This is a genomic window from Pseudoalteromonas sp. BSi20495 (assembly GCF_000241185.1).
GTDB lineage: Bacteria > Pseudomonadota > Gammaproteobacteria > Enterobacterales > Alteromonadaceae > Pseudoalteromonas > Pseudoalteromonas fuliginea.
In genome coordinates this window covers 1-115,343 of sequence record NZ_BADY01000010.1, presented here as the reverse complement: position 1 = coordinate 115,343, position 115,343 = coordinate 1, and the positions used below count along the sequence as shown (strand labels likewise).

The following is a 115,343-nucleotide window of genomic DNA, read 5'->3' as shown; positions in this document are numbered from 1 at the left end:
TGCTTTGTACTGCTCTTTTAAAGCGCTACGCAAAGCGATTAGCTGTGTTAAGTCGATTTCATCACTAAACGTAAAGTGCGGAATAGTTGAAACCGAAGCCACCATTTGCTTGGCCATGGCCGCTTTAATGCCTTTAATTTGCTCTACTCGTACGCCACCGCTTTGATTCTGCGTTTGGTTTTGCACTGCACTTTGAGAAGCATCGCTATTAAGCGGTGAAGTATCAATAGTATTTGGCACTTCGCCTTTTACAAACTCTTCAATATCTTGCTTGTAAATTCGACCATTTTTACCACTACCTGGTACACACGTTAAATCAACATCAAGTTCACGTGCTTTACGGCGAACCGCAGGCGACGCCACCGCTTTTTGATTGATAACTTTTACAGCTTGCTTTGTTTTAACAGTGGCAACTTTTTCAGCGACAGCATTAGTTTGAGCCTTTACGACCGCTTGGTTTATATCAACACTTGGCTTTACTGCACTGCCTGCAATTGTCATTTGAAACAACGGGCTATGTACTTTTGCTATTTCACCTTTTTGGTAATATAACTTTTGCACTGTGCCTGTATATTTTGCCGGAATTTGTACTAATGCTTTGTCGGTCATTACGTCACAAACCGCTTGGTCTTCTTCTATTTCATCGCCTTCTGCGACTAGCCAATCAACAATCTCACATTCGACAATACCTTCACCTATATCTGGTAGTATAAAGTCCTCAACTACATCAGATGCATTGTTATAAGTTTGATTTTCAGCTTGTACTAGCTCTTCTACTACTTCATTACTCGTACTATCACCAGTTACATCCATAGCAAATAAAGGGGCATGTACTTTAGCAATTTCACCTTTTTGATAATATAGCTTTGTAATAACACCATCATGCACTGCCGGAATTTGTACTAATGCTTTGTCTGTCATCACATCACAAATTGGCTGATCCTCAGATACGGTATCGCCTTCTTGAACTAGCCACTCAACAACTTCGCATTCAACAATGCCTTCACCAATATCGGGTAATATAAAATCTTTAGCCATGGTAACCCCTAAAAATCCATTGATTGTTTAATTGCAGCCAACACTTTTAGTGCGTCCGGTACATATTCTTTTTCAAGTGCCAACGGGTATGGTGTATCTAAGCCACATACACGTAAAATTGGCGACTCTAAATGCAAGAAACACGCTTGTTGTATTGTTGCTGCTATCTCGGCACCAAAGCCATTAGTTATGGGCGCTTCATGGCTCACAATTAAACGGCCGGTTTTAATAACCGATTTAGCAATCGTTTCAACATCCCATGGTAAAATACTACGAAGATCTATTACTTCACAGCTTATACCTTGCTCGCTTGCTTGCTGTGCTGCCTCTTCAATAATCTCCATTTGAGCACCCCACGCTAAAAGCGTAATATCGGTGCCCTCTTGTACTACTTCAGCCGTGCCTAATTCAATACTATAATCATCTTCAGGCACTTCGCCTGTTGATGCACGGTATAAACGCTTAGGCTCAAAAAATATGACCGGGTTATCATCTTTAATTGCAGCACGTAATAAACCTTTAGCCTGATAAGGGTTACGCGGTACAACCACTTTTAAGCCCGGTGTATGCGCAAAATAAGCTTCGGGTGATTGCGAGTGATATAAGCCGCCTGCAATACCACCGCCATAAGGCGTACGAATAGTTAAGTTACCCACATTAAATTCATTACCACTACGGTAACGAAATTTAGCAGCTTCATTTACTATTTGATCGAACGCTGGAAAAATATAATCAGCAAATTGAATTTCTGCCAATGCAGGTGCACCAAATGCCGCTAAACCATTAGCAAAGCCTAAAATACCTTGCTCGGTTAGAGGCGTATTAAAAACACGATGCTTACCGTACTTTTCTTGCAAGCCTGATGTTGCTCTAAATACACCACCGAAGTAACCAACATCTTCGCCAAAAATACAGGCTTGAGGGTGTTCGTTCATCGTAATATCCAGGGCAGAGTTAATTGCGTGAAGCATGTTCATTTTAGCCATTACTTAATTCTCCCTGCGGTTACTGGGTAAGCATCTGGATGCTGCTTTATATGTTCTTTTAATTGTTCGTACTGGCGTTGCAATAAGGGAATAGGTGTATCGTAAACGTCTGAGACCAATTCTTCTAAAGCAGGCTTGGCAACAACTTCAGCACGCTTTAGCGCTGCTAAAATTTCTTCACGAATCGACTCTTTTGCTTTTATGTCGTCTTCTTCGTTTAACCAGTCTTGCTTGACCAGCCATTTTCTAAATTTATCAATAGGACACGTTTGATGATTCGCTTCTTCTTCTTTAGAGCGATAACCACTTGGATCGTCTGATGTAGAGTGCGCGCCTAATCGATAAGCAATTGATTCAATAAGTACAGGTTCACCTTGTGTTGAGGCTATTTCCCGTGCTTTTTTGGTCGCTGCATACACTGCAAGTGCATCTGTGCCATCAACACGAATTGTTTTAATACCATAACCAACACCACGCGAGGCGATACCATCGCCTTTAAACTGCTCATCAGCAGGGGTTGATATTGCATAGCCGTTATTACGTGCAAAAAATATAACCGGCGCTCTGTGAACAGCGGCCATATTTAAACCGGCATGAAAGTCACCTTCTGATGCAGCACCTTCGCCAAAGTAACAAATAGTCACATTATCAATTGTGCTGGCAAGCTCGCCTGTTTTAGCGTCGATGTGCTTTATTTTTTGGCCATATGCATAACCCGTTGCTTGTGGTATTTGCGTACCCAATGGCGATGAAATCGTCATGTAGTTTAGCGCTTTAGAGCCATAATGGATTGGCATTTGGCGACCTTTGCCTAAATCCAATTCATTTGAAAACATTTGGTTCATAAATTGATCAAGTGTAAAACCACGGTAATGCAATGCAGCTTGTTCACGATATTGCGCCATGATCATATCGTCTTGATCAAGTGCAGCAGCAGAGGCTGTAACTGCGGCTTCTTCGCCTAGGCATTGCATATAAAAACTAACACGGCCTTGGCGCTGCGCGCCTTGCATACGTTCATCTAACAAACGTATAAAACGCATTGTTTCATATAACTTAATAGCGGTATGTTTTGAAATGTCAGGTGCGGTTGCACTAGGATGGATGTCGCCGTCCTCAGTTAAAATACTAAGGGTTGGAATATTAAGTGCTTGGCCATCAATAAATTCAAGCGCGTGGTTAATATTCAGCGATACGTTATTTGGATTACTCATAACCTACCTTCTTTTGTTGTCGGTAAAACAGTGCCCCTTTAAATTATTATTGTGGGTGATTGTTGCTGGTTAAACTTTGCAACATCTGCACTATCTTTAATTAAAGCTGCCAACACTTTACGTTAACGTAAAGTGTTATTCAACAAATCTGGGACAAAACAAAAGCAAATACTGGCTAAATAAGTGGCAAGTTAACGATACGGCTACTTTAATTAATAGTAATCATATAGTTAACTTTAAGTTACTAGTGGTCTGATGAGTCAAATTAGATGAAATTACTATCAATATCCATTGGAATAACAGTAAGGAGTGCTCTTTGCCCTAATGCTACGCTCGCATTTGGAAAAATAATAGCCTCTCCTTCAACGTCAGCGTAAATCGCTGTATCACCGTCGGTTGCAAGTAGTTCACCTTTCGCAAAGCCAGTAAAGTTCTCGGCATCGTCAGAAAAAGGAAAACTAAAATTGTCCTGTGTCCTGTTAATTGTTCTATGCACTGAAAACAACTCAAAGTCTTCTGCATTAAATTTAAGGTATTCAACGTCAGTTTGGCTAATTAATGCAGTCAGTGTTTGCTTTGTTTTTTCAAAACGTGTCATATCGTTTTGCCCAAATGGCTTAACTTGTCCAAGCTCTACTGTAAACGAGTCTGCACCATGTACAAATGACGAATAATAGCTAAATGTTGTTGCAGGAGATTTCATCATAAGCACGGTATTTACACCACAGCTCAATAAAAATTGTAACTGCGACTTTTTCCATGGCTTACCATGTAAAAATGGATACACGGCAAACTTTTCATTCTTTGATCCACGAATAGCAGTATGTAGATCGTAATGACATCGGCTGCTGCCTTGCTCGCCACGGGCATAAAAATCGCTTACGTACTGCTCAAGCTTTGCAGCGCGGTTTCGCTCATTATTCATTGGTACACCTTCAACTGTATGGTGACCATTAAATAATCTATTTAAGTTTTCTTCTACAAAACGCAGGCCAATATTAATTGATTGTGGATTACCGTAAATAAACAAAACACGCTGCTTAAGTATCAGCTCGCCTTTTATAATTTGTTTAATGAGCGTATCACAAATTTCAATTGGCGCAGTTTCGTTACCGTGTACAGCGCTTGAATAAACTACATCTTTGCTTGTTTTAACAGCAGGTTGAAACTCAATTACACCGGTATCGTGTATATTTACACGAGTCCCATTATCTAAAACAAACTCACCTGCATCTAAATGCCATTCGTTGTCACGACTAAGCGTTAAAAAATCGCCAGTTTGTTTTAATTCATTTAAGTAAGATGGATTGGCTGACATATAATAAGCCCTTTAAAAATAATGTGAGAGTAGACTCTTATGCATATATTTTTATAAATACACAAGGTATAGAAACGAAAACGGCTGAATAAATCAGCCGTTTTAAAATTATTAGATTAAGTTAGCTTATAACTGAATCTACAAGCTTTTTAGCTTCTTTTTCAAGTAACGCTAAATGCGCTTCACCTTTAAATGATTCAAGGTATATTTTATAAATATCTTCAGTACCCGATGGACGCGCTGCAAACCAGCCATTTTCAGTGACCACTTTTAAACCACCAATTGCCGCATCGTTACCTGGTGCATGAGTCAATTTTTGCAAAATAGGCTCGCCAGCAAGTGTATCTGCTTTAACATCAGAAGCACTCAATGCTTTTAAACGTGATTTTTGACCGCTTGTAGCAGGTGCATCTAGGCGTTTATAAATTGGAGAACCAAACTCTTGTTCTAATTCTTTATAAAGCGCTGATGGCGTTTTACCTGTCACAGCAAGTATTTCTGCAGCGAGTAGCCCCATTATGAAGCCGTCTTTATCTGTACACCATACAGAGCCATCAAAACGTAAGAATGCCGCACCGGCGCTTTCTTCGCCACCAAACGCAAGTTTGCCTTTACTTAAGCCTTCAACAAACCATTTAAAGCCTACGGGTACTTCTTTAACTTTACGGCTGTTACGAGCAGCTACTTTGTCAATCATAGAGCTAGAAACCAATGTTTTACCAATTTCTACGGTTTCATTCCAATCACGGTGTTTAAGTAAGTAATCGATTGCCACTGCTAAAAAGTGGTTTGGATTCATTAAACCATCTGGCGTTACAATACCGTGGCGATCGTAGTCAGGGTCGTTACCAATAGACACATCAAAATCATCTTTTAATGCAATAAGATTCGCCATTGAATAAGGTGATGAACAATCCATACGAATTTTGCCATCTTTATCAAGTGGCATAAAAGCAAAACGTGGGTCAACAACATCATTAACAACGGTTAAATCTAAATTATATTTTTTAGCAATAACAGGCCAAAAATTAATACCCGAACCACCAAGTGGATCGATACCAATTTTGATACCTGCATCGCTAATTGCTTTTAAATTAACGATATTTGCTAAATCATCAATATAAGGAGTCATTAAATCTTCGTAGCGGATAAAACCTGAACGTGAAGCTTTGGCGAATGGGAATAACTCAACTTCAACTAAATCTTCTAATAAAAGTTGATTTGCTCTGTCTTCAATCCATTTAGTGACGTCGGTATCAGCAGGCCCGCCATTAGGTGGGTTGTATTTAAAGCCACCATCTTCAGGAGGGTTATGCGACGGGGTAACTACAATACCGTCTGCAAGCTCATTTGGGTGTAGCTTATTATGACTAACGATGGCATGACTGATTACAGGTGTTGGTGTAAAGTCACCGTTTTCTTGCGTTATCACTTGCACTTCGTTAGCAACTAAAACTTCAATAGCTGAATTAAATGCAGCCTCACTCAGTGCGTGTGTGTCTTTACCTAAAAATAACGGACCAAAAATATCATTTTGTTTTCTGTAATCACAAATAGCTTGAGTAATCGCCAAAATGTGTGATTCGTTAAATTTAACATCGTAAGAACACCCACGGTGGCCTGATGTACCAAAAGCAACGCAATGCTCAGGATTCTGCTCAAGATCTGGTTCATTTAAATAATAGGCAGATACTAATTTTGGAACATTAACCAGTGCCGATTGTGGAGCAGTTTTACCTGCGCCTGAGTGAATAGCCATTATATTTCCTTACAGGTAATCGCGAATTTTTTCAGCTTGCTCTGCACTGTAACCAAGGCAAAGAGCCACTTCATGAAGCATCATTTTTTTACGCGTTGTATTAGAATTCGTCATAACCCAATATTCACTATCAGTTATGTTTTTAGGATTCATGCTACTGCCGCTATTAACTAAGTCTTCTTTGCTGGTAGCAAAGTAAACACGGTCGCGGCCTTTTATATCTAATACAGCCGAAAAGTCAGTTTTATGTGTACGGTAAAATGCACTTAAAATAAACAAAAAACGTCCAACAACGCCCTTTTGCATTGCCAGCTCTTCTTTATTTAGTACATTAAAAATATTATCACTTTTTTGCTGCACAGGTGCGTGAGCTACAGGTGTTTGTTTTTTTGTAGTCTCAGCAGCCGTTGGGTCTGAGCTTTTTAATGTAGCAGTGGACGTAGTCGCAGTTTGATTGTTTTGAGTTAGTTCTACGTTTGCGGTTAGAATTTTTTCGCCGCTCAGATTTAATAAACGACGTAAAATAGTGGATGCACTTTCACCAATACTTTGCGTATTGCTTGCAATATATTGATATAATTCGTCGTCTATGTCGATTTGTTTCATGTTATTCCTGTCATTACGGGTCACATTTCTTTCTCCCGTGTGATTATACCCAAACCAATCAGAAATGCGAGTTACAACAAGCACTCCCGTAAACATATTAATATTTACTTGATTGTTGTTGATTTAACAAACAAAAGCCCAATTGAATAAATAGTCGCTGTATTTTTTGCTTTTTAGAGCAATGCTCGGCAAACTATGGCCAAATTTTCAGGAGGCTAGTATGCAGTTAAATTACAAGCAACAAGGGCAAGGTCCTAACGTTATTTTGATCCACGGGCTTTTTGGATCATTAGAAAACTTAAATGTTATTGCAAAGCCATTAAGTGAACACTTTAATGTTATAAACGTTGATTTGCGTAACCATGGTCTGTCACCTCATAGCGATGAAATGAATTACCCAGCAATGGCACAAGATATTGTTGAGTTATTAGCCCGTTTAAACATAGATAAGGCCCATTTAGTTGGCCACTCTATGGGTGGTAAAGTGGCAATGGAATTAGCACTTACCCATCCTGAGCTGGTAAATAAATTGGTTGTACTTGATATTGCACCTGTTAGTTACCCCGCTCGCCACACAAAAATACTGCAAGCATTAAAAGCAGTTTCAGCACAATCAATCGACGATCGAAAACAAGCTGATGCAATTATGCAGCCTTTTATCGAAGAGCTTGGAGTTCGACAATTTTTACTTAAAAGCCTCGCTAAAAATGAAGAAGGTCGTTTTGCGTGGCGATTTAACTTAAATGTGCTCAATGAAAAATATTCGACAATCACATCCAATGTTAATGAAAACAATTCTTGTTTATGCGATACTCTTTTCATTAAAGGCAACGATTCTGACTATATTTTGCCCGAACATCGTACTGCAATTACAACACGCTTTAAAAACACCAAGGCTAAAATTATTCATGGAGCAGGTCATTGGCTTCATGCTCAAAAGCCCCTTGCTGTTAATAAAGCGATAAATGACTTTTTAACTGCGATTTAAAGTAATTTTAATCGCGTGTTTTTGATTCTGCGCACTAAATATATCAATATTTATATGCTATAGTACGCGCCGTTTAATTTAAAGGTTATACGTTGATGGTCAGTCAGTTAATTAACGAATTTGATACCCTAGGGTTGTATTTTGGCTTAGCCGGTATTTTCATATTCATCGGCATGGCAATTAAAGACGTACTAAAAAGTGGTAATGTACCAAAGTTCGGACAATACATTGTCTGGGGCGTGCTCTTTTTAGGTTGTTCAGGCTTTATTGCTAAAGGGCTTATTCAAGTATTTTGGCAAGGCGCAGGTGTAGGTTAAGCATGGCGAAGTCAGAAACAGATAGAACTACACTCGATTTATTTGAATACGAAAAACGCCCAGGCAGGCCTAAAACCAATCCCCTTTCACGGGATATGCAGTTAAAGGTAAATAAACGTAATCAAATAAAAAGAGATAAAGCACGTGGTTTAAAACGTGTTGAATTTAAAGTTTCATCACAGTTATATCAAGCATTAAGTGATATGGCAGATGCACAAAATATTAGCCGCAGTGCGCTGATTGAAACGATTTTACAAGAAAGATTGGCTATTGATACATAAAAGGTTTTAAATCCATGGCAAGTGTAGGCATTTTTTTCGGAAGTGACACAGGTAACACAGAACACGTAGCAAAAATGATCCAAAAAGAATTGGGTAAAAAGCTAGTGGCTGTTCATGATATTGCAAAAAGCTCTAAAGAAGAGATAGCTGAATTTGATTTAATCTTATTCGGTATTCCGACTTGGTACTACGGCGAAGCGCAATGTGACTGGGACGACTTTTTCCCTGAGCTTGAGGAAGTGGACTTCGAAGGTAAGCTTGTGGCTATTTTTGGTTGTGGAGACCAAGAAGATTACGCAGAGTACTTTTTAGATGCAATGGGCATGATCAACGATATCGTTACTGAGCGTGGCGCTATTGTTGTGGGCCATTGGCCAAGCGAAAGCTATGACTTTGAAGCGTCTAAAGGCATGGCTGATGAGAAGCACTTTGTAGGCCTGGGTATCGACGAAGACCGTCAACCAGAGCTAACTGAGCAACGTGTTAAAGCATGGTCGGCTCAAGTGTATGAAGAAATGTGTTTAAGTGAATTAGCTGACTAATTTTCTACATATATCGCGAGCTGTTTAAATAACTATCAAACAGTTAGCGATTTAAGCTTTAATAGCAATATAAATCAATTGTTCTTTGCACTTAACGCTTAGGCACGTTATCCTGTTTATTGCTAATGTGTCGTGTACATCTTTGCAAGATGTCTAGTATAACCAAATAAAATTGAGACAGATTTAATGACTGATCATAACTTGGAACTTAAAAAAGCCGGTTTAAAAGTAACTTTACCGCGTATTAAAATATTAGAGATTTTACAATCTCCAGATAACCAACACATCAGTGCTGAAGATGTTTACAAAATTCTTTTGGATCTAGGTGAAGAAATTGGTCTTGCGACTGTATACCGCGTACTTAACCAATTTGATGATGCAGGTATTGTAAGCCGTCATCACTTTGAAGGTGGAAAATCAGTATTTGAACTCTCTGGAAGTACGCACCACGATCATTTAGTATGTTTGAAATGTGGCAAAGTGGTAGAGTTTGAAGATGATATGATTGAACGTCGTCAACTTGAGATTGCTGAAGAAAATGGGATTACCCTTACAAATCATTCTTTGTATTTATACGGTGAGTGTAATGATAAAGCAGCGTGTAAAGAGTTTAGCGACGCAAACAGCTAATAGCGCTTTTTAAAGCAATAAAAAACCTGCTAATTGCAGGTTTTTTTGTGTCTAAATTACGATAGTATATAGTGAGCCGGTATAAATACAGGCTCATTATTAAACGTAGCTACTGTGTTTTAGACCATGAATCACGAAGACCGACTGTTTGGTTAAATACAACGTTCTCTGATTTAGAATCACGAGAGAAATAACCCGTACGCTCAAACTGAAAGCCCTGCTCTGCTTGAGAATCAGCAAGCGATGGCTCTAATTTAGCGTTTGGCAAAACAACCAATGACTCTGGGTTTAGTGTTGTTTCGAACTCATCAGCAGCTGCTGGGTTTGGTACGCTAAACAAACGGTCGTATAAACGCACTTCTGCAGTGATAGACTCTGGTGCTGAAACCCAGTGAATAACGCCTTTTACTTTACGTCCATCACTTGGGTTTTTACCAAGTGTTTCGCTGTCGTAAGTACAGAAGATAGTTGTGATTTCGCCATTTTCGTCTTTTTCAACACGCTGCGCTTTAATAACATAAGCACCACGTAAGCGTACTTCTTTATCAAGTACTAAACGTTTGAATTTGTTATTTGCTTCTTCTTTGAAGTCTTCACGTTCGATATAAATTTCACGCGTAAACGGTACATCACGACGACCCATTTCTTCTTTATTTGGGTGATTAGCCACAGATAAAATTTCAACCTTGTCTGCATCGTAGTTTTCAATAACGATTTCAACAGGATCGAGTACAGCCATTGCACGTGGTGCATTTTCGTTTAAGTCTTCACGGATACACGCTTCAAGCATGCCCATTTCGACCATATTCTCTTGTTTTGTTACACCAATACGCAAACAAAATTCACGAATTGAACCTGGTGTATAGCCACGACGACGTAAACCTGCAATTGTAGGCATACGTGGGTCGTCCCACCCTTCTACATGGTTATTAACCACTAAATCACTAAGCTTACGCTTAGACATAATTGTATATTCAAGATTTAAACGTGAGAACTCAATTTGTTGCGGGTGACATTCTAAACTGATGTTATCAAGTACCCAGTCGTATAAACGGCGGTTATCTTGGAACTCTAATGTACATAACGAATGTGTAATACCTTCAAGCGCATCAGAAATACAGTGCGTGAAGTCATACATAGGGTAAATGCACCACTTATCAGCTGTTTGATGATGGTGCGCAAAACGCACACGGTAAATAATTGGATCGCGAAGCACCATAAATGAGCTTGCCATATCAATTTTAGCACGCAGAACACATTCACCCTCTTTGAATTCACCAGCACGCATTTTTTCAAATAACGCTAGGTTTTCTTCAACTGACGTGTCTCTATATGGACTGTTTTTACCTGACTCTTTTAATGTACCACGGTACTGTCGCGCTTCGTCTGCAGTTAAAAAACAAACGTACGCTAAGCCTTTATTTATTAGCTCAACTGCGTAACCATATAAAGTATCAAAATAGTTAGAAGAATACTTTATATCGCCATCCCAATTAAAACCTAACCACTGTACATCCTCTTTAATAGAATTTACGTAGTTAATGTCTTCTTTTTCAGGGTTTGTATCGTCAAAACGTAGGTTACATAAACCGTTGTAGTCTTTTGCGATACCAAAATTTAAGCAAATTGATTTTGCATGACCAATATGTAAAAAACCATTTGGTTCAGGTGGAAAACGTGTATGCGTTGTAGCATGTTTCCCGCTTGCTAAGTCTTCATCAATTCGGGTTCTAATAAAGTTACTTGGGCGATTCTCAATTTCCGCCATAGGAGTGTGATCCTCTAATATTACGTAATAACAAAACTAATGCATTATTACAAAAACATACACTAACATACAGCAATAGATTAAGGTTTATTTTGATATTGATTAACTTTAATCCACAGGTTCCATTGTTTATGAATAAAATTTGTTTTAACGCAATATTTAAGTCATCAAAACCGATTATAGTATTCGAATAACCTACTTTATAAGGATCCGAAGATGGCTACACTTAATCAACACCGCGTATATATTCCAACAAACGCACGCGCTAATCACTATTTATTGGCTGAAATAACACCTAGTGAAGCGTTTTACAGTAGTTTTACCACTATAGATTGTTGCTACGAGCGCATTGCGCGTCAACTATTTGCATGTTGTGATGAATATGAGCTTCATAATGTACATTTACTTGCCAACGATAAGCTACCGGTTGTACGATTTCATGATGAGTCATACCAGTTAGAAACGGGTAAGCAGATGCTGTTTTTTTATAATCCTCGCTATCACGAAGCGCATAAACTTTATTACACACCAAACACGAAAAGTAAAAAAATACGTTTACTTTTTTTAGCCACCGGTGAGGACTTACGTGCGAATTCAGCTTTGTTTCACAATAAAGTACAAAAAGTATTGACCCTTTTACAAGAGCAATTATTTCTAAATCAACCTCAATTTAAACTTCGCGATCACCAGCATCTTACTTACGATTTGTTTGCTAAAGACAAAGGCAATAAAGAAAGTTATGGTTATAAGCTAAGAAGCCTCTACCCTCGTTATCAGTCGAGGCAATGCAATATACCGGGTGACTATGCTGAAATGACTTACACGACTTTTACTATTCCAATTTCTCGTGCAATCAAAACACAGTTTCAAACAATGGTAAACGATCAGGATTTTAAAAAGTTTTATGACTACTTTGCTGATAGCTTTAAACGCGCATGTGAAATTAATAAACTAACGCATGGCGCAATGGTTGCCAATGGTGCAATACCAATTATCCGTAACAGTAAAATAGATAAAAATGAAGGCAATGTAGAATTGCAGAAATTAAGTTTTGATGTTGAATCAAATGAAAGTCAGATTAAATATTTTTATGATGAAACTAAACTAGTAGAAACCATCCATTTCGTTGTCGTTGCGACAAACCAAGATAAGCATGAGATTGGGTATGGGCGCTTCATGAACCAAGTAGAAAAAACGGTTCACGCTTTATGTGAAGAGCTTGCTATAAATAAACAACGACAAGATTTGTCTGTGCGCTTCTTTCAGCACATTAGTTATCCATTCTAAATTTAACCCAATAACAAAAAGGCCCGCATAAGCGGGCCTTTTCAGAGGGAACAAGCAATTACCAGCCTGTTTTCTCTTTAAGTGCTTTACCGATTTCAGCAAGTGAACGTACAGTTTTTACGCCCGCAGCTTCTAATGCAGCAAATTTCTCATCAGCAGTACCTTTACCGCCTGCGATGATTGCGCCAGCGTGACCCATACGCTTACCTTCTGGTGCAGTAACACCAGCAATGTAAGATACTACAGGTTTAGTTACGTTAGCTTTGATGTACTCTGCAGCTTCTTCTTCTGCAGTACCACCAATTTCACCAATCATTACGATTGCTTCAGTTTGTGGATCTTTTTCGAACATTTCTAAAACGTCGATAAAGTTAGTACCTGGAATTGGATCACCACCAATACCAACACACGTAGACTGACCAAAACCAGCATCAGTAGTTTGCTTAACCGCTTCGTACGTTAAAGTACCAGAGCGAGAAACAATACCTACTTTACCAGGTTTGTGGATGTGACCAGGCATGATACCAATCTTAGTTTCACCAGGAGTAATAACACCTGGACAGTTAGGACCGATCATGCGAGTACCTGTTTGATCTAGTTTAACTTTAACGTCAACCATATCAAGTGTAGGGATACCTTCAGTGATACAAACAATCAGCTCGATGCCAGCATCGATAGCTTCTAAAATTGCATCTTTACAAAAAGGAGCTGGTACATAGATAACTGAAGCAGTTGCGCCAGTTTCTTGAACAGCATCACGAACTGTGTTGAATACAGGAAGACCAAGGTGCGTTTGACCGCCTTTACCAGGGCTTACACCACCAACCATTTGTGTACCGTACTCAAGCGCTTGCTCAGAGTGGAAAGTACCTTGGCCACCAGTGAAACCTTGACAGATAACTTTTGTATCTTTATTGATTAATACAGACATTATTTGCCCTCCGCAGCAGCAACAACTTTCTCAGCAGCGTCTGTTAGTGATTCAGCAGCGATGATGTTAAGGTCAGACTTAGCTAGAACTTCACGACCTAGTTCAGCATTAGTACCTTCTAAACGTACAACTACAGGTACGTTTACGCCAACTTCTTTAACTGCGCCAATGATGCCTTCAGCAATCATGTCACAACGAACGATACCGCCAAAGATGTTAACTAAAACAGCTTTAACATTGTCGTCAGAAAGAATGATTTTGAATGCTTCAGAAACACGTTCTTTAGTCGCGCCGCCGCCAACATCTAGGAAGTTAGCCGGTTTGCCGCCGTGTAGGTTTACGATGTCCATAGTACCCATTGCTAGGCCTGCACCGTTAACCATACAACCAACATTGCCATCTAGAGCAACGTAGTTAAGTTCGAAGCTTGCTGCGTGTGCTTCACGTGCATCTTCTTGAGATGGATCGTGGAACTCACGGATTTTAGGTTGACGGTAAAGTGCATTACCATCAATACCGATTTTTCCGTCAAGACAGTGAAGGTTACCTTCGTCTGTAATTACTAACGGGTTGATTTCAAGTAGTGCGAAATCAAAATCAGTAAACATTTTACCAAGACCCATAAAGATCTTAACAAACTGCTTCATTTGTACTGGGTTAAGACCCAATTTGAAGCCTAGTTCACGTGCTTGGTAAGCTTGAGGACCTACTAACGGGTCGATTTCAGCTTTGTGGATAAGCTCTGGTGTTTCTTCTGCAACAGTTTCAATTTCAACGCCGCCTTCAGTAGACGCCATGAAAACTACTTTGCGAGATGCACGGTCAACTACTGCACCTAGGTACAATTCGTTAGCAATGTCAGTACAGCTTTCAACTAAAATTTTAGCTACTGGCTGGCCTTTCTCGTCTGTTTGGTAAGTAACTAGGTTTTTACCCAACCAGTTAGCTGCAAACGCTTTTACTTCGTCGATAGTTTTTACTAGCTTTACACCGCCAGCTTTACCACGTCCACCTGCGTGAACCTGAGTTTTAACAACCCACATATCACCGCCGATTTTTTCAGCAGCTGCTGCAGCTTCTTCAGGTGTATCGCAAGCGAAACCTTGAGAAACTGGTAAACCATATTCGGCAAAAAGTTGTTTTGCCTGATACTCATGCAAATTCATGATGCTTTATCCAATTTTTTATACTAAAAGAGCTGAATATTTTTGAAAATAAACAACTATCCCAAATTGCGCACCTAGTATAGATCCCAAGGCTTAACATGAAAACCCCAGTACGACCAAAGGCGCAAAAAAAAAGCTGTGAATGTTCATTCACAGCTTACATTTCATACAACTAGATTAAACATCTAGCAATAAGCGTGTTGGATCTTCAAGTAACTCTTTAATAGTTACTAAGAAACCAACAGATTCTTTACCATCAATGATGCGATGATCATAAGAAAGTGCTAAATACATCATAGGTAGTATTTCAACTTTACCATTTACAGCCATTGGACGGTCTTGAATTTTATGCATACCCAAGATTGAAGACTGTGGCAAGTTAATGATAGGTGTAGATAGTAATGAACCAAATACGCCACCATTAGTGATAGTGAAATTACCGCCAGTCATATCTGCAAGCGTTAGCTTACCATCACGACCTTTAAGTGCTAATTCACGAATACCCTTTTCGATTTCAGCAACAGATAGTTTGTCACAATCTTTAAGTACCGGAGTAACTAGTCCACGTGGAGTAGATACTGCAATGCTGATATCAAAATAGTTATGGTAAACAATATCGTCACCATCAATTGATGCATTAACATCAGGGAAGCGTTTAAGTGCTTCAGTTACCGCTTTCACGTAGAAAGACATGAAACCTAAACGAATACCATGGCGCTTTTCAAATACTTCTTGGTACTGCTTACGAAGGCTCATGATTGGTTCCATGTTCACTTCGTTGAATGTTGTTAACATTGCAGTTGAATTTTTAGCTTCAAGAAGGCGTGTAGCAATCGTTTTACGTAAACGAGTCATAGGAACACGTTTTTGAGTGCGGTCGCCCATCGGTGCTGCAGGAGCTGAAGCTTCTGCTTTTTTAGCCGCTGGTGCTGGTGCTTTTAAGAATGTATCAACGTCTTCTTTAGTTACACGGCCATTTTTACCCGTGCCGTTAATTTTAGAAGCGTCTAGGCCTTTCTCAGCAATTAAACGACGAACTGATGGTGTTAACACATCAGAGCTTTCGCTTGAATCTGCTGCTGGCGCTGCGTCTGCTTTTGCAGCTGGAGCCGCTGGTGCACCGCCTGCTTTAACCGAACCAATTACTTGCTCGCCTAGTACAGTATCGCCTTCGTTGTGAATGATATCACCCATGATGCCATCTTCTTGAGCTACTACTTCAAGAACAACTTTATCTGTTTCAATATCTACCAAGTTTTGGTCGCGTGTTACTGCGTCACCTGGTTGTACATGCCATGTAGCAATTGTTGCGTCTGCAACTGATTCTGGAAGTACAGGTACTTTAATGTCCACTTCTTTACCTTCTGGTGCTGGTGCTGATTGCGCCGCTGGCGCGTCTTCTGATTTAGCGGGTGCTGATTCTTCTTTAGATGAACCTTCACTTGCTGGCGCTGCATCAGCATCACCAAGTAAACCCATAACTTGATCGCCAAGTACGGTTGCACCTTCTTCTTGTGATATTTCTGTAATTACACCGTCATGCTGTGCAACAACTTCTAAAACCACTTTATCTGTTTCAATGTCTACTAAGTTTTGATCGCGAGTTACTTTGTCGCCAACACTTACATGCCATGTAGCAACGGTAGCATCTGCAACCGACTCAGGAAGAACAGGAACTTTAATTTCTGTGCTCATTGCTTATCCTTTATTTTCTATAGTAAGCGCGTCGGCAACGAGCGCTTGTTGTTCTTTAGTATGTACTGACATGTAACCACACGCTGGTGATGCAGACGCTTTACGCCCTGCATATTTTAATTTAGCACCTTGTGGGATTGCATCAATAAAGTGATGTTGTGAACAGTACCATGCACCTTGGTTTTGTGGCTCTTCTTGACACCATACAAAATCAGTTACGTGTTGGTAACGCTCCATAATTGTTTGCATTTCGTCGTGTGGGAACGGATATAACTGCTCAACACGAACAATAGCAACATTATCTTGTTCAAGTTTGCGACGCTCTTGTAATAGCTCGTAGTAAACTTTACCACTACAAAATACAACACGTTCTACTTTCTCAGGGTTAATATCATCAACTTCGTCGATCATATTATGGAAAACACCGTGCGAAAGCTCTTCAAGCGATGAAGTAGCAAGAGGGTGACGCAGTAACGACTTAGGCGTCATAACAATCAGTGGACGACGAAGTGGTCGAACTGATTGACGACGAAGCATAGCGTAAACTTGTGCCGGAGTAGACGGAACACAGACTTGCATGTTGTGATCAGCACATAGTTGCAGAAAACGCTCTAAGCGTGCTGAACTATGCTCTGGACCTTGACCTTCGTAGCCATGTGGTAACAAAATTGTCAGACCACATAAACGGCCCCACTTTTGCTCACCAGAACTTAAAAATTGGTCAAATACAACTTGTGCACCGTTGGCAAAGTCACCAAATTGCGCTTCCCAAAGTACTAATGACGTAGGCTCAGCTGTTGCATAACCATATTCAAAAGCAACGACAGCTTCTTCAGATAAAACAGAGTCGAATACTTGGAAAGTACCTTGATCTTCACTTAAGTGCTGTAGAGGTGTATAAGTAGCACCATCTGATTGACTGTGAACAACAGCATGACGATGAAAGAATGTTCCACGACCTGAATCTTGACCCGTCAAACGGATGTCAGTACCTTCAGTTGCAATTGTTGCATAAGCAAGTGTTTCTGCCATACCCCAATCAAGAGGCTTCTCACCAGAAGCCATTAACTTACGATCATCGTAAATCTTTTTAACGCGTGACTGTGCTTTATATTGCTCAGGATAAGAAGCAATTTTCTCACCAAGTGCCTTAAGCTCTTCAACAGGTACGCTGGCATCGTAATCAACATCCCATTCATGGCCAACATACTTTGCCCAATCTGAAGAGTGTGATGTCTCTGGCTGAATTTCTGAAACAACACAATTTCCTTCATCTAATGCGCTACGATACTCATCGGCTAAGGCTTTTATTTCTTGTTCAGAAAAAGAACCTTCAGCAATAAGTTGATCGGCATAGATTAAACGTGGAACTGGATGCTTTTTAATTTTTTGGTACATTAAAGGCTGCGTAGCATTAGGCTCATCAGCTTCGTTGTGACCATGGCGACGGTAACACACTAAATCGATTACTACGTCACGCTTAAACTGGTTTCTGAAATCAAGTGCAAGTTGAGTAACAAATGCAACTGCTTCAGGGTCATCAGAATTAACGTGGAAGATAGGTGACTGAACCATTTTAGCAATATCAGTACAGTAATCAGTAGAGCGAACGTCGTCTTGTTTTGATGTAGTAAAACCAACTTGGTTATTTACAACAATACGAATACTACCACCACAACTAAACGCGTTAGTTTGTGATAAATTAAATGTTTCTTGTACAACACCTTGACCTGTAACCGCAGAATCACCATGAATTGTGATTGGTAGCGCTTTAATACCAGAGCTATCACCTAAGCGATCTAAACGAGCACGAACTGAGCCCATAACTACTGGATTTACAATTTCAAGATGAGACGGGTTAAACGCAAGCGCCATATGAACATTGCCACCTTTAGTAGCAAAGTCAGATGAATAACCCATGTGGTATTTAACATCACCAGAACTTAATGTTTCTTTGTGTTTACCAGCAAACTCATCAAACAACTCTGATGGATTTTTACCTAGTACGTTCACAAGCACATTTAAACGACCACGGTGAGCCATACCAATAACAGCTTCTTGTTGGCCGCTTTCACCAGCGCGGTGAATAAGCTCTTTTAACATTGGAACTAATGCATCGCCACCTTCAAGTGAGAAACGCTTAGCACCTGGGAACTTAGCCCCTAAATATTTTTCAAGACCATCAGCTGCCGTTAATCCTTTTAGGATACGCAGCTTTTCTTCTTTTTCGAATTTAGGCCTAGACTGAACAGATTCTAAACGCTGTTGTAACCAACGTTTTTCTTCTGTCGATGTGATGTGCATATACTCGGCGCCAATCGAACCACAATATGTAGTTTTTAGTGCTTGGTATAGTTCACCTAAAGGCATAGTATCGCGGCCAACGGCAAACGATCCTACATTAAATTCGCGGTCAAAATCAGCTGCTGATAAGTCGTGGTAATCTAGCTCTAAATCTCGTACACGTTCTCGTTCCCAAATACCTAATGGATCTAGGTTTGCATTTTGGTGTCCACGAAAACGGAAAGCATTAATAAGTTGTAGAACTTTAACCTGTTTAAGGTCACCGCCACTACCCTCTGCTACCACTACTTCTCTATGCTTGTTTTTGGCAAGCTGTGCAAACTGCGCTCGAACTTCTGAATGTTTTACTTCAACATCCACACCATCAACTTTAGGTAATTGTTCGAACACTTCTCGCCATTCTTCTGGCACAGAAGTCGCATCGTCTAAATACGCTTCATAAAGCTCTTCTACATAAGCAACGTTACCGCCGTTTAAATGTGAAGATTCTAGCCATGCCTTCATCACACCTTCGTGCATTTATAAGCCCTTTTCTTTAGCGCAGAAATTAATAGTTATCATAACAAGATGGCTAATAATCTGTATTAGCCATCTTACGTTTACTAAGTAATCAAACCGCTCGGTTTAATAACATAGATTTGATTTGCCCAATTGCTTTAGTCGGGTTAAGACCCTTAGGACAAACGCTAACACAGTTCATGATACTGTGGCAACGGAACACACTGAACGCATCGTCTAAATCCGCTAAACGTTCTTCAGTTGCTGTATCTCGGCTATCAGCCAAGAAACGGTAAGCATGAAGAAGCCCTGCTGGACCAATGAACTTGTCTGGATTCCACCAGAACGAAGGACACGATGTCGAACAACATGCACACAAAATACACTCATAAAGCCCATCTAATTTATCACGCTCTTCGATGGTTTGAAGACGTTCGCCTGCAGCAGGCTGATCATTAATTAAATAAGGTTTTACTTTTTCGTATTGAGTGTAGAACTGACTCATGTCAATAACAAGGTCACGAACCACAGGTAAACCTGGTAATGGACGTACTACGATTTTACCTTTGCCATTTTTTTGTAGCGTAGATAAAGGAGTAATACATGCTAAACCATTTTTACCATTCATGTTAACACCATCAGATCCACACACACCTTCACGGCATGAACGACGGAAAGATAATGTAGGATCTTGTTCTTTTAAAAGAATAAGTGCATCCAACACCATCATGTCGTGACCTTCCTCTGTTTGCAAGGTGTATTCTTGCATACGAGGAGCGTTGTCAACATCTGGATTATAACGATAAACTGAAAATTGTACTTGTGCCATCGTCTATCTCCTAGTAAACACGTGCTTTAGGTGGGAAAGCTTCACGCGTTTTAGGCGCATAGTTTACATCACGCTTGCTCATTTCATCCGTTACAGGATTAAATACTGAGTGACATAACCAGTTTTCGTCATCACGATCTGGGTAGTCAAAGCGAGAATGTGCGCCACGGCTTTCTGTACGGAAGTTTGCAGCTACTGCAGTTGAGTAAGCTGTTTCCATTAAGTTATCTAGTTCAAGACATTCGATACGCTGCGTATTGAAGTCTGATGATTTATCATCAAGACGAGCATGTTGCAGGCGTTCACGAATTTCTTTAAGTTCTTGAAGACCTGTAGCCATTGAATCACCTTCACGGAATACCGAGAAGTTAAGCTGCATACATTGCTGTAGGTCTTTTTTGATTTGAACTGGATCTTCACCTTGACCAGCCGTTGAGTTTTCCCAACGATTATAACGTGCAAGAGACGCTTCTAAGTCTGATTCTGAAGCTGACTTTGATACTTCAACATCTTTAAGGTACTTACCTAAGAAGTTACCAGCAGCACGACCAAATACAACTAAATCAAGTAACGAGTTACCGCCTAAGCGGTTTGCACCGTGTACAGATACACAGGCAATCTCGCCTACTGCAAATAAACCTTCAACTACTGTTTCTTTGCCTTGAGCATCGATTTGTAGCGCTTGGCCATTTACGTTAGTAGGAACACCACCCATCATATAATGACACGTTGGGATTACTGGAATTGGCTCTTTAGCAGGATCAACGTGAGCAAATGTTTTAGCTAGGTCACATACGCCTGGAAGTCGTAAATTAAGTGTTTCTTCACCTAAGTGGTCAAGTTTTAACTTAAGGTGAGGACCCCAAGGACCATCACAACCACGACCTTCACGGATTTCAGTCATCATTGAACGCGCAACAACGTCACGAGACGCTAAGTCTTTCGCGTTTGGTGCATAACGCTCCATGAAGCGCTCGCCATCTTTATTTAAAAGATAACCGCCTTCACCACGACAACCTTCCGTAACTAGCGTGCCAGCACCAGCTATACCCGTTGGGTGGAACTGCCACATTTCCATGTCTTGCATAGAAATACCAGCACGTGTTGCCATACCAACACCATCACCAGTGTTAATGTGGGCATTCGTTGTTGATGCAAATATACGACCTGCACCACCAGTGGCAAGCACTACAGCTTTAGATTTGAAATAAGTAATTTCACCTGTTTCAATTTCAATTGCAGTACACCCTACTACATCACCATTATCGTTTTTAACTAAATCAAGTGCATACCATTCAGAGAATACATTTGTTTTGTTTTTTACGTTTTGTTGATAAAGAAGGTGTAATAGCGCGTGACCAGTTCGGTCAGCTGCAGCGGCTGTACGCGCGGCTTGTTCACCACCAAAGTTTTTCGATTGACCACCGAAAGGACGTTGGTAAACACGGCCATTTTCAAAACGAGAAAATGGTAGACCCATGTTTTCTAATTCAGTAATCGCTTCTGGGCCTGTTTGACACATGTATTCGATTGCGTCTTGGTCACCGATAAAATCGGAACCTTTAACGGTATCGTACATATGCCATTCCCAGTTGTCTTCGTGTGAATTACCAAGCGCTACTGTAATACCACCTTGTGCAGATACAGTGTGTGAGCGAGTTGGAAATACTTTAGAAATTAATGCACACGTTTTGCCAGATTCAGTAATTGCTAGAGCGGCACGCATACCTGCACCACCTGCACCAATTACTACGGCGTCAAATTCACGAACAGAATATTTCACTTAAACACCCCATAATACAATTAGACCAATAGCTACGTACGCAACGGCCATTAGGTTTAATATAAAACCTAAAACAGCACGTAACTTCGCACACTTAACATAGTCTGTAAGAACTTGCCAAAGGCCAATGCGGGTATGAACCATAACGCAGACAAGGGTAATTAATGTAAACCCTTTCATTGCTAGGTTAGAGAAGAGGCCTGTCCAGGCTTCGAAAGTGACTTCTGGCGTCGCTAAAAAATAGCCGATAATAAAAATCGCATACGCGCTGATTATTAATGCCGTGGTACGTAAAGATACGAAATCTTGTACACCATCACGTTTAAGAGTTGCTTGATTTAAAACCATATCCACACCCCTGCCAATACGGCAAACACAACACCAAGAGCCATTGAAACTTTAGCGCTGAGGTTACCTGATTCAAGTTCTTCCCAATGTCCCATATCCATAATCATATGACGGATACCACCAATAAGGTGATAACCTAATACAGAAACAGTGCCCCAAGCTATAAATTTGGCAATGAATCCGTTAAACAGACCCTTGACGAATTCAAAACTTTCAGCTGAAGAGAGAGACTCAGACCAAGCCCAAATGACAAACGTTAAAGCAAAAAACAATGCAACACCGGTGACGCGGTGGAATATTGACGCTTTAGCCGTTGCCGGCATAGATATAGTTGTTAGATCTAGATTTACAGGTCTTTGCTTTTTCACAGTTACTTGCCCATCTTGCTCGCAGTGGAGCTCATCTACTTGCTTTTCTAAAAACCCACCAAATATTACTGGTGGAACTATCAAAGTAAACGTATTAAAACAGTTAAAGTTCACATTTAAGCAAAAGTTAAGCTGTAAAAAAATGTTTACCCAAATACAATGCGGTTTAAAACCACTGTTAGTATATATACCCACAGGGCTTTTTACAATTCTTGTTTATTTATAGATGTTTGCGAATTAGCCAATGGTATTATATTTAATTAATACAGAATATTTATTATACATATATGCATAATGTTTATAAAAATTGACTTTACACCCCTCTTTCACGTTAAAATGCAAAGATGTGCTTAAAACAGATTTCAGAACTTTAAAAATCTAAAAATCAGAATAGATATCTTAATAGGAGATACATAACGATGGCAGATAAAAAAGCCACAGTCCAAATTGATGGACTAGATCCAATCGAACTTCCAATTTATCAAGGCACTGCTGGCCAAGATGTAATCGACGTACGAACGCTCGGTTCACATGGTCACTTTACTTATGACCCAGGTTTCATGTCGACTGGTTCTTGTGAATCTGCAATCACCTACATTGATGGTGGTAAAGGCATTTTACTTCACCGCGGTTACCCAATCGAACAATTAGCTGACGACTCAAACTACATTGAGTTATGTTATTTACTGTTAAATGGTGAATTACCTTCTAAAGAACAATACGAAGTTTTTAAGAATGAAATCACTACAAGCACTATGCTTGACGAGAAGATTGCTAACTTTTTCCAAGGTTTCCGCTTTGACGCTCACCCAATGGCAATGCTTTGTGGTGTAGTGGGTGCGTTATCATCTTTTTATCATGAAGACCTTGATATTACTGATGCAGAACAACGTAAAACAAGCGCAGTTAAGCTAGTTGCTAAGTTACCAACTATTGCTGCAATGGCTTATAAAACAAACATCGGCCAACCGTTTGTATACCCACGTAATGATTTAAGTTATGCAGAAAACTTCTTACATATGATGTTCTCTGTACCTGCTGAAGAATATAAAGTTAACCCTATAACAGCTAAAGCAATGGATAAAATATTCATGCTTCATGCTGACCATGAACAAAATGCATCAACGTCTACAGTACGTCTTGCAGGTTCATCTGGTGCTAACCCATACGCTTGTATTGCTGCTGGTATTGCTTCTCTTTGGGGCCCTGCTCACGGCGGCGCTAATGAAGCATGCTTAAACATGTTAGAAGAAATCGGTTCTGTTGACCGTATCGATGAATATGTAGCAAAAGCTAAAGATAAAGCTGACCCGTTCCGCCTTATGGGCTTTGGCCACCGTGTTTACAAAAACTTTGACCCACGCGCTACAGTAATGCGTCAAACGTGTCATGAAGTTTTAGCTGAGCTTAATATCCAAGATCCATTGCTTGATATTGCAATGAAACTTGAGAAAATCGCGCTAGAAGACCCGTACTTCGTAGAGAAGAAACTTTACCCTAACGTAGATTTCTACTCAGGTATTATCTTAAAAGCGATTGGTATTCCAACAAGCATGTTCACTGTTATTTTTGCAATGGCACGTACTGTTGGTTGGATCACTCACTGGGACGAGATGTTATCTCAACCTGGTCATAAGATAAGCCGCCCTCGTCAGCTTTATACTGGTTACACTGCACGTGACTACGTATCAACTGATAAGCGCTAATCCGCTTTAGTATTGTTTGAATATTTTAAAAGGCCGCTTTGCGGCCTTTTTTATTATTTGTTACTTGAGAATAATAAAAAAGTGTCTACAATTCTCGCCTTAAAATGACTACATTGATGAAGCTAATGACTGTTTTAGAGTTTGACATAAATAAAATTCGAAGTGACTTCCCTACCTTAAATCAAACTATAAACGGCTACCCGCTTGTTTATTTAGACTCAGCTGCAACCTCGCAAAAGCCTCAATCAGTTATTAATGCAATTACTGAGTTTTACACTTCTCAAAACGCAAATGTACACCGTGGCCGTCACTCGCTCAGCGAACAAGCTACTAATTTATACGAGCAAGCACGAGATAAAATGGCTCAGTATTTTAATGTGTTCAGCCACGAGATTGTTTGGACAAAAGGCGCTACAGAGGCAATAAACTTGGTCGCTAACGGCTTAAAAAAGCGTTTAGATAAAAGTCATACCATAATGATATCTCCACTTGAGCATCATGCAAACATAGTGCCTTGGCAAATAGTGAGTCAACAAACAGGTGCTAAATTAGTATCGCTGCCGCTTAATAAAAACGGCACGCTAAACACACAAGAATGCTGTGAATTTATAAAAGAAACAGAACCTGCCTTATTAGCTATTACACAAGCATCGAACACACTCGGTAATATCACTGATTTAAAGCCACTAATTGTAGCTGCAAAAGAGGTGAATTCACTTGTTTTAGTCGATGGTGCGCAAGGTGCACTGCATTTAAAACCTGATTTACGGGAATTAAACTGTGATTTTTATGTCTGCTCAAGCCATAAAATGCTTGGTCCAACAGGCTTAGGTGTACTTTGTGGTCGATATGAGGAATTAAACGCCTTAGATATATATCAATCAGGCGGTGAAATGATCGATAAAGTATATTTAACCCACAGTACTTATCGCCCAGCACCTGCAAAATTTGAAACCGGCACACCGAATATTTCCGGCGTTTTAGGCTTTAGTGCTGCATTAGACTATTTAAATGAATTAGACCACGGTAAAATTCAGCGCTACGAGCAAAAATTATTTAATTATGCAGCAAAAAAATTGGTAATGATTGAGGGTATTACAATATATAGCAACCTATCTGACAATATTGGTACGCTCTGTTTTAACTTTAATAATGAACATCCTTACGATTTGGCAACTTTACTTGACGGATATGGGGTTGCGGTAAGGAGCGGACACCATTGTACACAACCTTTAATGGCACATTTAGGCGTTAATGGAACAGTTAGAGCTAGTTTAACCTTTTACAATACCTTTGAAGATGTAGATATATTTATCCATTCGCTTAAAAAATGTATCGCTTTATTGGATTAAACGTCACTTTAATAGAATTAATTAGGATAACTCATGACAAATACGTTTAAAAAAGTCACTGAATCTATAAAAAATGCACCCGCTTGGCAGCAAAAATATCGTGAAATAATGCTGTTGGGTAAAACATTACCTATATTACCAGAATCGCTGAAAATTGATGATGCCCTTGTACCAGGCTGCGAAAGTAAAGTGTGGATGTTTGTAGAGTTTGATTTAACAGAGAGCTCTTTAGTCGTTATAGGTGACTCAGATACACGTATTGTAAAAGGCTTACTAGCCTTAATATTAGCGCTGTATAACGGTTTAACACCAGAGCAGGTAATTAAAATTGATGCGTATGAAGAGTTTGAAAAATTAGGCTTAATTAGTCACTTAAGCCCTTCTCGTGGCAATGGAATTAAAGCCATGATTGAAAAAATAAAAACCATGGCACAACAAAAAGTGCTCTAAGTTCTATCACAATCAAGCGTTGTAAGTAGACGCTGCTTTTTATCCAAATATTTTCGAACAGCTTTTGCCGCAACAAAAAAGCCGAAGCTTCCTGTGATCATAGTCACAGATCCAAAACCGTTATTACAGTCCATATTCATCGAGCCATCAGCACTTTGCTTAGCATGACATACACTGCCATCGCTTCCTGGGTAAACCAATTGCTCTGTTGAGTAAACACAATCAATATTGAACTTACGCTTAGGGTTATTACTAAAATTATACTGCTTGCGCAAAATATAGCGCACTTTTGCAAGTAATGGGTCTTGCGTAGTTTTAGCTACATCACCAAAAGTTATTTGGCTAGGATCTGTTTGCCCGCCAGCACCACCGGTTGTAATTATAGGGAGTTTATTACGTTTACAATGCGCTATTAATGCTGCTTTTTCTTTAACTGCATCAATACAATCAATTACATAATCAAAACCTTGAATATGCTCTTGAATATTATCAAGCGTAATAAAGTCATCTATTACACTAATTTGGCATTCTGGGTTAATAAGCTCGCAGCGCGCTTTCATTGCATCGACTTTAGCTTGACCAATAGTGCCCGTTAACGCATGAATTTGCCTATTTACGTTAGTGGCGCAAATATCATCCAAATCAATCAATGTTATTTTACCAACACCAGTACGCGCAAGTGCTTCTGCTGTCCAGCTTCCTACACCACCAATACCTACTACACAAAAATGTGCTTCTTGAAGCCAATCAAACTGTTGATGACCATATAAACGTTTAATACCACCAAAACGTATATCTGTAACTTTTTCGCTCATTTACCAATCCAGTTGCCATGGCGATTGCCATGCTTGAAAATCTTGATGTTTAATTAACGCCAAATACTCATCACCACTATCGGGTAATAAAGTTAGCTGTATTTGTTCACCTTGCCATAAAAAGCTTAACGCATATGCATGTAAATAGGTACGATTTGATGGCGTGCCTGAATACATTGCATCGCCAAAAATAGCTGCGCCCACACTTTTTAGTGCCACTCTTAATTGATGCGTCTTTCCTGAATAAGGCTTTAAAATATACCCTCTAAATCCTGGCTTATAACTCAGAGAATAGAATCGGGTGATTGCAGGGTTAAGTGTACTCGTTAGTAACTTAAATGAGCCACGGCGAGATTTAGCCATATCGCCTTTAATCCACCCTTGCTTCTTTTTAGGTTTAGCATCACTAATCGCTAAATAAAATTTATTAATCGCATGCTCAGTAAACATAACAGTAAAGGCGGCTGCAGAGGCTTTGTTTCTTGCTAAAATAATAAGCCCTGATGTCACTTTATCTAAACGATGAACGCCATAAAGCTTTTGCGATAATTGTTGTTCGGCTAACACAACAAAACCAGGCCCCTCCTCTGAATGAAAATTAAGACCTGCCGGCTTTTCTAAAATATAAAAATCGTTATGTGTATAAACAACGTTTAATATCTTACTTACTTGCTCACTCACACGTTTTTACTTTTAATATGCGCTATCACTTTAGCTAAGTCATCGGGCGTATCGACACCTGCATGGGGAGCTATTTGAGCTTGTTCTATTTTGATTTTATAACCATGATACAAAACACGTAACTGCTCAAGCGATTCAAGCAATTCAAGTGGTGATACACTCAGTTCTATATATTGTTTAATAAAACCCGCTCTGTACGCATAAATACCTACATGGCGTTGGAACGGTGATAAATTAAGAGCCGTGCTATCATCCATCATTGTATTTCTATCAAACGGTATACTTGCACGAGAGAAATACAGGGCATTTTTATTTATATCACTCACCACTTTAACGGCATTAGGATTAAATACTTCATCACGCTCTTCAATAGCAACACTTAACGTTGCCATTGGTGCTGTTGAATCACTTAATAGCGCAGCAACTTGAGATACGTTTTCTGGTGCAAGTAATGGCTCATCGCCTTGTACGTTAACCACAATTGTATCGTTATCAAGTTTAAGTAAATCAACTACTTCTGCTAACCGTTCAGTACCAGACTGGTGATCTTCGCGAGTCATTACTACGTCGCTAGTAAATAAACTTACTGCATCAAATACTTTTTGATGATCGGTTGCTACAATAACTTTGCTAGCACCTGATAAACATGCTTTTTCGTAAACATGTTGAACCATTGGCTTACCGCATATATCGGCAAGTGGTTTTCCTGGTAGTCGGGTTGATGCAAAACGCGCAGGTATAACAACTACGAATTCCACTTTTCAACCTCTTCTAAAGATAACTCACGCGCTTCATTTTCAAGCAATACTGGAATATCATCTTTTACAGGATAAGCAAGTTTAGCTGCCGTGCTAATTAGTTCGTTATTTTCTCTATCAAAACGTAATTTACCCTTGCCTACTGGGCAAGCAATTATCTCGAGTAGTTTTGTATCAAAGGCCATTGAGTATTCCTTTTTCTTTTAATAATGAATTTAGTTTATTTATAACGCTATCGGTAGGTTGTGCATCTACTGGTAAATAATACCAATTAGGTTTGGCAAAGGACTGACATTTAACGGCGTCTTTTTCGGTCATTATAATGTAATCATCGCCAAACTGGACAAAATCATCGGCTGTATAAGCATAATGATCTTTAAAATGATGAGTCGATAATAACGTAATGCCTTGTGCTTCAAGTGAGTTTTCAAACCGTTTAGGATTACCAATTGCACTTATTGCATGTGCATGAGTCACTGTGTGTTTTACATCATCACTTGAATTAACTAATCGTAAGTTACTTACTTTTAGCGTGTAGCTATTATTAGCCTCACCACCATTTTCAATTACTATATCCACATTTTGTAAGCGTTTAGTTGTTTCGCGAAGTGGCCCTGCTGGCATAACAAAGCCATTACCAAAACGGCGTTCACTATCAACAATACAACACTCAATGCTACGTGGCATTTTATAATGCTGCATTCCGTCATCAGAAATAATGACATCTAGCGTATAGTTATTTTCTAATAAATAGATATTGTGTTGTCTATTAGGACCAACCGCTATTGGGCATTTTAAACGGTGGTATAAAAGTACAGGCTCATCTCCAGCCTGCTGAGCATCAACAAGCTCAGTAACTAACAGCGGGTAATTATCTGATTGCCCACCGTAGCCTCTACTAATAATACCCACTGATAAACCTTGCTCGGTCAAATACTCATACAACCACAAAACAAAAGGTGTTTTACCATTGCCGCCTACACTTATATTGCCGACTACAATAACAGGCGTTTTACACTCAAACGCTTTAATTATTTTAGCGCTGTACAAGCATTTTCGAAATGTCGATACAATCCAAAACAGAGCACTCAATGGTAATAACAATAAAGTAATTAGACCAAATGGTTTATACCAACTTTGTTCTATTTTGCTCACGCCTGATCACCAAACTGCATTTTGCAAAGGGCTGAATACGTACCGTCATTTGCTAATAAGCTATTGTGATCGCCACTTTCTATTACACGACCGTTATCAATAACATAAATTCGATCACTATTTTCAATAGTAGATAAGCGATGCGCAATAACAATTGAGGTTTTGTCTTTCATTAGCGTTTCTAACGCTTGCTGAATAAGCTTTTCAGACTCTGTATCAAGTGCTGATGTTGCTTCATCTAAAATCAAAATAGGTGCATCTTTTAATATTGCACGCGCTATCGCTATTCGCTGGCGTTGACCACCAGAAAGCATTACGCCATTTTCACCTACCATGGTGTTTAATTGCTCTGGAAGATCTTTAACAAACTCCCAAACATGCGCTTGTTTTGCTACTTGTACTAATTCGTCATTAGTTACATCATGCTTTATGCCATAACAAATATTGTTGGCAATCGTATCGTTAAATAACACGACTTGCTGAGAAACCAAAGCAAATTGGCGACGCAAATCTGTTAATTTATAATCCTGCAGGGCTATGCCATCAAGTAATATTTCACTCGGCAGATCTAAATCATAGTAACGTGGTAATAAATTAGAAATAGTTGATTTACCCGAACCTGAGCGCCCTACTAAGGCAATACTTTCACCCGCTTTAATCGTTAGCGACAAATCGTTTAATACGGCTTCATCTTTAGTTGGGTACTTAAAGGTTACATTTTTTACTTCAATTAACCCTTTAACTTTATCAACAGCGACTGTGCCAGTATCTTTCTCTACATTTTCATCAAGTATTAAAAATATACTTTGAGATGCAGAAATGCCACGTTGCATATCGCTATTAACATTAGCCAATTGTTTAAGTGGGCGCAGCAACATCATCATTGATGATATCAAAACAACAAAATCCCCAGAGCTTATAGTATCAATCATAGAAGGCATCGATACCACCCATAAAATAACAGCCATAGCACTTGCGGCGAGTATTTGAATAATGGATACACTTAAGGCTTTTGTCGCATCCATTTTAATGCGCTGCTGACGGTTATGATTATTAATTTTAGAAAATTTATTTATTTCTTGCTCTTGTCCACCAAACCCGTGAATTACTTTATGTCCGCTAAGCATTTGTTCAGAGCTACGTGTAACCTGCCCCATAGCTGATTGGATACTTTTAGAAATATGACGAAAACGTTTCGATACAACCGCTACAATAATAGCGACGAGAGGGATGATGACTAGAAATATAAGTGAGAGCTTCCAACTGGTATAAAACATTACACCAAGTAAAAAGACGACAAAGGCCCCTTCACGTACAACAATAAGTAGCGCTTTAGTTATTGCTTGTTGAACTTGCTCTGTGTCAAAAGTGATTTTTGAAATTAAATCGCCTGTGGAGTTTTTGTCATGAAAAGAAACGGGTAAATGCAATATGTGCTCAAATAACTCTTGGCGTAAAGATCGTACAACTTGTGAACCTACATAGCTCAAACAATACGATGACATAAAATTAAAAATACCACGCCCAATCACCAGTGCAATAACAACAAATGGAGCATACTTTAATACATCGCTATTTCGTTGGTTCAAACCTTCATCAATAAATGGTTTCATTAATTGAATAAATAGCGCGTCCATTCCTGAATAGCCAATCATTCCTATAATAGCGACGAAGGCTACACTCTTATATGCACCGACGTAAGAAATTAACCGTTTATAAATTTGTGTAGTACTTTGATCCATAACACTCTCTTCATACAATTACAGACTCTATTGTATCCTTAGGCACACTAAAACAAAACGTCAATTTTTGATAAACCAGTAACTTTCATCCTCGCGAGCCGCTTTTACTCGAACATTATCATTGTAAAATTCAATACTTATTTGTCCTTGTTGACCTGTCACATATTGAGTTGCATTTATTTTGTCGTAACGATCAACAACCTCCTCCTTCGGGAAGTGCCATTGTCCTTTGTAAGCACTAGAATGAATAACAATTTTAGGATTTACATCACTTATAAACTCATTACTAGACGATGTATCACTCCCATGATGTGGGCTTAGCATAACGGTACTTTTTAAAAAATAGTTCTCTTGCAATAATTGCAACTCTCGTTGTTTAGATATATCACCCGTTAATAAAACACTGTGGGTTTTATCAGCAACACGAATAACGCATGAATCATCATTCTCATTTTTGAAGTTTAACGTTTTAAAGCTTTCAATTTGAAGGCCAAAAATATCTATTTTGGTTACTTCGCAAGTGTCTTGTAAGTTATGGGGATGAAATGTGGTAAAACGAGTTTCGTAGCCTGCTTTTATAAAATGATCTACACCGCCCGCATGATCGTTATCTTCATGACTTAAAATAGCTGTTGATACAGTAAGATTGTTTGACTCAATAAAGGGCAGTAAAATACTACGGGTACGACTAAAACGATTAAAATAACTAGGCCCAAAATCATAAATTAGTGCATGTTTATCTTTTTCTATTAGCACCATTAATCCATGTCCTACATCAAAAACATGTAATTGCCATTTTGGCTTATCCACTATTAAGTAGTTAAACAACATGACACTTAATGGGATACCTGCTAGCCATTTATATGGGGCTAAATAAAAAATCGAAATAGTAATGTATGAAAAAACAACAACAATAGCGTCAATATTACCTATATTTAACCAACGAATATAACTAGGTATTTTCAATAGCCATTCGAATAAATAACTTAAGCTTTCATCAAAAACACTAATAATTATGCCTATATCAAGTAAGCTGCTAATAAATGTGATAATAATTAGACAAGGCATAACGACTAAAGAAAGTAATGGGATAGCAATTAAGTTCAGTACTAAACCAACTAAGCTCACGCCATTAAAGAAGTATAATGAAAGTGGTAATAAACCAATAAATAAAGCAATTTGAACGACAGTTAATGCAACGACCTTATTTAGAAATGATGTATTAAAAATCGGTATTTGCTTAACAACTAGAAATATAATAACCACAGCAATAAACGAGAAATACAGCCCAGCGTTTAATACATTAAAAGGATTAATTATAAGCACAATAACAAGTGCATATAAAATACTTCGCCAACGTAATGGTTGTTTTGCCAAAAAGTAGAGTGCTAAATAACACCCAAGCATGATTAAGGCGCGTGTAGCTGAAACTAAAAAATCACTCAAATATACATAGATAAACGATCCAATAAAGCCAACTAGACTATAAATAACAGACAGGTTTTTAGTCTGCTTACCAGCGTATTTTATTTGTTTAAATAAAAATCGCGTAATTATATAGCAAAAACCAAATATTAACCCGATGTGTAATCCGGATATTGCCAGTAAATGGCTCAACCCCAATGATTGCATTAATTGCTTATCTGTAAAGCTCATTAACGACTTATCACCCGTTAATAGTGCATAATATAGCCATTTAAGTTTTGTATTACTGTAAGTCCTTTTTATATATTCCCTATAATTTATAAGGTGGCTGTGTTTTTTATTACGCGCAACAATAAGTTCTTTATTGAGTATTTTTCCTTTAAAAAATATTCGTTGTGTAAAAGCATATCTCTCGTTATCAAATACATTAAAATTTTTAGTACTTCGAAAGTTTTTTATAGCTATTGTTGCTTTAAAAGTATCACCAACAAAAAGTATTTGTTCAGAATTCACACTCAGCATTGCACTCGGTGCCCTAAAATATGCGTATTGAGCAGTATCAAATTCTATTATTTTTACTCTTATGTATTGAGGTTGCTTATTTGAAATTATATCTTCGACAATTAGCTCAGCTGCATATGCATACTTTTCATCCTGTTTTGGGCTTTCAAAATTATAAAAAGTATAATAATGCAGTGATACACAGCAAATAGCGCAAATAAAGCCTAACAATACATTTAAAAACGGCTTAAAATACAAACTCACAATAAGGACTGATATTGTGAATATTATAAATTCGAGAGTTTGATAATAAAATACGGTTGCGATACAGCCAATTACAAACCCAAGACTTATCCACACTGATGTAAATGGTTGCTTTAAATGGCTAAAAAAACGATCCAAAGATTTTTACCTGATCCAAATAAAATTAGACATCATAAATATCTAAGAATTTTTGGGCACCTTTTGCAAGATGCAAATCTTTGGCACTTAAATAGACGGTCCGCTCGAGGAGCATTTGCTGTTGGGCTATTTTTTGCTTTCATCCCTGTTCCCTTTCAAATGGTCTTAGCCGCAGCTGGAGCTATTGTATTTAGAGTTAACTTACCTATTTCGGTTGCTTTAGTTTGGCTTACAAATCCATTAACTATGCCCCCTATATTCTACGGGTCGTATTTAGTTGGTACATTAATTTTAAACCAGCCAGAGCAACACTTTGCCTTCGAACCTAGCTGGGCTTGGTTTCTAGAAAGTATAGAAACCATTGGACCCGCTTTTTTAATTGGCTCATTGGTATGCGCCTCTATCGCGAGCATAATTGCTTATTTTAGTATAGATATTATTTGGCGACGTTCAGTAGTCAAAGCGTGGGCAACACGCAACAAATAACCAAATATTTATAAGCTCTAATTACTATAGACGAAAAAAAATCCCAACTTAATGAAGTTGGGATTTTTTATGCAAATCACTTTAGTTAATTAAAAACGGAATATACGTCTTATGCCAACTAAGGGTAGTAATAATAATGTGAACCAAGGAAAGCTCGCAGAGTTACGTTCATAAACTTCTGCTTCAGGTGGTGCACAGTTTTCAACTTCACCATTAGCAATAGGAGTTAACTTTACTGCAACTGCGACACTTTCAAATTCAATATTGCCTTCAATATCAGTAACAATTCCACCTAACGAATCACGTTTTTCAACTGTTTTGGTTGCTACACCAAAAATCTCATTATTTTCGTTAATTACTTTAGCTTCAGCCATTGTATAAGCATAATTTGTCTCACCATCAGTTTCATAGCATGGTAATAAGTCATTTAGGTTGGTTATTTTATCTTCGCCAATCTTGTATACAAATGCCTCTTTACGACGTGAGCTATCTGAAACACCTACCTCACCTTCCCCAACAATATAACCTTGGCTATTTATATCATTACCATAAGAACTTGAACTAGAAAAATAGTCATTAGGAAATACCGTATTGCCTGTTGCTATATCATGATAAAAAAACTTATTTCGAAGTGTTCCTTCAATTCGTTTAATAGCATAACCCGTAACAACATCATTATTACTTATTGCTAATGCTTTACCGCCTTGCCAATCATCTTCTTGATTTATAAAATCAACTACCGCACCATCTTTATAATAAACGGGCATGGTTAATATAATGTCATCATCTTTGTAGTATCGCGTATGCGATGAACCTACAGCAACACCATTACTATTAACCGCAAGTGCAGTACTTATAAATGCATCATCTTCAGTTTCACCTTCATCAGGTGTCAGTGCTAAACCAAGTTCTTCGACAGAAGTAATATTTAACGATTCATCAAGTTCCCATTTAACAGCACGCTTATTAAATAAGCCTCGTGAAATATTAGAATTTAATAAATTAACACATACAGATATAGGTTCATCTTCATTATCACAACTATCTTCAATATCATCTTGTATTTCAACTGGTATACTAGTTGAAACGTTACCTACTACAGTATAACCACTATTTGTTTTAATAATGTCGTTAGCGCGGCTTGTGCCGCCATATTCATTGAATTCAGGTTCTAACTCAACACTTATACTGCCATCAGCACTTATTACAATCCCACGCTCTATAAATTCATGAGTGAACCATGTTTCAGCTTCGTCATCTCCATCAGGAGTGAATAAAACTTTATCGTAGGGTGCACTGCCCCAACCAACTGAAACACCATCTTCACTTACAGCATTTAAAAGATTGATAGTTGAACGAGTTAATCCATCATAATCAACAGAAGCTATATCAAAAATCGGTTGTTCAGTAATCTCTGATTCGTTAAATTTAATCCCAACTAAAGAACTCATTTTTTGATATTCAAAGTTAGACGGAATTCCTAAACTCGAATTTGCCAAAAAACTAACCATAAAAGCATGAGCATCAGGATTAGTGCTTACGGCATCATTATTTTCAATGTCATCAAGTGTGAAAGTAATTTCTTTATCACTTAATTTATATGCTGCTTCTGTGCCATCGTAAGCACTTTCAATAACATTTTCAGTAAAATCTATATAGCTTGTATCAATTGGTAAATTATATAAACCATTAGCGACACCAATAATATGGCCGCTTTCACTAACATCGGTAACGTAAGAGTGTTTAGCGTTTTCAGAAGACCCTAACTCAGTTAATTGATATGTCGCACTTATTGCTGAAGTGCTTAATGTCGCTAAAATACTGGCAGCGAGTAATTTATATTTCATTTTAGTCCTTACTACTGATTCTGTAATTCTTCAAGTTCTTCCCAGCGCTCAAGGGCAGCTTCAAGGTCAGACTCAAGTTGTGCTAAATGGTTCAATGCTTTAGTTGTTACATCACTCTCTTGTTTAAAAAAGTCTGCGTCACTCACTACAGCTTGTTGAGCTTCAATTTCAGCTTCTAGTTTTTCCATTTTATTCGGTAGTTGCTCTAATTCAAGTTTTAATTTGTAAGAGAGTTTATTTGTCTTAGCTGCAGGTTTGGCAGCTGGAGTTACTACTTTTTCAACTTTTTTTACTGGTTGTTGCTGAATTCTTTTTTCTTGTTCAGCTAAGTAACTAACATAGGCTTCGTAGTCGCTATAACCACCAACGATATCTGTTACTTTACCATTGCCTTCAAATGCCCATACACTAGAACATGTATTATCAATAAATTCTCGGTCATGGCTTACAATCAGCACTGTACCTTGATATTGATTAATAATGTCCTCTAGTAACTCTAACGTTTCAATATCCAAGTCATTCGTTGGCTCATCAAGAACAAGTATATTAGATGGTTTTAAAAACAGTTTAGCTAATAGCAGTCTATTTTTTTCACCACCAGAGAGTGCTTTAACCGGTGTACGAGCGCGTGCTGGCGGGAATAAAAAGTCTTGCAGATAACCTAAAACATGACGTGAACGACCGCCCATCATCACTTCTTGTTTACCTTCGGCAACGTTATCTTGAACTGTTGCTTCTTCGTCAAGTTTTTCACGGTACTGATCAAAGTAAGCAAATTCTAAATTAACACCTTGCTTAGTTATGCCGCTATCTGGTTCTAAATCACCAAACATTAGTTTTAATAGTGTTGTTTTACCAATACCATTTGGACCTACTAAGCCGATTCTGTCACCACGCATAACAAGTGTCGAAAAATCATCAGCAATAACTTTGTCTTTAAATGCATGGCAAAGGTGCTGAGCTTCAAATACTAATTTACCAGAGCGGTCTGCTGTTTCAATATTAAAGTCAGTTTTACCAACTTGATCAACACGTTGTTTGCGCTCATTACGTAGCTGCTTTAACTCTCTAACACGCCCTTCGTTACGTGTTCTACGCGCTTTAACACCTTGGCGAATCCACGTTTCTTCTTCTGCTAAGCGCTTATCAAATAATGCATTTTGCGCTTCTTCTACTTTTAAATCATGCGCTTTTTGCTCTAGATAAGTCGCGTAATCACCTGGGTACGAAATAAGTTTACCGCGATCTAAATCTAAAATACGCGTAGCAACAGCACGAATAAACGCACGGTCATGTGATATAAATACAATGCCGCCTTTAAATTCTTTTAAAAACTGTTCAAGCCACATGACACTTGCCATGTCTAAATGGTTTGTCGGCTCATCTAGTAGCAATAAATCAGGCTCACTTACAAGTGCACGCGCAAGTGCCACTTTGCGTAACCAACCACCAGAAAGGGACTCAAGTTTAGCCTCTGGCGTTAGCTCTAATTGTGTTAAGACTAATTGAATTCGGCTATCAAAGCACCAGCCATCAGCGGCTTCAAGTTGGTTTGATAAACGTTCAAGCTTGTTTAATAACTTATCAGTACACTGTGTTTGCAATTCGTTACTAACATGATGAAAATCAATGAGTAAGTTAGCAATTTCTGGCATACCTTGCGCAACGTAATCAAATACAGTGCCACTTGCACCTTTTGGTGGATCTTGCTCTAAGCGAGAAATTCGAATGCCACCGAGTTGATTTATTTCGCCATCATCTAAAACAACTTGTCCATCAAGTACTTTTAGCAGCGTTGACTTGCCCGCGCCATTTCGACCAACAACACACACTCTTTCGCCACTTTCTATAACCGCATCTGCTTTGTTAAGCAAAGCATGTGTACCAAAAGCAAGTTGTGCTTTTAAAATTCTTATTAAATCCATAGTTCTTATTTGCTCTTATTCTGCTTGTGCTAAAAATTCGCGCACAGAGTGTAAGGTAAAAGGCCAATATAATTTCTCGCCTTTTTCACTTTTTAATACAGGAATAGTAATTTGATACTCAGCAATAAGCTGCTCATCAGTCATAATATCAATGAGTAATAACTCACTAGCATCACGAAGTACTTCAGTGATAAGTTGCTCAGCTTGCTCGCACAAGTGGCAACCATCAGTATGATATAAAATCCATTTAGCCATGCGTAATTAGCCAGCTATTATGGATTTTTTTATTACGTTTGAAGTCTGGTGATAGTGTTTTATCTGAGATATTAACGGCTTTTAAGCCTAAACCAATCAGGCCAACTTCATCCATTACAAAACCACGTTTGTTATTAGAGAAAATCAAAGTACCTGATGGACTTAAGATCTTTTTAACCCACGTTAATAATTTAATGTGATCGCTTTGCACATCAAACGCGTCTTTCATACGTTTTGAGTTTGAGAACGTTGGAGGGTCTAAAAATATCAAATCATATTGTGCTGTTGCATGCTCTAACCACTTTAAACAATCTGCTTGTTCAAAACGGTAACGTGTATTACTGATATTGTTTAAATCGAAGTTATCTTGGCCCCATTTCAAATAGGTTTTAGATAAATCAACTGTTGTAATTGCTTTAGCGCCACCAAGTGCAGCATGCACAGAGGCAGTACCTGTGTATGCAAACAAGTTTAAAAAGCGTTTATCTTTTGCATTTTCTTGAATATAACGACGCATTAAACGGTGATCTAAAAATAAACCTGTGTCTAAGTAGTCGAATAAATTAACTTTAAACTTAGCACCAAACTCTTCAACTACCATAGTTCGGTTTTGTTTAGACATAGCGGTATACTGGTCTTCACCCTTTTGCTTTTTACGCACTTTTACAGCAATATTTTCAGGTGAGATATCAAGTTGTTGCGAAGTCAATGTTATTACGTCTTGCAGGCGTTTTTCTGATGTTTTTTCATCAATTTCTTTAGGCGCTGCATATTCAAAAATAACCGCTGAATCACCGTAAATATCTACAGCAACATTGTACTCAGGTATATCCGCTTCATAAACACGATAAGCGTCTACTTTATTTTGTTTAAGCCAGTTTTTTAAGCCTTGCTTATTCTTTTTCAATCTATTTGCGAATGACGTAGAGCCTTCAAAATTAAGCGCTTTTTTATCATCGGTGGTCAAACTTACTTGCTTATCATCTAATTGATATAAGTTAAGTTCAACATCAAGTGGGCCATTTTTAAACTTATAACGCTTAAGACGCACAAGTTTTAAAAGTTTAAATAAGCTCTCGTCCATACCCAGTAAGGCAAGTTTCCAATGATTAAAGTGCTTTTTAAAGCCAACACCTAAATTACGGTGTAAATCAACAAGCTCAGCCATAGAACCAATACGCTCACCGTAAGGTAAGTTTGAGATTACAACACCCGGTAATTTTGCAACAGCAGTAAGTTTAGTGGCATCACTTTGCTTAAACTTAATAACATCATCAAGCTCAGCACGTTTGGCATTATCAATCGCTTTATTCAAAACTTGTTCATCGTAATCGTGGCCAATTAACCACAATTTAGGATCGGTAATGTTAGCAAGTAACTCTTCTTTAAGTTCTTTAAACTTAGCGGCTCTAAAACTGGGTAAACGTTCAAAAGCAAAGCCTTCACGGAATAATCCCGGCGCTTCGTTTCGTGCCATGCCGGCCGCTTCGATTAAAATAGTACCCGCACCACAACATGGATCGAATAAAGGCTGTTTTACATTATCAAGCCAACCACTTCGCTTAATTAGTGCAGCCGCTAAATGCTCTTTAATTGGCGCTTTACCTTGACCTTGACGGTAACCACGTTCAGACAAACGAGGGCCAGAATAGTCAATATACATAGAAACGCCGTAACGATTTAGTCGTGCAACAACACGTACGTTAGCGTCTTGCTTATCAACGTTGGGACGCTGCTCGTATAAATCATTAAAATAATCAACAATCGCATCTTTTATTACAAGACCCGAAAATTGTGTGTTTTTTAATGAGTCATTGGTACCGTTGAAGTCGACAGCGAATGTTTGAGTAGGTCCAAACCACTCTTGCCAAGGTTGCGATCGCGCAAAATTATACAGGCTATTTTTGTCATCTACGCCTTCTTTTTCTTCAATAAGCATAAGCACACGCGTTGCAAAACGACTTGATAAACAAACCTTTTGCGCCAGTAATGAGTCAGCCTCAAAACGAACAGAACCAACAGTTTGCTTAGACACAGTTGCGCCAAGCTCTGTTAGTTCATCAACCAATAAATTTTCGATTCCGATAGAAGTAAGTGCGATAAATTGCAAAGTAATAACCCTTAATAGCTAATTGCGCAGGATTATAACATAGGTTGAGTGACAAACACGCCATAAAGACACGCTTAAAAACTTAAATTTGATGAGGGTCTGTTGAACTTTCAAGGTTGAATTTGCAGCAGTCTGTTTGGTATTTAGGCAAGGCAGAGCCTATGTAGTGTGGTTATTCCCCATAAATGGGCGATAACGTAGCATTAATGCCAAACAGGCGCTGCCCAAAGGGTTCTTCCTAGGGGATATTTACTCTTTGTTGCCTACATGGATGTAGGTAAGGGGCGTGAGCAGGACGCGGAAGCTTTGCTCGGTTTTTACTTATTCTTACATGGATGTAAGCCAGTAGGATAACGCAGAAGCAGTTACCGAGCCCACTAGGTTACAAATCTCGCGCTGCGATTAAATAGCCCCTAGTTTGAACAAATTTCAATCCGCAAAGATCAGCAGACCCTAGGCGGTTTGACTTTGGTATTGCTGATTTAGAATGGGGTGGACTCGATTATTCAAAATACGGATTACTTCAAATTGTGCTAAAGATAAATTTTCGTCTAATTTAAAGGTTTCGCTTAAATTTAAGCAAATAGATGCATCAGAGCAGTGCTCTACAATTAAGAAATCACCCGATTGTGCTTTAGATGTTAATTTTACTATTGCCTCTACACTAGGCTCTGTTCCAGTGTACTCTTCAAAAAACCAGCTTTTCGATAAAACGGGTTTTAAGTGATATTTAACAGCGGTTGCATTTAGCGATATTTGACAAATTTGAGCAGCAGACCACAATTCAAACCCATCTAAATAGTTATAAACTTGTTCATAAAATGCAGCATCTTCTAAACTAAAACGTGGATTTTTAAAAACAGAATCGGTGAGTTGTCTTAACTTATAGGGCGTACATAATTGCATGTCGTCATTTAAATCAAGTAACAAACGATTTTTATTAGGACAAGTAATCCACTGCCATTGCTTTGATGCTTGTAACATTTACTCCTCCTTGGGTATGTTGAATAATTATTACTCACAGTATAACCGCTTTTGACCACTTTTAAAATGCTTGCTTAGAACATTTATCGAACGATCAAAAGCTTAGATAACTGATCCTTATAAGCCGTTAACGATCGTCTTTACCAATTGTGGACCTTTGTAGATGAACCCAGTATAAACTTGAACTAAATTTGCGCCTGCATCTAACTTTTCTTTTGCAGATGTAGCATCGTCAATACCGCCTACTCCGATGATTGGCAACTTACCTTGTGTTAAGCGTTTCAATTCACTCACTACCTCTGTAGAGCGCATTCTAACAGGATGACCTGATAAACCGCCGGCTTCTTCTGCATATTGCTGGCCCATAACTGCAGCTCGCTCAAGCGTGGTGTTGGTGGCAATTACACCATCGATTTTATTATTTAAAAGTGATTCACTTACTTGCTCTATTTGTATTTGATCTAGATCCGGCGCAATTTTTACCAGCATCGGAACTTGCTTATTGTGTTTAGCTGCTAGATCAAGTTGCTCGCTTTTAAGGCTTTGCAGTAAATCATCAAGCGCTGCACCATATTGTAAATCACGAAGTCCAGGGGTATTTGGTGATGAAATATTTACCGTAATGTATGAGGCATGCTCAAATACTTTACGCATACAATAAATGTAGTCATCTTTACCTTGCTCATTAGGTGTATCTTTATTTTTACCAATATTGATACCGAGTATCCCACTGTACTTTGCCGCTTTTACGTTAGCGATTAAGTTATCAACGCCTTTATTATTAAACCCCATGCGATTAATAATTGCATTTGACTCTGGCAACCTAAAAATACGAGGTTTATCATTACCCACTTGAGGGCGCGGTGTAACCGTACCGACTTCGATAAAACCAAAGCCCATTTGGCTAAATGCATCTATACATTCAGCATTTTTATCAAGCCCTGCAGCAAGCCCAACTGGGTTTTTGAATTCAAGGCCTAAAAAATTAACTGGTTTGTCTGCAATACTTTGCGACCAAGCGGCACTTAACGGCGTGTTAGCGAAGCGACGTAGGTTACTTAGAGCAAACTCATGCGCCCACTCCGCATCACGGGTAAACATAAAACGGCGAGCTAAATCGTAAAACATGAATATAATCCTCTATTAAAATACAGACAAAAAAATACCTCAGACAAGGCTGAGGTATTGTATAACAAAATAATCAATTCATTTATTTTTTGTGAAATAAAAACAAATGAAAGGCTAAATTATTTTCCTGAAGTATTACAATTATGGCTCAATAACATTAATTCACGAAGTGCTACAGAGAACTTAGCAAAATCATGACTTTGTGAAGTTTTAAATTCAGCCAACATCTGTTTCCAACGAAGTAATAATAACTCTTGGTTATCCATCCATTCATCTATTTGACTATCAACATCTTTTTCATCAGCTTCAAAGCTATTTAATACTACTTCAGCTAACGTACGTTGTTGCCAATCTAGCTCTTCACGGTAAGAAGAACGAGCAAGCGCTTGCCAATGGTTTGCAACCGGTTGATGGGTAATTTGATCTAAGAACCAATGCAGACCCATTCGCGCACCAAGTTTAAAGTACGTATTAGATACCATTGAGATACCTCGGCCCGAACTATTCGCAATTTCCGCTAAGTCCATTACCGAGAACAAACTTGATAATGCCACAATTCGCTTAGCGATAGCTTCCGGTACACCACTTTCAATTAGCTTATTAGCTTCTTGTACTATGCGATCATTTTCTTTCTCAACGATATAAGTATTTAAGTTTTCACTTAAATCTTTGAATGTTGGTGCAAAATACTCAATTCCTTGCTCAATCGTTTGCGCCTTATTACGATGACGTAAGAACCAACGTGTAGTTCGACGCACAGTACGACGAAGTTGGTAAAGCATCTCAGTTTGTACAGCTGCTGGAATCTTATTATCTAATGCGCTTATAGAAGACCATGTATCGCGCATTTCAAAAATTTCACTGGCAATTGAATAACACATTGCTATTTCAGCTTCGCTTGCGCCAGTTTCTTCATGCATACGTACCATGAAGTTTAAACCCATATCATTAACGATATTGTTAGCAAGTTTAGTTGCAATAATTTCTTTACGAAGTGGATGGTTGTTCATCGCATCGTTAAACTTCTCACGTAATGGCCGTGGAAACGATTTAACGAGCAGCTGGCGGTAATATGGGTTTTCAGTAATTTCATCACTTACTAAAGACTCTTTTAATACCATTTTAGCGTAAGACACGAGCACTGAAAGCTCAGGGCGAGTTAAGTCTTTACCTGCGGCTGCACGTTCTGCCAATTCTTCATCACTAGGAATGAACTCGATAGCACGGTTTAGCTTGCCGTCTTTTTCAAGCGCATGAATAAAACGTATTTTTTCTTTAAGAGTAGACGTGCCCTTCGATTGCGTAATTGAAATCGTATGCGTTTGGCGATAACAATCTTTAAGCACTAATTCAGAGACTTCATCAGTCATTGAATAAAGTAGCTCATCACGTTGTTTACGGGTTAAATCACCTTCCGCAACTAAGCCATTAAGTAAAATTTTAATGTTAACTTCGTTATCAGAACACGCAACACCCCCTACGTTATCGATAAAGTCAGTGTTGACACGCCCGCCTTTTGCTGCAAACTCTATACGGCCAAGTTGAGTTGCGCCTAAGTTACCGCCCTCACCTATAATTTTTGCACCCAACTCATTACCATTAATGCGAAGTGCATCGTTTGCACGATCTCCAACATCTGCATCAGTTTCTTTAGAGTTTTTAATGTACGTTCCGATACCGCCATTCCACAGTAAATCGAAGTTCATCATTAATGATGCTTTCATTAATTCGTTTGGTGTCATACTTGCTTTTTTAGTGCCAAGCATTTTTTTCATTTCAGGGCTTAATGTTATTGATTTAGCCGCGCGAGAAAAAATACCTCCACCTGCAGAAATAAGGTCTTTGTTATAATCTTCCCAAGATGAGCGCGGCATATTAAATAGACGTTCGCGCTCTGGGTAAGATGTCGCTGCATCTGGGTTAGGATCAATAAAAATGTGCATATGATTAAATGCAACTTGTAAACGAATATGTTTAGACAACAACATACCATTACCAAACACATCCCCTGCCATATCGCCTATGGCGACCACTGTAAAGTCGGTAGTTTGACAATCGATATCCATTTCACGGAAATGACGCTTAACTGATTCCCATGCACCTTTAGCAGTGATACCCATTTTCTTGTGGTCATAACCAACAGAACCACCTGAAGCAAACGCATCACCTAGCCAGAAGTTATATTCATTCGCAATACCATTTGCAATGTCTGAGAAGGTGGCTGTCCCTTTATCAGCCGCAACTACTAAGTAAGCATCATCTTCGTCATGACGAACAACATCTCGAGCTGGCACTATTTCACCACGTTCAATGTTATCTGTAATATCTAATAAGCCGCGAATAAATATTTTATAACATTCTTGGCCTTCTTTTATAAACGCTTCGCGTTCAGTCGGTAGCTGTTTACATACAAAACCACCTTTAGAGCCAACAGGTACAATTACTGTATTTTTAACTTGTTGCGCTTTTACCAGACCAAGGACTTCTGTACGGAAATCTTCACGACGATCAGACCAACGAAGTCCACCACGAGCCACCTTACCATAACGTAAATGCACGCCTTCAACACGTGGGGAGTAAACAAAAATCTCAAATGCAGGAAGTGGCAATGGTACATCAGGAATTAGACTAGGTTGAATCTTAAATGAGACATAAGATTTAAACTGACCTTGTGCATCTTTTTGATAATAATTAGTACGAAGCGTTGCAACAATCATATCAACGTATAAACGTATAATTCGGTCATCATCAAGGTTGGCAACATTTTCAAGTTCTAGGTAAATTTGTGCTATTAATTTCTCAAGTGTTTTAGCACTAGCCGGGGCTTTAATTGAGAACTTTTTAGCGAACAAATTAACTATTTGCGCAGCAATATTTGGGTAATTAGCAAAAGTACTTTCAATATACGTTTGCGAGAACGTAACACCAATTTGACGCATATATTTAGCATAAGCACGTAAAATAGAAGCTTCACGACCTGCTAGGCCACCCATTAAAACTAAACGGTTAAAACCATCGTTTTCTAGACGGTTGCCCCAAACATTTGTTAATGCAGCGCGAAAACGTGCTGAAATTTTATCAAAGTCAGCCATTCCTTTGCTGTCTATTAGCATAGAAAAATCCATGATCCAATTAATACGACCATCACTGGTTTTAACTGAATATGGCGTTTCGCCAACAACACGTAGACCAAAGTTTTCAAGCATTGGCATAACATCAGATAAATGAATTGGCTCATCTTTATGGAATAAGCTTAATCGTACAATATTGCTATTAGCTTCTTCTTGTGGACGATAAAACAACATTTCTAGTTTATTTTCGTCGGTCAATAATTCTAGTTTTTCAATATCTACAACTGCGGCACTGGGAAGCACTTCATCCTTATATGAACGTGCAAACGCATTACAGTATTTACGGTTTAAATCGTTACCGCGTGCTTCACCAGCTGATTCTAAAAGCGCAGACTGCAACTTGTCTTCCCAAGTACGCGCAGCTTCTATTAAATTATTTTCGATGTCTTTCACGTTATATTCAATATTGTTATCGGTCACACGAACAGTGTAATGGGTACGCGCCAGTGTTGACTCAGAAAAGTAAGTAGTAAATTCGACTTTGTTGTCAGAATTAAATGCGTTGCCTAAAATATCTTGCGTTTCACGACGAAGCGCTGTGTTGTAACGTTCTCGAGGAACATAAACCATACATGAGAAAAATCGGCCGTAAGCATCTTTACGAACGAATAAGCGACACATGTCACGCTCTTGTACTTGTAAAACCCCCATGGCAACTTCAAGTAGTTCGTTTTCACGCGCTTGAACTAGCTCGTCGCGGGGATAGGTTTCTAAAATATTTAAAACCGCTTTGTAAGCATGCGTGCCTTTAGCAAAGTCACATATCTCCATGATGCGGTTAATCTTACTCTTTAATACAGGGACATCCGCGGCGCTATTATTATAAAAACTTGAAGAAAACAACCCAATAAAACGGTCTTCGCCAATTACATTCCCTTCATCGTCAAAACGTTTTATACCAACATAGTCAATATAAGCGGGGCGATGTACACGAGAAAGTGAATTGGTTTTTGTTAAAATTAATAAATTACTGCTACGCGCTTCTTGGCGTGCTACTTCTGGTAATTCTGATAATAATCGTGTGTGTTCTTCAGTTGAATTTTTCATCAAGCCAAGGCTAGTGTCCATTTTGCCTTTTAATTGGTAGTCACCTTGCACAGGGCTTAATTCATATTCGCGATAGCCCATTAGTGTAAAATTATCTTTAACTAACCAATCTAAAAACTCTACCGTTTCGGCAACTTCGTTTTCATTTTTATTGTGGCGACGCTTAGGTAGCTCTTTGGTGACCGCAATTAATTTTTTACGAATAGGCTGCCAATCTTCAACTGCAACGGATACATCAACGAGTACTGATTCTAATTCTTTTTTGAAAGACTCAATTACAGAGGAATCTGTTTGACGATCAATTTCAATAAAGAAAACCGTTTTAGTCGACGTCGATTCTTGCTCTGCTTTTAAATTAGATAAACCCGATATTTTCGTGTTTTTGTCACGTTGAATTTTAAGTGGGCTATGAAGTAATAAGTGAGAGGCGATATTTTCACGAGTCATGGCCATACGCACTGAATCTACTAAAAAAGGCATATCTTTAGCAATAATTTCAACAATTGTATGCGATGACTGCCAGCCATCTTTAGCCACTTCGGGATTGAAAACGCGGATAACAGCATTATCAGTTGTATTCTTTTCTAGCGAATTCCAAAGGCTTAGTGCAGCGCCATATAAGTCACTATCGTTACGATTAGCCAAATCCTCTTTAGACATGTTGCTGTACAAGGCTTTGGCAAATTTTTCAACGAGTAACACATTATCAGCGTGAACTTTTTTTTGGATCAGCTTACAAACATTATCTAGGATAACCGAGGCTTGGCCTTCATTTCGTGTCATTGTATGTTCCTTAATCTATTACTGCCTAGTGGCAGAATATTTGTACAGCCATTTATTAGCGTGGAGTCAGTTAAATTCTAACCCTTTTACAGCTAATAAACAGCCTTTTCGATGAAAACATTTTAAGCTTTTCAGCTATTTGGTCATCTATTCACAAATTATAGATATAAATGGCCATTACTGGCCATTAAGGAGCAAAATTATTCACTTTATTTCTTCTGGTCAGTCCAGAGTAAGCTTCCAATCGCAGGTAATAACAGTACTGCACCTAACATATTTACTAAAAACATGAAGGTAAGCAGTATTCCCATGTCTACTTGAAATTTCAAATCAGAGAAAATCCATGTGCTAACACCAATTGCAAGCGTAATACCCGTAAATAACACGGCACTACCACGTTCAACCAATGCATTGCGATAAGCAACACTCAGTGGCACGTTTTGTTTAAGCTGCCCCATCATTGATGACAGGATATAAATGCCATAATCAACACCAATACCGACTCCTAAAGCAATCACCGGCAATGTAGAAACCGTTAAGCCTATTTCTAGTTGAACCATAAGTGCTTGTGCAAGTGTTGATACAATATAAAGTGGTAATACCACGGCTATTGTTGCTTTTAGGCTTCTGAAACTTAGTAAACATAAAATAATTACTGCACCATAAACGTATATCATCATTGGTATTTGTGCTTCAGATACTGACTCATTTGTTGCAGCCATTACCCCAACCGGCCCTGACGCTAATTTAAAGGCTAATTTATCAGTGCCCTCTTCTATTGAAAACTGTTTAACGTTTTCAATTACGCGGTCAATCGTTTGTGCTTTGTGGTCATCTAAAAAGATAATAACAGGCATAACAGAACAATCACCATTGAGTAAACCCGTACTCGTTTCTACTCTTGAAGTGGATTGCACTAAACTAGCAGAATTTCGTGGAAGACTTTGCCACTTAAGGTTACCTTCGTTATAGCCTGCATTCACTGACTGCGCAACGGAACTCAAACTAACAACTGATTGCACGCCGGCTACATTTTCAACTTTATATTGAAAGCGACTAATACGCTCCATAACATCATGTTCAGTACACGCTGCAGGATAGGCCTCAACAATGACCTTTAAAATGTCAGATGAAATTGTATATTTATCTGATATTAAGAAAGTATCTTGATTATAGCGAGCGTCTTGATGAAGGGAAGGTGCTCCGGCATGTAAATCACCTATGCGCATTTTATCTGCTTGCCAATAGCCCAAAGCAAATAACACCAAAGTAAAGCCTATAATCATTTTAGCAACTTTAGGATCGGTTGCTTTAACGAGTATGTCACGAATCGCATCAAGCAGATTTGGTTTATCCGCATCACCTGATTGAATATGCACACTGCCTTCAAATTTCATGTAAGAAGCCCAAACAGGCAATAAAATTAAATTAGTAAATATAATAACCGCAACACCTAAACTGGCTGTTATTGCCAGCTCACGGATAATACCAATATCAATGGTCAATAATGTTAAAAAGCCAACAGTGTCTGATAAAAGTGCAATACCACCTGGAATAAGTAACGTTCTAAAACTTGATTGACAGCAAATCCTAGTACTTTTCCCTTCACCTACTTTTTTGCCTATTGCATTGATCATCTGCACACCATGACTTACGCCAATAGCGAAGACTAAAAATGGCACCAAAATAGACATAGGATCAAGGCCAAACCCTAAACTTGAAAGCAGGCCTAATTGCCAAATAACGGCAATAATAGAACACGCGATAGGCAAAATAGTTAGCTTTAAACTGCCACAAAATAGCCAAACCATAATAAAGGTAAAGGCGATAGCAATGGCAAAAAATACGACTACCCCTTTTGCGCCTTCAGCTATATCACCAGCCATTTTTGCAAAGCCAATAATATGAATACTTACTTTGTCTGTACTTAAAGGCTCTCTTAAATCACTTTCTAGCTTTTGTGCAAAAGCTAATGTGTCTAATTTTTGTTGTGTTTGAGGATCTGTTTCTAAAAGTTGAGCCGTTACCATCGCGCACGAATAATCGCTGGCAATCATACGCCCTACAACTTTTGCTTTTTCAATGTTTTCCTTTACTACACCTAAACCACGCGTATCTGCTTTAAAGTTTGCAGGAATAATTGGACCACCTGCAAAGCCATCTTCGACTACTTCAACAAAACGAGCGCTGGGGGAGAATATAGAATTTACTAATGGACGGTTTACTCCAGGTATAAAATAAAGCTGATCATGAACCGCTTTTAGCTGAGTAAAAAATTCTGGATTAAATATATTACCACTGTCGTCACAGACTGAAATAAGAATACTGTTTGCACCACCAAACTGCTTTTCATGCTTGGTATACACTTTCATATAATCGTGGTTTAACGGGATATTTTTATTAAACGATGCATCAAGTTGAATTTGCGTTGCTTTAAATACAAGTAAGCACGTTATGAGTGCAAAGCTTATAAGCATGATTAAGCGATGTCTAAAAATCGCTTTTTCTATTACATCTAAAATCTTATGCATTAAGGGGTCAACTCCTTCACTTTAATGCCATCTTCTGTAGCCATGATTAGGTTATTATTTATAATCACACCATCAAGTATTGCTTTACCATCAGCGAGTTGCTCGTGAGTAAGTAACCCATCTTGTAAATGAAAAATAACTCCACTGTTGGCCAGCATTAACCATTGTTCATTGTTATAATTAATGATGCTGTTAACGGTTGCAGCTTTTACATTTTCTAAATGCTGCCACTCTTGCTCCCCTCGTTGTTTCGTAAATACGTTACCGCGTAGACCTGCAACAACTTCTTGTTGTTCATCTGAATTAAACGCAAAAAAGGAACCAGGGTAAATTTCTTCTAAACGTTCCCAAGTAACACCATTGTCAGAACTTCTGGCCATTAACCCCATTTCACCAACGATTATTAATCCGTTAGTCGTTTTTTCTATACGATTAAAATGCGGTAAAATTGAAGCTGTTTCAGCCTCATAACCTTCAGGATCATTTTCTTTTAAATCATTTAAATAATCGCGATCATCACTAAATAACAAAGAGTCTAAAAAACGCTTTTGCCAATGCTTTCCACCATCTGTGGTGTGGTAAAACATACCATATGCGCCAACGGCAAAGCCTTGTAAATCATTTTCAAATAAAATATCTAAACACGGTTTATCTAATTCAGGTTTTACTTGTTGTAATTGCCAATTAAGACCACCATCAGTGGTATTAATAATTGTTGCATCGTGGCCACACGCCCATCCATTATTTTCGTTACTAAAATCAACGGCAGTTAAGAGCACTTGAGTTGGAACTAGCTCAGCTTGTTGCCATGAATCACCCGATGTACTTTTAATAACAGTACCGTGTTTACCAACAGCAATTAAGCCATTACCCGTGTTAGTTATATCGGTGAGTAAGGTTTTAGCTGCATTTGTTGCACTGATTGCATTGTTAGGGGCTTCTTGTGCAACACTCGCACCGCTTATTATCAGGCTGGCATATACCAAATACTTCATAAATTTTAATCGCCTTGTACGAGAGAGTTGTTTGTCTTTTTACTAGGGAGTGCGTTGCGCGCTGTAAGACAAACGCGATGAGAAAGGAAAAGGCACTTAACATATTGTTAAGTGCCTAGTTTAATACTATCTACCTGCGCGACGTAAAGCACTTGAAGTAAATTCGTTATCGTTAAATGACTGTGAAAAATCGTACATTTTTTCTTGGTTGTCTAAACCAATTGCTAAATAACGACGAGAGTTCAAATCATGGTAAACCTCAAGCGTACTCCACTGTGTAGGTACTTCGTAATAGTTAAGGCCATAAGCCATTGCTACACGATAAAGTTGGTCGCGGTTATCATAAATATCAGTGACCTGTACCTGCCAGCTATCTTCATCAATGTAAAATACACGTTTTTTATAAATATGGCGTGTATCATCTTTCAAGTTAGCTTCAACAACCCATACACGGTGCTTTTCGTAACGCGTATGTTCTGGATTAATATGACCTGGTTTTAAAATGTCATCATATTCAAGTTTGTCACTATGTAGCTTATAGCTGTTATACGGTACGTATAATTCTTGCTTACCTTTTAACGTCCAATTGTAACGATTAGGCGAGCCATTAAACATATCAAAGTCATCGGTAGTACGTAAGCTATCCGCTGCAGTACCTGGTGCATCATATGCCACGTTAGGTGCGCGACGAACACGTCGTTGACCTGAGTTATAAGTCCAAGCTTGGCGTGGTGTTAATATTTGGTCCATCGTTTCATGAACTAATAACGCTGTACCCGCTAAACGAGCAGGCTCTGTTACTTTTTGTTTAAACTTAAACAAAATGTTTGAGTCTTGTAGCTCAGCTGGTGTTGCGCTTGGGTCTGAATATTTAACTAATAATTGCTCATCAAAGCCAACATAATTGTAAGAACCTGATGCGGTTGGTGCAGCTTGTCCACCAAAACGCTCAATAGATTGGCCACGATAGCGCAATAAGTGATTCCAAATTGCCTCTAAACCAGTTTTAGGGATAGGGAAAGGGATACCAATTGCAGTATTTTTAATCCCGTTACCACCTTCAACTAGCTCTGCCGTTGCTGCAAATTTTTTCGTTGCATCATAAACAAATTGAGGATACGAAGCAGAACGACGTGTTTCGTATACTGGCATTTTGAACGTGTCTGGATACGCTTCAAATAAAGCAATTTGCCCGGGGCTTAAATTTGCTTTGTATTTTTCAATATTACTTTTATCAATAGTGAAAAGCACTTTATCTGTTGAAAACGGGTCAAGATGATGCATACCAGGTTCATAACCTGCTGGCGCAGATGTAATCCCGTTATTCCATGCAGGAATAGAACCATCAGCATTGGCTGATTTTTCTGCACCCATTGGCGTTAAATCTTGGCCTAAGTGAGCAACTTCATCAGCACTTAATTTGGCTAATGCCGCGCTGCTTGCAAACAAGCTACAAAAAGCAGTAGCAATGAGGGTAGGTTTTTTAATCATAGTAATGTTACCCCTAAATAGAATATTTTAAATTGAAAGAAACGTAATCGCGGTCTGAGAATGTATTAACACCACCGCCGCCCCAAAATGAGTTATAGCTCACATCAAGTGACCATGCATTTTGGTAATTAAAGTTCATGGTAGCACCTAAAGATTTACGGTCTTCAATAAACAAGAACATAGGATCTGGTGTATTACCATTTACGTCATGAGAGAAAACAAAACGTGGTGAAAAGTTAATACCATTGTAGAGATTAAAATAATCACCTTTAGCAATTAAGCGGTAACCCCAAGAAGAAGCGGTTGCAAAAGACTTTTCTTCAGCACCATTTGATAAACCAAGCTGTAGCGTTGAATAATCGGTAGTACCTGGACCCGTAATTGTTCCACTTCGGCCAGTGCCAGATACATTTAAGCGCATTTCATCGTATTCAGGCATATTGTGAATTTTTACAGCGCCCACTTCACCAACAACAGCCCAGCTATCAGCACCTAACGAAGGGCCAAATAAATGGGTCGCAGTGAACTGAATCTGTGATGTATCACGTTCAATATAACCTTGGGCAACTTCACCTGGGCCAACTGAGCTTATAGCATCACCAAAACTCATTTGCGAAATACCCGCAAAATCAGGACGAATACCCGCAACAGCTAACTGTTCAGGCATTGCTGTGTAGAGTAATTCTACGTCATCAATTTGCAGTGGTTCATCTTGACGAAAAGCAAATTCACCGGCAAAGGCTGTTTCGCCTATCGTGGTATTAAAACTTAAACCGTATAATTTGATATCTTCAGGGTAATCGTTTTCCGCTTTAGAGAAAGCAGTTAAATCAGCAACATTATCAGACGTAATTTCTGTTGTCATAATCATTGCTAAATCTTGTGCAATAGCTGCTTGAGTAAAGTTTGATACACGACCAGATATAAGCGGACGACGACTATGATAATTCACATGATACAGTGCAATTTCAGTATCATTAAATTCAGGCAAAAATACACCTAAACGTAAACCGTATTGGCCGCCATCTTCAGGTTCTGTTTTACCGTTACCGCCTTTACCTTTAAGTGCAACTTTAGTGGGGTAAGCAAGGTACATTTGAGCAAGTAAAGCACTGCCTTCAGCACTAGATGGATCAATCCCCTGTGCAGCTGCCGCTAAAGCAAAGTCAGATGTTAGGTTGTTTAGACTATCAGTTAAAAATGCAACATCAATATCAGGGTTAGATGTAAAACCTAACTGAACATTTTGCTGATAACCATTTTCTGCCGCAAAGTCATTAGTAGAAAAGTACGTACCTGCTGCAGGCAAACGCGTTTCTTGCCATTGATACTGATAAAAACCTTCAAGCGTAATATTGTCTGTTATACCCAATGAAGCCCATAACATGCCCACCGGAATAAATGCCTCTTTAAGCTCAGCACCAGGTGCTTTTAAACGATCTATATCTACAGGGTTTACATTAATACCATGAGATATAAGCGTACTTTCGCCCCAGTTAACAACTTGCTGACCTAAACGCACTGATAATGGGTTGTTACCGTCATTTAAATCAAAATCAGCCCAAACAAACGCATCTAATAAACGAATGTCGGCGCAGCTTTGTGCTTTAGTATCTTTATCGTCACATGGGTCAACACCTTGACCTGATGTAGGATTAGCATATGCATGATTGCCATCCATTAAGGCAAAATCATAAAAATACATAAAACGTGTAAACAAACCGTAGTTGTCTTTATTTATTGAAAGGTCGTGTGTACCTTTTAATAATTTAGAAAATGAATCACCACTATCGAAATTCAAATTACCCGCGTCACCATTATTTGAGTAAGAGCCTGGTTGAGCCCACACATCTTGAGATGAATAAACGGTATTACTTAACGCAGGATTGTAACCTGCCCAGTTAAACGCCGGGTTATTACTTTTACCAATTAAGCTAAAGTCTCGGTCTTCTACACGGACACTTTGCCCATATGAAAAGGTTGAATCGAAGGTAATATCAAACCCTCCGGCTTCAAATGTTGCAGCTTGTACATTAGCTGTTGATAAACCAAGGCTAGCGATTGCTAAACCTATAGCGATTTTATTTTTAACAAAAAGCGATCTTCTTATCATTTTTGGTTCCCCCCTGTCGCGGGTCATTTTGTGTGATCAAGTTATTGTTTTTAGTGTAATCGTAACGATAGAAGCGAAATGGATAAATTACAAATAGTCGCATTCAATCTGTTATATATTTTCATTCTGGTTGACGTTTACGTATTGGTAAGACGTCGTACCAGATAATTTATACACGTAATTTAACAATAGAACAAATTGAAATTAACAAAAAGACAATATTTTATGATTTTATAACATAAAAACAGCGTACTAAGCCACTCGTTCAATACGAATAAATTTATTTTCAAGGGTTAATAACATTCTGAAACGCCCTCTTATACCTAAGCTAGTAATAAATGGCCTTAAGTGATTAGCAGAAAAACGCACTGTTTTCCCGCCATCTTCGACAACCTGCAATGAGCTAAAACGACCATGGTAGTAATCCATGCATTCGCTGTAGCTCAATCTTAAATTAAAATAATATTCGATCATTTACTTAAGTGCTTTTTCAACCTTTTCAAATAAATCGGCGCTTAACCCATCTAAATTAGCTAAACGTTCTAGTTGCAGTCTCATTGCTGTTGAACGTGTATTATCGTATCGCTTCCACGACATAAACGGCGTTAGCATACGAGATGCATTTTGAGGGTTTATAGCATTTAATTTAATGAGTAAATCACCTAAGAGCGCGTAACCTTTACCATCAAGGCGATGAAACTGAGACGTATTGAAATGGCTAAAGCTACCTACAAGTGCTCGTACACGATTGGGGTTTGAAAAATCAAAACACGGATGTTCGTAAAGCGCCTTAATATTATCAATTGCATTGTCACCAGTTTGCATCGCTTGCAAAGCAAACCATTTATCCATTACTAATACATCGTGACGCCATTGACTATCAAAGTAGTTTAACAATTCTTCACATAGCTCATGTGACGCTTTAACAGCGGCACTTAGTGCACCTAAAACATTCGTCATATTTTTTGAGCTTGCAGCATGTTTAATAAAATCAGCAGCGTGCGGGTCATTAGTTTTAGCAAGGTAATGAAGGCATAGCTGCTTTAAAGACCGAATTGCAACGGCGCTTGCATTTACACTGCCATCATCGATTAACGATTCAAAACACGTTATAAACTCGTTAGTTAACTCATCCGCTATTTGCCTTTCAAATTGCTCAGCAATATTGACTATTTCATCTACTGGAATTACTTCAAATTCAGCAGCCAACGTATCAAAACTTGGTAATTTTAATAGCTCTGCAATAAGCGCTAGATCGCCCTGTTTTTCATTAACTAATCCACGAAGCGCATTAATTATCTCATCACTAAGCCCAACACTTTCAACACTGTTTAGATTCGCTTTCATTGCTTTAATAAATAGCTGCTGCTGTGCATCCCAACGAGAAAAGTCACTGCGTGCGAAACGCATAATATGAAGTAGCTCATGTTCATCTGTCTCTTGGTTTAAAATACATGGAGCAGAAAAGTCTTCAAGTAATACTGCAACAGGTTTAGCAGTCATATTATCAAAGTGAAATGTCTGTGATGGTTGAGTTACATTTAGAACGTGGTTAACTTTTTCGCCTTGGTACTCAAGCTCAATACTTTGTCCATTTACATCTAACAGTTCAATTGCAAATGGAATGTGCAAAGGTGCATTACCTTGCTGGTTCAGCGGTGCAAATTGTTCAATTGTTAAACTGTATGTATTTGAATCCAGATCAAAGTTTTGAATAGCATTTAAACGAGATGTACCTGCTTGACTATACCAACGTTTAAACTGATCTAAGTTAACGCCTGATGCGTCGCTCATTGCACTTACAAAATCATCACAAGTAACAGCTTGTCCGTCATGGCGCTCAAAATAGAGTGCCATACCTTTTTGAAAGTTTGGCTCGCCTAATAATGTATGCATCATTCGGATTACTTCGGCGCCTTTATCGTACACAGTAACCGTGTAAAAGTTATTCATTTCAATAACTTTTTCTGGACGAATAGGATGAGCCATAGGGCCAGCATCTTCGCTAAACTGGTGTGTGCGCATTACTTTTACAGCGTCAATTCGATTAAGCGCACGAGAGCCTAAGTCACTACTAAACTCTTGATCCCTAAATACAGTTAAACCTTCTTTAAGCGATAACTGAAACCAATCTCTGCACGTTACTCGATTACCTGTCCAGTTATGGAAATACTCATGCCCTACTATAGATTCAATCGTATGATAGTCTTTATCTGTCGCTGTTTCTTGGTTGGCTAAAACACATTTACTATTAAATATGTTTAAACCTTTATTTTCCATTGCACCCATGTTGAAAAAATCAACGGCTACAATCATATAAATATCTAGGTCATATTCTAAATTAAAACGCGCTTCATCCCACTGCATTGCTTTTTTAAGTGAGGCAATAGCATGTGGTGTTTTAGATAAATTACCTTTATCTACAAATAGAGCAAGTTCAACATTTTTACCGCTTTGAGTAATATAGTTGTCTTTTAATACATCAAAATCACCAGCAACCAAAGCAAACAAATAACTTGGCTTTTTAAACGGGTCTTGCCATTTAGCAAAATGACGCCCATCTTGAGTTTCACCACTGTCTACTTGATTACCATTAGATAGGAGCTGAGAAAATTTTGTATCTGCAATTACGGTCACATCAAATGTAGATAAAACATCGGGGCGATCCATGTAATAGGTTATTTTTCTAAACCCCTGAGCCTCACATTGCGTGCAATACGCACCACCTGATAAATATAAACCTTCTAGTGAAGTATTAGTCTCAGGTGATATCTCGGTGACAATACTTAATTGGCAACTATCCGGTAGATTATTAATTATTAGTTGCTCGCCAATAATTTCATAATCCGTTATATCAACAGTATCAATTGATAAAGAGAGCAGGCGTAAATCAATACCATCAAGCACTAAGGGTGCTTTGTTATCACCTACTCGTGTAAGTGTTAATAAGGAACTTACCTTCGTTGTTAATGGCTGTAAGTCAAATGTTAGCTCAGTGTGGTCAATTAAAAAGTCTGGGGCTTTGTAGTCTTTAAGATATTGTGCTTGAGGTTTACTTGATTCAGTCATAGATGCTCCAAAACAGCTCCTTTAAATTTAAAAGAGCTGTTTAAAATTAGGCCGATTGTTTTGGTGTGATACGTAAAATTTTAATACCTAAATAGGCATAAACAACCGCTAATACAGGGTTAATTAAATTAAAGAAAGCGTACAGTGCATAGTCAAACGGATTTATGAGTAAAACGCTTTGCATGTAAGCGCCACAAGTGTTCCACGGAATTAGTGGGCTGGTAATTGTACCGCCATCTTCCAATGTACGAGATAAGTTAACAGGCTTCAAACCACGTTTTTTATATTCATCTTTAAACATACGACCGGGTACAACAATAGCAATATATTGATCAGCAGCTATCACGTTAGTACCAATACACGTTGCTATTGTTGCCGCAATTAACGATCCCGTACTTTTAGCTATTTTAAGAATACTTTTAACAAAAATATCAAGAAGACCTGTTTTTTCCATGATAGCGCCAAACATAAGTGCGGTCATAATAAGCCAGGTCGTTGTAAGCATTCCAGCCATACCACCACCACTAAGTAGCGAGTCCATTTTATCATCGCCGGTGTTTATACTAAAACCGTCAAAAAAAGTGGTCCAAACAAGCTTAAAGTAGCCTACTAACTGTCCTTGAGAGACATCAATTTGGCTAGCAATTAAATCAGATTGAAACAACATGGCCCAAACAGCGCCCACAACAGCACCAATAGAGATAGCAGGAAAGGCTGGCATTTTTTTAATTGCTAAAACTAACAATACAATTAGTGGTATTAGCATTTCAAAACCAATATTAAAATTTTGTTGTAAAATAGCTGTAATTTCGTCAATACGCCCTGCTTCACTTGAAGCCGTTGCATTAAAACCCATAAATATAAATATAATCAGTGCAATAACAAAGCTAGGTACTGTCGTCCATAACATATGTTGGATATGCTCAAATAAATCAGCCCCAACAACTGCAGGTGCAAGATTTGTAGTTTCTGACAGTGGGCTTAACTTATCACCAAAGTACGCGCCCGATATAACCGCGCCGGCTGTTACTGTTTGTTCAAGCCCAAGACCGGTTGCTACGCCAAGTAAAGCAACACCTATTGTTGCAGCCGTAGTCCACGAACTACCAATACTCATTGCAACAATGCCACAAATTAAGCAGCTAGCTGCATAAAACCAGCTCGGATTGATAACCTGTAAGCCATAATAAATTAAGGTCGGTACAGTTCCTGATAGTAACCAAGTACCAATTAATGCACCTACCATGAGTAAAATTAGAATAGCACCAAGTGAAAGCGTTATGCCTTCAATCATTGCTTGCTCTAACTTTTTCCAAGTATAACCATTTTTAAGACCAATTAAAGCAGCTGCAAAAGTTGCGAACAAAAGTGCAATCTGGTTAGGACCTGATGAAGAATTATCACCAAATAAGTATACGGCAGCGCCGAGTAGGCAAATTAATACAGAGATAGGAACTAATGCATCAAAAAACGAGGCAGGCTTGATTGGTTTATCTTCCAATGGCTTCAAAGTAGAGACTCCTACACACTCAATGTGTGTTTAATTATTATTTTTAGCACGTAAAGCGCATTAATTGAACTTTAATGATCTAGCTCAACTTTATGTAATGGGAGATTATAACAATTTAGTAAATTATAGGTAGCAAAAAAGGCGCAAAAGCGCCTTTTTTATAGAGGTAAAACCAGCGGTTACTTCTTAGCTATGCGACCATAGTTAATATAATCTTGGGTAATTAAAGCAGCTTCTTCTAAAAATGGGTCAAGCTCTTCAATAACCTCAGGTAAATCATCTAAGTTTTCTACCGGATCTTTACCTAAACGCTTAAGACGTTCATTAGTACGTACAAGTGCACGTGCCTCACCTTCGTCTTTTTCTTTAATGCGGTCTGATTCAACTAAAGAGATCGTTTTACGATCTTTCTCTTTGTTGTATAAGGCAATATCATTAAATACATAGCCAAACTCAGGTTCTGATTTAATTCGTACCTCATGTTGCTTCTCAAGATAGGTAATAACTGGCGTTAAATTACCAAGTTTTTTATATTTCGCTTTAACAATGCTATCCCAAGGCAGTGCATTGTCTTGTTTACTTTCGCCCCATTCTGCAGGATCGATTGCTGATGGAAACGAGATGTCTGGAATCACACCCTTGTGTTGCGTACTACCACCATTGATGCGGTAAAATTTAGCAATTGTATATTGCACGCTACCCAATGCATTATCATACAAGTCGTAAGCACGGCCTAAGCCTTTGTGCTGTTGAACCGTGCCTTTACCAAAGGTTTGCTCACCAATAATAACTGCGCGGCCATAATCTTGCATTGCCGCTGCAAATATTTCTGATGCTGACGCACTGTATCTATCAACTAATACCGTAAGTGGACCATCATAATAGGTAATGCCATCGCGGTCTCTTTGTTCTTCAATACGGTTATTTAAAGTGTGTATTTGAACTACAGGTCCTTGGTCAAAAAACAATCCCGAAAGCTGGGTAGCTTCATATAATGAACCACCACCATTTTGGCGTAGATCGATAATAATCCCATCAACCTTTTGCTCTTTAAGCTTAGCAAGTTCAACTTTTACATCTTTCGAAAGATTATTGTAAAAGCCAGGGATTTCAATCACACCCACTTTGCTTGTTAAATCTGAATATTTAGCTTCAAAGACCTCTGATTTAGCGGCTCTGTCTTCCAATCTGATTTTATCACGGGTAATTTCAACAACTTTTGGTGTGCCGTGAGCATCAGCGCCTTTTAAATACTGAAGACGTACTTTAGTACCTTTAGGGCCTTTAATTAAATCAACAACGTCATCTAAGCGCCAGCCAATAACATCAACAAATTCTTCACCATCTTGAGCAACACCAATAATTCGGTCATCGGCTTTAATTTGCTCTGTTTTATCCGCAGGACCACCAGGTACTAAACTGCGAATAACTGTGTAATCTTCATCTGGACTCAATACTGCACCTATGCCCTCGAGCTCTAGGTCCATATCCATTTTAAATTGTTCAGCACGACGCGGCGATAAATAAGACGTATGCGCCTCAATACTGCGTGCTAAAGAATTTAATACTAATTGAAATGCATCTTCTGGATTTGATTGCACTAAACGCTTTTCTGCATTTTTATAACGTTTGGTAAGCACTTTTTTAATGCCTTCCCAATCTTTACCCGTCATTTTTAAACGCAATGCATCGTACTTAACACGTTCGCGCCAAATTTCATCAAGCTCGGCTTGAGATACAGGCCACGCAGCATCTTCACGATCAAAAAAGTATTCATCTTCTTTATCAAAGGTCATTTCTTTTTCAAGTAATGCCAGTGAATACTCGTAGCGTTCAAAACGGCGTTTAAGGCTTAAATTAAAGATATCAAATGTGAAACCCAATTTGCCGGTAGTTATAGCGTTATCAAAGTCATCGCGGTATTGCTCAAAAGAAGCAATATCGCTTGCTAAAAATACGCTTTTATTAAAATCAAGGGATTCGATATAACGATCGTACACTTTACTAGAAAGCTCATCGTTAAATCGAACCGGGATATAGTGTGAACGAGTAAATAAGCTAGCCACGCGTTTGCTGGCAGTACCATGTTGACTTTCTTGCTTGAGCAGTGGTAAATCGTCAATAGTGACGGCTTCTACAGCAGCAAATAATGAACCTGAAAACAGGGCAGCAACTAACGGAATGAGCGTAAACTTTTTACTCATACAAACTCCTTAATTTATTTACAGTTTAAACGATGTATAAACTGTCAGCTTTGGTTTTAACTTGCATGCCTGTCACTAATTCAACATGAACGTCATCTTTGTTCACTTCAGTGATTACTGCATTTACAAGTGCTTGGCCAAGTTTAACCTTAACCTTATTATTAACCTTGACCTCAGTAGCTGGTAAAGGTTCAATTTTTCCTGAACGTTTAGCAGGAGCTGCTTTGGCAGGTTTATTAGCTGCAGAAGCGTTTTTATCACCTGTTTTACTAGCATGCGCTGGTTTTTTCTTAAAAGATTTAGAATCTGAGTCTTGGCGTGGACGTTGTTGTTTTTTACGTTTTGCCATTTTAGCGCGGCTTTCTTCCAATGCTTTTTGTGCATGGTCGATATGCTCTTGCTCAACTTTTTCACCTTGATTACCATCAAGATCAATACGAAACTCTGACTTAGTTACCGCTTCTAAATAACGCCAGTTAGACGTGTATTTTCTGAGCGCTTGACGAACTTGAGTCTTGCTTACTTTGTCAGAGCCTTCAATACGCTCAGCGATATCTTTGAAAATACCTACTTTAAGCGGTTTGATGCCATCTTTTTGTTTAAAACATTGTGGGAATTCTTGATACAAAAATTCCAATACTTCGTTAATATCTTTTAGCTTGTTTGTGGTTTCCATTTTAGAACCTATTTTTCACATCTTTTCATCAAGGGACGAATCGACGTAGTGTGTTACCCAGTCGACCAGCTCTTCAAAGTCGGCTTCTATTACAGCCATATCGCCTCGAAGGTGTTCCCAAATACCATTAATCGTTTCATCAATAAATTCACATTCAGAATCGTCCGGAAGACGATCCCAGGCAATATGAATCAAATCATTGAGCGTTTCCGCTACATGTTCTTCTTCGCCTTCCCAGTCGCCAACATCTTGCACAGCAAACAGGTAGTCTTGAACATTTAGCAAATCTTTCATTACAGGCTCGCCTCTAAGCATTTCACTAGCGCTTCAAGTCCGGCTTTATCGTCAGTATCAAATCGACCAACACTTGGACTATCAATATCAAGAACAGCAAATACTTTACCATTTTTCAAGATAGGTACAACAATCTCAGAATTTGACGCCGCATCACAGGCAATATGACCGTCAAAAGCGTGAACATCTTCAACTAATTGTGTTTCAGCGGTTGCCGCAGCAGTTCCACATACTCCTTTTCCTACTGGAATACGAATGCATGCAGGATTACCTTGAAACGGGCCTAGTACTAATTCAGTAGGAGAATCCATAAAGTAAAAACCCGCCCAATTCACATCTTCTAAAGAGGTAAATAATAACGCGCTTATATTTGCCAAATTGGCAATTACATTAGATTCACCAGCTATTAGTGATTCAGTTTGCTTAACTAATGACTGGTAAAAATCGTACTTTTGCATACCAAACTACTTCTTATTAAACAGACAGTAGCTAAAGGTACTCTTTGTCGTTAAAAATTGGAACCTTTAAAGGGTAAAAAAAAGGAAATTGCGCTGTTTATCAGCGCGCTTGGTCAATAATTCTGCGATTATTTTTTTGCACAATTACGAAGGCCAAATAAAAATAGTCCTGCGGCGAATCCAGACATCACACTATTAATTAAAAATATCTCGCCTGTTGAAGCACTTAATAGATAACTAAAAATAGCCCCACCTAATAACCCAAGTGTTAAAACACCTGAATAATTAACTTTTGAATACTTAAACATGAGTAAATAACCCGGCACAACAAAAAGCCGCCATTGTTAAACCTACAATATGTGCATTTGATATGGCTGTCATCAATAGTTGAAAGAACACTGATAGAAAATCACCCTGCAACGCTAGTGCATAATACAAACCTAATAAACTGCCAACAATCACTGGGGACAATAATGAAAGCGCGACGCTTTTTGCAAGTTGATGTTTCATCTAATAATCCTTAATACAGCGTATAAAATTTAATGTATTAAGCATGCACCAAGATCTAAAGCTTAGAAATAGAGACTATGGTCGTAACTTATGATGATAAAACATACAACATACAACATACAACATATAAGCTAGGTAATTTAATAAAGTAATAAAAGCCCAGTTTTTAAAAGAAATAACAAATAGCTCAGTAGTTACAACTGAGCTATTTTTTGTGATAAATCGATATTTTTATTTATCGCCAACTCTTCAAGCACTATGACTCTTTCAGCTAAAACGTCTAACTTTCTTTGCAGCATAACAATCGTATTTTTCTGATTTTTATCTTGTAATAAAAGTGATTTTTCTTTAGTAGTCGTTTTATAGGTAAAGTAATTTTTAATTAGCACTAAAAGTAAAAAAGGCGACAAAAAAATCATTATAATTAAAAATAATTCAAACATTATTATCTCCTTTAAGTGTTTTGTGTTGCTAATTTATAATACTGAGACGAAAAACCTGGACGTTTTTTAAATAGTGTAGAGAGTGTTATTTGGCGCGGTTTACCACGACGGATAAGTAAGTTTACGTAGAGTATGCTTAAAATTATTGCAGTTGCCTTGAACAAATTGCCTTTTAAATCCCCTGCTGCACCACCTGACATGCTAAATATGCCATAAGCCGCATTCATAAATATATGCATCCATAATGGAAACCAAATACGGTATCCACATTCGCAAAATAACCACGCAAACCAAGTTCCTGCGATTGTTGTAATTGCAACAGCCATCACAGCTGAAATAGCATCATGTCCTTGATAAATATGACCCAAACCAAATATCGTTGAGCTAATTAATGCGGCGGGAATAAACCCCCAACGACAAAAACGAAATAACACGCCGAACAAAGCAGCTCTAAAAATTATTTCTTCAAAAACTCCCGCGTATATTGAACCTGTAATTATCCCCGTAATTGAAAGGTTTAGCGCGTTACTCAAATAAGCGTAACCTATCACCATAGGTGTGCAACAGACTACCGCTGCGAGTAAATAACGTTGAAAACCTTTAATGTCGACACCTAAAACGTTGTACCAACTCTCATGTTTAAATAATAATGTTGCCACAACTAACAATGGCCCATAAATAAACAAGTATTTAGCAGGAAATAACAAAAGGGCTGATTGTTGATCAAGGTCAGATAGGACACTTACCCAGTTATCCCCCCAGAACTCTTTCATCATGTAATGACAAAATATAAATGTGGTGATTAGTAGCAGTGCTTTAATTGTATGTTTCATACGTACCTTCTTAAGTTACAATTTTAAATTCAACTTAATCATGGCAATCACTAATTATGAAATCGATCAATTAGGGCTAAATTTCATTTTTAGGTGCTAACTACATGTTTTTGGGGTCATCAACAAACATCAGGGGTTAACAACAAGGCTTGTTTAATGACATCAACATAAGTTCGCGAAACTGGAATTGTGAAATCAAATGAGTTCATCGATAACTGTAATCCTCCGGCATTCCCTTTACTTACTGCGACTAATTGTAAATTAACTGCATAAGACCGATGACAGCGATATAAAAATGTATTTTGGGGTAATTGTTTTAATAAACCAGTTAACGTTATACGCAGCAATTTATGAGAAACAACATCGTTTTCTATCGTTGCGAGCTCACAGTAATTATCGGCTGACTTAATAAACAATATATCCGATAGCGCAATTGTTAGCTTGTCACCTTTATTATCGCCAATAAGTGTTATTAGACGATGTGGGGGGACGTTATTTTTTTCTACCTCTTCACAAGCACGCTGTTTAGTCTTAACAACCGGTATTTTTTCAGTTGTTAAGACCATATGCTTTGCATGACGATTGACAACAAATATGAAACTAATCGGGAATAACCCCACTGCTAATGTATATACAATGAAGAGTATTTGGTTTTGCCAATGCCAAGCCCCTAACATAGCAACAACAAAATATCCGTGGTTAAACAAAGCAGTAATTAAAATATAAAGGCTGGGGGTCACTATTATTTGAAGTTTATTGCTAAGATTTAAGCGAATTAAAAAGATCTCAATAAAACCCGAAAGCAATAAAGCGCAAAACGTGACTAAGCCGTAGCCTGAAAGGCGGAGTAATTTATAAGGTTCAGTATCGTTGGTTGTACCAAAAGGTTGGAATACGAATAGAATAAATAGAGTTACTATCGAAAATAAAATTGCCCTGTATATAACCAATTTTCTTGACGCTAAATCATCTTTAAGCCACAACGTCATATTTTACATACCTTTAAAACACGCTTGCTAATAAAATACCACAAATTCATCGCTAATTACTTATCATTTTCTCAGTAAATATAAAATGATAAGTAATACCAATTAGCTTATATATGAAGTCTATTTAACGATAAAGAAATTGCGCTATAACTAGGCGAATTTTTATACCTAGTCGGCTTGGTAACTGCTCCTGCGTTATCCTACTGGCTTACATTCATGTAAGAATAAGTAAAAATTGAGTAAAACATCCGCGTCCTGCTCACGCCCCTTACCTACATACTATATGTAGGCAAACCCAAGAGCAGCGCACGCTTGGCATTTGAGCTGCGTTATCGCCTATTTATGGGGAAATAACCACATAACATAGGCTCTGCCTTGAACAAAAACCAAACAGTCTACTGTAAATTCAAGCTCGAAAGATAAAAAGGCCCTAATCTGCCCATATAGACTCTATTTAACAATAATGCATTTTATACCAACCTGCATAAATCTTTGATCAATTTAACGAATTAAATTGCACTATAACGTCGTTAAAAATTTTTTATTTAGAACAACTAGATATAAAAATTTTTGCCTAGTTCTAGCGTAATTTTCTTAACGTTAAATAGACCCCATATATAAGCAGATTGGTATTAGTTTTCTATAGATACAAAAAAGCCCGCTAAATTAGCGGGCTATTTTGTTATATGGTGGAGAGATAGGGATTTGAACCCTAGATGGGCTATAAACCCATGCCGGTTTTCAAGACCGGTGCATTCGACCACTCTGCCATCTCTCCGATACTGCTAAGTTAAAAGTAAGAGTGTACTAATAACTATTTAAATGAATGATACTTTAATTACCACACACTATTAAATAAGTGGTGGAGAGATAGGGATTTGAACCCTAGATGGGCTATAAACCCATGCCGGTTTTCAAGACCGGTGCATTCGACCACTCTGCCATCTCTCCGCACGGCCTGCATAATAGGGAAACCCATCCCTTTTGTGAAGCTTTTTTTTAAATTAATTGTTTAAGTGCTTAAAAAACAATTAATTTGTTTAAAGTTAAGACAAAGTGTTTTTAATTTAATCGCTAATGAACTTTTATTTAAATATTTAACTCTATTGATCTACAAAGGTTTGCCCAAACATATAAGAGTTGGTAATCTAATTTTAGTTAAATTATCGAAACACACACGTTTCACTTAAAGGAGCTCTACAATGGCGTTTAATCAATCGTACAATACCGCGAAACCGGTAATGTCTACCATTGAAACAAACAAGGTACTTAAAAACACCTACTTTTTACTAGCTATGACACTTGCATTTAGCGCAGTTACAGCCGGTATTTCAATGGCACTACAATTACCTTACTTTATGGGAATTGTGTTTACACTCGTTTCGTTCGGTTTATTATTTGTTGTAAATAAAAAAGCAGATACAGCATCTGGTGTATTTTGGGTGTTTGCTTTCACAGGTTTAATGGGGGCTGGCTTAGGTCCATTGCTTAACCATTATGCTGCATTACCTAATGGCCCAATGCTTATTATGCAAGCCTTAGGTTCTACAGCGCTTATCTTTTTTGGTTTATCTGCTTATGCACTAAATACTAAAAAAGACTTCTCATTCATGGGTGGCTTTTTAACTGTTGGCTTAATTGTTGTGATTGTAGCAAGCATCGTTAATATTTTTATTGGCAGTTCATTGATGTTTATGGTGCTTAATGCAGCAGTTGTATTGATTATGTCTGGTTTGATTTTATTTGACACAAGCCGAATCATAAACGGTGGTGAAACTAACTACATTCGTGCAACTGTGTCTTTATACCTAAGCGTATATAACTTATTTACTTCTTTGCTTGCTCTACTTGGCGCAAGTGATGACTAATTAAATAGTTCTGTTAAAATAGCCCCTTTATTGGGGCTTTTTTATTGGAATTGTTTTGGCACGCTTTGTTCTTTCATTACATACACCACCATCCGATCACGATACCACGCAACGCATAGTTAAATTTGCGAATGCATGTTTAGCCCAAGGGCACACCATTGATGCTATTTTTTTATACCAGCAAGGTATTTATCATGCATCTACCCACTTTGATTTATCCTCAGACGAACTTCAAATTTCAGCACTTTGGCAGCAACTCGCTGATCAAAAACTAAATTTAATGCTGTGTGTTACCGCCGCGCAAAAGCGCGGTTTAGATATTGATAATACAGGTGTATTTACCGTCGCAGGGCTGGCTGAATTTGCAATGCTTGCAAGCGACGCAGACAAATGGGTGCAATTTAAATGATCAATGTATTAGTAATGAGTCAGTGCAGTCCATTTGACGATTTAAATATTCGTGATGCACTTGATATGACATTAATATTTGCTGCTGTTGATCAAAATGTAAGTTGGCTATTTAGCGGCCCCGCTGTTTTGGCTTTAAAAAAGCATCAACAACCAAACCATATTGGCTTAAAAGATTTTTTTAAAAATATTAAAACACTCGAAATATATGATGTTGAAAACATTTTCGTGTGTGAAAAATCATTGCTTGATTATGGTTTAAATAAGCATGATTTACTCATAGAGGCAAAAGCTCTTAACTTTAGTCAACAACAAACACTAATTAAAGCGCAGCAACATGTGGTGAATCTATGAGTACGTTACATATTTTTTCAAAGCCGCTTAACTATTACTCGGCAAATCAGCTTGAGAATTTAATTTTATCAGGCGATAAGGTACTACTTGTTGGTGATGCCTGCTTTGCAAAAAAACAATTTAGACAATTTGCAGATACACTGTTAATACTTGAACAAGACGCGCAAGTACGTGCAATAAAGTTAGCAGATAACGATAAAGCAATTAGCTATGAAGACTTTGTGGCACTCACTTTATCAACTAATCAATCAATTACGTGGTAACTCATGCTTGAATTTAACAACCAACAGATTGAAACCGACAAACAAGGCTACTTGCTCGACCATACTTTATGGTCAAAGGAGCTGGCGCCTGTAATTGCTACTCAAGAAAACATCACACTTAGTGAGCAACACTGGGAAGTCATCAATTTTGTTCGTGGTTTTTACATTGAATATAACACCAGCCCAGCAATTAGAATGCTTGTAAAAGCAATGGCTAAAGCACTCGGTGAGGACAAAGGTAATAGCCTTTATTTATATAAATTATTTCCTAAAGGCCCAGCTAAACAAGCAACAAAAATTGCTGGATTACCAAAACCAGCTAGGTGCATATAATGAGAGCTAAATCAGGCAATAATCAAACAACACAAGCCAAGCCTAAAAGAAGTACTGGGCGTACTTATTCTCGCAGTGCACTTAATAAAACGCCATCTGGTAAAAGAGAAATAAAGCCGCAAATAGCATCTAAAGACAGAAAAATTGTGTTATTCAATAAACCATTTGATGTGCTATGCCAATTTACAGATGACGCAGACAGAAAAACGCTTGCAGAATTTATCCCGATTAAAGAAGTATACGCCGCAGGAAGGTTAGACAGAGACAGTGAAGGTTTATTGCTTTTAACAAACTGTGGAAAATTACAAAACACCTTGACTGCTCCTGATAAAAAAACGAATAAAACCTACTGGGCACAAGTTGAGGGTGAACCAACGAGTGAATCAATTAATGATTTATGTAATGGCGTAGAACTTAAAGACGGACTTACACTCCCCGCTAACGTTAAAATAATTGATGAACCAACAATTTGGGCGCGAAATCCGCCTGTACGTGAACGAAAAGCAATCCCCACTACTTGGCTAAGCATTACCATTAACGAAGGTAAAAACAGACAAGTCCGCCGCATGACGGCGCATATTGGCCACCCTACTCTTCGCCTCATTCGCTATAGCATTGGTAACTATACGTTGGATGATATTAATTGTGGTGAATATAAAGTAATTAAGGGCGTAGTTGATGCATAAACCGCATGTTACGGTTGCAGCAATAGTAAAAAAGCAAAATGAGTTTTTACTTGTAAAAGAGCGCGATAAATTTACAAAGCAAATTTGTTACAACCAACCTGCGGGTCATTTAGAGAAAAATGAGACACTTGCACAAGCTGCAAGCAGAGAGTTACTTGAAGAAACAGGCTTAGCGCTTGAGCCTATTGGCTTTTTAGGTGTGTATAATTTGCATGCCGAAAATGGAGTGCACTATTTGCGATTTTGCTTCTTATTTGAAGCGCCTGATAATATAAAAGCGCCAACGCCAATAGATACCGACATTATCAGCGCTAACTGGTATACATTAGAGCAAACAAAATCACTACCGCTTAGAAGCCCTTTAGTCCTTAAATGTATTGAAGATAGCTTAAACAAGATACCTTTGAGTTTAGATACAATTTACAACGATTAATTTAAGCACCCATAGGTGCTTCAAAGTATCGTTTTTAATTAAATAAACAGATAAATTAATTTATACAATACTTCGTAAGGTTACTTTGCTATTTGTTATACAAATAAAATAGTGACAAATTATGTCCTTTGCCGCCCTACGCTCTTTAAGCACAAACAAAATACATGCTATAATCGCGGCCTTTCCAAGTTAACAGCAATCTGTATAAGCGAAATTATTCATGAGCGAAAATAGTCACATTAAAGTCATTGTTGGCATGTCCGGCGGTGTTGATTCTTCTGTATCTGCATATTTATTACAACAACAGGGCTACCAAGTAGAAGGCCTGTTTATGAAGAACTGGGAAGAAGACGACAATGATGAATACTGTGCTGCCGCTGATGACTTAAAAGATGCACAAGCAGTGTGTGATAAGTTAGGCATTGAGCTTCACACAGTAAACTTTGCAGCAGAATACTGGGACAACGTATTTGAGTACTTTTTAGCTGAGTACAAAGCAGGTCGTACACCTAACCCAGATATAATGTGTAATAAAGAAATTAAATTTAAAGCCTTTTTAGAATTTGCGGCTCAAGCACTCGGTGCTGACTTTATTGCAACGGGTCACTATGTTCGCCGTGAGCTTCGCGATGACAAATACGTTATGTGTCGCGGACTTGATAACAATAAAGATCAAAGCTACTTCTTATATACCCTAAGCCATGAACATATCGGCCAAACCTTATTCCCGGTAGGCGATATCGAAAAAACAGAAGTACGCCGCATAGCAGAAGAACAAGACCTAATCACTCACGATAAAAAAGACAGCACAGGTATCTGCTTTATTGGTGAGCGTAAATTTAAAGACTTTTTACAAAAGTTCTTACCAGCACAACCTGGCGTTATTGAAGACACTGACGGTAATAACGTAGGCGAGCACGAAGGCTTAATGTACCACACACTTGGACAACGCAAAGGCTTGTTAATTGGTGGTATGAAAGAAGGTTCTGGCGAGCCTTGGTACGTAGTAGATAAAGACCTTGAGCGAAATGTACTTATTGTGGGCCAAGGTAAAGATCACCCTCGCCTATACAGCAACGGTCTTAATGCAAACCAACTTCACTGGGTAGACCGTATTGGTCCTAAAGGTACCACTCGCTGCACAGTAAAAACACGTTACCGCCAAGAAGACTTAAGCTGTACCCTACTTGTAGGTGAAGACGGCATGGCCCGCGTATTGTTCGACGAGCCACAAAAAGCAGTGACACCTGGTCAATCTGCCGTATTTTACGCAGAAGATGTGTGTTTAGGCGGTGGTATTATTGATTCGGTGATCAAGTAATGAATCAATACCAAGTCATGGCGCTTGCCGCCATGTGCCAGGTTGCTAAACAAGTTCAAAAAATTGCCCAGTACGGCAGTAATAATGAGCACGACTTAGAAGTATTACTTTCAAGCATTATTCAAACATCACCGGCTTCGCCAGAAGATGTTTACCAAGGTACTGACAACTTACGTGATGGCTATAAAACATTAATGGCGCAGCTAACCGCAGGTGCTCAAAAAGATGTTGAAATAGTAAAATACGTAGGTGGCTTAATGCAGCTTGAGCGAGCACTAAGTGCAAACGACAAAAGCTTAAACGAATTAGGTAAACGAATTGATGATATTCATCGTCGTTTAGATCATTTTGCTATTACCGACGAGAGCGTTGTTGCCGGTTTAGCAGATATATACTCGTCGGTGCTGAGCCCCCTTGGGCACCGAATACAGGTTTATGGTAAACCCGAGTTATTAAAACAGCAGCTCACTCAAAATAAAATCCGTGCGTTATTATTAGCCGGCATTAGAAGTGCAGTATTATGGCGACAAATGGGCGGTAAACGCCGTCACTTTTTCTTTGCAAAAAGAAAAATACTCGCCATTGCTAAAACAAAAATTTAACTATCGTTCAAACTAAAATTTAGGAGTTATTATGGAGCTTTCAGCGTTAACGGCTATCTCTCCAGTGGATGGTCGCTACGGCAGCAAAACCACTGAACTGCGCAGTATTTTCAGCGAATTTGGCTTAATCAAATACCGCGTAATTGTTGAAGTGCGTTGGTTGCAAGCGTTAGCTGCAGCAAGCGATATTAAAGAAGTGCCTGCATTTAGCGAACAAGCTAATGCACTTCTAAACGCCATTGTAGATAACTTCAGTGAAGCTGATGCACAGCGCGTTAAAGACATTGAACGTACGACAAATCACGATGTTAAAGCGGTTGAATACCTACTAAAAGAAAAAGTCGCCGATAACACTGAGCTTCACGCAATAAACGAATTTATTCACTTTGCTTGTACTTCAGAAGATATTAATAATCTATCTCATGGTTTAATGCTAAGCGAAGCGCGTAAAAACGTTTTACTTCCTTATTGCGATGAACTTTTAAGCGCAATTAAAGAAAAAGCAATTGAATACAAAACAATCCCAATGATGACTCGTACACACGGGCAACCTGCTACACCATCGACTATGGGTAAAGAGTTTGCTAACGTATACATGCGTTTAAAACGTCAACGTGACCAAATTGCACAAGTAGAAATGTTAGGTAAAGTTAATGGTGCTGTTGGTAACTACAACGCTCACCTTAGCGCATACCCAGATTACGACTGGCATACACACGCAGATAAGTTTGTATCAAGCTTAGGTTTAACACTAAATCCATTTACGACACAAATTGAACCGCATGACTATATTGCAGAGTTGTTTGACGCAATTGCACGTTTTAACACTATATTGCTCGATTTTGATCGTGACATGTGGGGCTACATTGCCCTTAATCACTTTAAGCAAAAAACAATTGCTGGCGAAATTGGCTCATCAACAATGCCGCATAAAGTTAATCCAATTGATTTTGAAAACTCAGAAGGTAACTTAGGCTTAGCAAACGCTATTTTTGCTCATCTTGCACAAAAATTACCCGTTTCTCGCTGGCAGCGTGACCTTACCGATTCAACGGTATTACGTAACTTAGGTGTAGGTATGGGTTATGCGATTATTGCATACCAATCAACACTTAAAGGTGTAAGCAAGCTTGAAGTAAATGAGCAACGTTTAGCTGACGAGCTTGATCAAAACTGGGAATTACTCGCTGAGCCGATTCAAACCGTTATGCGTAAATATGGCATTGAAAAGCCATACGAAAAACTTAAAGATTTAACACGCGGTAAACGTGTAAACAAAGAAATAATGGCTGACTTTATCGATGGTCTTGACCTTCCAGAGCACGCCAAAGTAGAAATGAAAAAACTAACACCTGCTAATTACATTGGTCGTGCTGTTGAGTTTATTGATGATTTAGTTTAAAACTAAATTACTCTTTTAAAAAGCGAAAGGATCATCCTTTCGCTTTTTTTGTTTTAACCCCATTGCACTAACTAGTAGGCATAATGTATGTATCAATTAAAAATAAATAATTTGTCTGAGCAAGAGTTTTTAAGCCATTTTTGGCAAAAAAAACCGCTTTTAATCAAACAAGGTTTTACTGATTTTCAAGACCCACTTGATGCTAATGAGCTTGCCGGCCTAGCAATGGAAGAAAGCATAGAGTCACGCATTATCACCAATCATAAAAATGATTGGCAAACGCACCAAGGTCCATTTGAAGACTTTGAGCAGTTAACCGACGATCACTCCACTTTACTCGTGCAAGCAGTTGATCACTGGCATCCAGATGCTGGACAACTACTAGAACCTTTTAGGTTTATTCCCAACTGGCGCATAGATGATTTAATGATCAGCTATTCAACGCCTAATGGTGGTGTTGGCCCACACTTAGATCAGTACGATGTATTTATTATTCAAGGCGAAGGCAAACGTCATTGGCGTGTAGGTTTGCCTGATCCGACACTTAAGCAGTTTGCTCAAAACAAAAAATTACTGCAAGTAGAAGCATTTGAAGCCGTAATAGATTGCATATTAGAGCCCGGTGATATTTTATATATTCCACCTGGGTGTCCTCACGAAGGTTACGCTGTAGAAAATGCACTCAATTACTCAGTTGGTTTTAGAGCCCCTAATCAACAAGATTTATTGTCGAGCTTCGCCGATCATATTATTGATACCGAAAGCGGTCAAAAACGCTACACCGATGGTAATCTCACACTCAGAGAATCTAAAGGTGAGCTTAATAATATTGAAGTCACTAAAGTTAAAACATTAATGCAAGGACTGCTTGAAAACGACACGTTATTCAAACAATGGCTAGGAACAACCTTAAGCCAACCTAAACATGAAATGGACTTAGCGCCTGCTGAAGAGCCATTTTCAGCTGAGCAAATAACGAATGCATTAACTAATAACACCATTGTGTTTGAACGCTTAGGTGGCACACGCGCTATTTATCAATTGCTTGAAGAAAACATTTTGTTAAGTGTAAACGGCGAAAATTACACTGTGTTATTAACTGACTTAGCTGCTGTGAAACTACTAACTGACGATATCGAGTTTGAAGCCTCACAGTTAAAATTTTTAAAACCTAGCCTAGTATTTATTCAAACCTTTACTACACTCGTTAATGAGGGAATTTGGTTTAACTAGGAGTTTGCCATGGGCTATCAAGTTGATAAAGTAGAATGGGCTATACGTAAGGATATGCTTCAACTAATTCGTGAGCGTGTTTTTGTTTATGAATTACACATACCTAAACGTATAGAATTTGATAGCCTAGATAAATTTGCGTTGCATGTACTTGTTACAGACGACACTCACTGCCCCGTTGCTACAGGCCGATTATGTACTGATGGCTTAATTGGTCGAATAGCTGTACTACCCGCACACCGAAACCGCAATGTATATAAATCGCTTCTTAATTTCATTATTGATTTAGCATCAAATCAGGGGATAGAAGCTGTCAGTATTAATTGTATTCTAGATGAAGTAGAACGTTTTAAGCGAAATGGCTTTATTCAGCAAGGAAATGTGTTTATGGAGGCGGGAATTCCTAGGCAACGTATGCAATGCTCTGTTTCGGCGTTTAATACAACGCCTTTCACACTTGTCCATTAGATTAAGAAAAGGGCAATAAATAAACCATCACCCTCTACTTTTTTACTTAACCCAAACTGTAGTTACTTTGCCTCATTTGCCCACAGAGGTTCATTTTCATACATTTCGTACAAGCCATGTGCTCTATTTATAAGTAAGTTAGCAAAATCTACCTGCGTTTTGTCACGGGCGCCTGTACTCATAATTTGATCCGCTTTTAATTGCCACTGCAAAGAAAAGTAACGCATTGCATCGCGGGCATCTGTAGCCGCACTAACCTCAGCATGATCTGTAGGTAACCGCCCTGTTACCACCCAATATGTTTTACCATTTTGTGCTTTAAATTTCCACATTGCGCAAAGTGGCGCTAAAAATCGGCTATCTTTATCAACTACTGATTTTGGCATAATGCCCTTTTCAGCTAAGTGCTTTTGCGCTGCCTGAAAACATTCACGCTGCCATGCAACACGTTGTTGCTCAGCTAAAGCTTGCTCTTGTGCTGTTAACGGTTTTTTTTCTTGTTGCTGCATTTTTAATAACCTTTTACTTCTTTTTTTACACTCTAAGGGCTTAGTAAATAAGGTGCAAGTATAAAATGGCCGTTTACACCTTCAAGCGCTCTGTTTGCTGAATTTTCAGCCAAACTACTATTTTATATTGTGATCAAACGAACCTACATCACCCGGAAAAACTACTGGAGACTCAACACCGTCTTTACTAACAGAGGCTACACCAAAGTAATAATTATCAATCACTACATTTTTAAGTGTGAACTCTGAAACCCTGCCAACGTATTTACTAAACTGCCATTGCGGCTCGCTCGTGTAACGCCAATAAATTTTGTAACCCGCAATATTTTCATCACTGCTTTTTTGCCATGAAAACGACGTATCAGCTGTAACTGCTCCTGTTATTTTAACTTCTTTTGGCGGTGCAGGTGCCCACGCCATTGATGCCATCGTTACCGCATTAAGTGAAGTTAACTTGGCCGTATAGTCAAAATCAACGCCTTCAATAGTATCACCATACTCAACCCCATTTTCGGTGCGTAAATCTTGATGCTGGCGATCGTAATGCTCGTTAGTTTCCATAATACGCACTGCGGCAAAACCTGCATCGTTAAATGGACGATGATGCCCACCACGGCCAAACCTATCTAATCGATATACAAGCATTGTATCTAAATTAGGAATGTATCTATCCGCAATAGTATCTATGTAGCGCGCTAAATTACGACTCGCAGAATCAACTTCACCACCTCTAAAGCGGCGAGTATTAGCTTGCTCTTTTGTTTCTACAACACGGGTACCTTCTGAAAATATACGTGCAGTTGTATTATCGGTTACCCCATTAATACCGGTAATATTGCCAATCATATCGTTGTTTAAAACGCCATGAACTTGCCAGTCATGCTTTTGCGCGTAAGCCGTTAATATTTTCCCACCAAACAAACCTTGCTCTTCGCCCGAAAGCGCCGCGTAAACTACCGATCCATTAAATTTGTATTTACTTAAAACACGAGCAGCTTCTATTACACCTGCCACGCCTGATGCGTTATCATTTGCTCCAGGTGAATCACTCGTAAAGTCCATAACATCACTTACACGTGAATCTATGTCGCCCGACATCATCACCATGCGATTCGGCTCGCTTGACCCACGTTGAATAGCCACTATGTTAACCACTTCAACAGGATTCGAAATGCGTTTTTCGCCCGATATAGTGTCCTTCACTTCAATAATTTCCAGACAACCACCACACTGCGCTGATATTTTTTCAAATTCTTTTTTTATCCAACGCCTAGCCGCACCAATGCCTCGAGTATCCGATTTAGTTTCTGAAAGCGTATGGCGAGTACCGAAATCCACCAGCGTTTGAATGTCACTACCAATACGTTCGGCTGATACTTGAGCTGCTATATCATGTAATTTTTGCTGTTCTGTGTATTGAAGTTGTGTTTTCCCATGTGCTGATAGTGCAAGTGTGCAGGCGCCTGCAATTGCAGTAAATTTAAGTAACGTTGTTGTGATTTTCAAAGGTGTTTTAAGCATCTATTAGCTCCTAATTATTATAGTGTAACCATTACTTAACTGAGATTTTATGGCAATACATTTGAGGTAGATGTAGAAAGGATCACGCTAAAACGCATTTACAAGAGGTTATTAGGATAGTAAAAAGCCCACTACCTTTTATAAGTACTGGGCCAAAATTCATTATGCATACTTTTAATGAGTGGTTTTAATATCAAATTCTTTCAAAAAGGCCTCATGTACTCCTAAGCTTGCAAGCACACCAGCAGAAAACATAAATATTAATACAAATGCTAAACAGCTCAAAAACTCCGAACTATTTTCAGGCTTAATATAGTAGTTAAGTAAAAAACCACTCAATACACCTATAAAAGCAATTTTGTTAAATAAAAAGTAACTTGGGATCTCAAATGCCCAAACAGAGGTATTGTTTACAAACTGCCTATATCCATACGTAATAAAAGCCAGCATACCAATAATACTAATTACAAAAGTAGATACTGTCGTTAATAGACTCATATTTTTATAAATAAGCGCATGTCCTAATTGTAAAGAATAAATAAATACTGCAAACCATACTAAAACAGCTGGCCCTAAAATTAATCCCATTTTCAATCCTTGAATAATACTTAAGTAGTTAATTGCCAATACAATATTATAGTAATAAGTGAAATTACATGTGTTCTGCACAATAATCTATTTAAAAATTTATTTTTCGTGGCACACTATGAATGTGTTTATAAAAAAGTTTAAGTTATGCGTCAGCTAAAAAACGATACCATTGAAGCAAACCAAATCAAATCAGAACAAACTGATTTTGGCCCTATAACTGTATTTCAAAATCAACAGTATCGTTGGCTAACACTTGCACAAAAAAAAGATGAAGATATTACTATTCAAGGTGTTATGTGCCTTGTGCATCCAGAACAAGTAATCGTCCCTGTAAATCAATGCATGTTGCTCTTTTTACTTAAACCTGCAAATACACTAAACATATTAAATTTAGGCTTAGGAACCGCAGGGTTTGAGCGAATCATGTATCACCTGCAAAACCATACGCCTTACGTAAATACCATTAATACATTTAGTACAATCGAAATAAACCCAAATATAGCCTCTATTGCAACGCAATTATTTAACCTACCAAGTAACCACAATATCCACTTACAATGCGCTGAACAGTATATTTCAAAATGCACAGCTAACTTTAACGTAATTACTATTGATATTTTTAGTGGTGAACATCATCAGCCTTTTTTAACCAATGACAGCTTTTGGCAAAACATAAATCGCTGTAGTGAGCCAAATACTCAAGTAATCGTTAATTTAAACCCGCAAACAGGTCAAGAATTACAAGCCCTTTTGGTACTGATAAGGCAACATTTTAAATGCTTGGCGCTAATAGAGTTTAATGAATATAAAAATATAGTATTGATATTGTGCCAACATACGTTAATGCATATTAACGTTGATGAAATACAAAACTCACCTGTGTTTATAAATTTTGCGCCAGACCTTTATAAAAGTATTAACAGCATTTACCACATTGAATAAAACGTCTTACCGCCCAGGTTCATGTTTTTCATAGCACGGTAAGCTTGTTTCTAACAGCTCCCAGTTAGCCTTAGATGTAACAAAGTTATGCGACAATACTTGTTCAGTAATATCGCTATCAAATATACCTAGACGAATTCGTATTCTGCTTTTGTCATCTGCATTACTACTATAAACAGGAGAGCCACAACATTTACAAAAATAGCGCGTACGCCCTGGTTTAAAACTATATTCACTGAGTCGTTCTTGCCCTTTCGTTATTGTAAAGTCATCTGTATTTACAAAGCCATTAGTTGCAAATGCAGTCCCGCTATTTTTTCTACATAGTGAACAATGGCAATGAATAATGCTGGTTATACTGCCCAATACTTCAACACTTACTTCACCGCACAAACACGAACCCGTATACATAAAACGTCCTAATAATTTAATTAATTTCAACTCAGCTAAAATTTGCTGAGCTGATTGAATACAATGACAATATTACATTTTTCAAGCTCAATCAAACCATAACTAATGTTTTAGTGATTGACATAAAAAAGTTAAATTGGTTATATGACTTTTAATAAAAACCATAGCCGAAATTAAAATTGGTTAACCAAATATCATTAATATTACGAGAGCCAATTATGTCTTCTAAACACATTTTATTTCTTTGCTTATTCAGCACCCTATCAGCATGTTCAACCATTCAAAAAAACACATCGAGCGATTGGCTGCTTATTGATAACTTTGAACATTCACTTAGCAAGTGGCAAAGTGTTGATACTCAAAATGAAACCAAACCACAAGTTAAAAATCCACAAATAACAGTTATACAACCAGAACAAGCAATCGCATCTGTTAATCATTATTTACTAAAAAAGCCTGCGGCAGAAGGCATTGTAGGAAATCGTAAAGCGCTTTCTTATACAAAGCTTCCACTAGCGGTTGAAGTTGGTCAAACCTACACATTTTATATACGTATAAACGTCGCTGCGTTTCCCAATAATCACGCTTTTGGGCTGAGTAATCTTACTCCGGAGTTAATTAATAAACATGCGTACGATGCATTTGAGCCAACACTTCGCGTAACCGATAAAACAGAATCAAACGGGCTTGTAAACGATGGCGCATTAATGGTTAAAACCGACAGCGGGTATAGCAATATTCAAAACTACACTAGTAAGCAATCAGCCAAGCCTCTGCAAACAAATACGTGGTACGACGTATGGTACGTTGTTAATAACGCCGCAGTCTCAGAGCCAGGGCAACAATACGATGTTTATGTAAAAGGTGGTGAATTTAGCAAGCAAACTCTGGTATATAAAAATGCACAATTTAGAATGAAGCGCGAACAACCGCTTATATACTTTTTAGCAAACTGTAATACGGGCCCAATTAAAAAACCTTATGGTAATGGTGGGCTCAAATACGATGATTTATACATGAGCGAAGGAATAAATCTAAGTAACCCAACGCAATAAATAAGAATAACACTCATAATTAATGACCTACAAACCTGCATTTAAAAATACTTAAATGGTATGATACTCGCCATTATTTGCCATTTAAGTTTTTAAAATGTATCGATTATTTGAAAAAATGACAAAAGCATTTCCTGAGGACCAACCCACTCAGCCGCCTTCTACTTTATTTGCTTTTTGTCGCCACTACACCAAAGGAATGGAGCTGTCGCTACTACTTATGTCAATCAGCGCCGCCATGCTTGCTATTTTAGAGGTTTCTCTATTTAGCTACATGGGCCAACTTGTCGATTGGTTAACGGCTTACACTCCCGAAACCTTGTTTATAGAGCAAAAGTCTGAACTTATTAAAATGGCTGTTATGCTGTTATTAGTATTGCCCATCGTCGTATTTTTTCATTCTGCTATTTTACACCAAGCATTACTGGGCAATTACCCTATGTCTATCCGCTGGTTAGCGCATCGTTATTTACTGCGCCAAAGTGTTAGCTTTTATCAAAATGAATTTGCAGGAAGAATAGCCACTAAAGTACTGCAAACTTCTTTAGCCGTTCGCGAAACAGTGACTAAACTACTCGATGTATTAATGTATATCGTGGTTTATTTTGGCTCAATGGTATTTTTAGTTGCCGAAGCTGATTGGCGCTTAATGATCCCTTTACTGGTTTGGTTAGTTTTATACATTTGCGTACAGCTTTATTTTGTACCGCGCCTTAAAAAAATTGCCAGCTCACAAGCCGATGCGCGCTCAGAAATGACCGGTCGAATTGTTGATAGCTACACAAATATTTCTACTATTAAATTGTTTTCGTATACCCAGCGTGAAGAGCAATACGCAAAACGAAGCATGGATGTATTTTTACAGCCCGTGTACAAGCAAATGCGCTTAGTAACCAGCTTAAACTTTGTTATTCAAAGCTTAAATTACCTATTAGTATTTTCGGTTGCCGCTGTATCACTTTATTTATGGTCGCTTAGCGCAATTAGCGCCGGAGCCATTGCAGTTGCTGTTAGCTTAGCGCTTAGATTAAACGGTATGGCGCAGTGGATCATGTGGGAAATAAGCAGCTTATTTGAAAACATTGGCACCGTAGCCGATGGTATGAAAACACTGTCAAACCCTATCGAAGTTGCCGATAAACCAAATGCCGATACGCTTAACGTAAGCCAAGGCGCCATTGAGTTTAACAACGTACACTTTAACTACGGTAAAGCGGCAAACGAAACTAATCGCAGCCCAGTAATGAACGGTTTAAACTTAAATATTAAACCTGGCGAAAAAATTGGTTTAGTCGGTCGCTCTGGCGCGGGTAAATCAACACTTGTTAACTTATTACTGCGCTTTTACGATACAAACTCAGGAACAATAAAAATTGATGGGCAAAACATCACAGACGTAAGCCAAGAAAGCCTACGCCGATATATAGCCATGGTAACGCAAGATACCTCCTTGCTTCATCGCTCAGTAAAAGACAACATTTTGTACGGTCGCCCCGATGCAACCCACGATGAAATGCTCAACGCCACCAAACAAGCTAAAGCACTTGAGTTTATAAATGACTTAGTCGACAGCAAAGGCAATAAAGGCTTTGATGCACAAGTGGGCGAACGCGGTGTTACGCTTTCGGGCGGTCAACGCCAACGTATTGCTATTGCACGTGTGCTACTCAAAAATGCACCCATACTTATACTCGACGAAGCCACCAGCGCACTCGACTCTGAAGTAGAAGCTGCAATTCAGGCAAGTCTTGATGATTTAATGACAGACAAAACAGTTATTGCCATAGCGCATAGGCTCTCAACCATTGCGCAAATGGATAGATTAATTGTACTCGATGATGGGGGCGTGGTTGAACAAGGCACTCACGAGGAACTAATCGCTAAAGCCGGAATTTACGCTGCACTTTGGACTCACCAAACTGGCGGATTTATAGGAGTAGATTGATCATATAAGACCCTAGATATTAGCCTTTATTTTGATGCAACTAAAAACATAAAAGCGAAGCTGCTAACAAGGCTCTTCGCTTTAAATGTAAATTTTTTGTTTCATGAAACATTTGTCTAAATATTAGTGTCGTTCACTGCTTTGTAAAACGTTCATTCACTTCATATTTCTAATTGTTAAAATATTAATAACTCAACGTCCCTAGCATAGCTCTTTACTATAGATTTAAATAAAAATTGTAAAAATAAAAGCAAATTATTTTTCAATTTATACATTAAGTTATAAAAACAATCCAACCTTGCTTCATTAAAAATATCTCTCCAGTTCCAATATTAGGTATTTATTAGCAGTAGTAATATCTCTATTTTGATAAAAGTTAAACTGATTGATACAGAGAAAAAACATCTCGCCCAAGCAAAAACACAATGTTAACAGGTGCGATTAAATTATTAACCAAATAAATATTTAATTATCTATTGTTGACAATGTGCAACTGTGTAAATATTAAACAGTTGCTTTGGTGTTACTTTAAAATCAGTACAACAAAGTTACATTACACACTATTTCACTTTTATTAAAACGTATCCATGTCGGTGTGCTTATGCTGGTATTTTCATAAGCTTGAGTTTGAATATGGATACAAATAATAGAAGGTACACACAAAAGAGATTGTTTCATCTAGGGCCTGTTTATCTTTCGATGATTAAATTCACTAAAGTCACTCGCACTAGTTAAAGAAGCATATCTACATTAATTTGCATGGAGATTTTATATGAATATATTAAAACTACTATCCTGTTCTACTTGCGCAATACTCTGCACAGCAACACATGCTGCAGATTGGGAAGCATATAGTATTCCGGCTTCTGCTGGATCAGGTAAAACATGGCAATTACAAACTGTTTCCGACCAATTTAACTACCAAGCCGGTACTTCAAATAAACCGGCAGCATTTACCAATCGTTGGAATGCTTCGTATATTAATGCTTGGCTTGGGCCTGGTGATACTGAATTCAGTTCAGGTCATTCCTACACTACTGGTGGTGCGTTAGGCCTTCAGGCAACTGAAAAAGCAGGAACAAATAAAGTGCTTGCAGGAATTGTTTCTTCAAAAGCAACTTTTACATACCCACTTTATCTTGAGGCAATGGTAAAACCGAGTAATAACACTATGGCTAATGGTGTATGGATGTTGAGCTCTGATTCAACTCAGGAAATTGATGCGATGGAGGCATACGGCAGTGATCGTGTAGGGCAAGAGTGGTTTGACCAACGTATGCACGTAAGTCACCATGTTTTTATACGTGAGCCATTTCAAGATTACCAACCAAAAGATGCAGGCTCTTGGGTATACAATAACGGCGAAACATACCGAAATAAATTTCGTCGCTACGGTGTTCATTGGAAGGATGCGTGGAACCTAGATTACTATATTGATGGTGTATTAGTTCGCAGCGTTTCAGGTCCTAATATAATTGATCCTGAAGGCTATACCGGTGGCACAGGGCTAAGTAAACCAATGCACATCCTTTTAGATATGGAACATCAACCTTGGCGTGATGTAAAACCAAATTCAGCCGAGCTAGCGGATTCAAACAAAAGTATATTTTGGATTGACTGGATACGTGTCTACAAAGCAAACTAAGTCATTCTAAAATATTTGTAATATTAGGTTTTATTGCTTCTCGTTATACGACACGGAGCAATAAACTTTAAGGTCCCCAAAACTACTTAATGCGGCTATTACAGCCGCATTAAGTATAATTAACCTGAACTCTGGATAGTAAATCTATCTCGAGCAGCTATTGACGCGTGAATTCGCCTTATTTTCACTGAAAACCTCTGGCTAGAAAAAATAAAATTAAATATCAATATAATTCAATATGTTAGTAAATATCTTGACCAGAGTTCAGATTAATTAATCTCAAAAAATAAATACATCACCACCCCTCTATTTAATTAAAAATAAAAATCGGCATCTACTATTATCTCCATAAAAATAAATTTGTTTATAAAGCTTGTTAGCTTAATAATTAAGCTAACAAGCTTTATGGCGCTAGCAGCGCTTGCTGATTTTTGAGGATTAAATTTGTTCAACTCAGGGGGAATTTAATTGCAGCGCGAGATTTGTAATCTAGTGGGCTCGGTAACTGCTGCTGCGTCCTACTCACTCCTTACCTCCTACCTATAACAGGCAACGATGAAAGAAACCGTGGGCAGCGCGTGTGTTCTTTATGTATAGTTGTCACCTATTGGGGAATAGCCACACTACATAGGCTCTGCCTTGCCTAAATACCAAACGCACTGCTGTAAATTTAACCTCAAAAGATAAGCAGGCGCTAGTGTGTATCAGCGTTATAAAATTTTATTTTCGCTTGATCTATTTCACTCGATGACAATCTTAATGTTTCGTATAATAATTCAAAATCAAAATCATCTTGTCCGTAAACAAATTTTAATATTGATTCTATTAATAACATTCGCTCATCTTGATCCGATATATCATTAGCAAGCTCTGTAGCAAAAGGTAAATCACGTTCAATAGATTTTTCGCCAACAATACGCTTTGCGTAACTAGCTTCATTACTCGGCATTAATGACTTCAGCCAATCACGTGCCATATCAGGATCATTTTCAATTAAACGAGAGCCAATATTACTCATTACCCATTTTTTTGCAGAAATTGGCAGTGTGGGCGCTAAATCAATCAACATACCTAATTTATTATAAGGTATATCAATACTAAGGTTATTTAATAGCTTATCACGGAAAAAAGGATCTTCTTGCGCTAGTGCCACGTCAAACGAACGACCTATATATTCCTCGTTAGTCGCCATATATTTCAGTAGTTGCACTATTCCTACATGCCTACTTGCTTCATCTTCAATACTATTAACCCAGTTCAAAGACTGTTCTAAATTTTCTGAAGCGAGTTTTTTTGTGTAAAATTTAATGGTCTCAAATTTTAATTGAGAGTTAGGCAATTCTGAAATTATATTTTCAGCATCATTTGGTTGCTGCTGTATTAATTGCATCAAAACAAAACCCATTAAATACGCATACATATCTGGGCGTGGCTGTTGGCTAAACCACTCCATCACTGCGCCAGCATTTTTTCTACTCCATTGATTTAACAGTTTATCAATCACACCAGATTTAACGGCAGGGCTCAAAGAAAATCTAACGTCTTCAATGGCTGTAATGGGGCTCTCATCCATAAGCGAAGAGTATGCAACAGTGATTAAATCAACTTGAGTGCTATTATCAAATCCTTTATTTTGAATCCACTCAGACAAATTTTGTAGATCATATTGACCAATGACAGGAATAACACTATTTAGTAAGCGATTACGCATTATGGTATTCAGCCCAAGCATATGCTCTAAGGCTGATGGCCAATTTACCTTAATCCATGCCAAATAAAGAGGTTGCGTTGTTGCAAGTTTAATCTCTACCGTTTCATCACGTAATTCAATAAGAAGTAGTTCAATACAAATAGAAAACTCATCATTGACTTTCATATCGCTTAATTTCGTATCACAGCTATCAAACACAACTCCCAAGTGCTGATCCGCCTTAGTTGAAACAAAGCGTGTTGTCTCTAAAGCAACTTCACTTTCGGGTGAGTCATCAGTATCAGAGGCATCTGGACTTAGCAAAAAAAACTCGGCACGTAGATAAAAAACAAATAGTGCGGCAATCGACAAAGCTAAAACTATTTTAATTTTAATAAGTGCCTCCTTATACCAATTTTAATACCGTAAATAATACGTTTTATGCAGGCCCTGTTCACCTCTTTGGATTAAATTTGCTCTATCTGAGACGATTTAACCACGGCGTAAGATTCGTAACCTCGCGGGCTAAGTAAAAACCAAACAGCAAAGAGTAAATTGCCTGGATAATACTTAAAGGTAGTGTAAATAATTTTCTAAGATAGTTAGATATTGCCTGCCTATTTATCACGCGTCAATTAATATAATAAACACATTAAATTAACACCAAAGACACATAAGCAGAGGTAAATAAAATTTAATCAAAATGCTCACGGTTAAAAATAGCCCTATCATTTTAATGAGACCCACTCCCTTTACAAAAAAAGCGAAGTAATTATAAAATCACTTCGCTTTGATTATAGATATTGTGATGAACAATATTTATTACTTTAATAGATAAGCTATACAATTAACCTCAAACCAATCATCACTAGCATAACCACATTTGCAATCACACCAATTAAGAAGAAGTAACTACGCGGGCTTGGGTTTTTCTCTGTTGCTATAGCGTAGTACAGCACCATGTGAATTAAACGCGCAATTAAGTACACCCAAATACACATTGCAAATATTGGGCTTTGGTAATTAATTACAAATGCAAATAACACAGTACCTATAAATAATGCGCTGTTTTCAAGCGTATTATGAAATGTACGATGCGCCCTGAATATAAAGCTGTCGTGCGATAAATCTTCATCAATTTTACCTGGCACCGCATTAGGCTCTTTTGCTTTACTAAACGTAGCCACTGCCCATTGTACAACCAACATAATTAAATACAGGTAAAACGCTAAGTAAGCCGAAAGTGTAACTTCAGTCATTATTAAATCCTTTATTGTGTTTTTAATTGGTATTATCCAGCAAGTTTTAGGCCGTACTTAGTTTGTTGATAAATATAAGTTTAATTTAGTAAAGCTATTTATGAATGTAAGTAATTCCACCTTTTTATAAAAATTACCGACTAGATAAACCTTATTATCCAAACGCGACTGATTTACGAAACCGCGATAACGCAAATATAAAAAATACACTGCCGATTACGAATAAGGCCAAAAAGTAAGGCCAAACTACATCCAACCCCGCTCCTCTATATAAGATGGCTTGAGCAAACTTTACAAAATGAGTCGTAGGTGCAAATAACATAATATTTTGTACTATATCAGGCATGCTTTCGCGAGGGGTAACCCCGCCCGACAACATTTGCAATGGCAATAATATAAGGATCATCAGTAAGCCTAATTGCGGCATGGTACGCGCCTGCGTTCCTAATAATATTCCCAATGATGTTGTCGCAAATAAATGAATGGCGGCGCCCAATAAAAACAACGCTGCTGAGCCATGAATAGGCACTTGTAAAAAGCCTTCAATTACAATAAAAAGTGAAAAAGTGGTCAGTAATAAAATAACTAAACCATTGGCCCAAATTTTAGCAATTACAATTTCAAATGGCGTTAATGGCATTACTAATAAATGCTCCAGCGTACCGTGTTCACGCTCACGTATCACCGCAGCTCCGGTTAAAATAATCGAAATCATGGTAATAACGTTCATTAATTCCATCACACTGCCAAACCACACACTGGTCATATTGGGATTAAACATTATGTGCGCCGATTGCTTAATAGGCAGTGTGTATACCGATCGATAGCCTTGAACAAATTCATTAATTTCAGCACTAATAATTGTTTGAATATAATTATCACCAATAAATGCTTGCGACATACGTGTGGCGTCTATATTCACTTGTAATGTAGGTTGCTTACCTGCAAGAACGTCACGCTCAAAGTGTGGCGGAATATTTAGCACAAAGGTATAACTTCCGTTATCAAGCGAAGGATCCACTGCACTTAACGCAATAACGTCAGGCGTTCTAAAGTAAGGGTCGTAAAATGCATTAATTATACGCTTAGATAGTTGTGATTGATCGCCGTCAACAACTGCAATAGGTGCATTATTTAACTCAATGGAAGTTGCCGAAGACACAACATAAATTAATCCCGTAAAAGCAAAAAACACAAATAATAACAGCACTTTATCGCGCCATAAGCTACGCAGTTCTTTGATACCTAAATTAAGAATATTACTAAGGCATTGCATGGCTATTTATCCTGCTTTGGAAGTAAAAATACACTGGCTAACGTCAGCACTGGTATAAAAGTAAGCAAAGGTAAAAACTGCGCCGATAAATCAGAAAAATTAAGTGCTTTATTAAACACACCACGGCATGCTTCTAAAAAGTATGTAGTTGGAAATAGTTTTCCGATTATTGCAGGAAAGCCTTCTAAGGATGAAACGGGGTCAATCAACCCGCAAAAATTAACAGCAATCATCAATACAACCACAGTTGATGCAGCTAATGCCGATATTTGTGTCTTAGTAAAAGCCGAAATTAACAGCCCTACACCAGTTGTTGCTGTTACATACAATAAAGCAGCCAAGCTCAACGCCCATAAACTTCCTTTTAGCGGAACACCAAATACAGTGACAGCTAGGGCAACTAAGCCAAAAAAACTTACCATACTAACTAAAATGTAAGGCAGTTGTTTACCAATAATAAATTCGAGTCGCGTAACCGGTGTAACATATAAATTAGTGATTGAACCTAATTCTTTTTCACGTACAACACCCAACGCCATTAATATTGCAGGAATAAACACTAACAAAAGTGGAATAACAGCAGGCACCATGGCCTCAATACTTTTAAAGTCTTGATTATAACGATAGCGTGATTCAATATTCGCCGGTACCAAATTGGGTATGACTCCATAAGTACGCAATGATAAGTCAGTTAGATAACTGTAATACGAACTCGTCATATAACCCGATATAGTTTCTGCCCTAAAAGGCATGGAACCATCAATCCAAACTACAATTTCTGGCGTGCGCTCGCGTTTCAATTGCTGGCCAAAATTAGGTGGGATCTCAACGGCCACACTTAACTCGCCGCTGCGCATTCGTTTATCTAGCTCTGAAGGGCTTTTAATATCAGCTTTTTGTATGAAGTAGCGCGATCCGGCAATATTTTGAACGTAATCGCGACTCTCAGGGGTTTGATCTTGGTCCATCACCGCAAAGCTCAAATCTTCAACATCAAAGGTAATCCCATAACCTAAAATAAACATTAAAATAATTGAGCCTAGCAACGCAAAGGTTAAACGAATAGGATCGCGCCATAGCTCCAGCGTTTCGCGATGAGCATAGCCAAACAAGCGTAAAAAACTAAAAGCGGTATTCGCTTTCTTTTTACCAATTGGCGGTATTTTAGGTTCAATCTCAGGTAATGGTTCAGGCTCATCGACCGTCGTTGTAGACAAAGCAGAACTCGCTTGAGACTCAAGCACCGCCTCTTCTAAATAAGCAATAAAGGCATCTTCGAGCGTATCTGCACTGCGCGCTTTGCAAAGTGCAGCGGGTGTATCACTGGCAAGTATTTTTCCTGCATGCATCAACGAAATTCTATCGCAGCGTGCGGCTTCATCCATAAAGTGAGTCGAAATAAAAATAGTAACGCCCTGCTCACGCGATAACTCAATAAGTAATTCCCAAAAGTCATCACGTGCAACAGGATCTACGCCCGAGGTAGGTTCATCAAGTATAAGCATTTCAGGGCTATGCACTACCGCAACCGCAAGCGATAAACGCTGGCGAATACCTAACGGTAAATCGACAGGAAAATCATCACGGTATTTTTTAAGGTTAAACCGTATAATTAATTCATTAACGCGCGGCGCAATTTGCTCTGTTGGTAAATGAAATAAGCGCGCATGCAACACCATATTTTGCTCAACGGTTAATTCATTATAAAGTGAAAATGCTTGCGACATAAAACCAACGCGCTTACGAGTTTCTATATTGTTAGCATCAACAACTTGACCAAATAACTTAGCTTCGCCACTGCTTGCCGGTTGAAGGCCTGTCAGCATTTTCATAGTTGTGGTTTTACCACAGCCATTTGATCCCAAAAAGCCGAAAATCTCGCCTTGTTCAATACGTAAACTAACGTTGTTAACCGCTGTAAAATCGCCATATATTTTACTAAGCGCTGTAGCCTGAATAGCGGCTTCATCAGTTTTTAGATTATTCTGACGAGGAGGAACCACAAGTACGTGATGATCATGACGCTTTTCTTCAGGTAGTAATGATATAAATGCTTCATCAAGGGATTTTTTCCCTGTTTGAGCCTTAATCTCCTCTGGGCTACCAGTACCTATAACTTTGCCATCGTCCATGGCGATTAGCCAATCAAAATCATCTGCCTCTTCCATGTAAGCGGTCGCAACGAGCACACTCATACCATTATGCTGAGCGCGAATATGGTTAATCAATTGCCAAAATTGGCGACGAGAAAGCGGATCGACCCCCGTTGTTGGTTCATCCAAAATTAATAACTCAGGGTCATGAATTAACGCACAGCATAAACCGAGTTTTTGTTTCATACCGCCTGAGAGTTTTTCTGCAGGACGATCGGCAAACTCAGTGAGTCCAGTGCTTTTTAATAAGTTTTTGATTCGGTGCTGACGCTCTTTTTTTTCTTGCCCAAAAAGCCGACCAAAAAAATCAATATTTTCAAAAACAGAGAGTGTCGGGTATAAGTTTTTGCCTAATCCTTGTGGCATATAAGCAATACGTGGCGAAGTTGAAGTACGAAAGCGGCTACTACGCATATTGCCCCCTAACACTTCAACGTCACCATTTTGAACGGCACGTGCTCCTGCAATAAGTGCAAGCAAACTCGACTTACCTACGCCATCAGGGCCTATAAAACCCACCATACTGCCCGCAGGTAACTCCAGATTAATATTATCCAACGCTAAATTATTGCCATAGCGATGCGTAACCTGAGTAAGCTTAACCACACTAAAAGGCTTTTTAGCTTTGTTGCTCTGCTTTTTGCCATTGTTTTCATCAGCCATTATTCAGGCACTCTAACCTGCAACTGCATAGGCCAATTTTGCTCTGGTGCTAATAAAACATAAGCAAGTCCAGGCACGCCTGTTTTAACTTGTTCAATATGATCGTTTAATAATTTTGAATCTAGCTTCACTTTTACTCTAAACATCAGTTTGTCACGCTCGTTACGTGTTTCTACCGATTTAGGCGTAAATTGTGCTTGCGCTGATACAAAAGTAACTTTAGCGGGTAACGTGTATTGCGCAATTGCATCTATTACAATGCGTGCCTCAGAGCCTATTGTCACTTTGCCAGCTTGCGCTGTTGGCAAATAAATGCTCATGTACACATCGGTTAAATCAAGCAAAGAAAAAACCTTACCACCACTGCCAAGCACTTCACCTGGCTCTGCTAATCTATATAATATTCGGCCACTAATAGGCGCTTTAAGGGTGCTATCGGCAATATTACTTTGTAATCGCTCAATACGCGCTTGTGCTGCGTCTATTTCTGCATCCGACTGCACCACTTTTACATTTGCCGCTTTTAAAGCCGCTTGCGCTGTTGCAGCGCTTGTTCGTTGCTGATCAACTACTTCTTTTGAAATATGCCCTTGTTTGAGCAGTGCTACAGAGCGACGTAACTCGGTTTCTGCAAAAGTAAGTTCACTTTTATGTTGTTCTACAATTGCCAAAGCATATTTACGTGACTCAGTAGCAACACGTAACCCAGCATTAGCCTCACGTAATTGTGCATTTAAATCGTCAGTATCAATAACCGCCAATGTTTGACCGGCTTCGACCATGTCACCTTCTTGTGCTAAAACCTCAATCAAGCGCCCCGGCAATTTTGTTGCAATATCGTACTCGGTCGCTTCAATGCGGCCATTTCCATAGGCTACGCTCTCTGGCAATTGTTCAGATAGCAGTGCTGGTTGCTGAGTTTGCCAAACATACCAACCACCCCCACCCAATATGATCACAGCAGCGATTGTACTGAGAGATTTGAGTGTCGATTTAATCGTCATGCGGTAAAACTCCATGTATATAAAAGTAGGTAAATGTAGCCAGTCTTGGCCTATTTATAAGATTAGGCTAATACTGCACTATTTTTGGTATTAACTATCACTGTATGAGTTAATTGTAATATAGGTGTGACTCTACTTTGTTACTTCACGATAGTAGATGATTTTAATGAATTTTAAATGTCAGTATCCCTATTAATAATCTATCATTACCGCCGCTTATAAGCTTGATGCAGATCAAAAAACATTCAACTCAATAATAAAGATTTCAAATAAGCTAACAACCAATCAAAACGGTTAATATTTTTAAACGACAAAAAATATAATTAAACAGCCCGATTATTTACGTATATTTTTTACCATTAATATCTATTTTCGAACGTATACATTCCTTTATAAACTTCAACATTTGGTGGCTTTTTATAGTTGTTAAAGTAATCGTAACCTTCTTTAAGGTTAAGCCAAAAAGGGTACCATTGGTTTGCTTTATGCTTTGATAAAACTTCATCCTCAAGCATAAACGGAAATGAATGAACCCTAAAAAAAGATTGCCCCGATTTTAACGCTGCAGCACCCAACGCGTAAATCTCATTTATATATTCATCAGTCATCGCATAACACCCAATAGAAACACAGTTGCCATGCACCATCAGTGCACTGCCAGTTCGGTTGTGTGTCCGGTCATATTTATTTGGAAAGCCCAAATTAAATGATAAGTGATAATTGCTCCAAGGATTAAGCCCACTAGCATCAACATAATAAAAGCCTTCAGGGCTTTGGTTGTCGCCTTCTTTTAATTTAGGGCCAAGATCACCTGAAAAAGTACAAATTTCATAATTTTTGAAGTGTATAAATGTGCCATCATCCGACTCCAGCCAGACTTCAAGAATACCTGGGTCTTTGAATATTCGAATAAATATAGGTGCACCATATTCAAGCCCTTTATCAGATAGTTGCTTTTTTAAAGTGGGTGCAACCATTGATATCGCTTTTTCAGAACGTGCACTGGTAGGAAATTCTGCAGCAAAAGAATTAAACATAAAAAAAACCAAGAATGTAATTAATTTCTTCATAATAAAAACACCCTTTAAGACCTTAATTTTAGTGTGATCAACACAACACCGTGGTCGGTGCTTAGATCGTCTCGATCATACTCGGGATTTATTAAGTGCCTGTCGTAAGTGTCATAACCACTGACTTCAAAAAAGCTGTCATCGTAACTAGCATCAAACTCACACGACAATAAAATGTAATCAAGCACAGAGCTGCTCGCGCCATAATAATGTGTTGCCGGTCTTAACGGTGCTGCCTTTGTTATGTTTATATTTTTTACTTGGCTGTTACTGCTATCACAATCGCTTTGTACATCGTTTGTTATTGCTTCATCGCTAATCACTTCATCATTACTTAGCTGCGACTTAACAAACAAATCCCATGAATCATTTAAACAATATTTAGCGAGGTAGGTTTTAGCGTCAAACGCAGGTGCAAAGCGTAGCGTACTCGTCAGTAAATGGCTTAATACGCCATCCGCAAGTTCATTATTAAAGTCCCCCATTAATAGCATGGGTTGCTGCGTAGCTTCACGGCGAGTAATCATTTGTATCATTAGCAATGTAGCTTCACTGCCACGCTGAATAGTTGAGCCCCACCCACCCGCTACGTTCGCTTTTAAAATCTCAATTATGTTTTGCTCGGGTGCAAGCTCTTTATTGTGCTCATCAACATTAATCATCGGGCGCTTAGATTTAAAATGCACCACGTAACAATCAGTATTGCCTATATGAGGCAAAGTAACGGTCGCTCTCAATACCTTACGACTAAAAGTAAACTCACTATTAAGGCCAAGCGTACTTGCAAGCTCGCTGTCATGCTCAACCGCTGCTACTTCAACTATGGGATATTTAGAGGCAATCGCTACTACGGGGCGCTTATAAATAAAATCATCAATCACTTCTGGTGTATCTACCACCGCAAAGTAATTATAGCCTTGCTCAGCAACTAGCTCTTTTAACGAATCAATACTAAACACTTCCTGAAAACCAATCACATCCGGCGCGTGCGCTGTTAAGTAATCAACAATCCAACGCTGCTTTTTAGCCCACTGCTGCGCGGTATAAATCTTCTCAAACTCATAATATGCATTGGGTGGCACAAGGTAGTTAAACAGGTTAAATGTGGCTATTTTTAGTTGAGTATTCATGATTTCTGACTCAATGGGACGAATAGAGTTTGCACTTTCTTGCGTACATAACGGGGGAAGATTACTGATAAAATTAGCCTGTATAAAATTAATAAAAATAAGAAGTAACCCACTGCGAAATTGATAAACACATAAAAAATTAACAGCTTCTTACAATTCATGACAATACCCGACAAGCCCTGAGAATTACATGTCTACTGATATGTTAGCCTTTGAGCTATAAATTTACGACTTAAATACCTCATTTCTAGAATCAGTTACTAAATGCAATAAAACTAAAAATTATGGAGATTATTATGAACACCAGTAATAAAGGACTACGTATTTCATTGTTGTTTGGCTTTGCAACTATTTTAAGCGGCTGTGGTGAAAGCTCAGATGAGCTAGATAATAAATTAACTCATGAGGCAAGAGTATCTTTTGTAAATTCACTAGACTACATGGCCGATCTTCATCTTAAAAAAAGGAACATTAGCACAGGTTATAGCGGCCTATTTGATAACGATACTATTATTTCAGCCGATGTAGCAAGTAACACAGTAAGCACAACTTATCGTTACAGCTATAAAGCAATTAACAATATGATCAATTTAGGTGTTAAAAACAGCATTACCACAAACCAAGAAGAGCGTATAACCAAAACTTTAAGCAATAACGATAACCTATGGGTTATTGCCTGGAAAGCATCGGGCGAACAAACTGTTTCGGTGATTAGTAAAAAGCAAAACAATAATGCAGACGTATTTAATGTACGTTTATTTGCTAACGGTAATTACACTGTTTTAATCGATAACACTAAAACAATAACCACTGAAAAAGGCAAAGTCACCGACTACTTAAGCGTTAACAGCTGCGCTAATGGTTTAAAAATTGATGATAAATTTATTGATTTATGCACTGGTGATTTTGGCGCTTCTTATTTACTTATTGTTGATAAAAACGGTAAACGAGTAATGGCTGAGGAATAACATTTATAGCGCCTTAAATGCAGTAGCTTTAATATGCTACTGCTACAAACCCTATTATTTACCATGCACTTACAACAAACAAATACCCTTTTGAGCGTACCGTTTTAATTTTTAAAGAATTACGCGCATCATCGCCCAATTTTTTGCGTAACTGACTAATATGGTTATCTATACCACGTTCAATACCGTCATAATAATAACCTTTTAACTGTTCAACAATACTATTACGAGACAAAACCGTGCCAGCATTTTTAGCCAGCAATATTAAAAGGTCGTATTCACCATCGGTAAGTTGCACTGGCAAACCACCTAACGTAACCGTTCTATTGTGGGATGCAATAACGAGTTCTCCAAAGCTTATAAAACCTTTAGCTTGTGTGTTTATCCCTACAGCTTGCATAGGTTGCTCACGCCTTAAAAACGCTTTAATTTTAGCAAGTAATAAACGAGGTTTTACCGGTTTGAGTAAGTAGTCATCTGCGCCAATTTCAAGCCCAACAATTTGATCAATTTCTTCTTCCCGTGCGGTAAACATAACAATATAACCATTGTACAAAGGCCTAACCTCACGACACACCGTTAAGCCATCTTTTTTGGGCAACATAACATCCAAAATAACTAATGCAGGTTGCCACTGTAGAATAGTTGTAACCGCATCCTCCCCATTAGCCGCTATTTTAACCTCATACCCTTCAAGCGTTAAATACTCATCAATAGACTCTGCCAACGGCAAATCGTCTTCTACAACTAAAATTTTTGGTTTCATAACGTATTCCATGTCATACCTATCGGCTTATATACAGGCTCTATTTAACGATTATAAGATTGATCTCTTACTAAGCAGAGTTATGTGTCTAATCATTTTAACTAATTGCAAACCTATCCGTGACTTACATGTTAGTAGGCCAGTGCAAAATAAAACGTGCGCCACCTAAAGAAGACTCATCAACACTCGCCTCACCACCATGCCAATCTAATATTTGCTTCACAATAGCAAGGCCTAAACCGGTTCCGCCTGTTTGTAAATTACGACTTTCATCTTCTCTGTAAAATGCCTCAAATATCTTTCTTCGAGCTGAGTTAGCAACGCCATCGCCGTCATCCTCTACATATATTAACCAACCTTTCCCCACTTTTTGATAACTGATCTGAATAACATCTCGCCCATAAGCAATCGCATTTCGAATCAAATTACTTAAAGATCGGCTCATATAAAACTTATCAAGCAGTGCTTCACACTCAGCATTTTCAAGTAACGTAATTGTTTTTTTTGGGTTTGCTTCTTGCCAAACAATTAGCTCTTGTTTTATCCATTGATTAAGCTCAACGGTTTCTAATGCTAATGTTGGGGCTTCTCTATCAAAGCGAGCGTGGGTAAGCATTTCAGACACAAGTAAATTCAATTCATTTAGCGAAATTTCAATACGATCTAACTGCCCTACCTGATAGTCGTTTGTTGTACTGCCACGAAGTAATTCTAAGTTAAATTCGATACGCGCAATAGGTGTGCGTAACTCATGCGACACCGCATTAACCAAATTTTTATGTGAAGAAATTAAACGCTGTATTTTTTCGGCCATTATATTAAATGTTTTAGATAAGTTATTTAAATGACTAAAACGAATAAGCTTAGCCCGCGTTTCAAACTTACCTTGCCCAAGCAGCGCAGCAACCTTGTTAAGAGATCGCATAGAACGCCACCCAGGAATTAACCAAATAATAATAGGGATCAGTAAAAAAAAGCCGAATATAAAATAAAACACACTCAACATATACACAACTTTACTTTTTAGCTCAGGGCTAAATGGGCCTAGCACAATAACCTGATCGCTATTGCCAATACGTTGCATCACTATATCGGCGGGATACCCTATAAAATCAGAATCGTTTGATGATATAGAAACCATCACGCCCTGTTCTAATTCAGCCATTTGCTGCGATGTGTAATTTAATTCGCTCAAGGTTTTGAGCAACACGGGATATGCAAATTCATGGCTCAGCGAATCAATAACCTGCGGCCACTCTTTTTTAGGGTACTGTATTAACCTATTATTAAGTAAATAAAAAGTGCCCATCATCCAACGCTGTGCTTCATTTACTAAATGCTTGGGCACAGAGTTTGGCTTAACAATAACTAAGAGCTGGCTGTCATCAATTTTTCGATAAACTAAATCAGCAAATGGGTCGCCTAAAATTTTATTTTCTGTAAGTAAGGTGTTTTGCTCGCTCGAAAAATCACGTTGATTATATGCTTGCAAAGAAAGCGCAAAGCCAAAATTAGCCTGTATATTGTTTAAATAAGCTAATCTATCGTTTTTAGGTATACCTTTAAGTTGCTCGGCAAGTAAATCGGTAGAACCCGATGTTAAAAACTCTAACGCCCATTTTTCAGTGGGATGCCTCACCTTGTTTTCAAATTGCGGAATAATAAATAACTGAATACTCACCACTGAAGAGATAATAATAATTAGTAAAAAAAGTAGCGATTTTTTCATGTGTTATATGAGGTCAATAAGTAAACATAAACCTTATCATACATTTATATAAATACTATTGTTGATCACGTGAACAAATGATTAAATTTATGTCTATGCGATTTAGAGTTTGTAAAGCCAAGTTCAAATGTAAATTGCGTGCGTGAATACAAAGTAAAGTAATAAATTATTGCTTTAGAATTAAATATATTTACGTTCATTCAGTTTTGGTATTGATTCACAAGCACAAAACTCATTATTAATAGATGAGATAAGAGATAACAGTTGTCCCTCAATCTCATAAAAATCATTTCTAGGGTGAACCTCTAAAATAACGCCTAATTTTTTCAGCACGTTAATCACCCTATATTGATGCTTTTTATAATAAAATGAGCCTTCTGTTGCCTGTTGACTTTGTTTATTTGAAACATCTAACTCTCTGTTCACTTCTGTGATTAAAGAAATATAAGTCTTGGAAATATTCATAGAGCCAGTTCTAGAATTTTCAAAAATAAGGTTATACCACTTAAAGACATCGAACGCTGATAAGCTCAATCTATCTCTTTTTAATGTTTCAGCTTTGAGATACTCTTTGAATAATGAAAAGTGTGATATATGGTTATTTAACATATTGCTTTGATGGTTATTAATATATCCCATCAGAGCTATAAAAATCCCCCCAATGGTTGCAATTGATGTCAAAATAAAGATGAGGCCTGAAAAAAACTTTATCGCTCCTGAAAATGTATTTATTGTGTTGTTTACACACTCATTTTTAAAACAAAAAGTAAATGTTTGGTACTCGCTATTAGCTATCGAATAAAAAGTCGATGCGACCATTAGTACAAGTATTATTAACCCAATGACGGTGATAAATTTGAAACATAGGATAAGTATTGAAAGTAATCGATGAGGATTAAGACTAGAATTAATTTTCATATTTAGGTTTTATTGCTTTTAGTTTAAGTCGAAGCTCTTGAGCGGTTTTAGAATAAGTTCTTTGAAGAATATTTAATCTATCGTGTGCTTTATAAAAGCGCTTATGATACCAGTAGCTAGTATGTTTCTCTTTAAAGTCTTTTTCGAGCCTTGCAACGATTGTATGTGATCGTTTCAGATCTACTTTTGCTGGTAGAGGCAATACACGTAATAGTTTTTCAACCAATTTACTATGTGAATTATGTCCCACCCGTTTGAGCTTATTAACTCTTCCCATACAACGATTAAAATCTCGCCTATACGCATGCGTAATTCTATAGCCAGGTTCTGAAGCTAATTTTTCAATATTGTGAACTGCTGCTCTTAATTTTTTCACTTCGTTTGATGGGTATCTTGGTTCTTCGAAGTTAACTCTCATACCATGTACAACTAAAGGTAGTATTGAGGATGAGCTACTCTTTGTTTTATGCAAATTTATTGGTAGCTCCTTCTCCAGTAACATATTCGAGACTAATGTTAATGCATAATCGAATTGGAAGTTTGAAGTTTTAGACGAAATCGTAATATCATCTACTAGCCGAGTATAAGTTAATTGTTTACGTTTCAGTCGTGAAACGACTTTATGTTCCAAATCCCACAAACATAAAGCAGCGATATAACTAGACGTTAATGCACCTTGAATTAAAGTCCCTTTAAAGCAACATAACTTTGTTAAAGTTTGCGAAATCTCATCATTATATTTAAAAAAGCGACTAAACATTTCAAAAACTAAATGAGCCGAAATATTATCAAAGAAATCTTTTATATCAATTTTCAATAAGCTTTTTGTAGAACAGTGCTGAGATGCGCAACTAACGTAATCTCTTGCTTTTATTAATTTACCATCAGAAGAGATTTCATTAGGTATACATCCATAAATATAATCTGGCCAAAGTACTATTTTCTTAAATATTCTTTTGTTGATTCTTCTTTGAATTTTTCTAATTTCATAATGAGGCTTGTGAATTTTTCTAAGCGTACCATCGCTTTTCTCAACATGATCAATTACATACTTTTCATTATCACGAAGAGATAAGGCTGATGACAAATCTTTTTCGGATATATCCAATGCTGCACAAAGATTCTTTATATTAGAAATAGATTGGAAGGTACTTTTTTCGGGGATTAATCTGTCCATGAGTTAATCTGATATCCATATATACAAAAAAGGCTTAGTCAACTCATACTCTAGAGTAAAAGAAATAGTGATACATTCATCGAAAACATTTGGAAACTGCCACCATTTCTATAACTAAGCCTATCGTTCACGGCTACTCTTGGTTTCGAGGAGACGGAGGGTGTGGCCGAAGCACAAGCTTAACAAGTAACGTTAAGCGCTCAATTAAGAGCATTATCCAAACACTTTTTAATTCGATTGCAGCAAACTATGCGAAACGCATAGGCATTGTTTAATCTACTATCGTTATACGACTTTTACAATATGTATTCGACTAAATAAATTACTTAAGATAAATTCGTTAAAAAATAGACTTAAAAAAATTATATATTTTCAGTCATCTCTATCTTTTAACTCGTTTAGTTTAGTTGCACCTAGCTGAATCACACTCAGAATTAAGTCGCTAACTCCCGTTTTTATACGTTTTCTCTCTTGTATTAATATTTTTCAAACCATAAATCATTATATCCCTCAATAAATAGCTTTAACGTGCCTAAACAGATAAAATTCGCGGCAATTAAATATGAGCGAAGTGAAGTTGTCATGAGTAGAAAGATTGAACTATTAGCCCCTGGCGGTGATGTAAACGCGGTAAAAGCCGCCATTGTAGCCGGTGCTAATGCGGTTTATTGTGGGTTAGATACCTTTAATGCACGTAACCGAGCGTCTAATCTTTCGTTTGATGAGCTTAACGGCGCACTTCGCCTAGCCCATGAATACGGCTGTGAAATATTTTTAACGCTAAATGTAGTTATATTAGAGCACGAAATGGGTGCGCTATTTAAGCTATTAAATCAGCTAGTAAATACAACCCTTGATGGCATTATTGTACAAGATTTAGGGTTATTCAATATAGTTAAAAAGCACTTTCCTACTTTGCATATTCACGCATCAACTCAGTTAACTACGCATAACGAATCACAGGTTGAGTTTTTAGCGCGCATTGGCGCTACACGTGTAAATTTATCGCGCGAGCTTAACTTAACTGAAATTAAAATACTGACCGACGTAGCGCATAAATGCGACGTATTAACCGAAGTATTTGTGCACGGCGCATTATGTATTGCATTTTCAGGGCAATGTTATTCAAGCTCGGTAAGTGTGGGTAACTCGGGTAACCGTGGTCGCTGCTCGCAAGCGTGTCGTGATGAATACGAGCCAACGGCGATGGGTAACAAACACCCATTAAACTTAAAAGACAACTCAGCCTATTTTGATTTACCTGAGTTGGTAGCCGCAGGCGTTGACTCGCTAAAAGTAGAAGGCCGCATTAAAGGTGCTAACTACGTACATACGGTTATTGATAGCTGGCGCAAACAGATAGACACTTTTGTGCAAACCGGTAACCTAATTGAAGACGACTCAAGCTTATACAAAGTATTTAACCGTAACTTTACTAATAAATTTTTAACCGGTGACATGACCAAAAACATGTTTACCGATAACCCGCGTGACCATAGTTTTGATCACGCTAACGAAAAAAACAACGCAATTTCGGTCGTGCAAATTTACGATGCACAGCAAGAGCTTTCCACTCAAAAAAGTGAAATTGATTCGTTAGTTAAAAAGAAAATTGAATTTTTAGATATTTCAAAGCGCGAGCTTACATTAAAATTTTCAGGGCAATTAAATCAGCCATTCACTGTAAACATAATTATTGAAGATAAAAACGATATTACGCTTTCGAATAAAAACGCAAAAGAACCTCTACGCTTTGAAGTTCAATCGCAAATGGTGATGCAAACTGCCGATAAATCGGTTGTTGATATTGCTGCCATTGATAAACGCTTTAAAACCTTTAGTAATGCCAATTTTGACATTAAAAATATGGATTACTCAAACTTAGGCGACAACTTAAGTATTCCCTTTAAAGAGCTCGCCCGCATTAAAAAACAAGTCGCGTTTTTATTAAACGAAGGCAAAGACGTACTCGCCCCTGTTGAATTGCCAAAACTTGTTAATCACCCTAAGGCCCATAACAAAACAACACTCTCTATTTTAATATCGGACATAAAAGATGTTCATCTATGTGATTTAACAGATGGCGATGTTTACTTTAAATTACCTGAGAGCTTTAGAACCGATAACGATAAATACATTAATGTATTTTTAGAACACCCACAGTTAATTCCGTGGTTTCCGGCGGTGTTAATTGGTAAAGATTTTGAAGAAGCTGTACGTTTACTCGAGGTTGTAAAACCTAGGCTTATTATAAGTAATAACACAGGCGTTGCATTTAAAGCAGTGCAAATGGGCATCGACTGGATTGCCGGCCCATTATTAAACACTACAAACTCTTACGCGTTACTAACACTACAAGAAGATTTAAATGCGAAAGGCGCGTTTATTTCAAACGAAATAAACAAACAGCAAATGCGTAGTATTAAACGCCCTAACAACTTTAAAATGATGTACAGCATTTATCACCCAATACTAATGATGACCAGCCGACAGTGTTTTTTCCAGCAAACCGTTGGCTGTAAAAAGCCACGTATTGATGCAAGCTGTATGCTGAGCTGTAAAAAAGAAACAACCGTTACCAATGTAAAAGGCATTAGCTTTGCCATTGATAAACAAAAAGGCGGCTACCCGAGCATTTATAACCATGAGCAATTTTTAAACATGGATATTGTGACCGATTACGCTGACAAATTTGACGAGTTTATGATTGATTTAACCGACATTGGCTCAGGCGATAAAGAAAAGCTAGATAAAGCCGTGTTGCTTGCCCATTTTCAAGATTTAATTAGCGGGCAAACACACGCAGCTGATCAGTTAAATCACATGGTAAAAGTAAAAACACGTCAGCAATATGTTGAAGGCTTAAACAGCTAAGGTAAGTATTAAAATGACACTGCCATTATTATATTCATTACAACACTGCCCATACGCAATGCGTGCACGAATGGGTATTTTAATGGCAGAGCAACCCGTTTTACTACGCGCTATTAAAACTAAAAACAAGCCACCGCATCTTTTGCAAATATCGCCAAAAGGCACGGTACCTGTTTTATTATTGCCGAATAATCAAGTTATAGATGAAAGCCTCGATATTATGCTCTGGGCTTTAAAACAAAATGACCCGCATAATTTATTACATACTCAAGACCCATTAGCACTTGAGCACATGCTTGAGTTAATTAAGCTAAACGACACGCAATTTAAACCCGTGCTCGAAAAGTATAAGTTTTATGCTCGCACAAAAGACATGGCACACCTTTATTACCAAAAAGCCTGCGAAGAGTTTATTAAGCAATTTGAAGCAAAGCTGACTACACATAAATACTTAATAGGCAATGAAAAAAGCCTAGCCGATTATGCACTACTTCCGTTTATTAGGCAGTTTGCCCGCGTAGATAAACACTGGTACTTACAAAGTGAATACACGCATGTACGCGCATGGTTAAACGAGTTTTTACACGCCCCTATGTTTACCAAAGTTATGGCCAAATTTGATTTGTATATGGACTGCGGTGAAGAGTTTTTATACGGCGTTAAAAAATCTTAACTTAGCCTTTGTTTTATAGAAATTTTATTGTCATAGCTAGCTACAAAGCTAAGCATTGAATTATTCTCATCATCGAATTTAAGCCCTTTATTTACGCTATACTGCCCTCCCCATTACTAACAAACGCTATGCATTATGAACTACTCAAACTTTGGCACTAAATTCACACAACCCAACGGCATTACTCAGTTAATGGAAGATTTAGGCGGTGCTAAAAACAGCAATAATCCTAATATTGTTATGCTCGGTGGCGGTAACCCCGCACTAGTACCACAAGTAAATGAGGTTTTTTTAAGTGAATTACAAAAACTCGTTGCCAGTAATAAGGTATCGCAAGTATTTGGCCTTTACGATGGCCCAACCGGTAACGACGAGTTTAGAGCTGCATTAGCAGGCCAACTAAGTAAAGAGTATGCATGGGATATTAGCGCCGAAAACGTAGCACTTGGTAATGGCAGTCAAGCTAACTTTTTTGTGTTGTTTAATATGTTGGCAGGCGAAATGCCTGATGGCAGCCACAAAAAGATTTTATTCCCCCTTGCGCCAGAGTACATTGGTTATGCCGACCAAGGTTTATCAGCCGATATGTTTATTGCAGTAAAGCCTGATATCGAAATTTTAAATACAGGTAGCACATCAAAACAGTTTAAATACGTAATTGATTTTAAAGCGGTTGAGCAAATATTAGCTAACGACAGCAGCATAAGCGCGCTGTGCGTATCACGCCCTACCAACCCAACAGGTAACGTAATTACCGACGATGAAGTAAAACACCTTGATTTGCTCGCTAAGCAATATGGTATTCCACTCATTATTGATAACGCATATGGCGATCCGTTCCCAGGTTGTATTTACACCGATGCAAACCTAACGTGGAACTCAAACATTATTTTATGTATGTCACTTTCAAAACTGGGCCTACCGGGTTTACGCAGCGGTATTGTGGTTGCCAATAATGAGATTATTAAAGCAATTGGCCGCGTAAACGGCAGCATGGTTTTATCGCCAAATAGTATTGGCCCAAGCTTAGTGACACGCTTAATTAACGACAACGAACTACTCCCACTGTGCCGCAACGTTGTACTGCCTTTTTATCGCAATAAAGCACACATAGCGATTGAGTTGTTTGATGAAGTATTTGCCGAACTACCTGTTTATTTACACAAAGTTGAAGGCGCATTTTTTATGTGGCTGTGGTTTAAAGATGCAAAAATAACAAGCGAGGTGTTATACCAACAACTTAAAGAGCAAGACGTGTATGTGATCCCAGGTCACAACTTTTTTTATTGGTATTGACGACAGCTGGGCGCACAAGCACGAGTGTATTCGTATCAACTATGCTACCGATGCAGATACCCTAAAAAAAGGCTTAGAAGCGATTAAAGCAGTTATGGCGTGAATTTATAAAGCTGTGGTAAGAGTCTACTATCGTAGGCTCTAATCACATTTTTATAAGCCCCCACTTACTATAAGGCCACTTAGCTTTATTAACTAGAAGGTTGAGGCTCTTTTATTGCCTTAGTTTTTAGGGCCTTAGTAAGCATCGCAAAAACAAAGCCCCCTACTGCGCCTGCAAGCAGTTGAGCATAAAAACCCCAGCCTCTTGCGCCCGCTATAATATGAATATTCACAACCATTAAACTAGACAGCCACTCCAATTGTAAACTAATCTAGCGCGCCACTAAATTTACTTTTTTGGGCTAAGAGTTCACCTCTTTTTATATCTTTACCCGCGCGTTACACATTAAATAAGCAATTATCACTGTTAAACCTAAATTACACACATGAAAATGACTGCATAATGCAGTTGTGATTTATTACTGAATAGTTTTACTGAGTAGTTTAAGTTTTATGCCAGTAGCTTTTCGCAGTTACTGATATTCGCTCGCCGCTTTCGCTTTAAGTTTTCACAATAACCTTCTTGTGAGGCTGGCCTGCCGACTGCACCATGAAATACACGCGTAAATTGTGTGGTGAGTTTTAACCAGTTTTCTGGGGAGATATTAACTCTTTCGAGTAAGGGTAAGTGTGTACTTTCAATATAACCACGTTTGTCTTCTCGTATACAGCGCCCTGTTAGCTCAACAAGTTCAAGGTACGATTTAAGCTCAAACGGCAGCCCTTTTGGCATAATTTGACGTGGCATGCCTGCAAAGCGCAGTAGTTGTTTTGGTTGCTTGCCATCCTTTGCATACGTTAAACGCTGTTTGATGCTAGTATGGTCTGACTCTTCTGGGGTGTTAGCCATTTTGGCTCTAATGGGGTTTAAATCAACATACGCCATGCAGGCCGCAAGGGCTGCTTCATCTAATAATGCTTGAGACGTAAAGCGCCCTTCCCAAAACCTACCTGTGCAGTTATCTTCTTTATTTGCTCTGCGGGCAATACCTTCATTTAATAGCCGCATAAACCAGCTGATACTTGATAGGCGTTCGCGGTATTCCTTTACTGTTTGATTAAAAAAGATAAGTTCAGCTTTACTTAGCTTTTCACCCTGTATGTATTTTTGCGTAAGTACAGTGCCTTTACACAGCTTGTGCCAGCGGATAACAATCGCTTTATCATTCAGCCGATTCGCTTTTTTGTCATCAACATACAACACTAAGTGCGTATGATTGCTCATGACAGCATAAGCACAGACGTCAATACAAAATACCTTGGCTAACTCAAGCAGTTTGTCTTCAACCCAGCCTCTACGATGCTCGTAGGATTGACCTGTAAAGTGGTCTTCCCCACATAAAAATGCACGGCGTACGCAACGTGATATGCAATGGTAGTACTTTGTATCAACCAAACTTACTTGGCGCTTTCTTGCGATTGCCATAAGACACCCTGCTTATTTTTCACACTGATAAAAGCCTAGTACTTAGTTCACTAAACTGCAAAAAAAGGATGGATGTCTAGTTTATTGTTATTGATTTAGCACGCTATCTGATACAACAACATAACGTGACTTATCTCCTTTACCCTGTTCAATTAAAATGGTTTTACGCTGTCCATCGATATCTTGCACTTTGATGCGCAGCAGTTCGCCAATACGCAAACCACATCCATAACACACCACTATCAATGTTTTTAAGCGCATATCCGTGCAACTTTCTATAAGTCGTCGAATATCATCACGCGATAAATAAGTAGGTGCCCGAGGTTTTGCTTTAGGCAAGGCTATGCCTAAGTTCAGTGGGCGATGTAAAATATTCTTAAACAGAAACCAAATGCTGTTTATTTGTATTTTTTGACTCGCTCTGGAGAGCTTGCGAATGGCGGGATCTTTAAAAAAGATATTCAGCTCATCATCAGTAATTAAATCGAGTGGTTTATTAAAATAATGGCTGAGTTTAAGCAAATGCTCGCAGTAACTTTTACAGGTACTTTGTGAATAACCACGGTAGGCTATTTCAGTTTTGACTTGTTCAATGAGTGTATTCATGACTTACCTCCAAATATGGGATAACCCCAAGGTAAGTGTGGCTCAAATGATAAGAATAGGATCTCCGCGTAGCGGCTTAGTTCAACAGCTTATTGAACACCACTTTGGGGGGTTATAACACCCCAAAACGGCGTATATTACATGGCTCAATAATTTCACTAAACAACTCTAATGTAAACAAGTAATTACGTATGTTATAAAATGATCACTGTAAAAATACACCAAAACGACTTTTAATAATGTTATTGGACAAAACATAAAGCACTGCATACACATACACATACAGTGCATTTTTAAAGTTGAATATTATTTATGAAATATCTCTTTCTAACCACGATTACAGTCCATATGTATAGCCAGCGCTATTATTACTAGCTATACAAAGAGCACGATTGAAGCTTATCTGTTTTGATAGCTGCCTATATCCGCTTTAATAATATGCAACACCCTAGCTCTATGGAAATACTCAGGTGAAGTCATGTTTAAACCATTTAATAAATTCGCAAAATGTAGCGCAAGAAACTGATAAAAAGGACTGGCGCATATTTTTGTCAAAGAGCTGTAACGCGCTAAAGCACGTCCTACATATTAGCTGAACCTTATTATTACCTTTTTTAACCAAAAACAAAAAAGCCGCTGTTCATGACGAACAGCGGCTTTCGAATTAAGATTTACAAGCTTAAAGCTTGCTTAACTTAAACTTGATTTTTATTGCTTACCAATTACTTCAAGTCCACCCATGTATGGGCGTAATACTTCTGGTACTACTACTGAACCATCGGCTTGCTGGTAGTTTTCTAGTATTGCTACTAGTGTACGCCCAACAGCTAAGCCTGAACCATTTAGTGTATGTAGTAACTCTGGCTTTTTAACACCTTCACGACGAAAACGTGCTTGCATTCTACGCGCCTGAAAATCTGCCATGTTTGAACATGATGAAATTTCGCGGTATGTGTCTTGAGCAGGTAGCCATACTTCTAAATCGTATGTTTTAGCTGAGCCAAAGCCCATGTCGCCCATACATAAAATCACTTTACGGTACGGAAGTTCAAGCGCTTGTAGTATTTGCTCTGCATGACCTGTTAACTCTTCAAGCGTTGCCATTGAGTCTTCTGGTTTTACAAGTTGTACTAATTCAACTTTATCAAACTGGTGTTGACGAATTAAGCCACGAGTATCGCGGCCATAGCTGCCTGCTTCGCTTCTAAAACACGGCGTGTGGGCAACTAAGCGAATTGGTAAATCGCTTTCATCGTAAATTTCGTCGCGGGCGCTGTTTGTAAGCGGTACTTCAGCTGTAGGAATTAAGCTAAAGCCGGCTTGTTGTTCGCCGTCGTCGTTTACAAGGCCTAATGTGTGGAACAAATCGCCCGCAAATTTAGGTAATTGGCTTGTGCCGTAAAGGCTTGCGCTATTTACTAAGTACGGTACATACATTTCTGTGTAGCCGTTTTTATCAGCGTGTGTATCTAGCATAAATTGCGTTAGTGCACGGTGCATACGCGCAACTTGGCCGCGCATTACGGTAAAGCGTGCACCACTAATTTTAACGCCCATTTCAAAGTCTAAGCCGTTTAGGTCTTGGCCTACATCTACGTGGTCTTTAACTTCAAAATCGAATTTTTTAGGTGTGCCCCACGTTAAAATTTCAACGTTGTCGTCTTCGTCTTTACCCGCCGGTACTGACTCGTCTGGCAAGTTTGGAATTGCTAACGCAATGTCGTTAATCGCGGCTAATACTTCATCTTGCTCTGTTTTAGCTGCGTCTAGCTCACTACCTAAGTTAGCCACTGCATCAAGTAATGGCTGTGCGTCTTCGCCTTTTGCTTTGGCTTGACCAATTGCTTTTGCGCTTGCATTACGTTGACTTTGAAGTTCTTGCGTTTTTACTTGTAATGTTTTGCGTTTTTCTTCAAGTGCCGTTACCGTCGCTACATCGAGTTCGTAACCGCGAGCTGCTAAACGTGCTGCAGTTTGTTCGATGTCTTGACGTAAAAATTTAGAATCTAACATGTTAGTTTTTTAACCTTTTTGCATTACTAGCTGAAGGCCCAGCCAAGCCATAAAAATACACACCATCACGTTTAGGATGATATTGAGGGCCATTTTAATAAAGTGACCTTGTTGTAATAACAACAACGAGTCCATTGAGAATGTTGAAAAGGTGGTTAATGCACCTAAAAAGCCAATACCGATAAGGGTTTTAGCGGGGCTTGCGGTGATAATTTCTTTATCTATCAAACCGTACAAAATGCCCATTAACAATGAACCCAGAATATTAACCGTCAACGTGCCAAAAGGGAATCCCCTACCGAGGAGTTTTAGCATGCTTTCGCTAATAAAAAACCGTAAACACGCACCTGAGGCTCCGCCAAGGGCGATCATCATATAAAGTTTAATCATTTTCGTATCGTTTAAGTGGGCTTTGCGCATCGCGCTCTTTTAGGTAATCGAGTTTTTGTTTAATTTTTTGCTCAAGTCCGCGCTCACTCGGTAAGTAATACTCTTTGCCATCCATTTCAGGTGGTAAATATTTTTCACCTGCGGCAAATGCGCCTTCTTCATTGTGCGCATAGCGATACTCAGCGCCATACCCTAAGTCTTTCATTAAGTTGGTTGGCGCATTACGTAAATGCTCTGGTACGGGATAACTTGGCTCATTTTGAGCATCTGCTTTGGCTTGATTAAACGCCATATACACCGCATTACTTTTGGGTGCACTGGCTAAATACAATGTGGCTTGTGCAATTGCACGTTCGCCTTCGCCTGGGCCTACTCGTTGAAATATATCCCACGCATTTAACGCCACTTCCATCGCACGCGGATCGGCGTTACCAATGTCTTCTGTAGCTATGGCAAGTAAGCGCCTTGCTACATACAAAGGGTCGCCGCCACCGGCTAAAATTCGGCAATACCAATACAATGCACCGTCGGGGGAGCTACCTCGTACTGATTTGTGAAAGGCTGATATTAAATCGTAAAATTCATCGCCGCCTTTATCGTATTTAGCTAAGTGCGTTGGTAGCACTTGGCTAAGTACGTGCTCATCTACGTTGTATTGACCGTTTTGCTCGGACGTTAAATCAACTGCTTGTTCAAGTAAATTAAGTACTTTACGCGCATCGCCGCCACTTGCTTGGCAAAGTGCCTGTTTAGCGTTGTCGGCAATAGTGATGTGTTTTTGGCTTAGCTGCTCGTCTTGTTTAAGTGCGCGCTCTATTACGGTGTATAAGTCGGTATCGGCAAGCGATTTTAAAACATACACGCGTGCACGCGACAATATAGCGTTGTTAAGGGCAAACGATGGGTTTTCTGTGGTTGCACCTACAAATATAAAGGTGCCGTCTTCTATGTGCGGTAAAAAGGCATCTTGTTGGGATTTATTAAAGCGATGAACTTCGTCAACAAACATAAGGGTGCGTTGGCCACGGCTTTGTAGATTGTCCCGCGCTTGCGTTACGCTGTCGCGTATATCTTTTACGCCTGCAGTTACCGCCGACATTTGAATAAGTGAGGCATCAGCATGGTTGGCAATTATTTGCGCAAGTGTTGTTTTACCCACACCAGGCGGACCCCATAAAATTAAACTATGGCATCGCCCTGCGACAATGGCTTGATGCAGTGGTTTATCAGCGCTTAATAAATGCTGCTGACCAATGTATTCATCAAGCGTTGTAGGGCGCATACGCGCGGCAAGTGGGCGTACATCAGGCCCAAAGTTAAAACCTAAATTACTCACCGTTACTCTGATCGTCTATTTCAACACCTTCGGGAGGCGTAAATTCAAAAGTGCTTTGATCAAGCGGCGTATTAACTTGGGCATTGTTAAACGTAAATGACGATAGCTGCCCTGAGTTGTCGGTAACGACTAGTTTAGCAAGGGCTTGCTCGTTACCCGCACCTGAAAACGCTATATCAAGTTGTTCTACTTGGCTTTCTACGCCTTTATTTGGCGTTACGCTAAAGCCTGTATTTGTTGCAAGTACGCTGTATTTTTCCCATTTTCCTGGGTCTTTTGATGTAAGTAGCACAAATGGTGTTGAGTCGATTAGACTGCTGGTTTTCATAATCGTTACTTGCTCAGCAAAGCTGTCGAAGTAATAGGTTTTATCACCGTTTGATACAAATAATGTATCGTCTGGGTTTGTTTGCTGCCAGCGAATCATCATAGGCTGTTGAAGCGCTATTGTGCCCTCGCCTTGCATAACCGCTTGGCCTTCTTTGTCTGTTACTTTTTGTGCAAATTGCGCTTTAAAGCTTTTTAAAGTAGCAAGTCTGTCTTGTAATGCTTGGCTGTCATCAGCAAAGCTTGGTGCGGCAAGTACGCTGCCTAATACTAATAATAAGGCGTTAAATTTTTTCATTAATTTGCTCCATTAGGTACTAATACATCGCGAGCGCCGTTATGACCTGGTGAGCTCACGATACCCGATGTTTCCATTTGTTCGACTAAACGTGCTGCGCGGTTATAGCCAACACGCAGTTTACGTTGCACTGACGATACCGATACCTTGCCAGTTTCGATTACAAACGACACAGCTTCGTCGTATAACGGATCGTTCTCTTCGTCTGCATTTTCGCTTGCTTCACCTGGTAATAAAATATCCTCACTGGCATCGCCATTAAGTATTTCGTCAATATAATTTGGTTTAGCACGCGCTTTCCAATCATTTACTACAGCGTGTACTTCATGGTCGTCTACAAACGCGCCATGCACACGCTCTGGTACGCTCGTGCCTGGCGGTAAATAAAGCATATCGCCCATACCTAGTAAGTTTTCGGCGCCTTGTTGATCAAGTATGGTACGCGAGTCTATTTTGCTCGATACCTGAAACGCCATACGTGTTGGGATATTAGCTTTAATTAAACCTGTTATTACATCTACCGAAGGGCGCTGCGTTGCTAGTATTAAATGAATACCTGCCGCACGTGCTTTTTGGGCTATGCGGGCAATCAGCTCTTCTACTTTTTTACCAACAATCATCATCATGTCGGCAAATTCGTCTATTACTACAACAATACTGGGTAATTTACCTAGCTCGTCTGGGCCTTCTTTCATGCCATCAGTGTCTTTAAATAATGGATCAAGAATTGGGTAACCCGCTTCATTGGCTTCGAGCACTTTTTGGTTGTAACCTTTTAAGTTACGCACACCCAATGCTGACATTAATTTATAACGACGTTCCATTTCGCCCACACACCAACGCAGTGCGTTGGCGGCTTCTTTCATGTCGGTGACTACTTCACACAATAAATGCGGAATGCCTTCGTATACTGATAGCTCAAGCATTTTAGGGTCAATCATAATCATACGTACATCGTCAGGACCCGATTTGTACAACAAGCTTACTATCATGACATTAACGCCCACTGATTTACCTGAACCGGTTGTACCGGCTACCAATAAATGTGGCATTTTACCTAAATCAGCACAGACAGGCTGACCGGCAATGTCTTTACCTAGCACCATGGTAAGTGGCGATGGATTTTGCTCGAATTTAGGTGCGTTTATTACTTCTGACAAACGTACTATTTCGCGGTGTTTATTAGGAAGCTCAATACCAACATATGTTTTACCCGGTATAACTTCTACAACACGCACACTAATTGCCGAAAGCGAACGGGCTAAATCTTTTGCTAAACCTGTAATTTTAGACACCTTAATACCTGGCGCTAAATCCAGCTCAAAGCGTGTAACAACAGGGCCTGGGTATACCGCTACAACTTTAGCTTGTACGTTAAAGTCAAGTAGTTTTGTCTCTACTAGGCGCGATACTGTATCGAGCTCTTCTTGCGAAATTGGGTTTTTAGCTTTGTCCGGTCTGTCGAGTAAATCGAGCGACGGTAATGGCCCCGGTGGTGGTTCTTGCGTCAATAATTGCTCAAACTTCTCTTTTGCCGTCGGCGGTGGTTGATATTGCGCTTTTGATTTAGGCATTGGTCTTGCTGGTGATACCACTGTTGTAACTGGCTTTTCAGGTTCTACAACTGGGCTTTGATCAAGCGCGTTTAATGCAGCGGCCGTGTCCATTGGTTCGTCGTCTATGGCGCTAAAGCCAATTTCTTGATCGAGTATGTCGTCGAGTTCATCAAACGGCATAAAGTCATCACTAATTTGTGGCTCGCTAAATGGCGTTTGCGGTTTGTTAATTGCTTTTTGTTTATCTGCTTTTTGTTTATCTGCTTTTTTAGCCGATGTAGGCAGCTCTATTTGCTCTTTTATATCGTCTTCAAAATGGGCGTCTACTTCATCGTTATTATTTACTGTACCTGCAGCGTGTTCTCGGTGCATCCAGCCTTTTGCATACGACACGATAAAACGATAAAACCTAACCATTAAATCTCCAAGATAATCAACAAAATCAACCCACGATACACCCGTTAATAAGGTAAGCCCTGCAAAAAAGAAACACAGCAATAATATAGATGTACCGGTAAAGTTAAATGCAGGCATCATAGCTGATGCAATAACATCGCCCACTACCCCACCAGAAGAGAAGTTATAAATATCGTCAAAGTTGATACTGCTAATAGCGGTAGCTGAGGTAATAAATAAAGCAAAACCAATAACTCGCAGCGCTAAAGTAGTGTAATCAAGCTGTAAAATGCGGTGAGGTTGTTTAAATAATAAGTAGCCAAATAATTGAATGGCAGCAGGTACTAAATAAGCCAACCAACCAAAAGTAAGTAATAAAATGTCAGCTATCCATGCACCAGCTGTGCCCGTAATATTTTTTACGTTTCTAAATTCACCAGTTTGCGACCACGAAGGATCAACTGGATCAAAGCTGATTAAGGCACATAAAATAAATATTGCTGTAAAGGTACTGATAATCAGCCCTGTTTCTAATAGTCTTTGCACACCGTTTAGGCGCATAGTTCCCTATTCCTCTTTATTATTCTATTTTATTCACACTTACTTAGCAGTGAAATACCTTAGCAGGAAATGCAATTTGTTGCACTTTATCTTAGGGCCTGTTTATCTTTCGAGGTTAAATTTGCAGCTGACTGTTTGGTATTTAGGCAAGGCAGAGCCTATGTAGTGTGGTTATTCCCCATAAATAGGCGATAACGCAGCATAAATGCCAAACATGCGCTGCCCGAAGGGTTCTACCTAGGGGCAATTAACTCTTTGTTGCTCGGTTTTTACTTAGCCCACTAGGTTACAAACCTCGCGCCGCGATTAAATCGCCCCTAGATTGAACAAATTTTAATCCTGAAAGGTCAACAGGCCCTAGCCTTGATGGCCTGATTATGAACACGTTTTTATAATTTAGGCAGATAAAAGCAAATGTCAGCCTATTATAAATACTGTTAAGCAATATACGGGCGAATAATTACACCTTCTTCACCTTTTACTTCTTCCATTACTACATAAGTACGGCTTTCACTTACATTTGGAAGTTTCAATAGTATGTCGCCTAATACGCCACGGTATTCTGACATATCATTTACGCGTGTTTTAAGTAAAAAGTCGAAATTACCCGACACCAAATGGCATTCTATAATTTCTTCATGCTTTTTTACAGCAGCACTGAACTCATCAAATACATCGGGTGATGTTTTGGTAATTGTTACCTCTACATACACCGATAAACCTTGCCCAAGCTTAGCAGGGTCGACCACTGCTTTGTAACCTAATATGTAACCTTCTCGTTCTAGTTTTTTTACCCGTTCGAGACAGGGCGTGGCGCTTAGGCCAACTCGTCTGGCCAGTTCAACATTGGAAAGGCGTCCATCATGTTGTAATTCCATCAAAATTTTCCGGTCAATTCTATCTAATAACTGATGCATAGTACCAACTAGTTTTTTATGCTGTTTATTTTTATTATTTAGATAATAACACTAGAACCCACTTTAAAAAAGGTGAGACACACTGGCTTATGATGAATATAATAGTGAAAAATGTTAATCCGTTCTTAATAAGGCAAATGTTATGATTATTGGTGTACCTAAAGAAATTAAAAACCATGAATACCGTGTAGGTATGGTTCCTGCGAGTGTTCGTGAATTAGTAAACCACGGTCACCAAGTGATTGTAGAAACTGATGCAGGCATGGGCATTGGTTTTACTAACGAAGACTACACACAAGCAGGTGCTGAAATTTTAGCAACTGCTGCTGATGTTTTCGCTAAAGCCGACATGATTGTAAAAGTAAAAGAGCCACAAGCTGTTGAACGTGCAATGCTACGTGAAGACCAAATCCTTTTCACTTACTTACACCTTGCACCTGATCTTCCACAAACTGAAGACCTTGTAAAAAGCAAAGCTATTTGTATTGCATACGAAACTGTAACTGACTCACGCGGTGGTTTACCGCTTCTTGCGCCTATGAGCGAAGTGGCTGGTCGTATGTCTATTCAAGCTGGTGCACAAGCGCTAGAAAAGTCTAACCACGGTCGTGGCATGCTATTGGGTGGCGTACCAGGCGTTGAAGCTGCTAAAGTTGTTGTAATTGGCGGCGGCATGGTTGGTCGTAGCGCAGCTCAAATGGCTGTTGGCCTTGGTGCTGAAGTTGTGGTTCTTGATCGTAACATCGACGTATTACGTGCACTAGACGCGCAATTTGGTAATAAAGTAAAAGCTATTTACTCAACTGCTGATGCACTAGAAAAACACGTACTAGAAGCTGATTTAGTAATTGGTGGCGTACTAATCCCAGGTGCAGCTGCACCTAAACTAGTCACTGCAGAGCACATTAAAGCAATGAAACCTGGCTCTGCAATTGTTGACGTTGCAATCGACCAAGGTGGCTGTATTGCTACCTCTAAAGCAACGACGCATGCTGATCCTACTTTCATCGTTGATGAAGTTGTTCACTACTGTGTTGCTAACATGCCAGGTGCTGTTCCACGCACATCTACGTTTGCACTTAACAATGCAACATTGCCTTTCATCATTAACCTTGCAAATAAAGGTTATAAAAAGGCGCTACTAGATGACGCTCACTTCTTAAAAGGCTTAAACGTAATTAAAGGCCAAGTAACTTACAAAGAAGTAGCACAAGCGTTCAACATGGAATATGTTGACCCACGCACAGCGGTAGAAAGCGCATAATTTAGCGTTTTCTAGTTAGGTTGGTATTAAATAACATAGTAACTTAACTACAACTCATAA

At 38.5% G+C, this 115,343-nt stretch carries 96 protein-coding genes, 2 tRNA genes and 2 pseudogenes (1 of these 100 running past the window's edge); 31 read left to right on the top strand and 69 right to left on the bottom strand.

The window, feature by feature from the left end:
• From P20495_RS18580 to seqA, 6 genes are all read right to left on the bottom strand, one after another.
• A protein-coding gene (locus P20495_RS18580; protein ID WP_008133727.1) for a dihydrolipoyllysine-residue acetyltransferase crosses the window boundary here: on the bottom strand, window positions 1–1,038 show its 5' portion. Its footprint begins 549 nt before the window's first position; 1,038 of the gene's 1,587 nt are visible here — the first part of the coding sequence; it begins with the start codon at window positions 1,036–1,038; the stop codon falls past the left edge of the window.
• A gap of 8 nt (window positions 1,039–1,046) precedes the next feature.
• Window positions 1,047–2,024 carry an alpha-ketoacid dehydrogenase subunit beta gene (locus tag P20495_RS18585; RefSeq protein ID WP_008133725.1) on the bottom strand — a complete coding sequence of 326 codons (978 nt, stop codon included), beginning with the start codon at window positions 2,022–2,024 and terminating at the stop codon, window positions 1,047–1,049.
• On the bottom strand, window positions 2,024–3,238 hold the full coding sequence (locus P20495_RS18590; protein ID WP_008133723.1) for a thiamine pyrophosphate-dependent dehydrogenase E1 component subunit alpha: 1,215 nt from the start codon (window positions 3,236–3,238) through the stop codon (window positions 2,024–2,026). Before P20495_RS18590 ends, P20495_RS18585 begins: the two co-directional genes overlap by 1 nt.
• 265 nt (window positions 3,239–3,503) lie before the next feature.
• Complete coding sequence (astE, locus tag P20495_RS18595) at window positions 3,504–4,556, bottom strand: succinylglutamate desuccinylase (RefSeq protein ID WP_008133722.1); 1,053 nt, start codon at window positions 4,554–4,556, stop codon at window positions 3,504–3,506.
• 121 nt (window positions 4,557–4,677) lie between these two features.
• A complete protein-coding gene (gene pgm / locus P20495_RS18600; protein WP_007375760.1) occupies window positions 4,678–6,315 on the bottom strand; it encodes a phosphoglucomutase (alpha-D-glucose-1,6-bisphosphate-dependent) in 1,638 nt (545 codons plus the stop codon).
• 9 nt (window positions 6,316–6,324) lie between these two features.
• Window positions 6,325–6,921 carry a replication initiation negative regulator SeqA gene (gene seqA / locus P20495_RS18605; protein ID WP_007375759.1) on the bottom strand — a complete coding sequence of 199 codons (597 nt, stop codon included), beginning with the start codon at window positions 6,919–6,921 and terminating at the stop codon, window positions 6,325–6,327.
• 220 nt (window positions 6,922–7,141) lie between these two features.
• Here seqA and P20495_RS18610 point away from each other — a divergent pair, with 220 nt between their 5' ends.
• From P20495_RS18610 to fur, 5 genes are all read left to right on the top strand, one after another.
• Window positions 7,142–7,909: an alpha/beta fold hydrolase gene (locus tag P20495_RS18610; protein WP_008133719.1), complete on the top strand. Its 768-nt coding sequence runs from the start codon at window positions 7,142–7,144 to the stop codon at window positions 7,907–7,909.
• Window positions 7,910–8,004: 95 nt separating this feature from the next.
• Window positions 8,005–8,226: a DUF2788 domain-containing protein gene (locus P20495_RS18615; protein ID WP_002962930.1), complete on the top strand. Its 222-nt coding sequence runs from the start codon at window positions 8,005–8,007 to the stop codon at window positions 8,224–8,226.
• Window positions 8,227–8,228: 2 nt separating this feature from the next.
• Entirely contained in the window at window positions 8,229–8,507 is a 279-nt protein-coding gene (gene ybfE / locus P20495_RS18620) for a LexA regulated protein (RefSeq protein WP_002962928.1), read from the top strand.
• A gap of 14 nt (window positions 8,508–8,521) precedes the next feature.
• The gene (gene fldA / locus P20495_RS18625) at window positions 8,522–9,049 is read left to right on the top strand and encodes a flavodoxin FldA (RefSeq protein ID WP_007375757.1); all 528 of its coding nucleotides are present in this window, start codon (window positions 8,522–8,524) and stop codon (window positions 9,047–9,049) included.
• A 186-nt stretch (window positions 9,050–9,235) separates the two neighbouring features.
• Window positions 9,236–9,679: a ferric iron uptake transcriptional regulator gene (gene fur, locus P20495_RS18630; RefSeq protein ID WP_002962922.1), complete on the top strand. Its 444-nt coding sequence runs from the start codon at window positions 9,236–9,238 to the stop codon at window positions 9,677–9,679.
• 109 nt (window positions 9,680–9,788) lie between these two features.
• Here fur and glnS read toward each other — a convergent pair whose 3' ends face one another.
• Window positions 9,789–11,447 carry a glutamine--tRNA ligase gene (glnS, locus tag P20495_RS18635; RefSeq protein ID WP_008133716.1) on the bottom strand — a complete coding sequence of 553 codons (1,659 nt, stop codon included), beginning with the start codon at window positions 11,445–11,447 and terminating at the stop codon, window positions 9,789–9,791.
• Window positions 11,448–11,663: 216 nt separating this feature from the next.
• Here glnS and P20495_RS18640 point away from each other — a divergent pair, with 216 nt between their 5' ends.
• Window positions 11,664–12,734 carry a DUF3083 family protein gene (locus tag P20495_RS18640; protein ID WP_008133714.1) on the top strand — a complete coding sequence of 357 codons (1,071 nt, stop codon included), beginning with the start codon at window positions 11,664–11,666 and terminating at the stop codon, window positions 12,732–12,734.
• A 58-nt stretch (window positions 12,735–12,792) separates the two neighbouring features.
• On the opposite strand, the gene sucD is transcribed toward P20495_RS18640, so the two are convergent.
• From sucD to sdhC, 8 genes are all read right to left on the bottom strand, one after another.
• The gene (gene sucD / locus P20495_RS18645) at window positions 12,793–13,665 is read right to left on the bottom strand and encodes a succinate--CoA ligase subunit alpha (protein ID WP_002961811.1); all 873 of its coding nucleotides are present in this window, start codon (window positions 13,663–13,665) and stop codon (window positions 12,793–12,795) included.
• Entirely contained in the window at window positions 13,665–14,831 is a 1,167-nt protein-coding gene (gene sucC / locus P20495_RS18650) for an ADP-forming succinate--CoA ligase subunit beta (protein WP_007375754.1), read from the bottom strand. Before sucC ends, sucD begins: the two co-directional genes overlap by 1 nt.
• 177 nt (window positions 14,832–15,008) lie before the next feature.
• Entirely contained in the window at window positions 15,009–16,526 is a 1,518-nt protein-coding gene (odhB, locus tag P20495_RS18655) for a 2-oxoglutarate dehydrogenase complex dihydrolipoyllysine-residue succinyltransferase (protein ID WP_007375753.1), read from the bottom strand.
• 3 nt (window positions 16,527–16,529) lie between these two features.
• The gene (gene sucA, locus P20495_RS18660) at window positions 16,530–19,349 is read right to left on the bottom strand and encodes a 2-oxoglutarate dehydrogenase E1 component (RefSeq protein WP_008133711.1); all 2,820 of its coding nucleotides are present in this window, start codon (window positions 19,347–19,349) and stop codon (window positions 16,530–16,532) included.
• Between the two features lie 91 nt (window positions 19,350–19,440).
• Window positions 19,441–20,157, bottom strand: a complete 717-nt coding sequence (locus tag P20495_RS18665; RefSeq protein ID WP_007375751.1) for a succinate dehydrogenase iron-sulfur subunit — start codon at window positions 20,155–20,157, stop codon at window positions 19,441–19,443.
• Between the two features lie 10 nt (window positions 20,158–20,167).
• Window positions 20,168–21,940 carry a succinate dehydrogenase flavoprotein subunit gene (gene sdhA, locus P20495_RS18670; RefSeq protein WP_008133709.1) on the bottom strand — a complete coding sequence of 591 codons (1,773 nt, stop codon included), beginning with the start codon at window positions 21,938–21,940 and terminating at the stop codon, window positions 20,168–20,170.
• Window positions 21,941–22,288 carry a succinate dehydrogenase, hydrophobic membrane anchor protein gene (gene sdhD / locus P20495_RS18675; protein WP_007375749.1) on the bottom strand — a complete coding sequence of 116 codons (348 nt, stop codon included), beginning with the start codon at window positions 22,286–22,288 and terminating at the stop codon, window positions 21,941–21,943. It lies immediately after the preceding gene.
• A complete protein-coding gene (sdhC, locus tag P20495_RS20005) occupies window positions 22,279–22,656 on the bottom strand; it encodes a succinate dehydrogenase, cytochrome b556 subunit (RefSeq protein WP_076914908.1) in 378 nt (125 codons plus the stop codon). Before sdhC ends, sdhD begins: the two co-directional genes overlap by 10 nt.
• A gap of 419 nt (window positions 22,657–23,075) precedes the next feature.
• On the opposite strand from sdhC, the gene P20495_RS18680 reads away from it, so the two are divergent.
• The 3 genes from P20495_RS18680 to P20495_RS18690 all read left to right on the top strand — a co-directional run bounded on the left by P20495_RS18680 (window position 23,076) and on the right by P20495_RS18690 (window position 26,164).
• Window positions 23,076–24,362 carry a citrate synthase gene (locus P20495_RS18680; RefSeq protein WP_007375747.1) on the top strand — a complete coding sequence of 429 codons (1,287 nt, stop codon included), beginning with the start codon at window positions 23,076–23,078 and terminating at the stop codon, window positions 24,360–24,362.
• A 125-nt stretch (window positions 24,363–24,487) separates the two neighbouring features.
• The gene (locus P20495_RS18685) at window positions 24,488–25,714 is read left to right on the top strand and encodes an aminotransferase class V-fold PLP-dependent enzyme (protein WP_033014928.1); all 1,227 of its coding nucleotides are present in this window, start codon (window positions 24,488–24,490) and stop codon (window positions 25,712–25,714) included.
• Window positions 25,715–25,747: 33 nt separating this feature from the next.
• Window positions 25,748–26,164, top strand: a complete 417-nt coding sequence (locus P20495_RS18690) for a SufE family protein (RefSeq protein ID WP_007375745.1) — start codon at window positions 25,748–25,750, stop codon at window positions 26,162–26,164.
• On the opposite strand, the gene tcdA is transcribed toward P20495_RS18690, so the two are convergent.
• From tcdA to P20495_RS18725, 7 genes are read right to left on the bottom strand one after another with little or no spacing between them, the layout of a single operon-like run.
• Window positions 26,161–26,979, bottom strand: coding sequence for a tRNA cyclic N6-threonylcarbamoyladenosine(37) synthase TcdA (tcdA, locus tag P20495_RS18695; protein ID WP_008133703.1), 819 nt, complete (start codon window positions 26,977–26,979; stop codon window positions 26,161–26,163). The two genes, P20495_RS18690 and tcdA, sit on opposite strands and share 4 nt — an antisense overlap.
• Window positions 26,980–27,660 carry a TIGR01621 family pseudouridine synthase gene (locus tag P20495_RS18700; RefSeq protein ID WP_007375743.1) on the bottom strand — a complete coding sequence of 227 codons (681 nt, stop codon included), beginning with the start codon at window positions 27,658–27,660 and terminating at the stop codon, window positions 26,980–26,982.
• A complete protein-coding gene (gene kdsB, locus P20495_RS18705; RefSeq protein ID WP_008133700.1) occupies window positions 27,657–28,418 on the bottom strand; it encodes a 3-deoxy-manno-octulosonate cytidylyltransferase in 762 nt (253 codons plus the stop codon). The genes P20495_RS18700 and kdsB overlap by 4 nt, the downstream gene beginning before the upstream one ends.
• A complete protein-coding gene (locus tag P20495_RS18710) occupies window positions 28,406–28,603 on the bottom strand; it encodes a Trm112 family protein (RefSeq protein WP_007375741.1) in 198 nt (65 codons plus the stop codon). Before P20495_RS18710 ends, kdsB begins: the two co-directional genes overlap by 13 nt.
• A complete protein-coding gene (gene lpxK, locus P20495_RS18715; RefSeq protein ID WP_008133698.1) occupies window positions 28,593–29,573 on the bottom strand; it encodes a tetraacyldisaccharide 4'-kinase in 981 nt (326 codons plus the stop codon). Before lpxK ends, P20495_RS18710 begins: the two co-directional genes overlap by 11 nt.
• The gene (msbA, locus tag P20495_RS18720; RefSeq protein WP_033014902.1) at window positions 29,570–31,315 is read right to left on the bottom strand and encodes a lipid A export permease/ATP-binding protein MsbA; all 1,746 of its coding nucleotides are present in this window, start codon (window positions 31,313–31,315) and stop codon (window positions 29,570–29,572) included. Before msbA ends, lpxK begins: the two co-directional genes overlap by 4 nt.
• 60 nt (window positions 31,316–31,375) lie before the next feature.
• Window positions 31,376–33,643, bottom strand: coding sequence for a DNA internalization-related competence protein ComEC/Rec2 (locus P20495_RS18725; protein ID WP_008133696.1), 2,268 nt, complete (start codon window positions 33,641–33,643; stop codon window positions 31,376–31,378).
• Between P20495_RS18725 and P20495_RS20000 the strand changes: the two genes are divergently transcribed.
• Window positions 33,623–34,129 carry a DUF2062 domain-containing protein gene (locus tag P20495_RS20000; protein WP_033014898.1) on the top strand — a complete coding sequence of 169 codons (507 nt, stop codon included), beginning with the start codon at window positions 33,623–33,625 and terminating at the stop codon, window positions 34,127–34,129. The two genes, P20495_RS18725 and P20495_RS20000, sit on opposite strands and share 21 nt — an antisense overlap.
• A gap of 89 nt (window positions 34,130–34,218) precedes the next feature.
• Here P20495_RS20000 and P20495_RS18730 read toward each other — a convergent pair whose 3' ends face one another.
• From P20495_RS18730 to P20495_RS18835, 24 genes and pseudogenes are all read right to left on the bottom strand, one after another.
• Window positions 34,219–35,976, bottom strand: coding sequence for a DUF3466 family protein (locus tag P20495_RS18730; protein ID WP_008133695.1), 1,758 nt, complete (start codon window positions 35,974–35,976; stop codon window positions 34,219–34,221).
• Between the two features lie 11 nt (window positions 35,977–35,987).
• Window positions 35,988–37,901 (bottom strand): ABC transporter ATP-binding protein, encoded by a 1,914-nt coding sequence (locus tag P20495_RS18735; RefSeq protein WP_008133694.1) that lies wholly within the window; start codon window positions 37,899–37,901, stop codon window positions 35,988–35,990.
• Window positions 37,902–37,916: 15 nt separating this feature from the next.
• Window positions 37,917–38,156 (bottom strand): glutaredoxin family protein, encoded by a 240-nt coding sequence (locus P20495_RS18740; RefSeq protein WP_008133693.1) that lies wholly within the window; start codon window positions 38,154–38,156, stop codon window positions 37,917–37,919.
• Window positions 38,149–40,266 (bottom strand): bifunctional 23S rRNA (guanine(2069)-N(7))-methyltransferase RlmK/23S rRNA (guanine(2445)-N(2))-methyltransferase RlmL, encoded by a 2,118-nt coding sequence (rlmKL, locus tag P20495_RS18745; RefSeq protein ID WP_008133692.1) that lies wholly within the window; start codon window positions 40,264–40,266, stop codon window positions 38,149–38,151. The genes P20495_RS18740 and rlmKL overlap by 8 nt, the downstream gene beginning before the upstream one ends.
• 453 nt (window positions 40,267–40,719) lie before the next feature.
• Complete coding sequence (locus P20495_RS18750; protein ID WP_008133691.1) at window positions 40,720–41,250, bottom strand: cell division protein ZapC; 531 nt, start codon at window positions 41,248–41,250, stop codon at window positions 40,720–40,722.
• A gap of 117 nt (window positions 41,251–41,367) precedes the next feature.
• Window positions 41,368–42,378: a quinone-dependent dihydroorotate dehydrogenase gene (gene pyrD / locus P20495_RS18755; protein WP_008133690.1), complete on the bottom strand. Its 1,011-nt coding sequence runs from the start codon at window positions 42,376–42,378 to the stop codon at window positions 41,368–41,370.
• A 119-nt stretch (window positions 42,379–42,497) separates the two neighbouring features.
• Window positions 42,498–47,339 (bottom strand): NAD-glutamate dehydrogenase, encoded by a 4,842-nt coding sequence (locus P20495_RS18760; RefSeq protein WP_008133689.1) that lies wholly within the window; start codon window positions 47,337–47,339, stop codon window positions 42,498–42,500.
• A gap of 209 nt (window positions 47,340–47,548) precedes the next feature.
• A complete protein-coding gene (locus P20495_RS18765; protein ID WP_008133688.1) occupies window positions 47,549–49,870 on the bottom strand; it encodes an RND family transporter in 2,322 nt (773 codons plus the stop codon).
• The gene (locus P20495_RS18770; protein ID WP_008133686.1) at window positions 49,870–50,865 is read right to left on the bottom strand and encodes a YCF48-related protein; all 996 of its coding nucleotides are present in this window, start codon (window positions 50,863–50,865) and stop codon (window positions 49,870–49,872) included. Before P20495_RS18770 ends, P20495_RS18765 begins: the two co-directional genes overlap by 1 nt.
• A gap of 126 nt (window positions 50,866–50,991) precedes the next feature.
• The gene (locus P20495_RS18775; RefSeq protein WP_007375728.1) at window positions 50,992–52,356 is read right to left on the bottom strand and encodes a DUF1329 domain-containing protein; all 1,365 of its coding nucleotides are present in this window, start codon (window positions 52,354–52,356) and stop codon (window positions 50,992–50,994) included.
• 13 nt (window positions 52,357–52,369) lie between these two features.
• A complete protein-coding gene (locus P20495_RS18780) occupies window positions 52,370–54,469 on the bottom strand; it encodes a DUF1302 domain-containing protein (protein ID WP_008133684.1) in 2,100 nt (699 codons plus the stop codon).
• 252 nt (window positions 54,470–54,721) lie between these two features.
• The gene (locus P20495_RS19995; protein ID WP_033014893.1) at window positions 54,722–54,943 is read right to left on the bottom strand and encodes a DUF2835 family protein; all 222 of its coding nucleotides are present in this window, start codon (window positions 54,941–54,943) and stop codon (window positions 54,722–54,724) included.
• On the bottom strand, window positions 54,944–57,538 hold the full coding sequence (gene pepN, locus P20495_RS18785) for an aminopeptidase N (protein ID WP_008133682.1): 2,595 nt from the start codon (window positions 57,536–57,538) through the stop codon (window positions 54,944–54,946). It lies immediately after the preceding gene.
• Between the two features lie 46 nt (window positions 57,539–57,584).
• The gene (gene nhaC / locus P20495_RS18790; protein ID WP_008133680.1) at window positions 57,585–59,048 is read right to left on the bottom strand and encodes a Na+/H+ antiporter NhaC; all 1,464 of its coding nucleotides are present in this window, start codon (window positions 59,046–59,048) and stop codon (window positions 57,585–57,587) included.
• A gap of 179 nt (window positions 59,049–59,227) precedes the next feature.
• On the bottom strand, window positions 59,228–61,252 hold the full coding sequence (gene prc, locus P20495_RS18795) for a carboxy terminal-processing peptidase (RefSeq protein WP_008133677.1): 2,025 nt from the start codon (window positions 61,250–61,252) through the stop codon (window positions 59,228–59,230).
• A 25-nt stretch (window positions 61,253–61,277) separates the two neighbouring features.
• Complete coding sequence (gene proQ / locus P20495_RS18800; protein ID WP_007375722.1) at window positions 61,278–61,928, bottom strand: RNA chaperone ProQ; 651 nt, start codon at window positions 61,926–61,928, stop codon at window positions 61,278–61,280.
• Between the two features lie 15 nt (window positions 61,929–61,943).
• Window positions 61,944–62,222, bottom strand: a complete 279-nt coding sequence (locus P20495_RS18805; protein ID WP_002961910.1) for a hypothetical protein — start codon at window positions 62,220–62,222, stop codon at window positions 61,944–61,946.
• Entirely contained in the window at window positions 62,222–62,680 is a 459-nt protein-coding gene (locus P20495_RS18810; RefSeq protein WP_007375721.1) for a GAF domain-containing protein, read from the bottom strand. Before P20495_RS18810 ends, P20495_RS18805 begins: the two co-directional genes overlap by 1 nt.
• Window positions 62,681–62,808: 128 nt before the next feature.
• A pseudogene (locus P20495_RS19990) lies at window positions 62,809–63,190 on the bottom strand (hypothetical protein).
• Between the two features lie 194 nt (window positions 63,191–63,384).
• Window positions 63,385–63,633 carry a hypothetical protein gene (locus P20495_RS18815; RefSeq protein WP_008133671.1) on the bottom strand — a complete coding sequence of 83 codons (249 nt, stop codon included), beginning with the start codon at window positions 63,631–63,633 and terminating at the stop codon, window positions 63,385–63,387.
• A gap of 11 nt (window positions 63,634–63,644) precedes the next feature.
• On the bottom strand, window positions 63,645–64,466 hold the full coding sequence (locus P20495_RS18820; RefSeq protein WP_008133670.1) for a CPBP family intramembrane glutamic endopeptidase: 822 nt from the start codon (window positions 64,464–64,466) through the stop codon (window positions 63,645–63,647).
• Between the two features lie 119 nt (window positions 64,467–64,585).
• Entirely contained in the window at window positions 64,586–65,455 is an 870-nt protein-coding gene (locus tag P20495_RS18825; RefSeq protein WP_008133669.1) for a LytTR family DNA-binding domain-containing protein, read from the bottom strand.
• Window positions 65,456–66,142: 687 nt separating this feature from the next.
• Window positions 66,143–66,233, bottom strand: a tRNA-Ser gene (locus P20495_RS18830).
• A gap of 82 nt (window positions 66,234–66,315) precedes the next feature.
• Window positions 66,316–66,406, bottom strand: a tRNA-Ser gene (locus P20495_RS18835).
• A 251-nt stretch (window positions 66,407–66,657) separates the two neighbouring features.
• Here P20495_RS18835 and P20495_RS18840 point away from each other — a divergent pair.
• The 12 genes from P20495_RS18840 to P20495_RS18895 all read left to right on the top strand — a co-directional run bounded on the left by P20495_RS18840 (window position 66,658) and on the right by P20495_RS18895 (window position 74,826).
• Window positions 66,658–67,323, top strand: coding sequence for a Bax inhibitor-1/YccA family protein (locus P20495_RS18840; RefSeq protein ID WP_008133668.1), 666 nt, complete (start codon window positions 66,658–66,660; stop codon window positions 67,321–67,323).
• A 55-nt stretch (window positions 67,324–67,378) separates the two neighbouring features.
• Window positions 67,379–67,732, top strand: coding sequence for a sulfurtransferase complex subunit TusD (tusD, locus tag P20495_RS18845; protein ID WP_008133667.1), 354 nt, complete (start codon window positions 67,379–67,381; stop codon window positions 67,730–67,732).
• On the top strand, window positions 67,729–68,085 hold the full coding sequence (gene tusC, locus P20495_RS18850; RefSeq protein WP_008133666.1) for a sulfurtransferase complex subunit TusC: 357 nt from the start codon (window positions 67,729–67,731) through the stop codon (window positions 68,083–68,085). Before tusD ends, tusC begins: the two co-directional genes overlap by 4 nt.
• Window positions 68,082–68,348 (top strand): DsrH/TusB family sulfur metabolism protein, encoded by a 267-nt coding sequence (locus P20495_RS18855; protein WP_008133664.1) that lies wholly within the window; start codon window positions 68,082–68,084, stop codon window positions 68,346–68,348. Before tusC ends, P20495_RS18855 begins: the two co-directional genes overlap by 4 nt.
• A gap of 3 nt (window positions 68,349–68,351) precedes the next feature.
• The gene (locus P20495_RS18860; protein ID WP_008133663.1) at window positions 68,352–68,681 is read left to right on the top strand and encodes a TusE/DsrC/DsvC family sulfur relay protein; all 330 of its coding nucleotides are present in this window, start codon (window positions 68,352–68,354) and stop codon (window positions 68,679–68,681) included.
• Window positions 68,681–69,367, top strand: a complete 687-nt coding sequence (locus P20495_RS18865) for a pseudouridine synthase (protein ID WP_008133661.1) — start codon at window positions 68,681–68,683, stop codon at window positions 69,365–69,367. Before P20495_RS18860 ends, P20495_RS18865 begins: the two co-directional genes overlap by 1 nt.
• Complete coding sequence (locus tag P20495_RS18870) at window positions 69,360–69,800, top strand: NUDIX hydrolase (RefSeq protein WP_008133660.1); 441 nt, start codon at window positions 69,360–69,362, stop codon at window positions 69,798–69,800. Before P20495_RS18865 ends, P20495_RS18870 begins: the two co-directional genes overlap by 8 nt.
• A gap of 220 nt (window positions 69,801–70,020) precedes the next feature.
• A complete protein-coding gene (mnmA, locus tag P20495_RS18875; RefSeq protein WP_008133658.1) occupies window positions 70,021–71,121 on the top strand; it encodes a tRNA 2-thiouridine(34) synthase MnmA in 1,101 nt (366 codons plus the stop codon).
• A complete protein-coding gene (gene hflD, locus P20495_RS18880) occupies window positions 71,121–71,723 on the top strand; it encodes a high frequency lysogenization protein HflD (protein WP_008133656.1) in 603 nt (200 codons plus the stop codon). The genes mnmA and hflD overlap by 1 nt, the downstream gene beginning before the upstream one ends.
• Before the next feature lie 31 nt (window positions 71,724–71,754).
• The gene (gene purB / locus P20495_RS18885) at window positions 71,755–73,125 is read left to right on the top strand and encodes an adenylosuccinate lyase (protein WP_008133654.1); all 1,371 of its coding nucleotides are present in this window, start codon (window positions 71,755–71,757) and stop codon (window positions 73,123–73,125) included.
• A gap of 87 nt (window positions 73,126–73,212) precedes the next feature.
• A complete protein-coding gene (locus P20495_RS18890; protein ID WP_008133652.1) occupies window positions 73,213–74,358 on the top strand; it encodes a cupin domain-containing protein in 1,146 nt (381 codons plus the stop codon).
• Between the two features lie 9 nt (window positions 74,359–74,367).
• Entirely contained in the window at window positions 74,368–74,826 is a 459-nt protein-coding gene (locus tag P20495_RS18895) for a GNAT family N-acetyltransferase (protein ID WP_007375704.1), read from the top strand.
• 62 nt (window positions 74,827–74,888) lie between these two features.
• Here the strand turns inward: P20495_RS18895 and P20495_RS18900 are convergent, their stop codons facing one another.
• The 3 genes from P20495_RS18900 to P20495_RS18910 form a co-directional block, all read right to left on the bottom strand.
• Window positions 74,889–75,335: a DUF4826 family protein gene (locus P20495_RS18900; protein ID WP_008133649.1), complete on the bottom strand. Its 447-nt coding sequence runs from the start codon at window positions 75,333–75,335 to the stop codon at window positions 74,889–74,891.
• A gap of 117 nt (window positions 75,336–75,452) precedes the next feature.
• Entirely contained in the window at window positions 75,453–76,856 is a 1,404-nt protein-coding gene (locus tag P20495_RS18905) for a M28 family peptidase (protein ID WP_008133647.1), read from the bottom strand.
• A 174-nt stretch (window positions 76,857–77,030) separates the two neighbouring features.
• Window positions 77,031–77,444: a hypothetical protein gene (locus tag P20495_RS18910; RefSeq protein WP_008133645.1), complete on the bottom strand. Its 414-nt coding sequence runs from the start codon at window positions 77,442–77,444 to the stop codon at window positions 77,031–77,033.
• Between the two features lie 147 nt (window positions 77,445–77,591).
• On the opposite strand from P20495_RS18910, the gene P20495_RS18915 reads away from it, so the two are divergent.
• A complete protein-coding gene (locus P20495_RS18915) occupies window positions 77,592–78,389 on the top strand; it encodes a hypothetical protein (RefSeq protein WP_008133642.1) in 798 nt (265 codons plus the stop codon).
• A gap of 6 nt (window positions 78,390–78,395) precedes the next feature.
• Here the strand turns inward: P20495_RS18915 and P20495_RS18920 are convergent, their stop codons facing one another.
• On the bottom strand, window positions 78,396–78,800 hold the full coding sequence (locus P20495_RS18920; protein ID WP_008133640.1) for a GFA family protein: 405 nt from the start codon (window positions 78,798–78,800) through the stop codon (window positions 78,396–78,398).
• A gap of 218 nt (window positions 78,801–79,018) precedes the next feature.
• Between P20495_RS18920 and P20495_RS18925 the strand changes: the two genes are divergently transcribed.
• The 3 genes from P20495_RS18925 to P20495_RS18935 all read left to right on the top strand — a co-directional run bounded on the left by P20495_RS18925 (window position 79,019) and on the right by P20495_RS18935 (window position 83,445).
• Window positions 79,019–79,855, top strand: coding sequence for a hypothetical protein (locus P20495_RS18925; RefSeq protein ID WP_008133639.1), 837 nt, complete (start codon window positions 79,019–79,021; stop codon window positions 79,853–79,855).
• A gap of 97 nt (window positions 79,856–79,952) precedes the next feature.
• Window positions 79,953–81,800, top strand: coding sequence for an ABC transporter ATP-binding protein (locus tag P20495_RS18930; RefSeq protein WP_008133636.1), 1,848 nt, complete (start codon window positions 79,953–79,955; stop codon window positions 81,798–81,800).
• 772 nt (window positions 81,801–82,572) lie between these two features.
• Window positions 82,573–83,445: a hypothetical protein gene (locus P20495_RS18935; RefSeq protein WP_008133634.1), complete on the top strand. Its 873-nt coding sequence runs from the start codon at window positions 82,573–82,575 to the stop codon at window positions 83,443–83,445.
• Between the two features lie 694 nt (window positions 83,446–84,139).
• Here the strand turns inward: P20495_RS18935 and P20495_RS18940 are convergent.
• The 7 genes from P20495_RS18940 to P20495_RS18970 all read right to left on the bottom strand — a co-directional run bounded on the left by P20495_RS18940 (window position 84,140) and on the right by P20495_RS18970 (window position 93,690).
• On the bottom strand, window positions 84,140–85,507 hold the full coding sequence (locus P20495_RS18940; RefSeq protein WP_242401450.1) for a hypothetical protein: 1,368 nt from the start codon (window positions 85,505–85,507) through the stop codon (window positions 84,140–84,142).
• A 467-nt stretch (window positions 85,508–85,974) separates the two neighbouring features.
• Window positions 85,975–86,394 (bottom strand): MAPEG family protein, encoded by a 420-nt coding sequence (locus P20495_RS18945; RefSeq protein ID WP_007375694.1) that lies wholly within the window; start codon window positions 86,392–86,394, stop codon window positions 85,975–85,977.
• A gap of 154 nt (window positions 86,395–86,548) precedes the next feature.
• Window positions 86,549–87,670: an ABC transporter permease gene (locus P20495_RS18950; RefSeq protein ID WP_008133631.1), complete on the bottom strand. Its 1,122-nt coding sequence runs from the start codon at window positions 87,668–87,670 to the stop codon at window positions 86,549–86,551.
• A 2-nt stretch (window positions 87,671–87,672) separates the two neighbouring features.
• Window positions 87,673–90,486, bottom strand: coding sequence for a ribosome-associated ATPase/putative transporter RbbA (gene rbbA / locus P20495_RS18955; protein WP_008133630.1), 2,814 nt, complete (start codon window positions 90,484–90,486; stop codon window positions 87,673–87,675).
• Window positions 90,486–91,490, bottom strand: a complete 1,005-nt coding sequence (locus P20495_RS18960; RefSeq protein ID WP_007375691.1) for an HlyD family secretion protein — start codon at window positions 91,488–91,490, stop codon at window positions 90,486–90,488. The genes rbbA and P20495_RS18960 overlap by 1 nt, the downstream gene beginning before the upstream one ends.
• Before the next feature lie 359 nt (window positions 91,491–91,849).
• A complete protein-coding gene (locus P20495_RS18965) occupies window positions 91,850–92,527 on the bottom strand; it encodes a murein L,D-transpeptidase family protein (protein WP_007375690.1) in 678 nt (225 codons plus the stop codon).
• 47 nt (window positions 92,528–92,574) lie between these two features.
• Window positions 92,575–93,690, bottom strand: a complete 1,116-nt coding sequence (locus P20495_RS18970; protein ID WP_008133627.1) for an endonuclease/exonuclease/phosphatase family protein — start codon at window positions 93,688–93,690, stop codon at window positions 92,575–92,577.
• A gap of 296 nt (window positions 93,691–93,986) precedes the next feature.
• Between P20495_RS18970 and P20495_RS18975 the strand changes: the two genes are divergently transcribed.
• Window positions 93,987–94,658, top strand: coding sequence for a hypothetical protein (locus P20495_RS18975; protein ID WP_008133625.1), 672 nt, complete (start codon window positions 93,987–93,989; stop codon window positions 94,656–94,658).
• Window positions 94,659–94,716: 58 nt separating this feature from the next.
• Here the strand turns inward: P20495_RS18975 and P20495_RS18980 are convergent, their stop codons facing one another.
• The 4 genes from P20495_RS18980 to P20495_RS18995 all read right to left on the bottom strand — a co-directional run bounded on the left by P20495_RS18980 (window position 94,717) and on the right by P20495_RS18995 (window position 99,248).
• Window positions 94,717–95,424 (bottom strand): response regulator transcription factor, encoded by a 708-nt coding sequence (locus tag P20495_RS18980; protein ID WP_277910879.1) that lies wholly within the window; start codon window positions 95,422–95,424, stop codon window positions 94,717–94,719.
• A 124-nt stretch (window positions 95,425–95,548) separates the two neighbouring features.
• Window positions 95,549–97,153 carry an ATP-binding protein gene (locus P20495_RS18985; protein ID WP_008133623.1) on the bottom strand — a complete coding sequence of 535 codons (1,605 nt, stop codon included), beginning with the start codon at window positions 97,151–97,153 and terminating at the stop codon, window positions 95,549–95,551.
• 180 nt (window positions 97,154–97,333) lie between these two features.
• Window positions 97,334–98,071: a retron Ec48 family effector membrane protein gene (locus P20495_RS18990; protein ID WP_008133622.1), complete on the bottom strand. Its 738-nt coding sequence runs from the start codon at window positions 98,069–98,071 to the stop codon at window positions 97,334–97,336.
• Window positions 98,061–99,248: a reverse transcriptase family protein gene (locus P20495_RS18995; protein WP_008133621.1), complete on the bottom strand. Its 1,188-nt coding sequence runs from the start codon at window positions 99,246–99,248 to the stop codon at window positions 98,061–98,063. Before P20495_RS18995 ends, P20495_RS18990 begins: the two co-directional genes overlap by 11 nt.
• A gap of 582 nt (window positions 99,249–99,830) precedes the next feature.
• Between P20495_RS18995 and P20495_RS19000 the strand changes: the two genes are divergently transcribed.
• From P20495_RS19000 to P20495_RS19010, 3 genes and pseudogenes are all read left to right on the top strand, one after another.
• Complete coding sequence (locus P20495_RS19000; RefSeq protein ID WP_008133620.1) at window positions 99,831–102,122, top strand: peptidase U32 family protein; 2,292 nt, start codon at window positions 99,831–99,833, stop codon at window positions 102,120–102,122.
• A 13-nt stretch (window positions 102,123–102,135) separates the two neighbouring features.
• A complete protein-coding gene (locus P20495_RS19005) occupies window positions 102,136–102,795 on the top strand; it encodes a glutathione S-transferase (protein WP_008133619.1) in 660 nt (219 codons plus the stop codon).
• A 135-nt stretch (window positions 102,796–102,930) separates the two neighbouring features.
• A pseudogene (locus P20495_RS19010) lies at window positions 102,931–104,194 on the top strand (valine--pyruvate transaminase).
• 450 nt (window positions 104,195–104,644) lie between these two features.
• Here the strand turns inward: P20495_RS19010 and P20495_RS19015 are convergent.
• The 8 genes from P20495_RS19015 to lrp form a co-directional block, all read right to left on the bottom strand.
• On the bottom strand, window positions 104,645–105,619 hold the full coding sequence (locus P20495_RS19015) for a transposase (protein ID WP_008133614.1): 975 nt from the start codon (window positions 105,617–105,619) through the stop codon (window positions 104,645–104,647).
• Between the two features lie 87 nt (window positions 105,620–105,706).
• Window positions 105,707–106,225, bottom strand: a complete 519-nt coding sequence (locus P20495_RS21395; RefSeq protein ID WP_008133612.1) for a tyrosine-type recombinase/integrase — start codon at window positions 106,223–106,225, stop codon at window positions 105,707–105,709.
• Between the two features lie 708 nt (window positions 106,226–106,933).
• Complete coding sequence (gene serS / locus P20495_RS19025; RefSeq protein ID WP_008133608.1) at window positions 106,934–108,238, bottom strand: serine--tRNA ligase; 1,305 nt, start codon at window positions 108,236–108,238, stop codon at window positions 106,934–106,936.
• A 9-nt stretch (window positions 108,239–108,247) separates the two neighbouring features.
• Window positions 108,248–108,628 carry a fluoride efflux transporter CrcB gene (crcB, locus tag P20495_RS19980; RefSeq protein ID WP_021032117.1) on the bottom strand — a complete coding sequence of 127 codons (381 nt, stop codon included), beginning with the start codon at window positions 108,626–108,628 and terminating at the stop codon, window positions 108,248–108,250.
• Window positions 108,621–109,964 carry a replication-associated recombination protein A gene (locus P20495_RS19030; protein WP_008133605.1) on the bottom strand — a complete coding sequence of 448 codons (1,344 nt, stop codon included), beginning with the start codon at window positions 109,962–109,964 and terminating at the stop codon, window positions 108,621–108,623. Before P20495_RS19030 ends, crcB begins: the two co-directional genes overlap by 8 nt.
• Window positions 109,957–110,589 carry an outer membrane lipoprotein chaperone LolA gene (gene lolA, locus P20495_RS19035; RefSeq protein WP_008133603.1) on the bottom strand — a complete coding sequence of 211 codons (633 nt, stop codon included), beginning with the start codon at window positions 110,587–110,589 and terminating at the stop codon, window positions 109,957–109,959. The genes P20495_RS19030 and lolA overlap by 8 nt, the downstream gene beginning before the upstream one ends.
• Window positions 110,589–113,102 carry a DNA translocase FtsK gene (locus P20495_RS19040; RefSeq protein WP_008133601.1) on the bottom strand — a complete coding sequence of 838 codons (2,514 nt, stop codon included), beginning with the start codon at window positions 113,100–113,102 and terminating at the stop codon, window positions 110,589–110,591. The genes lolA and P20495_RS19040 overlap by 1 nt, the downstream gene beginning before the upstream one ends.
• Window positions 113,103–113,539: 437 nt before the next feature.
• Window positions 113,540–114,019: a leucine-responsive transcriptional regulator Lrp gene (gene lrp / locus P20495_RS19975; protein ID WP_033014887.1), complete on the bottom strand. Its 480-nt coding sequence runs from the start codon at window positions 114,017–114,019 to the stop codon at window positions 113,540–113,542.
• A 142-nt stretch (window positions 114,020–114,161) separates the two neighbouring features.
• Here lrp and ald point away from each other — a divergent pair, with 142 nt between their 5' ends.
• Window positions 114,162–115,283, top strand: coding sequence for an alanine dehydrogenase (gene ald / locus P20495_RS19045; RefSeq protein ID WP_008133599.1), 1,122 nt, complete (start codon window positions 114,162–114,164; stop codon window positions 115,281–115,283).
• Window positions 115,284–115,343: the final 60 nt, after the last annotated feature.

Coding starts and splice junctions, on each gene's coding strand:
- P20495_RS18585 (WP_008133725.1), bottom strand. CDS start 2,024: ATGGCTAAAATGAACATGCTTCACGCAATTAACTCTGCCCTGGATATT.
- P20495_RS18590 (WP_008133723.1), bottom strand. CDS start 3,238: ATGAGTAATCCAAATAACGTATCGCTGAATATTAACCACGCGCTTGAA.
- astE (WP_008133722.1), bottom strand. CDS start 4,556: ATGTCAGCCAATCCATCTTACTTAAATGAATTAAAACAAACTGGCGAT.
- pgm (WP_007375760.1), bottom strand. CDS start 6,315: ATGGCTATTCACTCAGGCGCAGGTAAAACTGCTCCACAATCGGCACTG.
- seqA (WP_007375759.1), bottom strand. CDS start 6,921: ATGAAACAAATCGACATAGACGACGAATTATATCAATATATTGCAAGC.
- P20495_RS18610 (WP_008133719.1), top strand. CDS start 7,142: ATGCAGTTAAATTACAAGCAACAAGGGCAAGGTCCTAACGTTATTTTG.
- P20495_RS18615 (WP_002962930.1), top strand. CDS start 8,005: ATGGTCAGTCAGTTAATTAACGAATTTGATACCCTAGGGTTGTATTTT.
- ybfE (WP_002962928.1), top strand. CDS start 8,229: ATGGCGAAGTCAGAAACAGATAGAACTACACTCGATTTATTTGAATAC.
- fldA (WP_007375757.1), top strand. CDS start 8,522: ATGGCAAGTGTAGGCATTTTTTTCGGAAGTGACACAGGTAACACAGAA.
- fur (WP_002962922.1), top strand. CDS start 9,236: ATGACTGATCATAACTTGGAACTTAAAAAAGCCGGTTTAAAAGTAACT.
- glnS (WP_008133716.1), bottom strand. CDS start 11,447: ATGGCGGAAATTGAGAATCGCCCAAGTAACTTTATTAGAACCCGAATT.
- P20495_RS18640 (WP_008133714.1), top strand. CDS start 11,664: ATGGCTACACTTAATCAACACCGCGTATATATTCCAACAAACGCACGC.
- sucD (WP_002961811.1), bottom strand. CDS start 13,665: ATGTCTGTATTAATCAATAAAGATACAAAAGTTATCTGTCAAGGTTTC.
- sucC (WP_007375754.1), bottom strand. CDS start 14,831: ATGAATTTGCATGAGTATCAGGCAAAACAACTTTTTGCCGAATATGGT.
- odhB (WP_007375753.1), bottom strand. CDS start 16,526: ATGAGCACAGAAATTAAAGTTCCTGTTCTTCCTGAGTCGGTTGCAGAT.
- sucA (WP_008133711.1), bottom strand. CDS start 19,349: ATGCACGAAGGTGTGATGAAGGCATGGCTAGAATCTTCACATTTAAAC.
- P20495_RS18665 (WP_007375751.1), bottom strand. CDS start 20,157: ATGGCACAAGTACAATTTTCAGTTTATCGTTATAATCCAGATGTTGAC.
- sdhD (WP_007375749.1), bottom strand. CDS start 22,288: ATGGTTTTAAATCAAGCAACTCTTAAACGTGATGGTGTACAAGATTTC.
- P20495_RS18680 (WP_007375747.1), top strand. CDS start 23,076: ATGGCAGATAAAAAAGCCACAGTCCAAATTGATGGACTAGATCCAATC.
- P20495_RS18685 (WP_033014928.1), top strand. CDS start 24,488: ATGACTGTTTTAGAGTTTGACATAAATAAAATTCGAAGTGACTTCCCT.
- P20495_RS18690 (WP_007375745.1), top strand. CDS start 25,748: ATGACAAATACGTTTAAAAAAGTCACTGAATCTATAAAAAATGCACCC.
- tcdA (WP_008133703.1), bottom strand. CDS start 26,979: ATGAGCGAAAAAGTTACAGATATACGTTTTGGTGGTATTAAACGTTTA.
- P20495_RS18710 (WP_007375741.1), bottom strand. CDS start 28,603: ATGGCCTTTGATACAAAACTACTCGAGATAATTGCTTGCCCAGTAGGC.
- msbA (WP_033014902.1), bottom strand. CDS start 31,315: ATGGATCAAAGTACTACACAAATTTATAAACGGTTAATTTCTTACGTC.
- P20495_RS20000 (WP_033014898.1), top strand. CDS start 33,623: ATGGCTAAAAAAACGATCCAAAGATTTTTACCTGATCCAAATAAAATT.
- P20495_RS18730 (WP_008133695.1), bottom strand. CDS start 35,976: ATGAAATATAAATTACTCGCTGCCAGTATTTTAGCGACATTAAGCACT.
- P20495_RS18735 (WP_008133694.1), bottom strand. CDS start 37,901: ATGGATTTAATAAGAATTTTAAAAGCACAACTTGCTTTTGGTACACAT.
- P20495_RS18740 (WP_008133693.1), bottom strand. CDS start 38,156: ATGGCTAAATGGATTTTATATCATACTGATGGTTGCCACTTGTGCGAG.
- P20495_RS18750 (WP_008133691.1), bottom strand. CDS start 41,250: ATGTTACAAGCATCAAAGCAATGGCAGTGGATTACTTGTCCTAATAAA.
- pyrD (WP_008133690.1), bottom strand. CDS start 42,378: ATGTTTTACGATTTAGCTCGCCGTTTTATGTTTACCCGTGATGCGGAG.
- P20495_RS18760 (WP_008133689.1), bottom strand. CDS start 47,339: ATGACACGAAATGAAGGCCAAGCCTCGGTTATCCTAGATAATGTTTGT.
- P20495_RS18765 (WP_008133688.1), bottom strand. CDS start 49,870: ATGCATAAGATTTTAGATGTAATAGAAAAAGCGATTTTTAGACATCGC.
- P20495_RS18770 (WP_008133686.1), bottom strand. CDS start 50,865: ATGAAGTATTTGGTATATGCCAGCCTGATAATAAGCGGTGCGAGTGTT.
- P20495_RS18775 (WP_007375728.1), bottom strand. CDS start 52,356: ATGATTAAAAAACCTACCCTCATTGCTACTGCTTTTTGTAGCTTGTTT.
- P20495_RS18780 (WP_008133684.1), bottom strand. CDS start 54,469: ATGATAAGAAGATCGCTTTTTGTTAAAAATAAAATCGCTATAGGTTTA.
- P20495_RS19995 (WP_033014893.1), bottom strand. CDS start 54,943: ATGATCGAATATTATTTTAATTTAAGATTGAGCTACAGCGAATGCATG.
- pepN (WP_008133682.1), bottom strand. CDS start 57,538: ATGACTGAATCAAGTAAACCTCAAGCACAATATCTTAAAGACTACAAA.
- prc (WP_008133677.1), bottom strand. CDS start 61,252: ATGAGTAAAAAGTTTACGCTCATTCCGTTAGTTGCTGCCCTGTTTTCA.
- proQ (WP_007375722.1), bottom strand. CDS start 61,928: ATGGAAACCACAAACAAGCTAAAAGATATTAACGAAGTATTGGAATTT.
- P20495_RS18805 (WP_002961910.1), bottom strand. CDS start 62,222: ATGAAAGATTTGCTAAATGTTCAAGACTACCTGTTTGCTGTGCAAGAT.
- P20495_RS18810 (WP_007375721.1), bottom strand. CDS start 62,680: ATGCAAAAGTACGATTTTTACCAGTCATTAGTTAAGCAAACTGAATCA.
- P20495_RS18815 (WP_008133671.1), bottom strand. CDS start 63,633: ATGTTTGAATTATTTTTAATTATAATGATTTTTTTGTCGCCTTTTTTA.
- P20495_RS18820 (WP_008133670.1), bottom strand. CDS start 64,466: ATGAAACATACAATTAAAGCACTGCTACTAATCACCACATTTATATTT.
- P20495_RS18825 (WP_008133669.1), bottom strand. CDS start 65,455: ATGACGTTGTGGCTTAAAGATGATTTAGCGTCAAGAAAATTGGTTATA.
- P20495_RS18840 (WP_008133668.1), top strand. CDS start 66,658: ATGGCGTTTAATCAATCGTACAATACCGCGAAACCGGTAATGTCTACC.
- tusC (WP_008133666.1), top strand. CDS start 67,729: ATGATCAATGTATTAGTAATGAGTCAGTGCAGTCCATTTGACGATTTA.
- P20495_RS18855 (WP_008133664.1), top strand. CDS start 68,082: ATGAGTACGTTACATATTTTTTCAAAGCCGCTTAACTATTACTCGGCA.
- P20495_RS18860 (WP_008133663.1), top strand. CDS start 68,352: ATGCTTGAATTTAACAACCAACAGATTGAAACCGACAAACAAGGCTAC.
- P20495_RS18865 (WP_008133661.1), top strand. CDS start 68,681: ATGAGAGCTAAATCAGGCAATAATCAAACAACACAAGCCAAGCCTAAA.
- P20495_RS18870 (WP_008133660.1), top strand. CDS start 69,360: ATGCATAAACCGCATGTTACGGTTGCAGCAATAGTAAAAAAGCAAAAT.
- mnmA (WP_008133658.1), top strand. CDS start 70,021: ATGAGCGAAAATAGTCACATTAAAGTCATTGTTGGCATGTCCGGCGGT.
- hflD (WP_008133656.1), top strand. CDS start 71,121: ATGAATCAATACCAAGTCATGGCGCTTGCCGCCATGTGCCAGGTTGCT.
- purB (WP_008133654.1), top strand. CDS start 71,755: ATGGAGCTTTCAGCGTTAACGGCTATCTCTCCAGTGGATGGTCGCTAC.
- P20495_RS18890 (WP_008133652.1), top strand. CDS start 73,213: ATGTATCAATTAAAAATAAATAATTTGTCTGAGCAAGAGTTTTTAAGC.
- P20495_RS18895 (WP_007375704.1), top strand. CDS start 74,368: ATGGGCTATCAAGTTGATAAAGTAGAATGGGCTATACGTAAGGATATG.
- P20495_RS18900 (WP_008133649.1), bottom strand. CDS start 75,335: ATGCAGCAACAAGAAAAAAAACCGTTAACAGCACAAGAGCAAGCTTTA.
- P20495_RS18905 (WP_008133647.1), bottom strand. CDS start 76,856: ATGCTTAAAACACCTTTGAAAATCACAACAACGTTACTTAAATTTACT.
- P20495_RS18910 (WP_008133645.1), bottom strand. CDS start 77,444: ATGGGATTAATTTTAGGGCCAGCTGTTTTAGTATGGTTTGCAGTATTT.
- P20495_RS18915 (WP_008133642.1), top strand. CDS start 77,592: ATGCGTCAGCTAAAAAACGATACCATTGAAGCAAACCAAATCAAATCA.
- P20495_RS18920 (WP_008133640.1), bottom strand. CDS start 78,800: ATGTATACGGGTTCGTGTTTGTGCGGTGAAGTAAGTGTTGAAGTATTG.
- P20495_RS18925 (WP_008133639.1), top strand. CDS start 79,019: ATGTCTTCTAAACACATTTTATTTCTTTGCTTATTCAGCACCCTATCA.
- P20495_RS18930 (WP_008133636.1), top strand. CDS start 79,953: ATGTATCGATTATTTGAAAAAATGACAAAAGCATTTCCTGAGGACCAA.
- P20495_RS18935 (WP_008133634.1), top strand. CDS start 82,573: ATGAATATATTAAAACTACTATCCTGTTCTACTTGCGCAATACTCTGC.
- P20495_RS18945 (WP_007375694.1), bottom strand. CDS start 86,394: ATGACTGAAGTTACACTTTCGGCTTACTTAGCGTTTTACCTGTATTTA.
- P20495_RS18950 (WP_008133631.1), bottom strand. CDS start 87,670: ATGCAATGCCTTAGTAATATTCTTAATTTAGGTATCAAAGAACTGCGT.
- rbbA (WP_008133630.1), bottom strand. CDS start 90,486: ATGGCTGATGAAAACAATGGCAAAAAGCAGAGCAACAAAGCTAAAAAG.
- P20495_RS18960 (WP_007375691.1), bottom strand. CDS start 91,490: ATGACGATTAAATCGACACTCAAATCTCTCAGTACAATCGCTGCTGTG.
- P20495_RS18965 (WP_007375690.1), bottom strand. CDS start 92,527: ATGTTTAATTCTTTTGCTGCAGAATTTCCTACCAGTGCACGTTCTGAA.
- P20495_RS18970 (WP_008133627.1), bottom strand. CDS start 93,690: ATGAATACTCAACTAAAAATAGCCACATTTAACCTGTTTAACTACCTT.
- P20495_RS18975 (WP_008133625.1), top strand. CDS start 93,987: ATGAACACCAGTAATAAAGGACTACGTATTTCATTGTTGTTTGGCTTT.
- P20495_RS18980 (WP_277910879.1), bottom strand. CDS start 95,424: ATGAAACCAAAAATTTTAGTTGTAGAAGACGATTTGCCGTTGGCAGAG.
- P20495_RS18985 (WP_008133623.1), bottom strand. CDS start 97,153: ATGAAAAAATCGCTACTTTTTTTACTAATTATTATTATCTCTTCAGTG.
- P20495_RS18990 (WP_008133622.1), bottom strand. CDS start 98,071: ATGAAAATTAATTCTAGTCTTAATCCTCATCGATTACTTTCAATACTT.
- P20495_RS18995 (WP_008133621.1), bottom strand. CDS start 99,248: ATGGACAGATTAATCCCCGAAAAAAGTACCTTCCAATCTATTTCTAAT.
- P20495_RS19000 (WP_008133620.1), top strand. CDS start 99,831: ATGAGTAGAAAGATTGAACTATTAGCCCCTGGCGGTGATGTAAACGCG.
- P20495_RS19005 (WP_008133619.1), top strand. CDS start 102,136: ATGACACTGCCATTATTATATTCATTACAACACTGCCCATACGCAATG.
- P20495_RS19015 (WP_008133614.1), bottom strand. CDS start 105,619: ATGGCAATCGCAAGAAAGCGCCAAGTAAGTTTGGTTGATACAAAGTAC.
- P20495_RS21395 (WP_008133612.1), bottom strand. CDS start 106,225: ATGAATACACTCATTGAACAAGTCAAAACTGAAATAGCCTACCGTGGT.
- serS (WP_008133608.1), bottom strand. CDS start 108,238: ATGTTAGATTCTAAATTTTTACGTCAAGACATCGAACAAACTGCAGCA.
- crcB (WP_021032117.1), bottom strand. CDS start 108,628: ATGATTAAACTTTATATGATGATCGCCCTTGGCGGAGCCTCAGGTGCG.
- lolA (WP_008133603.1), bottom strand. CDS start 110,589: ATGAAAAAATTTAACGCCTTATTATTAGTATTAGGCAGCGTACTTGCC.
- P20495_RS19040 (WP_008133601.1), bottom strand. CDS start 113,102: ATGCGCCTAAACGGTGTGCAAAGACTATTAGAAACAGGGCTGATTATC.
- lrp (WP_033014887.1), bottom strand. CDS start 114,019: ATGCATCAGTTATTAGATAGAATTGACCGGAAAATTTTGATGGAATTA.
- ald (WP_008133599.1), top strand. CDS start 114,162: ATGATTATTGGTGTACCTAAAGAAATTAAAAACCATGAATACCGTGTA.